We start from the raw sequence: 115055 nt of genomic DNA on the forward strand, positions 1-115055 counted from the left end.
CTTCTGGCCGCAGGTGATCGGCGACACGGAATGGCGGCTGCTGGACCGCAAGTTCGCGGTCGTGTCGTCCGCCGCCGGACGGGTCGGGTTGTCCACCAGCACGGAGAGCGTCCGCGACCTGGCGAGCGAGATCGAGTGGGCCAAGGCCTCGCTGATCGCGCCGGAGGACTACCCGCGTGCGGTGGCCAAGTTACGCAGGGAGGCGCCGGTCGACGCCGCGAAGGTCGCCGAGGTCTATCACGGCTACGAGCAGCTCAAGGCCCGCGGCCAGGACGGGATGCTCCTCGATTTCGACGATCTCCTGCTCCACACGGCGGCGGCGCTCGAGGAGCATTCGGCTGTCGCCGAGGAGTTCCGCGACCGGTACCGGTGCTTCGTGGTGGACGAGTACCAGGACGTCACCCCGCTACAGCAGCGTGTCCTCGACGCCTGGCTCGGGGAGCGGGACGACCTCACCGTCGTCGGTGACGCCAACCAGACCATCTACTCGTTCACCGGCGCCACACCCAACTACCTGCTCGACTTCTCGCGCCGGTTCCCCGAGGCCACCGTCGTGCGCCTCGAGCGCGACTACCGTTCGACCCCCGAGGTCGTGTCGATGGCGAACCGGGTGATCGGAGCGGCGCGCGGCAGGATCGCGGGCACCCGTCTGCAGCTGATCGGGCAACGCGACTCCGGACCGGAGCCGAGTTTCGTCGAGTTCGACGACGAGCCGGCCGAGGCCGCCGGGGTGGCGCGCACGATCAAGCGGCTCATCGCGTCCGGCACTCCGGCCGCGGAGATCGCGGTCCTGTACCGGATCAACGCCCAGTCCGAGGTGCACGAGCAGGCGCTGACGAAACTCGACATCCCGTACCAGGTCCGGGGCGGAGAGGGATTCTTCACGCGTACCGAGGTGCGTCAGGCCGTGGCGGCACTACGTCAGGCCGCAGGTCGCGACGACCTGCCGGATGCGGTCGGCGCCGACCTGGTCACGCTCGTCCGCGCGGTCCTCGTTCCGCTGGGGCTGACCGACGCGGAACCGGCGGGTGCGCAGGCTCGCGAACGGTGGTCGTCGCTGTCGGCGCTGGTCGCGCTCACCGAGGAGCAGCTGACCCAGGACCCGGAGTTGACCCTCGACGCGCTGTTGCGTGAACTGAGCCTGCGGGCCGAGGCGCGGCACCCACCCGTCGTGCAGGGTGTGACGCTCGCGTCCCTGCACGCCGCCAAGGGGCTCGAATGGGACGCCGTGTTCCTCGTCGGGCTGACCGACGGAACGCTGCCCATCCAGCACGTGCTCGGCGACTCCAATTCGGCACCGGACGAGGCCGCCGTCGAGGAGGAGCGCCGGTTGCTGTACGTCGGCGTGACCCGCGCCCGGGAGCACCTGCAGATGTCGTGGGCGCTGTCCCGGAACGAGGGCGGCCGCAAGTCGCGGCGCCGTTCGCGGTTCCTGCACGGCCTCATCCCCGAGGATTCACCTGCCTCGCGGATCGCGGCGCCCGCCAAGAGCACCAAGAAGCGTCCACGGTGCCGGCTGTGCGGAAAACAGCTGATCGGGACGACCGCGACCATGCTCGGTCGCTGTGAAGGGTGCCCGTCGAACGTCGACGTGGAACTGCTCGAATCGCTGCGGTCGTGGCGGCTCGAGAAGTCGCGGGAGCTGAAGGTTCCGGCGTACGTGGTGTTCAGCGACAACACGTTGACGGCTCTCGCCGAGCAGCGACCGCAGGACGATCGCGGGCTCGTCGCGATCCCCGGGATCGGTGCGAAGAAGCTCGAGCAGTTCGGTGAGGACGTCCTCGGTGTGATCAAGGGAAGCGGTAGTCCCTGAACGACTCCCGCGCGGTGAGTGAGTAGTGCGCATCACTGCAGGTCAAAAATAGGTTGTGCGGTTCTGGAGAATTGCCTACTGTGGTTTCAGTGCGCGGGGAGACCCGTGTGGTTCACATCGGATCGAGAAGAAATGGAGGTGGCAGTGAAATGACGAAGTACCAAGCACATGAGACGGCAGTCGCTGCTGCCTCCGCACTGTTCGGCATGAACGCGGCGGAAGCGGCACCGGCGATTGTCTGGTCGGCAGCCCGTCGTCGTCCCGCAGCAGCAGTCGAGTCCGTGTATCGGAGTTGTCGAGGAATTCCTCGGTAGGCCAACTCCCACCGTCTTTTCAAGGCCACGGACCCGCATCGCGGACCGTGGCCTTTGTAGTTCGAGCACCTTTCCCGCTCGCAGCCTCGGCTCTGGTTCGCACCCACTTCATCGAACCGAAGAATTGACCGTCGCAATGAGAGCAGAGGAGAAGGACGTGTCTACCGTGACATGCCGAGGGGTATCCGAAACCTCAACCGCCACAAGCGGATTTGTTCAGATAGTGTCCGCGCGTGGTGACCTGCCCTGCCGGGTCGATGATCCCGACCTGTGGTTTGCGGATTCTCCCACCGAGCTGGAACAGGCGAAGGCGCTGTGCGCGTCCTGCCCGATCCGCTCCCGCTGCCTCGACGCGGCCCTCGATCGGGGTGAGCCGTGGGGCGTGTGGGGTGGGGAGATCTTCGACCAGGGTGTCGTGATCGCCCGCAAGCGTCCCCGGGGACGTCCGCGCAAGACTCAGACTCTGGTCTGTGCGTAGAAACCGGTACGGGGCGGGAGAATTCGGGCGTTCGCCCGGCCACTCACACGAGTGGTCCGGGCGAACGCCCGTTCTGTGTCTTCGAGGTCAGACGGTGTCTTCGTCCTCGGGTGCAGGCTCGGCGAACCCGGGGAGCCACCGCGTGAGGATCTCCATGTACGGCGCGTACGCGTCCAGCTGAGCGCAGATTCCCACCGAGCCGACGAGAACCCGGAAGATCATCAGGTACTCCGCCGGCAGATTCAGTGCCCGGGCCGTCCGGAACTGCGCACTGTTGAAGTCGGTCGCGGAACCCGCGGCCTTCTGCAGCCAGGCACGGGTGAAGTGGAACGATTCGGTGCGTATCGGGTCGGTGACGGGACGCAGGTAGTCTGCGATCTCCTTGTCGGTGACCGTCCGGCCGGGCAGAACGAATCCGTTGGCGTGCAGCAACTCCGTCAGTTCGTCGAACTGCTCGTGGAGCGCCAGCCGGACCATGGACCCGAGCACCGGGGGAAGACCGTGCGGAAACGGTGCCGCGGCACCGAAATCGATGACACCGAGGCGGCCGTCGCTGTGCAACATGAAGTTGCCCGGATGCGGATCGCAGTGGAGCAGGCCGACGCGGGTGGGGGAGGCGAAGTGGAACTCCGCGAGCAGTGCACCCGCGGTGTTGCGTTCCTCGGGGGTGCCGTCGGCGATGATGGCCGACAGCGGCTTCGCCGACATCCACTCGGTGACCACCACCTTGGGGGCACTGGCGACCACGTGCGGAACCGCGAATTGTGGATCCCCGTCGTACACCTTGGCGAAGCGGCGCTGATTGTTCGCCTCGATCCGGTAGTCGAGTTCTTCCTCGGTGCGGGCCGTGAACTCGTCGATGACCGGGCGCACGTCGACGCCGGGCATGACCGAGGCGAACAGTCCCGCGAACCGGCCGAGCGTCTTCAGGTCGGCGCGCAGCGCCTCGTCGGCGCCGGGGTACTGAACCTTGACGGCCACGTCGCGACCGTCGGCCCACAAGGCGCGGTGCACCTGGCCGATGCTGGCCGATGCGGTCGGGGTGTCGTCGAACGACTGGAACCGGTCACGCCACTTGGTGCCCAGCTGCTGGTCGAGCATTCTGTGGACGGCCCGCGCGGGCAGGGGAGGCGCCTGCGCCTGCAGCTTGTTCAGCGATTCACGGTAGGGTTCCGCGAACTCCTCGGGGATCGCCGCCTCCATGACGCTGAGCGCCTGCCCCAGTTTCATGGCGCCGCCCTTGAGTTCGCCGAGGACCGCGAACAATTGCTCGGCGGCCTTCGCGCTCAGCTGGGCGTCGATCTCGTCCTTGTCACCGCCGGTCAGCTTCCGGCCGAAGCCCATCGCGGCACGCCCCGCGATCCCCAACGGGATGCTCGCGAGTTTGGCGGTGCGGGCGGAACTCCTGCGGGGGATGTCGGACACCCCACCATCATGCATCATGACCGAAGCCGGTTCGATTCGCCCACGGCGGGTGCCAGATACGTGCAGCTGCAGCTCGCCTGCCGTGGCCAGCGCCGGGTCGATAGCCGGTGCGCGCCGAGATCGATCTCGAGCGTCGCGTCGAGGCTGCTGGGCGGCGCGCCTCGCGGAGCGGCCAAGACGGCTTCGAGTTGGCCGAGGGCGACTGCTGCCGTGGCCATGATCACGGCGGGGCTCGCGTGCCCGACCGTCCCGAGGAGCTGAGCGGACAGGTGCGGCCAGTCCTCGTCGTACGCGGCACGGAGGAGGTCGGCGCACCGTAGGCAACTGGTGTGGCCCGGGAGCACCAGAGGGCCGACCACACCGCGGCCGTCACGCAGCCGGACCTGCAGGTGCGGTATGCCGTTCTGGACCAGATCCGCGACGAGCCGAGGTTCTGCCACCAGATCGTCCGCGAGTACGACGCACAGAACGTTCCACCGCCGGACGTCGCTGTCGGCGGAATAGCGGAAGGAGCGGGAGACCCGGATACCGCCGTCCGTGAGCCCGGCCGACACCGCATCCGACAGCGGGCCGCGCCCGTGCACGCGAATCGGGATCGTGTCCGCGACGGGGGACGTGCCTGCGACATCGATCAGACCGGCCCGGTCGAGGTCGCCGAGCAGTTTCGACACGTCTGTGGGCGCCAGGCCGTACCCGACGGCGGTCCACAGGATGTGCGGCCGCGAGTTCTTGCCGTCGAGCAGTCGGACGACGGCCAGGAGTTGCTCGGTCCGGACCCCGGGCGGCGGGGCGAGTACGAGCGCGCGTTCGGGATCCCAGCCGAACTGCACCCGCCCGTCGGGGCGGACGAGTACGGCGATCCGGGGATCGAGAGTGACACCGACGTGCGGTGTGGGCTGGATGGTCACACGCTGAGGATCGCAGGCCACGACCGGGCATCAGCGCCGAAAACGCGGGTTGTCCACAGGCCGAAACATGCCTCGACCTGCAGACTTCCCGCTATCGAAAATTGGTGGGATCGGAAGGTCAGGACTCGGACTCGTCGTCTTTGCCGGACTTGCCGCGTTCGGCTTCCTCGGCCCGCTCGCGCGCCTCGGTTGCCTCCAGCTGTGCCATCGGATTGTCGAAGTCGCCGCCGTCGCCGCCGCCTAGCACACGTTCGACGAACGCATCCGGGCTGTCGAGATCGGATGAGTCGGGCAACAGGTCGGGGTGGGCCCACACACCGTCACGGGCATCGACGGTCGACTCGGACGTGAGGCGAGTCCACAGCTGCGCGGCCTCCCGGACCTTGCGAGGACGCAGTTCGAGTCCGACGAGCGTCGCGAACGTCTGCTCGGCGGGTCCACCGGTCGCACGCCTGCGGCGCAGCGTCTCGCTGAGGGCCGCGACGCCGGGGAGTCGGTCGTTCAGTGCCGACGCGACGACGACCTCGACCCAGCCCTCGATGAGGGCGAGCAGCGTCTCGAGTCGCTCGAGAGCCTGCTTCTGCTCGGGTGTGGTCTGCGGTTCGAATGCGCCCTGCTGCAGGATGTTCTCGAGCTGCGACGGATCGGTCAGTGCAGACGGGTCGAGTCCCTTCGCCATGTCCTCGATGGCCGAGAAGTCCATCGTGATGCCGCGGGCGTACTCCTCGACGGTGGCGAGAAGACGCTGACGCAGCCACGGGACGTGGCTGTACAGGCGCTGGTAGGCGGCCTCCCGTGCGGCGAGGAAGACGAGGATCTCGCGGTAGGGCTGTTCGAGGCCCTTGCTGAACCGCTCCACCGCGGCGGGGAGCAGTGCGCCAGTGCCTGCCGGACCGAGGGGGAGACCGATGTCGGTGGAGGTGAGCACCTCCTTGGACAGCTGCCCCAGGGCCTGGCCGAGCTGGGAGCCGAACGCGAGGCCACCCATCTGGCTCATCATGCCGATCATCGGGCCTGCCATCTGCTGCGCTTCCTCGGGCAGCCCCTGCACCCACATGCCGGACACCTTCTCCGCGACCGGGTCGCACAGCCGCTTCCAGGTGTCGAGAGTGTTGTCGAGCCAGTCGTTGGGCGTCCACGCGACGGTCTTCGTTGCGCCCGCGGGCAGCGTCGTCGCGGCATCGAGCCACAGTTCCGCGAGCCGTGAGGCATCGGCGATCGCCTCGGAGTTGCCCTGGGTGATGGGAGCGACGGACCCCATCTGCTGGCGCGCGAGCTTCTTCGCGATCTCGTAGTTGACCGGGCCGGTCTGCTCACCGGAGCCCATCGACGTGCCCATCCCGCTCAGCATCTGGCCGAACTGGGTCAGCATCTGGCCGAGGGCGGCCGGGTCGAAGCCCCCGGCGGGGAAACCACCCGCCCCGAAACCGAAGTCGTCGGAACCGCCCGCGTTCTTGTCGCGGTCGGGCCCGTTCTGATCCCCCGTGTTCTTGTCACGATCGGGATCGTCGTCGGGTTTGGAGAAGCCGAAGGGCGGATTGCTCATGACTCAACGGTACAAGGCGCGTGGTTCCGTGGTGTCCACCTCGTCACGCTGACGGCGAACACGCGGACGGCCGACAACGGTGTCCACGTGTTCGCGCTCTACGCTGGTCCAGGTGAATCGACGGATCGTGACGCTTCTGGCTGCGCTGGCCCCGATCGTGGTACTCGGAATTCTCGGCACGGTGATCACGGTGCCGTACGTGGCCCTCGGGCCGGGACCCACGTTCAACACACTCGGCGAAGTGGGGGGTGAGGAAGTCGTCGCCATCGAGGGAACGGAGGTCGACGACACCACCGGCCACCTCAACATGACGACGGTCGCCGTGCGCGACGACCTCAACGTGTTCGAAGCGTTCGGGTTGTGGGCCAGTGGGCGTCAGGGCATCGTCCCCCGCGAAGAGGTGTACCCGCCGGACAAGTCGAAGGACGAGGTCAAACAGGAGAACGACGCCGACTTCCAGCAGTCGGAGGACAGCGCCGAACTCGCGGCGCTCCACTTCCTGGGTAAGCCGGTGGACCTGCGGATCGCCAAGGTCGGTGAGGACGGACCGTCCCAGGGACTGCTGCGCGAGGGCGACGTAATGGTGAGTGTCGACGGAAAGCCGGTCTCGACGGTCGGTGGCGTGCAGGAGGCGGTGGCCGATGTGCCCCCGAACACGGAGGTGCCGATCGTGATCCGGCGCGACGGCGCCGAGACGACGGTGCGGGTGGTGCTCGGCGCACGCCCGGACGACGAGTCCAAGGGCTACCTGGGGATCACTCCCGAGGAGATCCCGGACGTCCCGTTCACGATCGACTTCAACCTCGCCGACGTGGGCGGCCCCTCGGCAGGGCTCATGTTCACCCTCGCCGTGATCGACAAACTCAGCCCGGGCGAACTCAACGGCGGCAAGTTCGTCGCCGGCACCGGCACGATCGACTCCGACGGCGACGTCGGCCCCATCGGCGGCATCAAGTACAAGTTGATCGCCGCGGAGGAGGCGGGCGCCGAGACGTTCCTCGTGCCGGCGAAGAACTGCGACGAGGCACGCCAGGGTGCGCCCGACGGGCTCCGGCTGGTGAAGGTCGAGAACCTCGACGGCGCCGTCGACGCGCTCGAGGCGATCAATACCGGAGCCGACGCGCCGCACTGCTGAGCGGTCAGTCCTCCTCGGTCGCGTCGAGGGTGGCGTACAACGCGCTGATGAGATTCGGCGCCAGATCCTCGTAGGTGAGCAGTTCGATCCCGGCGTACGGGTCGGCGTCCTCGTCGGGGCGCAACTGCATCAGGCACAACGACGGTCCGTCGCGCAGCACGGCGGCGATCAACCGGGCGGACCGGCGGTCGGGATGCGACTCGGCCGCGGCCCGCGCGGCGTCGTCGGCGGCGTCGCGATCGGACAGCAGGGGGACGAGCGCGTCGTCGAGGTCGGACTCCGCCTCGGGCGGCAGAACGACGATCTCCTGCACGAGGGCGCACCCCACCACGGACTCCGGCCAGCTGGTGGTGGCGAGGAACTCGTCGAGTGCGCGCGACCCGCCGTCGATGTCGTCGGGGAACGGATCCTGTTCCACCGGGGTCAATTCCGAGCCGTCGGCGAGCTGGTCGAGCAGGCTCGGTTCGGCGGCCGCGAGCAGTTCGGTCGGGACGAGTGCGAACATCTGGGGCGGCTGATCCCACCCTCCGGCATCGACGAATTCGACCACCTCGCGCACACAGCGGGCGAGGGCGTCCGTCTCTCTGTTCACATTCTCTTCACTCACGAGACCCATCTTCGCACCCCCGGCACAGGACCGACGGCCGCATCTCCCGGTTGTTACGTAGAGTGGGACGAAACGGTCACGCCCTTGCTGTTCGGGTGTGGACGAACGAACGGTGCAGTTGATCGCGGCGCGACAGCGTCGCCGAGTTCTTGGAGTGTGGCACGTGGGCATGCGGCCCCCCGCAGGTTTACCGTCGTTGTCCAAACGCAGCCGAGTGCTGCTGGTGCTGGCGCTTGTCGTCGCGGCCCTGTTGCTGGTGGGTCCTCGGCTCATCAGTACCTACACGGACTGGTTGTGGTTCGGTGAGGTCGGATTCCGGGGTGTGTTCACCACGGTCCTGATCACCCGTCTGCTCCTCTTCCTCGTAGTCGGTGTCGTGGTCGGCGGAATCGTCTGGCTGGCACTGCTGCTCGCCTACCGTTCGCGGCCGGTTTTCGTCCCGGTGTCGGGTCCCAACGATCCAGTGGCGCGGTACCGCACCACGGTGATGACTCGGCTGCGCCTGTTCGGCCTTGCCATTCCGATCGCGGTGGGGCTGCTCGCCGGGCTCATCGCCCAGTCCAGCTGGGTGACGGTGCAGCTGTTCGTCAACGGCGGCGCGTTCGGCGTCGCCGATCCCGAGTTCGGCCTCGACGTCGGCTTCTACACCTTCGATCTGCCGTTCTACCGTTTCGTCCTCAACTGGCTGTTCGTCGCGGTTCTGCTGGCGTTCTTCGCGAGCCTGGTGACGCACTACATCTTCGGCGGGCTGAAACTGGCGGGCCGGGGCGGGGCACTGACCAATGCGGCGCGAGTCCAGTTGGCGGTGCTCGCGGGAACGTTCATTCTCCTCAAGGCCGTCGCGTACTGGTTCGACCGTTACTCGCTGCTGTCGAGCAGCCGCAAGGAACCCACGTTCACCGGTGGTAGCTACACGGACATGAATGCGGTGCTGCAGGCGAAGCTGATCCTGCTGGCCATCGCGGTCATCTGCGCGGGCGCCTTCTTCGCGGCGATCTTCCTGCGCGATCTGCGGATTCCCGCAATGGCGACAGCGCTTCTCGTGCTCTCCTCCATCCTGGTCGGCGCGGTGTGGCCGCTCGTGGTCGAGCAGTTCTCGGTGCGTCCCAACGCCGCCGACAAGGAGAGCGCGTACATCGAGCGGAACATCGCTGCCACGCGGCAGGCGTACGGCATTACCGACGACAAGGTCGAGTACCAGGACTATCAGGGGTATGGCACGAAGCCGCCGCGGGACGTGCCTGCCGACGTCATGACGATCGAGAACACGCGACTGCTCGATCCGAACATCCTGTCGCGGACGTTCACCCAGCAGCAACAGTTGAAGAACTTCTACGGCTTCCCGCCGACGCTCGACATCGACCGGTACGACATCGACGGGCAGTTGCGTGACTACATCGTCGCGGCCCGCGAGTTGTCGTCCAAGAGCCTGACGGGTAACCAGACGGATTGGATCAACAAGCACACCGTCTACACGCACGGCAACGGACTGGTCGCAGCCCCCGCGAACCGGGTGAACGCCGCTGCCGGCGAGTCCGCGGAGGAAGCCGCCAACAGCAACAGTGGTTACCCCGTCTACATGGTCAGCGACATCGCCTCGCAGGAGGCAGGTAATCAGGTCATTCCGGTCCAGCAGCCGCGCATCTATTACGGCGAGGTCATCGCCGACACGGACGCCGACTACGCGATCGTCGGCGGATCCGGAGGTTCGGACCCGCGCGAGTACGACACCGACACCTCGCGCTACACGTACACCGGTTCCGGGGGTGTGCCGATCGGCAACTGGTTCAACCGGCTGGCGTTCGCGGCCAAGTACACCGAGCGCAACATCCTGTTCTCCGGTGCCATCGGTTCGGATTCCAAGATCATCTACAACCGGGACCCACGGGACAGGGTCACGCACGTGGCCCCGTGGCTGACCGCGGACGGCGACTCGTACCCGGCCGTCGTCGACGGCAAGGTCGTGTGGATCGTGGATGCCTACACCACGTTGCAGGACTACCCGTACGCCCAGCGCAGTTCGCTCGACGGACTCGTCGAGGACAGCATCGACCAGAACACCGGCCGCCTGCTGCCCCGTAAGGAGGTGTCCTACATCCGCAACTCGGTGAAGGCCACCGTCGATGCGTACGACGGCACCGTGAAGCTCTACCAGGTGGATCAGAACGATCCGGTGCTCGACGCATGGATGGGTGTGTTCCCGGATGCGGTTCAGCCGGCGGATTCGATTCCCGACGAACTGCGAGCGCACTTCCGCTATCCCGAGGACCTGTTCAAGGTGCAGCGCGAGATGCTCGCCAAGTACCACGTGGACGATCCCAAGGAGTTCTTCACCAACAACGCGTTCTGGTCGGTGCCGAGCGATCCCACGATCGACACGAGCGCGAACCAGCCGCCGTACTACGTGCTGGTCGGTGATCCCGAGACCGGGAAACCGTCGTTCAATCTGACCAGCGCGATGGTCGGTTACAGTCGCGAATTCTTGTCCGCATATCTGTCGGTGAAATCGGATCCGGAGAATTACGGCAAGTTCACGGTGCTCCAGTTGCCGACGGACACGCAGACCCAGGGTCCGCAGCAGACGCAGAACTCGATGATCTCGGATCCACGGGTGGCGTCGGAGAGAACCCTGCTCGAGAGATCGAACAAGATTCAGTACGGCAACCTGCTGACCTTGCCGATCGCGGACGGCGGCATCCTCTACGTCGAACCGATGTATACCGAGCGAAGTTCGACGGGTCCGAACACGTCGACGTTCCCGCAGCTGTCGCGAGTGCTGGTGAGCTACCGCGAGCCGCCGCCGAGTAACAGTGTGCGCGTCGGGTACGCCCCGACGTTGGCGCAGGCGCTCGACCAGGTGTTCGGTGCCGGCACAGGCTCGGTGGCGACGGCACCCAGTGCGGAAGAGGGGACACCTCCGGAGACCGGCACCACGCCGCCGGTCGATCAGGGTGCGGCACCGGCGCCGACCGCCCCGGCGACGCCGCCGTCCGGCACGGATGTCTCGGCGGCCGTGGCGGAGTTGGACGCGTCGCTCGACGCCTTGACGTCGGCGCAGCGCAGCGGTGACTTCGCGGCGTACGGCGCAGCCCTTGCCCGCGTCCAGAAGGCGGTCGCCGCGTACGAGGCGATCCCGAAGTAGAGGCGCTTCAACGCAGAACGAGGCCCTGTCATCCGAACCGGATGACAGGGCCTCGTCGTATCTGATCGGAAGATCAGCGCAGTGCGTCGACCAACTGCGGGTTGGCGTCCACCAGCTGCTGGAACTGCTGTCCGTAGCCGTTCTGATCCGCGACCTGACGCGCGGCGTCGAGCGCCTGCTGTGCGGCGGGCTGGACCGGGGCGGGTGCCTGGACCTGAGCCGGAGCCGCGGGGGCGGGAGCCGGGGTGGGCTCCGGAGCGGGTGCGGGAGCCTCGGCGACGTCGCCGCCACCGGTGGACAGGTACTGACCGCACACCGGCCATGCACCCTGGCCCTGGGTCGCGAGAACGTTCTCGGCGACGCGGACCTGCTCGGCCTTGCTGGCGCTCGATGCCGAGCCGGTGCCGCCGTTGGCCTCCCAGGTGCTCTGCGAGAACTGCAGACCACCGTAGTAGCCGTTTCCGGTGTTGATTCCCCAGTTGCCGCCGCTCTCGCACTGGGCGACGCCGTCCCAGTTGTGGGAAGCGGCGGAGGCGGTGCCGGTGCTCAGTCCGAGCGGGACGGCGACGACGGCTCCGGTGACGGCGATCCAGCCGAGGGCACGCTTGCTGATGCTGTGATTGGTCATGCGGGGTCAATCCTCTCCGCGCTTGCTGGCGTGGCCGGCCTGCGGGTGACGACGTCTGCGTCGTCACGCCGGGCTGCGATTCTGTGCCGCGTCCCTGCCCCTCGAAGGTTTCGGGGATTCCGAACCCGCGGGGCAGAGCTAGCAGCGGCGGGCCGGCTTTCGCCCGGTTGTTTCGGGCCGAGAGCGACCGTACGGGAGCTTCGGCCGCAGTTCACCTGGCGAAAATGGTGGACAGCTGTCTGGCGCCGAAGGCGAATTCACCCTGTCTGTGCAGGTCAGTCCGCCTCGATATCGTTTCGGAGTCTATTCGTTACCCCGCTGTTATGTGTCGCGGATCACCACTATTTTGTGCAGCGGCTCACGTCGAAATGGCAGGAAATCGGGTCCCGGTGGTGTATTGCGAGGCCACGCGATGCAGGAGTGCCCCGCGCGCAGTCGTGCTGCGTGCGGGGCACTCCCGAAAATGTGCTGCGGATCAGAGGTACTGTCCGCAGACCGGCCAGGCGCCGGGGCCCTGGGTCGCCAGGACGTTCTCGGCGACGCGGATCTGCTCCTCGCGCGAGGCGTTGGCCGGCGAGCCGCTGCCGCCGTTCGCTGCCCAGGTGCTGTCGGTGAACTGCAGACCGCCCGAGAAGCCGTTTCCGGTGTCGGCGCCCCAGTTGCCGCTGCTCTCACACGCTGCGACGGCGTCCCAGTCTCCGGAAGCAGCCGATGCGGTGCCGGTGCTCAGACCGAGCGGCACTCCGATGACTGCTCCGGTGAGTGCAATTGCGCCCATGGTCCGCTTGACGATGCTGGAATTGGTCATGTGGTTGATTCCTCTCCGCGCCTGCTGACGAGGTTGTGGTGTGCGGTAACGGCTGGTGTGCCGACCCGGTGGTCGATCTGTCCTCGTCCCTGCCCCTCGAGGTGTCGGGATTCCGAATCCCGCGGGGGCAGGTCGAGCTGCGGCGGGTCGGCGTTGCCCGGTAGTTTCGGGCTGGCAACGAACGTACGCGGTGATCACGGAATGGTCACGGGTCGATTTTCTGTGACGGGCGTCCAAATACTGGGACGAACGACCGGTGTTTTCCCAGGTCGTCCTTGAAATTTGAGGTTTCGGCAGCGTTACAGATTTCGCCTAGAATGTGACGAGCATCATAACTTTTAGGTAACAGATGTGACTCGAGTGGTGCTGAAAGGTTGCTACTCGGACTCTTTCCGGGCGATTTGCAATCCGTTCGTTCGCTCGTGTAACTTTGTTCATGCAACGCGGGGTGGAGCAGCTCGGTAGCTCGCTGGGCTCATAACCCAGAGGTCGCAGGTTCAAATCCTGTCCCCGCTACCACCGAAGAACCGGTGTCCTGGATTCCAGGACACCGGTTCTTTTTTGTCTCCGCTCGCCCCCGGTCGAGGGGGCGGTTCTCACATACGCGTCGTCCGTATCAGCAATCCCGCCACATGTGCGCACGCTGCTGCCCGCGCCCCGACCGCATCTCCGGACTCGATGGCCCCGACGATCCGCTCGTGTTCGGTGACGGCGAGTCTCCGATTCAGATCCGCACTCCACATGTCCGACCGGTACAGGTGCGATTGCCCGTCCAACCGCAGGAGGGCTTCGCTCAGCGGCTTGTTGCGGGCGGTTTCCCGGATGAGGGTGTGGAATTCGAGGTCGAGCCGTGAATCGCGACGCTGATCGGCGGGACCGTCCAGCAGTTCACGTTGGACCTGCACCATCTTCTTCAATTGCTGCACCGTCTCATGGGTGGCAGCGGCAGTCGCGTGAAATGCAGCCAGTCCGTCGAGTACCTCGCGGACCTCGAAGACGGCGCGGATCGAGTCCGCGTCGAGCGAATCGACCTTGGCGCCCGCGTTGCGGGTGTAGACGGCGATGCCCTCGTAGATGAGTTGCTGCACGGCCTCCCGGACGGGGGTGCGGCTGACGTTGAGTTTCGCGGCCAGCGCCGGAACGCTGAGGGGCGTGCCGGGGGGCAGTTCGCCGGAGAAGATCTGTTCACGAAGAGTGTCGTGAACGGATTCGGTGAGCAGGGCTCGTTCCGTGTGTGTCATCGATCCTTCCGAACCCTTCCCTCGGGGCGGGTCGTGACCTCGCCGCCCGGCCCGGCTCCTGCGTCGACTCTATTCGATCGCCGGCGGGAGGGCCTCCCACCGGCTGATCCCGCTAGTGGGCGGACCGCACCCGTGCGGCTTCGCGAAGTGCCGCAGCCGGTTTGACGCCTGCCTTCAATCCGGCGACCTTGGCCGCGATGTTCTCCGCGACCGTGATCGGCGGGTATCCCGGCTCCCCGTCGACGAGCGTGCCGGGGAGCGGTGCGATCACGGCGTCGTGGTTCCCGTCGAAGAAGAACGCCGCGGATCGCCGGCGAATGATCTGTCCGTCGGTGATGGGCGGATTCACCCGGTGCACGGTCGAGCGCCACCGGTCGTTGGTCCACCGGGCCATGGCGTCGCCGAGGTTGATCAGCAACGCGTCGTCGGCGGGCTGCGTATCGTGCCACGTGTTGTCGGAGCCGAGGACCTGCAGGCCGGGAACCTGATCGGTCCAGAGAATCGTGAGAATTCCGAAGTCGGTGTGTGCGCCCATGCCGGTGGCATCGCCGTCGAATGCGGCCTCGCCCTCGGGGAGCGCATAGTTGTTCATCTTCAATGCATTGATCGAATGGTCGACCATCGCGTCGAAGTATCCCGGTTCCACCCGAAGGGCATCGGCGAACGCGGCCAGGAGAATTCGTGCAAGTACCTGGGCGCGCGCGAAGTATTCCTCCACGCTGCTGCGGAACGCCGGGGCGTCCTCCGGCCAGGTGTTGGTGGCGTAGCTGGTCTCGGGGAGTTCGAGTTCGGGGTACTCGGTGGTCTCGGTCCCGACGATGAAGGCCTCGTAGAAGTCGTTCATCATGTTCGCGGACTCCACCCCGAGACTCATGCTCAGGGACTCGGACGCGGGCGGCGAGTACCCACGGTTCTCGGCGGAGGAGCGCCGGTACTTCTTCTTGGTCTCGAGCGGGAGTCCGAAGAATTCGTCGAGCGCACTGGTGAGGCGGTCGACCGTCGCTCCGGGAATCCGGTGACCGACGATCTGGACGAAGCCGACCTCACGGCACGCGGTGTCGAGTTCCGCTGCCACACGAGCGCATTCGGCGCTGTTGTGGGCGCGCGCTCCCTCGGCGAGATACGGGCTGATGTCGACGGTCGGGACGATTAACGGGGAAGTGGGCATGACGGCCTTTCGGGGAAGCGGTGGTCAGGACTTGTGGCCGGACGCGTGCCAGCTGCCGACGAGCAGTCGGGACAGGATGCCGAACGCGGAGAACACGGCGACGCCGAAGACTGATGCGATCACGATCGCGGCGATGAGATCCTCGGATTGGAGCCGGCTGCGGAACACGTCGAGAAGCGTGCCGATGCCGGGCTCGCCCTTGGCGAAGAACATGTCTCCGATGATCGCGCCGACGACGACGAGGCCGGACGCGGTGCGGATGCCGGCGAGGACGGCGGGCAGTGCCGCGCGAAGTTCCAGTTTTACCAGGCGATCCCATCGGGATGCCCGGCCGAGTGTGAACAGTTCGTGCAGGCCGCGGTCGACGGACTGGAGTCCGAAGTGAGTGTTGGTGATGATGGGAAAGGCCGCGATGAGGACGCACACGAGTGTGCGGGCCGTCATTCCGTAACCGAACCAGAGGCCGATCAGCGGGACGATCGCGAGGATCGGAATCACCTGGAGCACCACGGCGTAGGGGTAGATGATCCGTTCGATCCACTTCGCGCGGCTCATCAAGACTCCGGTACCGACTCCGACGAGCACGGCCACGACGAAGCCGACCAGCGCGACGCGGGCAGTGACGGCGAGCGCCTCGAGCATCGGGGACAGGTGTTTCCAGTCCAGGAGCGACTGCGTGAGAACACGATTCGGCGGAGGAAGGAGGAATTGCCGTTCGGGGGAGAGGACGAACCAGCTCACCGCGGACCACAGTGCGAGTGCTCCTGCCAGCGACAGCACGGGAAACAGCAGGCCCGTGGCCACCGTGACCGTTCGCGGTCGCCGCGCCTGCGAGCCCGTGTCCGTCACGGCCGGGGTCCGCGCGGTCGCGACAGGAAGGGGCAGGACGGCAGGTGCTTCGGTCATCGTGTGCTCCCGTGCAGGCAGGTCGAGATCTGGGCGACGTACTCGGTGTATTTCGGGTCGAATCGCAGTTGGGGGCTTCGCGGGTGAGGGAAGTCGATGTCGACGACCGAGGCGATCCGTCCGGGCCGCGCGGTCATGACGACGACCCGGTTGGCGAGGTACACCGCTTCCGACACCGAGTGGGTGATGAACATCGACGTGAACCCCCGGTTGCTGTACAGCCGGTGGAGTTCGACCTGCATGTCGAGCCTGGTCATCTCGTCGAGGGCCCCGAACGGCTCGTCGAGGAGCATCACCTCGGGTGCGAGCGTGAGGGCGCGGGCGAGGGAGACGCGCATCTTCATTCCGCCGGACAGGGACCGGGGTAGCTGGTCGGCGAAACCGTCCAGCCCGACGGCGGTGACGGCCTCGGCCGCGCGTGCCTTCCGGACCGCCGCGTCGCCCCGGCCGAGTTCGGCCGAGAGTTCCACGTTGGCGCGCACGCTCCGCCAGGGCAGCAGTGTGGGTTCCTGAAAGATGAACCCGACGGAGTCGGTGGCCAGGGTCACGGATCCTTCGGTCGGACGTTCCAGTCCCGCGGCCATTCTCAGCAGTGTCGACTTCCCGCAGCCCGAAGGTCCGACGACGGCGACGAAGTCGCCGCGGTGAACGTCGAGGTCGATGCCGTCCAGTGCGACGGTTCCCGTGTCGAACCGTTTGACGACGCTGCTGAAGGCGATCGCGACGTCGTGTGTGAGCCTGCGGGCGTCGACGTCCCGCGTCGTGTCGGCGAGTCTCATCCCAACCTCCAGTGACTAATGCATGCAACGAATCGGTCCTTTCGATAGGAATAGTCTCGATTACATGTATGTCTTGCGGGTTGCGAAGTGTGAACACCCGGTGACATGTGGCCGATCCTGCGCAGAACGTCGAGTAGGTGGCGTGATAGCGAGCACCAAGGCGGTCGTTCACGTGACCGAAACAAAATCGATATTGCATGTAATCAGTTCGCGTGCACACTGGGCGCACCGGCCGCCGACGCGTCGAGCCGGCACCGAATTCCCTTGGTCGTCACGAGTGTTCGCCGCACCTCCGCGGTGCCGGCGACCACCGTCATCGATTGTGTTCGCGAGGAGAACAATGAACCGCAACATCAGGACCCTCCGGCAGGCGGGCATGTCCGCCGTCGTGCTGGCCGCACTCGGCCTCTCGGCGTGCAGCTCGGCCGACGGCGGCAGCGCCGCCGGGATCACCCTCGAACCCGCCGCCGAATCGCAGACTCTCGCCGGGGTGTGCCCGGAAAACGTCGTGGTCCAGTTGCAGTGGCAGCCGCAGTCGGACATGGGCGGGTTGTTCCGGATGCTCGGCGCCGGATACGCCGTCGACGCCGACGAGAAGTCCGTGACCGGACCGCTGGTGGCCGGCGGTAAGGACACGGGTGTGGATCTGACACTCCGCGCCGGCGGTCCGGCGATCGGCTTCCAGTCGGTGACGTCGCAGATGTACGTGGACGATTCGATCGCACTCGGCGTTGTCCACGGGGATCAGGTGATCGCCGCCGCCGCGAGCCAACCGGTCGTGGCGGTGACGCCGCTGCTGAATTACAGCCCGGCGATCCTGATGTGGGATGCGCAGACCCACCCGGACTGGCGGACCGTGGCCGACATCGGGCAGTCCGATGCCTTCGTGGTGGTCTCGAAGGAACAGCTGTTCCCCCAGTGGCTGGTGGCCCGGGGTCTGCTGAAGGAGTCCCAGATCGACACGAGTTACGACGGCGCGCCCTCCCGGTTCGTCGGGGATCCCGCGATCGCGCAACAGGGTTTCGCGAACTCGGAGCCGTTCACCTACGAGTACGAGACTCCCGCCTGGGACAAGCCGGTCGCCTACGACCTCCTGAAGGACTCGGGCTTCGACATCTACGCGTCCAACATCTCCGTTCGCGCGGACAAGCTGGAGTCTCTGACGCCGTGCCTGCAGAAACTGGTGCCGATCATCCAGCAGTCCACCGCCGATTACATCACCGCTCCCGGGGTCACCAACGAGGCCATCGTGGACGTCGTGTCCCGGGACTCCTCGTTCTCGCCCTACTCCGAGGGCGAGGCGGAGTTCAGTGCCCAACTGCTGAAGGACGAAGGGCTGATCGCGAACGAGGCCGACGGATCGGTCGGAACGTACGACATGGCGCGAGTGCAGGGGACGGTCGACGAACTGAAACCGATCCTCGTTGCCGGGGGTGCCGCGATCCCGGATTCGCTGACGGCGGAACAGATCTACACGAACCGGTTCACCGATGCCGCGATCGGGATCAGCTCTCCGTGACGTCCATCTCGATCAGGACGCGACGCAGCAACTTGCCCGTCGCGTTGCGGGGGAGTTCCTCGATGAAGATGATCTCGCGGGGCACCTTGTACCGCGCCAGGTTCGACTTGACGTGGGCCTTCAACTCGTCGGCGTCCTTCGCGGACCCCGGACCGGGTACCACGAAAGCCCTGAGGCGATGGCCGAATTCGGAGTCCTCGACACCGATCACAGCAGCCTCGAGCACGTCCTCGCGGTCGGCGAGCAGGTTCTCGACCTCGAGGGGGTAGACGTTCTCGCCGCCGGAGACGATCATGTCGTCGTCCCGGCCGTCCACGAAGAGGAGGCCGTTGCGGTCGAAGTGGCCGACGTCGCCGGTGGACAGCAGACCGTTGATGCGCTCCTTGTCGCGACCGTCGGTGTAGCCGGCGAAGCTGAGACCGCTGGCGACGAAGATTCGTCCGACGGTCTCGGGTTCGGTGATCCGTTGACCCGACTCGTCGTAGAGTTCCACGTGGCAGGTGACGGGTGCCCTCCCCGCGGTGCCCGGCGCCAGCGCGAGGTCGGCCGGAGTCGCGACGGTGGCGACGGCGACCTCGGTCGAGCCGTACAGGTTGTGGAGCACCTCGCCGAAGGCGGCGGTGGTGCGCTTGCAGAGGTCGGGGGAGAGTGCGGACCCGGCCGCGAAGATGATCTTCAGGCTCGACGTGTCGTACTTGGCCAGGGTCTCGGGCCCGAGGTCGATGATGCGCTGCAGCATGGTGGGAACAACGACCAGTGTGTCGCAACGGTGCTTCTCGACCAGGCGGATCGTGTTCTCCGGGTCGAACTTGCGATGCATCACCACGGTCTGGCCCAGCGCCAGCGCGAGCGCGAACTGGGAGACTCCCGTCCCGTGGAAGGCGGGGGCCGCCATCATCATCGTCTGCCCGCGTCGCAGCGGAACCCGGTCGAGGAACTGGGCCGACGCGAGCGGCGACGTGTGTCCGCGGGGAGCGCCCTTCGGTGTGCCCGTGGTGCCGCTGGTGAGGAGGACGAATCCGCCCTGCGTGGACGGCGCGGGGAGCGAACTGCGGTCTCTGCCCTCCATCACGTCGTCGAGTGTGCGGACCTGGGATGTCGAATCGTCCTCCACCCAGGAGCGATAGGCGATGACCTCGTCCGGGAGGGCCTCGGCGACCGCGTGGAACTCGTCGTCGTACACGAACGCCTGAACCTGTTCGCGGGCGGCGACGTCCACGAGTTGCGGCCGGGCGAACCCGGTGTTCATCAGCACCAGCTTGGTGCCGTTCTTGGCGGCGGCGAGCATCGTGAGGACCAGGCCGCGATGATTGCGGCACATGCATCCCATGACCGAACCGGGAGTGATGCCGTCGGCCTGCCAGGCCCGCACCAGGGCGTTGGACTGCTCCTCGATGTCGGTGTAGGTGAGCGGGCCGCGCTCGTCGATCAGGGCCACCGCATCCAGCCCGGCCTCGGCATTCGCGTGGACGGGCCCGGCGAACGGACCGAACTTCCGCACGGCCAGGATCGAGCGGACGCCCTGGTCGACGCGGGGGAAGGGAACGAGGCCTGCGCGGTTCATCACCCGCACAGCTCCCACGGTGTCCGTGATCTTGGTGAGGAAGTGCTGAGCTGGCATGGCGAACCCCTCCGGCTGCAGTGACGGATTTCCCGTTCAGCGTAGATGAAGAGGCCGGTCCGGCCACGCGGTCCGGCGAAGCCGGATGTCCCGCACGAAGAAGCCCCCGCCGCAGGTGAGCGCGGCGGGGGCTACACCCCTCGATGAAAGTCCCCCTCGAGCTGCTACTTCAGCTCGGCGGACGACTTTCCGAGCAGACGGCGAGCGACGATCAGCTGCTGGATCTGCTGCGTTCCCTCGAAGATGTCGAGGATCTTGGAATCGCGCGCCCACTTCTCGAGCAGCGGGCGCTCCGAGTAGCCCAAAGTGCCTGCGAGTTCGACGGCCTTGAGGGAAATGGCGGTTCCGGTGCGCCCGGCCTTCGCCTTCGACATGGATGCTTCGAGTGAGTTCGGCTTCTTGTTGTCCGCCATCCACGTTGCGCGCAGAGCGAGCAGGTAGGCGGCTTCCCAGTCGGCCTCGAGCTGCAGGAACTCGGCGGCGGCCGCGTGCTGGTTGTACGCGGGGGTGTCGTAGGAGATCTCCACACCGGCGTCGGAGAGGATGCTGCGCAGTTCTTCGAGCGCGGCGCGGCCGAGGCCGACCGCCATGCCGGCGACGATCGGTCGGGTGTTGTCGAACGTCTGCATGACGCCGGCGAAGCCCTTCTCGACGTTGACCTCCGGCGTGCCGAGCAGGTTGTCCTTGGGGATCCGGCAGTCCTGCAGCAGCAGTACCGCGGTGTCGGACGCCTTGATGCCCAGCTTGTGCTCGAGGCGGGCGACACTCAGGCCCGGGGCGTCGCGCGGGACGACGAACGACTTGATCGCGGCGCGGCCCTTCGTCTTGTCGACGGTGGCCCACACGACGATGTGCGTGGAGCGCTCGCCGGCCGTGACGAAGATCTTCTCGCCGTTGAGCACGTACTCGTCGCCGTCGAGCACCGCGGTGGTGGTTACGGCGGCGGAGTCGGAACCGAAGCCGGGTTCGGTGATGGCCATCGAGGCCCACACCTTGCCGAAACGCTCGAGCTGCTCGTCGGTGGCGACGGCGGCGATGGCCGAGTTACCCAGGCCCTGGTACGGGATCGCCAGTGTGAGACCGACATCGCCCCAGCAGGTTTCGATGACGTTCATCAGCGACGACATGTTGCCGCCGTTGACGTTCCCGATGACCTTCGGCTCGTCTCCCCGTCCGAGGGCGGCGCCCGCCGCACCCTTACCGGAGTCGTTGAGTCCCTCCACCATGGCGGCCATGGTGTCGAGTTCCTTGGGGTAGGCGTGCTCCGCGAGATCGTACTTGCGGGAGATCGGCCGGAAAATTTCCGCGGCGACCTGGTGCGCCTGATTCGCGGAGGCTTTGAGCTTCTTGGGAAGTTCGAGGTTGATCATGACAGTTTCCTTAGTTCGAATCCGGCCGCTCAGATCAGGACGATGCCCTCGGCGACGCCGATGGCGCGCAGATCGCGGTACCAGCGCTCCACGGGATGTTCCTTGGTGTAACCGTGGCCACCGAGCAGCTGGACGCCGTCGAGGCCGATCTGCATGCCCTTCTCGGATGCCAGCTTTCGGGCGAGGGCCGATTCGCGGGCGAAGGAGAGCCCCTGCTCGGCGCGCGAGGCGCCGCGCAACGTCACCAGACGCAGGCCGTCGAGTTCGATGCCGATGTTCGCGACCATGAACGCGACCGCCTGACGGTTGCTGATCGGTTCGCCGAACGCGACCCGCTCGTTGACGTACGGGATCACGTAGTCGAGAACGGCCTGTCCGGTGCCGACGGCGAGCGACGCCCAGCCCAGGCGGGCGAGCCGGATGGCGTCGGCGTACTCGGTCTTCCGCACGTCGGCGTCGGCGTCGCCGAGCAGACCCGACTCGGGCACCGCGACATCGGTGAGGTTGAGCCGGCCGAGGCCCGCGGCGCGCAGCCCCATGCTCGGGTCCGCCTCGACGACGAGTCCCTTGGTGTCGGCCTCGACGATGAAGAACGAGGGCTTGCCGTCGAGTTCGGCTGCCACGATGAACAGCTCCGACGAGGCGGCGGCGGGAACGAGGCTCTTGACGCCGTTGAGCTTGTAACCGCTGGGGGAGCGAACCGCTTTGGTCTGCAACGCGAACGGATCGAACAGTGCGCGTGGCTCGTTGACGACCACGGCGGCGTTCGGAACCTGCTCGCCCGTGAACGAGGGCAGGTAGGTCTTCTGCTGGGAGTCGGTGCCCCACTGGGTGAGGGCGACGGCGACGCCGCTCGGCGCGAGGATCGGCAGGGCGAGCCCCATGTCGCCGTGGGCGAGAGCCTCGGCGACGAGGGAGTTGGTGACGGCCCCGCGCTCGCCGGCGGCCCCGTCGAGTTCCTCGGGAACGTTGATGAGGGTGATGCCCAGTTCGGCGGCGCGCTTCACGAGATCCGCCGGGGCCGCTGCGGCGGCGTCGGCGTCGTGGCCCGCAGGTCGCAGGATCTCGGCCGCGAACTCACGCACGGTCTCGACGATCATCTGCTGCTCGTCGCTCGGGGTGAGGTCGAAGTAGCCGGCCTTGGCGGTCGGGTTGTCGGGGAGGCGCTTCGGCGCACCGCCGCCGGACACCTTCTGGAACCCGCGGGTCGCGGCGCCAAGTGTCTTGAAGCCGGTCCTCGTGCCTTCGTAGGTCACCCGGTCGATCGTCTGGCGCAGGTTGTACTTCTCGGCCAGCTCGGAACCGGTGATCTTGGTCAGCACACGCATCGCGGCACCCATGGCGTCGCGCTTGACCGGATTCAGTCCGACGGCGGACGTGTCGCGGGGCTTCCGCTTCGCGCTGTCGTGGGGGGCAACAGTGTCTTGCTTGCTCATGATCACCAGCTGTTTCTCGGTGTTCGGGCGTGGACACGATCTATCTTACTCAGCGGTAAGGTGGGTGTCTACTATCGAGTAAGTTCAAGTGCCTGCAACCGTCCGCGAAACGCCCCGGCTCGCAGTTCCGATGTTCGCGGCGCACGCCTGGGGGCTCTCCGAATTGGTTCCCTACTTCGGCGCGGTCGCGCTGGTCGACGTCGCGATGCGCGCCCGGCGGAGGCCGGCACCGTCCGCGGTGAACCGCCTGTCCTGAATGATCAGCGGAAGATCGTCCAAGCCATACGTTCTCGGTAGAGCGAGGGCGTCGGTCGTGTCGTCGTCGACGAGGAAGAGTCCGGCGAGTCCGCGGTAGACGTGCTTTTCGGTCGAGCCGTGCGGGTGCGGGTGATACCAGAGCGTGGCGGCAGGCTGGTTCACCGTCCACGACGGCTCCCACCGCGCGCCGGGTTCGATCGACTGGTGCGGTCCGCCGTCACACCTGGCCGGGACGTGCATGCCACCGACGTCGGCTCGGGCAGTTCGTTGTCGACGGCGAAGGCAACCCCTTCACCCCGTCGGGCGCGGAGGGTCGGGCCGAGCATCGATTCGCCGTAACCCCAGGTGGGGGTCCTGCGACCGGCCAGGATCTCGGACGTGCCCGCTCGCGCGGTGAGCGTGAAGTGCCGGACGCCCGAATCGTCGACGGTGGAGCGGCCAACGGCGGAATCGGGAGTCGCCGGGCGAACCTCCCCCGGCGACGGGGGCAGGGGAGTCCGATCCTCCGGAGGCGCAGGCAGCGGACAGGGCGAACGGCGCGGACGCCAGTCCCATCAGAAAGGTACGTCGGGCGAGGGCAGTCACGATTCTCCTGGGTCCTGTCGCCGCGAGGATCGCGGCGGCAATTGGCTCAGGAGAAATTCTTCGTGACGGAGACCGGCGCGCCGTCCTCCTCGGGGCCGAGGATGGCGGAGCCGGAGTCGTCCGTCGGAGTCGTGTCAGAACCTGCTGTCTGTGCTGGTCCCGACGTCAGTTCGAGCGCAGGCGGGACAGCGCCTCGTCGTGGAGCAGCGTGTTGGTGGCCAGTGCGCTGCCTCCGTGCGGGCCGTCGGCGCCGGCGAGGTTGGTGAAGCGGCCGCCGGCCTCGCGCACCAGAACGTCGAGGGGCGCGAGGTCCCACAGCGACACCTCGGGTTCGGCGGCGATGTCGACGGCGCCCTCGGCGAGCAGGCAGTAGGAGAAGAAGTCGCCGAACCCGCGGACCCGCCACACGTCGTCGGTGAGGGAGAGGAACTGTTCGCGGATGCCCAGGTCCTTCCATCCCGACAGGCTCGAGAACGTCAGGCTGGCCGATCCCAGTCGGTCGACGGCGGAGACGGCGAGACGGGCGGGCTCCGATCCGTCGAACGTCGACCAGGCGCCCGCGCCCGACGCGGCCCACCAGCGGCGCGCGAGTGCCGGGGCGCTGACCACACCGACGGTGGGAACGCCGTCCTCGAGCAACGCGATCAGTGTGGCCCAGATCGGGACGCCGCGGACGAAGTTCTTCGTCCCGTCGATCGGGTCGACCACCCACTGGCGTCCCGCGAACTGCGCGTCGCCGCCGAACTCCTCACCCAGCACGGCATCGGCGGGTCGCTCGGCGTCCAGCGTCGCACGCACTGCCCGTTCCACGGCCAGGTCGGCGTCGGTGACCGGCGTGAGGTCGGGCTTGTCGTCGACCGACAGGTCGAGCGCCCCGAATCGGGCCCTGGTGATCGCGTCCGCCTCGTCGGCGATTCGGAGGGCGAGCTGCAGGTCGGCGTGGAGGTCGGTCACGGTCGCCCAGATTACTCGTACCGCCGACTCGTACCGCGCCAGCGCGAACTCAGTCGATCTTCACTTCCGCGAGCTTCCCGGTGGCGACGTCGAACACGAACCCGCGGAGGGACGTGGTCGCCGTGATGAACGGGCTGGACTGGATGCGGCGCAGCGACTGCCGGACGTCCTCGTCGAGGTCGGAGAACGCCTCGGCCGACCAGGCCGGCTTGATACCGACCTCGTCCTGGATGGACTTCTTGAAGTCGTCGTCCGTGAACGTGAGCATCCCGCAGTCCGTGTGGTGGATGAGGATGATCTCGGTGGTACCGAGCAGTCGCTGGCTGATCGCGAGCGACCGGATCTCGTCGTCCGTCACCACACCGCCGGCGTTGCGGATGACGTGCGATTCACCCTCCTGGATGCCGAGGACCCGGTAGACGTCCAGACGCGCGTCCATGCAGGCGAGGACCGCGACGTGCTTGCTCGGGGGGAGGGGGAGTGGCCCGGTGAATCCGGCGGCGTACTCCTCGTTGTTCTTCAGGTACTGGTCGGTCACGGTCATTTCGACTCCGTCCGGAATGGCGGCACAAACATGTGCGTACTCGTGCATGTAACAAGGGGTGTCCGGGGTCCGCAAGGGTTCGACTCGACGTGATCCGAAGGGGTGACTTCGGCTGGGAAGCAGGGGTGAGAGGGCCCGGGCGCGCACCCGGTAGCCTTGGGAACCGTGCATCCCGACGTATCCGCAGACCTCAGCGAGCTCGACACCACCCTCCGTACCGTCGAATCGGTGCTGGACGTGGAGGAGTTGCGCCGCCGCATCGACGAGCTCGAACACCAGGCCGCCGATCCGGAGCTGTGGAACGACCAGGAGCACGCCCAGCAGGTCACCAGCCAGCTCTCGCATTCCCAGGCCGAACTGCGCCGCGTCGAGGAACTGCGGACGCGGCTCGACGACATGCCGGTGCTCTACGAACTCGCCGAGGACGAGGGCGCCGACGCCATTGCCGACGCCGACGCCGAGCGGCACAGCCTGCGCGAGGACATCGCCGCGATGGAAGTCAAGACGATGCTCTCCGGCGAGTACGACGAGCGTGACGCACTGGTCAACATCCGATCCGGCGCCGGTGGCGTCGACGCCGCCGACTGGGCCGAGATGCTGATGCGCATGTACGTCCGCTGGGCGGAGAAGCACGGTTACGGGGTCGAGGTCTACGACACGTCCTACGCCGAAGAGGCCGGCATCAAGAGCGCGACGTTCGCGGTCAAGGCGCCCTACAGCTACGGAACGCTGTCCGTCGAGATGGGCACGCACCGGTTGGTCCGGATCAGCCCGTTCGACAACCAGGGTCGCCGGCAGACGTCGTTCGCCGAGGTCGAGGTTCTGCCCGTGGTCGAGACCACCGACCACATCGACGTCAACGAGAACGACGTCCGCGTCGACGTGTACCGCTCCTCGGGTCCCGGTGGGCAGTCCGTCAATACCACCGACTCCGCGGTCCGGTTGACACACATTCCGACCGGCATCGTCGTGACCTGTCAGAACGAGAAGTCGCAGCTGCAGAACAAGGTGTCGGCGATGCGCGTCCTGCAGGCGAAGCTGCTCGAGGTCAAGCGCAAGGAGGAGCGCGCCGAGATGGACGCGCTCAAGGGCGACGGCGGCAGTTCCTGGGGCAATCAGATGCGGTCCTACGTGCTGCACCCGTACCAGATGGTCAAGGATCTGCGCACCGAGTACGAAGTCAACAACCCGTCGGCGGTGCTCGACGGTGACATCGACGGTTTCCTCGAATCCGGCATCCGGTGGCGGATGCGCGAGAATCAGGCGTCCTAATACCTATGGAAGCGACGGCGGCGATGTTCGCTCCCACCCAGAACCTGCTCGACTGGCTCTCGTCGACGGGGCTTGCTGTGTCGCTCACCGTCCTCGGAGCGATCCTGATGGCGCGATTCGTCAATTGGGGCGGCAGCAAGGTCACCGACCGGATCGACAGCAACTACATGCAGGGCGACGCCCTCGTCCGGTCCGAGGCGACGAAGCACCGGCACTCGGTGGCGCAGGTGATCACCTGGGTGATCATCACCATCATCTACGTCATCGCGACGATGAAGGTGCTGGACCAGTTGAGCCTGCCGATCGGTAGCCTGGTGGCCCCGGCCACCGTGCTCGGTGCGGCACTCGGTTTCGGCGCGCAGCGCGTGGTGCAGGACATCCTCGCCGGCTTCTTCATCATCACCGAACGCCAGTACGGCTTCGGTGACACGGTGCAACTCGCGGTGACGGGGTCGTCGGAAGACGCCGAGGGCGTGATCGAGGACGTCACGCTCCGGGTCACCCGGATGCGGAACTCGGACGGTGAGGTCATCACCGTTCCCAACGGCCAGATCGTCAAGGCGATCAACCTGTCCAAGGACTGGGCGCGCGCCGTGATCGACGTGCCGGTCCCGGCCACGTCGGACATCAACCGGGTCAACGAGGTGCTGCACCAGGTCGGTGTCGAGGCCTTCGCGGATCGCGGGCTGAAGAAGCTATTGCTCGACGAACCGACGGTGATGGGAGTGGAGAGTCTGACGGTCGACGAGGTCAGCGTTCGCGTCGTGGCGCGAACCCTGCCGGGTAAGCAGTTCCAGGTCGGTCGCGCGCTGCGCGTGCGCATCGCCACCGCGATGAGACGGCAGGGGATCACCGTCGAACCGGACCTCCAGACGGTCCGGGCAGCGGAGGGCGAGGGATGACCGACGAACCCCGGCGCGGACTGGACCGGATTCTGCACTCGTCGTTCCTTCCCGCCAAGATCTTCGGCGGACGGGTACGGACGTCGACGCTGGTGCTGTGCATCCTCTGGGTGGTGCTGTACACGCTGTACACGTATCTGAACCCGGCCGAAGAGGTGGTCCAGGGCCCTGTCGCGCCGGCTGTCGTGCCCACCCGGGAGGCGCCCCTTCAGGAGACCACGCTGCCGACGTCCGAGATCGAGCCGACGACCGAGTCGACGTCGGAGACGGTCACGACCACCGAGACGACACCCGAGGCGATCCCGCAGGAGACGGAGCCCACCGGGACGAGTCAGGTGACGTCCACCCCGACGTTGCCGTTCGGGATTCCCAACCCGTTCCCGCCTCCGCCGACGGGCACACCGCCGACCACGTCCTCCGTCCCGACGACGTCGCAGAGCGGACGATGACGTCCGCGCGTCGCTCCATTTGGTCACTGTTCGATAACGTCTAGACTGGCTCCTCGTGATCAGCGTCGAGAATGTGTCGAAGTCGTACAAGACCTCCACGAGGCCCGCCCTGGACAAGGTGAGCGTCGAGGTGGACAAGGGCGAGTTCGTCTTCCTCATCGGCCCGTCGGGGTCGGGAAAGTCGACGTTCATGCGCCTGCTCCTCAAGGAGGAGTCGCCGACGTCGGGTGACATTCACATCGCGGACTTCCACGTCAACAAGCTTTCTGCCCGGCGCGTGCCGAAGCTGCGGCAGAGCATGGGCGTCGTCTTCCAGGACTTCCGGCTCCTGCAGAAGAAGACCGTGTCCGAGAACGTCGCGTTCGCGCTCGAGGTGATCGGGAAGCCGCGCGCGATGATCTCCCGGACCGTCCCCGAGGTGCTCGAGATGGTCGGGCTGTCCGGGAAGGCGGACCGTCTCCCCACCGAACTGTCGGGCGGTGAGCAGCAGCGCGTCGCGATCGCGCGGGCGTTCGTGAACCGGCCGCTGGTGCTCCTGTGCGACGAGCCCACCGGAAACCTCGACCCGGAGACGAGCCAGGACATCATGCTGCTGCTCGAACGGATCAACCGCACCGGAACGACGGTGGTGATGGCCACCCACGACCACCACATCGTCGACTCGATGCGCCGTCGCGTGGTGGAGCTGGACCTCGGCAGAGTGGTGCGCGACGAGGCTCGGGGTGTGTACGGCGTGGGGCGTTAGCCGCCCTCCCTGCACTCCAGCTTCAGTACTGTCCCCAAGCCTCCTACGAAGGACTCTGATTCCCCGATGCGTGCCAGTTTCATTTTCAGTGAGGTCCTGACCGGACTCCGTCGCAACGTCACCATGACCATCGCGATGATCCTCACCACCGCGATCTCGCTCGGCCTGTTCGGCAGCGGGTTGCTGGTGGTGCAGATGGCCGGCAAGACTCAGCAGATCTTCCTGGACCGCGTCGAGGTGCAGATCTTCCTCACCGACGACATCTCCACGTCGGACCCGGGCTGCGAGGGGGAGATCTGCAAGACGCTGCGCACGGAACTGGACGAGACCCCGTCGGTGGTGTCGGTGGAGTACCTCAACCGGGACGACGCCGTGAAGGACGCGACGGAGCGGGTGTTCAAGGATCAGCCCGAGCTCGCCGCGCTCGTCAGCCCCGACAGCTTCCCGGCCTCGTTCAAGGTCAAGCTCAGCGACCCCGAGCGGTTCGGCGTGATCAACGAGAAGTTCGGCACCCGCCCGGGAGTCGAGAGCGTCCTCAACCAGCGCGAGCTGGTGGAGCGGCTCTTCAGCGTCCTCAACGGTGTCCGCAACGCCGCGTTCGCGATCGCGATCGTCCAGGCCGTGGCGGCAATCCTGCTGATCGCGAACATGGTTCAGATCGCCGCGTTCACCCGGCGCACCGAGGTCGGCATCATGAGGCTGGTCGGTGCCACCCGCTGGTACACGCAGTTGCCGTTCCTGCTCGAGGCGGTGGTCGCCGCGCTGGTGGGTGCCGTCCTCGCCATCGTCGGCCTGTTCACCGCGAAGAACATGTTCATCGACGACGTGCTCGCCGACGTGTACGAGGCCAACATCGTGGCCCGGATCTCCAACAGCGACGTGCTGTTCGTCTCACCGGTGCTGGTGCTCGTGGGCGTCGGAATGGCGGCCGTCACCGCGTACGTGACCCTGCGCTTGTACGTCCGCGAATAATTCGGTTTGCCTCTTCTCCTATGCTGGAGGTACGAACTGTTCACCTCGGACATCGCGGACTGAAAGGCCCGGAACGTGAAGGAAAAGGGCCGCAAGGTCATTGCGACCAATCGCAAGGCGCGTCACAACTACACCATCCTCGACGTCTACGAGGCGGGAATCGCCCTCGTCGGTACCGAGGTGAAGAGTCTGCGCGAGGGCAAGGCGTCGCTGGTCGACGCGTTCGCCACCGTCGACGACGGTGAGGTCTGGCTGCGCTCCCTGCACATTCCCGAATACACGCAGGGCACGTGGACCAACCACGCGCCGCGCCGAACCCGGAAGTTGCTGCTGCACAAGCAGGAGATCGAGCATCTCGTCGGCAAGACGCGGGAGGGAAACCAGACCCTCGTTCCCCTGTCGATGTACTTCTCCGACGGCAAGGTCAAGGTGGAGCTCGCGCTCGCGAAGGGTAAGCAAGACTACGACAAGCGCCAGGATCTGGCCAGGCGAACCGCCGAGCGTGAGGTGACCCGCGAACTCGGCCGCCGAGTCAAGGGCATGCGCTGACATCGATCCTGCTCGCGCTCGTGGCCGCGATCGGTTACGGCGTGAGCGATTTCATCGGGGGAGTCGCGTCCCGCCGGGTGGCGGCGCTTCGCGTCGTCATCGTGTCGTACCCGCTGTCGCTGCTGATCGTGCTCGCGATCGCCCCGTTCGCCGGGGGCACCCTCACCTCGTCCTCCCTCGTCTGGGGTGCTCTCGCGGGAGCGGCCGGTGGCGTGGCGGTCTGGTGGTTCTACCTCGCACTGGCGTCGGGACCGATGTCGGTGGTGTCGCCGTTGACGGCCGTGCTGGTCGCGGGGATTCCGGTGCTGATCGGGCTCGCATTCGGTGAGCGGCCCGGGCCCATCGCGTACGTCGGGATCGTCGTGGCCCTCGTCGCCGTGGTCCTCGTCAGCCGGGAATCTCCCGACGAGACCGCGGGGGAGGTGGCCGGAGGCAGGGTGCTGCGCTTCACCCGGACCGTGGCGCTGCTGACCGTCGGATCCGGCATCGCGTTCGCGCTCTCCTTCGTGTCCTTGCACCAGATCGGTGACGACGGCGGGATGTGGGCGCTCGCCGTGTCCCGTGCCGCGGCGACCGCGGTGGTGTGGCTCGTCGCGTTGTCGGCCGGCCACTTCGTGCTCCCGCACGGCGAACCCCTCAAGCTCGCCGTGTACGTGAGTTTCCTCGACGTCCTCGCCAATGCGGCCATGATGTATGCGTTCCAGGGCGGGCTGCTGTCGCTCGTCAGCGTGATCGGATCGCTGTACCCCGCCGCCACCGTGCTGCTGGCGATGGTGATGCTCGGTGAACGGGTGAGCAGAATGCAGCAGGCGGGGATGCTCCTCGCCCTCGCGGCCGTCGGAATGATCGCTGTGGCCAGCTGAAATACGGCCGTCGACACTCGGGAGGAAAACCGGGATGAAACCGGACCGGGTTCGCGTTACACTAGGTGGCCCCGCGAGACTCGTGGGGCACGTACGGGGCTGAACGGTTTCGACTGCGTACGTTGAGGTAGGGGAAGCGTGTCGGTGCAGGCAAGAGACCACCGTAAGCGTCGCTGCAAACATATAAGCGCCGATTCCAATCAGCGCGACTACGCACTCGCTGCCTAAGTAGCGACTGCGTGTCTGTCAGTCCGGGTTCGCCCTCGGCCCGGGTACTGGCATCAGCTAGAGGGCTTTACCGTTCGACTCGGTCGCGGAGTCGAATGGGACAACCAACAGCGACTGGGATCGTCATCCTGGCTTGTTTGCGAGACTGGGAGATCCAAGTAGAGACATAGCAAACTGCACACGGAGAAGCCCTAGCTTTGCTGCGGAGGACCCGGGTTCAATTCCCGGCAGCTCCACCAGATCCGGGCCGGACACCACCAGGTGTCCGGCCCGGACTTTTTCGTGCCCGGCGGAGTTCGAACACCCCGCCCCGCCGCCGTGACACGATGTGTGCCGTGTCCCTGACGAAACCGGTGGCCGTGGTCGCCCTGGGTGGTGCGCTCGGTGCGTCCGCGAGATTTCTGCTGGCCGAGCTGTGGCCGGGCATCTGGACCGTCCTTCTGATCAACGTGGTCGGGTCACTGCTGCTCGGCTACCTCGCCGAGACGGTCGGGCCTGACCGGTTGTCGCGACTGTTCCTGGGCGTCGGCGTCCTCGGCGGTTTCACCACGTTCTCGACGTTCGCCGTCGACGCGGTGCGGGAGGACGCCGTCACCGCGACGCTCTACGTGGTGGCCACCCTGATACCTGCCCTGCTCGCGGCGCGGCTGGGGATGCTCGCCGGTCACCGGCATCGGCTGGCCCGGAAGGCGGTGGCATGACCGTCCTGCTCGTGGCCCTCGGCGGCGCGCTCGGTGCGACGACGCGATACCTCACCGGCCGGTACGTCGACTCGTATCGCAGCTTTCCGGTGGCCACCTTCCTCGTGAACGTCGCCGGGTGCCTGATCCTCGGACTGCTGTCGGGGGCATCGCTGTCCGAGCAGACGTTCGCCTTGCTGGGCACGGGCTTCTGCGGCGGACTGACCACGTACTCGACGTTCGCGGTGGAATCGGTGGGACTGCTGCGGATCCGGCGGGCGCTCCCGTCCGTCGTCTACGTGGTCGCGAGTGTGGCGGCCGGACTGGCCGCCGCCTGGCTGGGATTCCGATTGACGTCTTGAGGGCAGACTCCGGTGCGAGGGTGCAGGATGGGTGGGTAGTCGAGTTCGATCCCGATGAATTTCCAGGAGGTCTCGTGGCGCACGACAGAGCGGGTCAGGTGGCACTGCCGGAGGATCTCGTAGACATCGCGCACCTGGTGACCGCGTACTACAGCGGCGTGCCCGACCCCGAGAATCCCTTGCAGCAGGTGGTGTTCGGGACATCGGGGCACCGGGGGTCGAGCCTCGACAACGCCTTCAACGAGGCACACATCCTGGCCACAACCCAGGCCATCGTCGAGTACCGGGCGTCCCAGGGCATCGACGGACCGCTGTTCGTTGGGCGCGACACCCACGCCCTGTCGGAGCCGGCGTGGACGTCGGCTCTCGAGGTGCTGGCCGCGAACGACGTGACGGTGCTGATCGATTCGCGGGACCGGTACACCCCGACCCCCGCGGTCAGTCACGCGATTCTCCGCTACAACCGCAGCGGCCCGGAGTCGCAGGCCGACGGCATCGTCGTGACGCCGTCACACAACCCGCCCCGCGACGGCGGCTTCAAGTACAACCCGCCGCACGGTGGCCCCGCCGGCTCCGAGGCGACGACGATCATCGCCGACCGTGCCAACGAGTTACTCCGCCGGGACCTCTCGGGTGTGCGGAGAGTGTCCGCGGACCGGGCGATCCAGCGGGCCGAGCGGTACGACTTCCTCCGCTTCTACATCGACGACCTGCCGAGCGTCCTCGATCTCGAGGCCATCCGGAGCGCCGGAGTCCGGATCGGCGCCGACCCGCTGGGCGGAGCGAGCGTCGACTACTGGGGTGCGATCGCCGACACCCATCGGCTCGATCTCGAGGTCGTCAATCCGCTCGTCGATGCCACGTGGCGGTTCATGACCCTCGACACCGACGGCAAGATCCGCATGGACTGCTCGTCGCCCGACGCCATGGCCTCGCTGATCGGAGCCAAGGACCGGTTCGACATCTCCACCGGAAACGATGCCGACGCGGACCGGCACGGGATCGTCACTCCCGATGGGGGACTGATGAATCCCAACCACTACCTCGCGGTGGCCATCGACTACCTGTTCTCGCACCGCACGGGGTGGGGTTCGACGGTGAAGGTGGGCAAGACGCTCGTCAGTTCGTCGATGATCGACCGGGTGGTCGGAAGCCTCGGCCGCGAACTGCTGGAGGTGCCGGTGGGATTCAAGTGGTTCGTCCCCGGACTTCTCGAGGGCTCGCTCGGCTTCGGTGGCGAGGAGAGTGCGGGTGCGTCGTTCCTGCGCCACGACGGCGGGGTGTGGACCACCGACAAGGACGGGATCATCCTGGCCCTGCTCGCCTCGGAGATGACGGCGGTGACCGGCAAGACACCCTCGGTGCGGTACCGGGAACTCGCAGAGCAGTTCGGCAGCCCCGCCTACGCGCGCATCGATGCCCCCGCCACCCGGGAGCAGAAGGCGGTGCTGGCCAAGCTGTCGCCCGAACAGGTGTCGGCCACCGAACTGGCGGGGGAGCCGATCACCGCGACGCTGACGAGTGCCCCGGGTAACGGGGCCGCCCTCGGTGGGCTGAAGGTCACCACCGAGTCGGCGTGGTTCGCGGCGCGGCCGTCGGGCACCGAGGACGTGTACAAGATCTACGCCGAATCGTTCAAAGGCCCGGACCATCTCGCGCAGGTGCAGGCGGCGGCCAAGGAGCTGGTGGCCGACGTCCTGAAGTAGACGTTCGGCCGGGGTAGGTGCTGCCGCCGAAGGTGGGGCACATACCATCGGATTCAACTATGAACACTCGCGCAGCCGGGCTGCCCGCCGGGCGCAGCCCGCGGCTCCCCTCGGAAATCTGGGTGCTGGTCTCGGCCAGCTTCGTCATCGCACTCGGATTCGGGATCGTCGCACCCGCCCTCCCGCAGTTCGCCCGCAGCTTCGACGTGAGCGTGACGGCGGCCACCGTCGTGATCTCGTCCTTCGCGTTCATGCGCCTGGTCTTCGCCCCGGTCAGCGGCCGGCTCGTGCAGAAACTGGGGGAGCGGCCGGTCTACATCACCGGACTCCTGATCGTCGCCGCCTCGACCGTCGCCTGCGCGGTCGCGGGGGACTACTGGCAATTGCTCGTCTTCCGCGCACTCGGGGGCATCGGCTCGACGATGTTCACGGTGTCGGCGATGGGCCTGGTGATCCGCATCGCACCGGTGGACAGCCGCGGTCGAGTGTCGGGGCTGTACGCGACGAGCTTCCTGATGGGATCGATCTCCGGACCCCTCGTCGGCGGGCTGCTCGTCGGATTCGGGCTCCGGGTTCCGTTCGTCATCTACGCGATCGCCCTCGTCATCGCGGCCGCGGTCGTCTTCGTCAGCCTGCGGGGTTCGCACCTGACGGCGCCCGACGCCACCGCCGCCGGAGCCGCCATGACGCTGCGGGAGGCCCTCGGGCAACCCGTCTATCGCGCCGCGCTCGGCTCCAATTTCGCGTTCGGTGGGGTGATCTTCGGCGTGCGGGTGGCGATGGTCCCGCTGTTCGTCGTCGAGGCGCTGCACCGCGACGCCGCCCTCGCCGGCATCGCCCTCACCGTCTTCGCCGTCGGCAACGCGCTCGTCCTCATCGTGTCCGGGCGGTTGTCCGACGTCTACGGCCGGAAGCTGTTCGTCCTGCTCGGACTGCTGGTGTGCGGCGCCAGCACCGTCGGGATGGGCCTCAGCGAGAACCTGCTCGTGTTCCTGGTGCTGTCCGGCATCGCAGGCGTCGGTTCCGGAGTGATGAGTCCCGCGCAGCAAGCCGCGGTCGCCGACGTCGTGGGCGCGAAGTCCCGCGGCGGTCCCGTGCTGGCCACCTTCCAGATGGTCGCCGACGTCGGCGGAGTCCTCGGACCGGTCGGGGCGGGTCTGCTCGCCCAGCACCTGTCGTACGCGGTCGCATTCGGCGTGACCGGCGGGGTCATGCTCCTCGCCGCAGTGGGCTGGCTGCTCGTGCCGAACAAGCCGGCGCCCAAGGTGTCGGTCGAGGCGGTCTGACCGGCGTCTTCGGTACGCTCGTTCGGGTGTGGATCAAGGTCGTCTCCCTTCTCGCCCGGCTGTCTCTCGCCGCCGTCTGGCTGGTCTCCGGCGCACTCAAAGTCGCCGACCCCGCCCAGACGATCATCGCGGTCCGCGCCTACCAACTGCTTCCCGAGGACCTCGTCCGGCCGGTCGCGAACACGCTGCCGTTCTTCGAGATCGCCCTCGGGCTGTTTCTGCTGATCGGGCTCGCCGTCCGCGCCACGGCCGCGGTGTCCGCCGCGCTCCTGCTCGTGCTCATCGCCGTGATCGTCTCGGTGTGGGCCCGCGGACTGTCCATCGACTGCGGATGCTTCGGCGGCGGCGGTGCGGCCGACGTGAACGGCTGGGACTACGCCAAGGAAATCCTTCGGGATGTGGGCTTCCTCGCACTGGCTGTGTGGCTGATCGTCTTCCCCCGCAGCCCGTCCGCGCTGGGGCTCGGCTCCCGCACCACTTTCTCAGTGGCCCCTCAGCAGACGGTGGCAGAGTAAGCATTCGGTAAATCGATCCGACGTCGAAGGACTGCATCCACGTGAGCTCGAAGAACAAGTACAACCCGCAGCCGGAATCCAGCCGGTCCACCTACATTCTCGGTGGGCTCGCCGTACTGGTCATCGCCGTACTGGTCATCGGTGGTGTGATCTGGCAGAGCAACCGCAGCAAGCCGCGTAACGACGGTTACGGCGGGGTCCAGAACTCCGAGGTCCAGGTGGCGCTGCAGGATGACGGCGTCGTGCGTCTCGGCCGCCCCGACGCGGCCACCACGGTCGATCTGTTCGAAGATCCCATGTGCCCGTACTGCGCCGAACTCGAGAACAAGAACGGCCAGGAACTCGCGCAGGCCGTCGACGACGGCAAGGTGGCGGTCCGCTATCACGTCCTGAACTTCCTCGACCAGCTCTCGGCCAGCGGTGACTACTCCACCCGCGCCGTCGCGGCGTCCGAGTGCGTCGCAGAAACCGGTGACGCCGTGGCGTATTCGGCGTTCCACGCGGCGCTGTTCTCGCCGTCGAACCAGCCGAAGGAGAACGGCAGCTCCGATCACACCAACGAGGAGCTCGCGCAGATCGCCGGCGACGCCGGAGCGTCCGACGAGGCCGTCCAGTGCATCACCACCGGTGCGAAGGTCGAGCAGGCCCGTGCGCACGCCGAGGCGGGCCGTCAGGCCCTCGCCGCGAGCGGCGCTACCGGCACCCCTGCCGTGGTCAAGGACGGCACCGTGATCGATGCACTCTCCAACGAGAACTGGGTGTCGCAGCTGTAGGCGGCTCCGCCGCCCGTGCGCGGTTGACGAGTGTCTGGACTCCTTAACCACGCACGGGCGCGAAGCGCCTCTGACCAGGCGATTTGTTGGCCCGGTCGGCAATGGTGTAACTTTCTTCGAGCACGGAGGAAGTCATTCCGAGTGCAGAGAACAACCGAATACGGGGCTATGGCGCAGCTGGTAGCGCACCACACTGGCAGTGTGGGGGTCAGGGGTTCGAGTCCCCTTAGCTCCACTTTCGAGAGAAGCCTCTCATCCGCAGACCATGCGGGTGGGAGGCTTTCCTCGTTCATCCCCTTGTCCCGGTGGGACACTGGCGTCATGACATTCACTGTGACGCATCGATCATTCGACCAATTGGCGGAGTTCGCCGTCACCGACTTCGGCGACGACGACAGCTACAGCATCCACGAGTCCGGGGCGCTCGTCATCGTCCGTGCCGCCCGGGAGCTGATCTACGCCCCCGGGAGCTGGTTCCTGGTGGAGCGGGAGGACGGGCAGGAGGACGGGTCGCCCGGCAACTACATGTGACCGCCCACCGCAGCGACGGCGGTCCGGGTAGAGCTCGCACATATGTTCGATCGCGAGGTAGGTTGGGCGTGTGGCCGCCAGAACCGAAACCGCGCCGGGGCGCTGTCCGAACGGGCACGCGCTGGCCGCCAACACGTGCCTGGTGGGGTGGGAGGTGTGTGGGTGCGCGACGTCGAACAACGGTGGGCACCGCACCCATTTCTGCCGGCGCTGCGGCGCGACCGTCCGGACTCCGCCGTGTAGTGGCACGGCGTCCGGCGACGGTCGGTGAGCGGGCGGTTATCGGATCGGTTGCCTCGCGGCCGTGGGGTTGCCCCAGATCGTGTCGGATTCGTCCTGGAGCACGAGGGCGACCAACCTCTCGGCACCTGCGGTGAACGTGGACGCCGCGACGCGCACCCAGATCCAGTGGCCTTCCCGGTGGCGGATGCGCAGATGTGCTGTCGCGCTGGTGCTTTCCGTGCCCAGAACCCGGGCGAGCATGGTGCCCCACAGCTCGGCGTCGTCGGGGTGGAACAGTTGCTCGTGTTCGAGGTCTGCGAATTCGGCGGTGTCGTAGCCGATCAGGGCCGCGCAGGCGGGGTTGCTGAACACGAGGTTTCGTTCCCGGTCGTGAACGCTGATCGCGTGGGGGATGGACTCCATCAGTGCAGCGAATCCGTCGCTATCCAGTTGTCTCACTGTCCCCCCTCGGGCATCTTCGTTGGCGCCCACATCGTACGCCGCGCCTCGGATCTTCGGGCGGTGTCGCAGTTAACGACGAGCAACTTCCGGTATCGAACCGGCACCGTGGCGATAGGGTGACGGGATGCGGTTCGTCACCATCGTCCAGGCCTCCGCGTTCGTCCCCGTGTGGCTTCGCGTTCTCCTGCTGATGGCGGCGGGCGCGAAAGTGTGGGGAGCCGGTATCTATTCCGGCTGCTATTTCGGCAGCAGGGACGTCACGATGGGGCTGGGGACGTTCGTCAACCGCGGAGTGCTGTTCGACGGCACCGCGCCCATCACGCTCGGCAGGCAGGTTGCTGTCGGGCACCGCGCGCAGTTCATCACGAGTACTCACGAGATCGGTCCGAGCGACGGCCGGGGCGGGCGGGTGGTCGACCGTCCGATCGTGGTCGGCGACGGGTGCTGGATCGGCGCGGGCGCGATCATCCTTCCCGGAGTGACGGTGGGGGACGGATGTGTCATCGGGGCGGGCACGGTGGTCACCCGCGACTGCGAGTCGAACGGGCTCTACGCGGGGTCGCCCGCGCGTCGTGTCCGCGACCTCGACTCCGCGCCGTCCGTGCGCTGAGCGCCGGCCTGGCGTTCGACGGTGACCGCACGGTTCACGCCGTCGAGAAACCGTGAAATGGTGGCCCTTTCGGGGGCGTCGAAGTCGTCGAGGACGGAGGCCGTCCGGTCGATGAGCGGCCCGAAGAACGTCCGACCGAGGTCGACGGCGCGGGGTGTGACCGCGAGCAACGACCTGCGGCGGTCGTCGGCGTCCCGGTCGCGCCGGATCAGGTCTGCCTTCTCCATGCGGTCGAGCAGGGCGGTGACCGAGGCGGAGTTGATGCCGAGCTGACTTCCGAGCCATCCGGGTGTGGCGACGAGTCCCGCCCGGTCGGCGTCGAGGATGCAGATCAGGGCGCGCAGATCGGTGGTGTGCAGTCCGTGCAGTTGCGCGAATTCGGCGCCGAGCAGATTCAGCTCGACTGCCAGTGCGCGCAGCCGGTGCACGGTCTGCGCGCCTTCGTCCGGGTCCACGCTCTGCAATCTACTGCGACTTTTCCTTCGTTTGTCTAGTATCTCGATTGTCGAGATAACCGAGGAGGGCTGATGAAGGCAGTCGACGACTTCTTCGCTGCCTACGACGCGCTGCTGGACGAGTGGCCGGTGGACGTCACCCCCGTCGACGTCCCGACGCGGTTCGGGTCCACCCGGGTGAACGCGTGCGGACCCGAGTCGGGGGCGTCGCTTCTGCTGCTGCCCGGGGGCGGGGCGACGTCGACCGTGTGGATCGGGAACGTCGCGGCGCTCGCCCGCAGTCACCGGGTGTTCGCGGTGGACGTCATGGGCGATGTGGGGCGCAGTGTGAACGACGGTGTACCGCTGCGCACGGCCCTGAACCTGTTCGAGTGGCTGGACGCGGTGCTCGACCACGTCGGGGTGAACGCGTCCGCGGTGGTCGGTCATTCGTACGGCGCCATGATCGCCCTCGCCTACGCGCTGCACGATTCCCGTCGCGTCGACAGCCTGGTGCTGCTCGACCCGACGTCCTGCTTTGCGGGCATGAGCCCGAGGTATCTGCTCCGTGCGGTGCCGGCGCTGATCAGGCCGACGGAGAAGCGGCAGCGGAGTCTGATCGGCTGGGAGACCGCGGGCACCGGAGTCGACCCGCGGTGGCTGGCCGTGAGCGCGCTCGGGGCGGCCGCTTTCGGCCGCACTGCGCTCATGGTGCCGCCGCGCCCGAAGGCCGAGGCGCTGGCGAGGCTGACCGCGCACACTGCCGTGGTGCTTGCCGGGGGCAGTCGGGCGCACGATCCGGGCAGGGTGGCGGCGAACGTCCGCCGGTTGCTCCCGTCGGCCACGGTCACGACGATTCCCGGCGCCACACATCACGCGCTGCCGATGACGCCCGCTGCCGACGTCGACGCGGCGATCCTCTCCGCGGGGGCGGGACGCTAGGATGGGCGCCCGGTAGATCGTCGAGGTCCCACGGAGGTCGCAGCGTTGGCGAAGAAGCGGATTCCCGTCGTCATCGTCGCCGGATTCCTCGGTTCGGGAAAGACGACACTGCTCAACCACGTGCTGCGCAACAACCGCGGGGTCCGGGTCGGCGTCATCGTCAACGACTTCGGCGCCGTGAACATCGATTCGATGCTGGTGGCCGGTCAGGTCGATTCCATGGTGTCGCTGAGCAACGGCTGCATGTGCTGCGCCGTGGACGTCAGCGACATGGACGAGATGCTGGACCGCCTCGCCCATCCCACGTCGCAGATCGACGTCATCATCGTCGAGGCGAGCGGACTTGCCGAGCCGCGCAACATGATTCGGCTCGTTCTCGGCAGCACCAACCCGCACGTCGTGTACGGCGGCCTCGTCGTGATGGTCGACGGTGAGCAGTTCGAGGACATGTCGGCGCAGCACCCGGACCTCGGCAAGCACGTCACGCTCGCCGACCTCGTGATTCTGAACAAGACGGACCGCATCGACGACGGCCGACGCGCCGCCGTGCAGGCGATGGTCCGCGACTACAACGACCGCGCGCCCGTCCTGACCACCGCACACGGCAGGATCGAGCCCACCCTGCTGTTCGACCGTGAACCCGGGCGTGAACCGGCGGCGGGGGAGCAGCTCACCCTCGACCAGCTCCTGCTCGACCAGCACGATCACTGCGAAGACCACGATCACCTGCACTCGTCCTACGAGGCAGTCGATTTCGCCTCCGACGACCCGATCGATCCGCGTCGGCTCGTCGAGTTCCTCGAGAAGCGACCGGTCGGGATCTACCGGATCAAGGGATTCGTGCACTTCGCGGTGCCAGGACAGTCGCGGAAGTTCGAAGTGCAGACGGTCGGCCCGCACATCAGATTCACGTCGACGCGCTGGGAACCCGGCGAGGAGCGGGCGACCCAGCTGGTGCTCATCGGCGCCGATATCGAGGCCGAGCACGTGCGGACCCGGCTCGCGGACTGCGTCGTGGCGGAGGGAGACGAGGCGGACCCCGGCGCGATGCTGGGCGTGCACCGCTATACCGTGACCGCGTGACCGAGTCTGTGTGTAGTCCTGAAACGAATCCCGAGCCCGCGCTGTCCGTGTACGACGCGATCCGTCGTCGCCGCGACGTGCGGGCCGAGTTCACCGGGGAGCCGATCGCGGCCGCCGTGCTCGACCGCATCCTGGGTGCGGCGCACTGCGCCCCCAGCGTGGGCAACACGCAGCCGTGGGATTTCGTCGTCGTGCGCGACACCGCGACGCTGACCACGTTCGCCGATCATGTGGCCGGCGCCCGGCGGCGTTTCGCGGACTCGCTGCCCGAGGACCGGAAGAAGAAGTTCGATCCCATCAAGATCGAGGGGATCTGCGAGAGCGGTATGGGAGTCGTCGTCACCTACGACCGGAGCCGAGGGGGCGAACACATCCTCGGCAGGCACACGGTCGACGACACCGGTCTGTTCTCCGCGGTGCTCGCGATCCAGAACCTGTGGCTCGCCGCGGCAGCCGAGAACGTCGGCGTCGGCTGGGTGTCGTTCTACGACGAGCCGTATCTCACCGAACTGCTGGGCATCCCCGACCCGGTGCGCCCCATCGCCTGGCTGTGCGTGGGGAAGGTTGCCGAGTTCCAGCAGGTGCCGGACCTCGAGCGCTTCGGGTGGCGGGGGCGCCGGCCACTGGCCGACGCCGTCCACCTCGAAAAGTTCTAGCCCTGACGGCGGCGTGAGCCGGCCGCGGACGCCGTGCGGGTTCCACCGCCCGTGGACGACGCGGCGCGCGGGCGTCCGGCACCGCCGGAGCGGGAGCGACGTGCCCCGCCGCCCTGGCCGTGTGCGCGACCGTCCTGACCGCCGCGTCCACCCTGGGCGCCGCCCGGTCGCTGATTGCGTCCGCCGCCGTTCGACGCCGGCGCCGCCGCCTTGGGGGCGGGGGTGACGTGCGGTGCGATGGCGCCGACCAGGTCGAGCACGTGCGCGGAATCCGCGGTGCTGCGGAGGGGGGTCACCTTGATCGCGGCCTTGCGCATCAGGACCGCGAGGTCCTTGCGCTGCTCGGGCAGCACGACCGTCACGACGTCGCCGGCGCTGCCCGCGCGTGCGGTGCGACCGGAACGGTGCAGGTATGCCTTGTGCTCGGCGGGCGGATCGACGTGGACGACCAACTGCACGTCGTCGACGTGGACGCCGCGCGCTGCGACGTCGGTGGCCACCAGCACGCGTGCCTCACCGGCGGAGAACGACGCGAGGTTGCGGTCACGGGCCGCCTGCGACAGGTTGCCGTGCAGGTCGACCGAGGGGATTCCCGCCTCGGTGAGCTGACGGGCCAGCTTGCGGGCCTGGTGCTTGGTGCGCATGAACAGGATCCGGCGTCCGGTTCCGGACGCCAGCCGCTCGACCAGCTTCCGCTTGGCTTCGACGCCGTCCACGTCGAACACGTGGTGCGTCATGGCGGCGACGGGCGAGTTCGCCTCGTCGACCGAGTGCAGGACCTCGTTCTTCAGGAACCGCTTCACCAGCTTGTCGACGCCGTTGTCCAGCGTGGCGGAGAACAGCAGCCGCTGCCCGTGCTGGGGGGTCGCGGTGAGGATGCGGGTGACGACGGGCAGAAAGCCGAGGTCGGCCATGTGATCGGCCTCGTCGAGCACGGTGATCTCGACGGCGTCGAGGCTCACGAACTTCTGCTTCATCAGGTCTTCGAGCCGTCCGGGGCACGCGACGACGATGTCGACGCCGGCCTTGAGAGCGCTCACCTGACGGTTCTGGGAGACACCACCGAAGATGGTGGTGACCCGCAGGTCGTAGGCGGCGGCGAGGGGCTCGAGGGCTGCGGTGATCTGCGTGGCGAGCTCACGGGTGGGGGCCAGGATCAGGCCCACCGGGCGGCCCGGGCGGCGCTTTCCGCCGGACAGTTCGCCCGCGAGGCGGGACACCATCGGAATGGAGAAGGCGAGCGTCTTACCGCTGCCCGTCTTGCCCCGGCCGAGCACGTCGCGGCCCGACAGCGTGTCGGGGAGGGTGTCGACCTGGATCGGGAACGGGGAGGTGATCCCCTTGTCGGCGAGTGCTTTCACCAGTGGTTCGCGGACGCCGAGCGCAGCGAACGTCGTGTCGGGAGTATGTGTATCAGACAAGTGGTCAGGCCTTTCGGGCACAGGGTTGTGCCCGGAGGGCCGATACGGAAGGTCTCCGTCGGAGCTCGAGCACAGGTTGGCGGCGTTGCCGGTCGGCAAGCTTCTTCGCCGTAAGAAGAGCGGATGCGGTGGTGCACATCCAACAGGATTCGGGTGACCGAACTGAATGCGTTCTACGACGCTCGATGACCGTCGTGGTCACCTAGTGATCGCCACTCTACCCGGTGACAGCCGACCGGTCCGACCAAGGACTCACAAACCGACCCATTCCGAGGCCCCGTCGGCGAACTTCTGCCGCTTCCAGATGGGTACCTCGTGCTTGATCCGTTCGACCAGTTCGGCGCACGCGGCGAACGCCTGGGCGCGGTGTGGTGCGGCGACCGCGGCGACCACCGCGAGGTCGCCGACGGTGAGGGACCCGACCCGGTGGACGGCGGCCACGGGCAGTCCGGTCGACGCCGCGACCTCCTCGCAGACGGTACGGAGGAAGCGCTCGGCGTCCGGGTGCGACTGGTACTCGAGGGCCGAAACGGATTGTCCGCCATCGTGGTTGCGGACGACGCCGGTAAACACCACCACGGCGCCATGCTCGGGCCCGGCCACGACGGCGTCGACGACGGCGGGATCGAGGGGCTGATCCGAGATCTGGGCGAGGATGTCACTCATCGTGCGCACCTCCGCCTGCGACCTGAGCGAGAAGGTGGTCGACGATGGGGTCGAGGACGGACAATCCGTCCTTGACGCCACCCGGTGAGCCGGGCAGATTCACCACGACTGTGCCGTTCGCCACACCGGCGAGTCCGCGGCTCAGCGAGGCGTGCGGCGTCACCTCCGTCCCGCGGTTCCGGATGGCGTCGGCCACACCGGGGAGTTCTCGGTCGAGCACCGCACGGGTGGCCTCCGGGGTGGCATCCGTGGGGGAGACGCCGGTACCGCCGGTACTGATGATCAGCGCCGGATTGCCGGACAGTGCGTCGGCGAGGCCGACGGCGATGTCGGCGTCCGCATAGACCAGCGGGCCCCGGGTGGTGAAGCCGCGGTCCTCGAGCCACGCGGCGATCACCGGGCCGGTCGTGTCTACCCGTGTGCCCTTGGCGCCGCCGGTCGAGGCGACCAGTACGGCCGCGGACCGCGGTGTCACCGTGGGGGTTTCGGGACTCTGCTGCTCACGCGTCCAGTGTCCGCGTTTGCCGCCGTCCTTGGTGAGCAATCGGACACCGTCCAGTGTCGCGGCGGGGTCGACGGCTTTCACCATGTCGTGCAACGTCAACCCGGCTACCGCCACGGCGGTGAGGGCCTCCATCTCGACGCCCGTCGGGCCCTTCGTCTTCGCGGTGGCCTCGATCGTGATGGCGTCGCCCGTGAACCCGAACTCCAGTTTCACCGACGACAGCGCGAGCTGATGGCACAGCGGAATCAGCTCGGACGTCTTCTTCGCCCCCGCGATCCCGGCGATCCTGGCCGTCGCGAGAACGTCCGCCTTGGGCAGATCGTCGGCGCGGACCAGTTCGATCACCGCGGGTGTGGTGACCAATTGCCCGGCGGCCACCGCAATTCGGGTCGTGTCCGCTTTCGCGCTCACATCGACCATGCGGGCGCGGCCCTCACTGTCGAGGTGCGTCAGGTCGCTCATAGGGGGATCACCTTCACGAGTTGTCCGGCGTCGAGCGCGGTGACGTCGGCGGGAACGTCGAGGAGGACGTCCGCCCATGCCATCGCGGCGACGAGATGGGAACCGGGGCCGGACACGAGTTCGACTCCGGCGTCGGTGCGGCGTGCGCGGAGGAATTGCCGCTTGCCGGGAATGGAGGTGACGGCCGCGGCAAGCGGCAGCTCCTCGGGTTCGGTCGGGGGGAGCCCCGCCGCGCGCCGGATCTCGGGACGCGCGAACACCTCGAACGAGACGAGGGTGCTCACCGGGTTCCCGGGAAAGTTGAGGACGGGCGTTCCGTCCACGACGGCGGTGCCCTGCGGGCCGCCCGGTTGCATCGCGACGTGACCGAACTGTGCGCCGAGCGGCGAGAGCGTCTCCTTGACCACCTCGAAGTCGCCCATCGACACCCCGCCGGAGGTGAGGACCAGATCGGCGGTGGTGGTCGCCTCCGCGAGCAGGGTCCGGAACTCGGCCGGGTCGTCGCCGCTGCGGGTGATCGAAACGACCTCGGCGCCGTTGGCCCTGGCGCTCGACGCGAGGGCGATTCCGTTGGAGTCGTAGATCTCTCCGGGGTGCAGTGTGGTCCCCGCGTCCACCAGTTCCGCGCCCGTGGTGATCACGGCGATGCGGGGACGCGGACGCACCGGGACACGCTGCAGGCCGACGGCGGCGAGGACGGCGATGTGCCGGGCGGCGAGAACACTGCCGGCGGGCAGCAGGAGCGTGCCCTCCCGGACGTCGCTACCGCGCTCGCGCACGAATTCGCCCGCGGTGCGCGAGCGTTCGATGCGAACCTGTCCGTCCGTGGTCTGCGTGTCCTCCACCGGGACGACGGCGTCGGCGCCGTCGGGGATCGGCGCACCGGTCATGATCCGGTATGCGGTCCCGGGTGTGTGGGCGGTGGCGCCGGCCGGTCCCGCGGCGATCACGCCCAGCACCGGCAGCACGGCCGGGACCGACGCGACGGACGCGGCGTCGACCGCGTATCCGTCCATCTGCGAATTCCGGAACAACGGCAGGTCGACGGGGGAGTGGACGTCGGCGGCGAGGGCGCGCCCGAGCGCCTCGCCGAGCGGAATCTCCTCGGCCGGGCGCTCATGGAGCGTCGCGAGGAGTTCGGCGACGTGCTGGGCGTGCTGCTCCACAGAGCGTGCGGTCACGATGTTCCTCCGGCCATGGTCACCAATCCTAGGCATCCCACCAACCGGCGACGAGGGCACCGCGCCGGACAACGGTCACCCCCTCGCGGCATACTGGACAGATGCAGGGAAAGGCAACTCGATGACGGCGGTGGCGATGGGTATCCCGACCGTCCGGTCGTCGGTCTCGCTCGCAGGCAGGCCCGACGTCGACCAGCTGGTCGACCGGTTCGGCCGGGTCGCGCGTGACCTGCGGGTGTCCATCACCGAGAAGTGTTCGCTGCGCTGCACGTACTGCATGCCCGAGGAGGGCCTGCCCGCCATTCCGGCGGAGAACCTCCTCACCGCGAACGAGATCGTCCGGCTCGTCGACATCGCCGTCCACCGGCTCGGTGTGCGCGAGGTGCGGTTCACCGGGGGCGAGCCGCTGATGCGGGTGGATCTCGAGCAGATGATCGCCGGGTGCGCCGAGCGTGCACCGGGGATCCCGCTCGCGATGACCACCAACGCGGTCGGTCTCGAGCACCGCGCGGCCGGGCTCGCCCGAGCTGGACTGACGCGGGTCAACGTCTCCCTCGATTCGGTCGATCGTGAGCACTTCGCGAGACTGACGCGGCGCGACCGGCTGCCGTCGGTGATCGCCGGTATCCGCGCCGCCGCCCGGGCGGGACTGGCGCCGCTGAAGATCAATGCGGTGCTCATGCCCGAAACGCTCAGTGGAGCCGCCGATCTCCTGGAATGGTGCCTGAGCGAGGGCGTCGCGCTGCGGTTCATCGAGGAGATGCCGCTCGACGCCGATCACGAGTGGGCACGCGAGAACATGGTTGCCGCCGATCGGTTACTGGCCGTCCTCGGCGAACGATTCACCCTCACCGAACACGGGAGAGAAGATCCGTCGGCGCCCGCCGAGGAGTGGCTCGTCGACGGCGGACCGGCCACGGTCGGGATCATCGCGTCCGTCACCCGCTCGTTCTGCTCGGACTGCGACCGCACCCGTCTCACGGCCGAGGGAACGGTACGGTCGTGCCTGTTCAGCGACCAGGAGATCGACCTGCGGGCGGCCCTGCGGTCGGGGGCGGGCGACGAGGAATTGGCGCAGTTGTGGCGCGGCGCGATGTGGAACAAGTGGGCAGGCCACGGAATCAACGCGGACGGCTTCGCCCCGCCGCAACGCAGCATGGGAGCTATCGGTGGTTGACGTGACAGGCATTTCCGTTCGGTACTTCGCGGCCGCCGCCGACGCGGCGGGCTGCACCAAGGAAACTCTCGACCTCCCCGCCGGCGCCGACCTCGGCCAGGTGAAGGAACATCTCCTGGCCAAGTACGGCCCCGACATGCAGCAGGTGCTGTCGGTCTCCGCTTTCCTGGTGGACTCCGAGCTGACGCGCGACCTGACCCGCAGCGCCGGCACGCAGGTGGACGTCCTGCCGCCGTTCGCAGGCGGCTAGCGGGCCGCGTTCACGGAGTCGGCCAGCCACCGGTCGAACGTGATCGTTCCGAACCGATTGTCGGGCACCAGGTTCGACCCGTCCCGAAAGAACTGACCCATCGCGCCCGGAAGGGGCACGGTCACGACGAATCCGTGCGTCCCGGTGGCCTTCTTCCATGCCGCCGTCAGATCGCGTGCGGTGCGAACCTCCGGTCCACCGATCGTGATCGTCCCCTCCGGCGCCGGTTCGGCGGCCAGGGCGGCGTCGACCAGCGCGGTCGCGACATCCCTGGTGTCGATGGTCTGGAAGCTCGTCTTGGAGAACGCGGGGATCAACCCGGCCCGGCTCGCCGGCCTCGCGATCATGGGAATGAAGTCGTGGAACTGGGTCGCCCGCACGATCGACGTCGCCACCGCGGCGCTCTCGTAGACCCGTTCCTGCTTCCGCTTCGCCTGGTAATAGGGGAATGCGCTGCGGTCGACGTTGACGATGGAGAGCAGCACGGCGCGTCCGACCCCCGCGCCGTCCGCGGTGGCGAGGAGGTTCTCGGCGCCCTTCTCCAGCACGGCCCGGGTGCCGCGGGTCTTGCCGTCGGTGGTGTCCACCACGACGTCGACACCGTCGAGTGCCTCCGCGAGGCCGTCACCGGTGACGAGATCACCATGGAAATGGGCGATCTCGCTGCCCGGCGCACCGCCGTGCCGGGTCAGAACACGGACGGAGTGACCGCGCGCGAGGAACTCCTTGACCACCTGCCTGCCTACAGTGCCGGTACCGCCCGCGACGAGCGCCTGGACCATCGGGTCACCGCCACCACGTGTCGAGCGGGGTCACCGGGACCGCCCGCTTGTGGCGGGTATTCAGGAACATCGTCTCCAGCTTCTGCGCGACGGCGTCCGGCACGTCCTTGCCTTCGAGGTAGTCGTCGATCTGGGCGTACGTGACTCCCAGCGCTTCCTCGTCGGGGAGGGCGGGCCGATCGTCCTCGAGGTCGGCGGTGGGGACCTTCTTCCACGTGCTCTCGGGTGCGCCGAGTTCTCGCAGGAGCGCGGCGCCCTGACGCTTGGACAACCCGGTCAGCGGGGTGACGTCCACGCCGCCGTCGCCGAACTTGGTGAAGAAGCCGGTGATCGCCTCGGCGGCATGGTCGGTGCCGACGACGAGATACCCGAGCTGTCCGGCGATCGAGTACTGGATCACCATGCGTTCGCGGGCCTTGATGTTTCCGCGGACGAAGTCGCGGAGTTCGCCGCCGTCGCCGATGATGTGGCGCAGCGCCTCGGACGACTCCTTCGCGGTGGCGTCCGCACCGGGCTTCACGTTGACGACCACCGACCGGTCGGGCTTGATGAAGTCGAGGGAGATCTGCGCGTCGGACTCGTCTGCCTGGGTGCCGTAGGGCAGCCGCACGGCGACGAACTCGGCGTCGTGGCCCTCGTCGCGCAGTTCGCTCGCCGCGAGCTGGGCGAGGCGTCCGGTGAGGGTGCTGTCCTGACCGCCGCTGATGCCCAGGACGAATCCCTTGGCCGGGGTCGACAGCAGGTAGTCCTTCAGGAATTGAACACGTTTGCGGATCTCGTCGGCCGCATCGATGGTGGGCCGGGCACCGAGTTCCTCGAGGATCTGCGCACGTAGATTAGCCATGACAGAACTCTAGCGAGTGCCCCTGACGAACGCAGGGTACGGTTCCGCGCATGAGTAGATCGGACGTTCTGGTGGTCAGCGCGACCAAGGCGGAGGCCGTGCACGTCCCGTCCGAGTTCGAGGTCTTGATCACCGGGATCGGCAAGGTGAGCGCCGCCGTGGCCGTGGCGTCCGCACTCGCCGACTATCCGCGAACGGACAAGCCGCTCGTCGTCAACATCGGCACCGCCGGTGCGTTGCACGAGCATCACAGCGGCCTGTTCACGCCATCCACCGTCCTCAACCACGACATCAGTGGCGACGCCATCCGGGCACTCGGGCACGACGTGGCCGATCTCCTCGCCCTGCCGGACGGCGACGGTTCGGTGCTCGCGACCGGCGATCTGTTCGTGTCCGACGCCGGCGTGCGCGACGTGCTCGCCCGCAGAGCCGACCTCGTCGACATGGAGGGTTTCGCCGTCGCCTATGCCAGCGCTCGCGGCGGCGCCCGGTGCCGGCTGGTCAAGCACGTCAGCGACACGGCCGACGACTCGGCACTGGACTGGCCCGCCCGGATCGATTCGAGCGCCCGGGAACTCGGTCGCTGGCTGGCGGATCTCTAGCTCGCCCGCAGTGTCAGTCCGATCCCGTCGCTGTTGACCAGTCGCAGCGAGTCCGAATGGACGCTGTAGCCCGTCTCCCCGGTCAACGCGGCGAGTACGGCACGCTCGACCTCGGACACGTCCGGGGGGCATGCCATCCGGGTGGTGGCCCAGGGCCCGAACGAGATCGAACTCCGCTGCACGTCCGCGGTTCCGGTCATGCGGTTGCAGCCGGTGAAGCCGGACGCCGAACCGTCGCCGGCGATCAGCAACTGGGGTGCCGTCCTCTCCAGCGCCGCCGTCGTCGTGACCGCGTCCGGACTGATCAGGGCGGTGACCGTCCAGGTGGTCCCGACGACGGGCCGATTCGGCCGGACGACCTTCTCGTCCGTCAGCGTCACCGAACCGGTGGGCGTGGTGAGGGTGAGTGTGTCGCCGCCGAGCGTCCAGTTCGGCTGCGCGTCCAGCAGTGCCGCCACCCAGGCGTCCGCGCCGGCGGCCTCGCCCGGACAGGCCATCAACGTCATCGCGAGCGGACCCGCCACGACCTTCCCGCCGGACAGGTCGACGTCGGCGCTGCCCTGATTGCATCCGGCCTCGACGGAGAGGCGTCCGGTGTCGGTGAAGCCGAGCACGAGCGGCCCACCGCCGGGAATGGGATCGCCCTCGACGGAGGTGGACACGAAGGTGCGGCCCGCCGGATCCGGCGGCCCAGGCTGCGCGTCGCCGCCGCAGGCGGTGAGCGAGGCGAACGTCAGGAGGCCGAGAACGGTGGCGGTGGTGCGCATTCCCCGAGGTTAGACAAATTGTCCGGATTCTGGATCAACATCGGGTGACGCGCCGGATCAGGTCCTCCCATGCGGCGCCGAGCCGTTCGACGGACATCCCGAGGTCGCGCAATTCGTGCAGTACCAGCGTGGCCTCGAGGGGTGCGAGCAGTGAACAGGCGAGCAGTTCGTGGTCGCACCGCACCCCGGCCGCGCGAAGCAGCGACACGACGTGGCGCACGGACACCGCCCGGGCGGGTGCGGCGAAACGGAACTCGACGGAGTTCTCGGCCGCGCGCTGGACCTCGCCCTGCACCTCCACGATTGCGATGCGCGCGTGCCCGTAGGCGATCAGCCGGTCGATCGGGTCGGCGCCCGGCCCGAGCGGCGGTGGACCGAACATGAACGACTGCTGGAGTTCCCGTTCGGTGTGGTCGAGGAGTGCGTGCATGAGGCCCGACCGACTGCCGAACCGGCGGAACACTGTGCCCTTGCCCACACCGGCCCTGCAGGCGACCGCGTCCATCGTGACGGCGTCGACGCCGCGTTCCGCGACCAGCAGGGCCGCAGCATCGAGCAGAAGACGCCGGTTGCGGGCGGCGTCTCCGCGTTCCGGGGGATCGACCCCGATCTGGGGTAGCAGGGGACTGGTCACGCTTCGCATCCTACCGTGACGGGAACATAAGTGGACCGCGGTCCGTTTAGTTGCTATACATGTTCACGAATCGCCCTACGCACCATCGAAGGATCATTGACATGTCACAGACCAACGTTCTCGTTCTCGTCGGCAGCCTGCGCGCCGCCTCGGTCAACCGTCAGCTCGCCGAGACCGCGACCGCCGTGGCGCCCGCGGGTGCCGAGGTGACCGTGTTCGACGGCCTCGGAGACGTCCCCTTCTACAACGAGGACATCGACGTCGCCGGTTCCATCCCCGCCGTCGAGGCGCTGCGTGAGGCCGCCGGCCGCGCCGACGCGCTCCTGCTTCTCACGCCCGAGTACAACGGCACCATCCCCGCCGTCCTCAAGAACGCCATCGACTGGATCTCCCGGCCGTACGGCACCGGAGCCGTGAAGGACAAGCCCGTCGCCGTCATCAGCGCCTCGCCCAGCGGCAACGGTGCACAGTGGGCGCACGAGGACACCCGCAAGGCCGTCCGCATCGCCGGCGGCAAGGTTCTCGAGGACGTCACCCTCGCCATCGGCGGCACCATCGACAAGTTCGGTGACCGGCACCCGCGCGAGAACGCCGAGGTCGCGCAGCAGGTCGCCGACGTCGTCGCCAGCCTCGTCGACGCCACGAAGCAGCTCGTCGACGCCTGACGATCCGCTCGCACGCGCCGCCGTCGCCGCTACAGCCCGGTCCGATCCAGGGCTGCGTCGACGGCGTCGCGCACCGAGTCGAAGTCGTCACCGGCCGCCAGGGCGCAGTCCCTGGCGGCTTCTATCTGTTCACGCACCGTCTCGTACCGCGCGACCCACTCCTCCTTGTTGTCGCGCCAGTAACCGATGACGTCGTATCGGTCCGAGTCCCAGTCCAGGTCGTGGCGCAACCAGCGCCGCACCACCCGCGACGCCTTCGCCTCGCCCGCGAACCACACGTATCCCGGTCCATCCGGTCGCGACCAGTCGCGGGCCGCGTCGGCGAGCAGACTGTCGCCGGCGCCGTTGCCGCTCCCGTCCAGCCACGTGACGGTCACCCCGGCATCGGTGGCGAACTGCTGTCGGTCCTCGGGGGTCGTGACCTCCGCGATGACGTGCACCCGCGACGAGCCGGGTAGTTCCTCGAGTATCCGGCCGACGGCGGGCAGTGCCGTCATGTCGGCGAGGAGGAGTTGCCACTCGGCGTCGGCGGGTGGCGCGTGCCACCCCGAGGCGGTGGAGAAGCCGAGCGTCTCACCCGGGCGCGCGCGTGCGGCCCAGTGCGCCGCGGTTCCGCCCGCGTGGACGGCGAAATCGATGTCCATCTCCAGGGCGTCCGGGTCCCAGCGGCGGACGGTGTAGCTGCGCTTCTCCGCGCCGTCCGGGGGGAAGGCCAGGAGCAGGCGCTCGTCCGGCCGACCGCTGGACTCGAATCGACCGAGATCTCCGCCCGCGAGGGTGATCCTCTGCATATTCGGCGTCACCCGCGTCGTGCGCGCCACGGATGCCGACCAGGCGAGGTGGTCCAGGGGGTCGTCGGACATGCGCTCACGGTACCGGGACCGGCAGGCAGCTACCGGTCGGCAAGCATGGCGAGCGCGTCGTGTGCGACGCCCCGGCGTGCCCGGCCGCGCGCGGTCGGGGAGCGGCGCCTCCGGGTGGGACGAGGGCTGCGCTCGGAGGGGGCCGACGTCGTCCCGCGGAGTCGTCTCCGGCCGGTGCGGGCGGTGCTCTCCCGAAGGACGTAAGCTCCCGGAGCGTCTACGTAGACCTCATACCATCCGCCACTGGTGTGGCGGGCGTCTGAGATGTACGTGTGTCACGGCTACCCGCATCACCGTGCGGTGGTGTGGGTTGGACCGTGTCCCACACCGACGCTTGTGGTGCAGGAACATGCTGTTTCGGAGTCACCCCCAACCGCGGCGTCACGGTGGGCAGGCTGCGGCGGACCCGGCGATGCCGGGGCCTGCTCGGGGTCGGACCGGTTTTGTCGCGCGATGGCCGGACCGGCGCGTGTTCGGCGACCCGGACGGCGGGCAGCTGCCCCCGCCGGCGGGTGACGTTGTTCTTGCCGAGCAGTGCGCGTTTGGCCAGGTTCACCCCGGCGAGGTGGTCGCGGTTGCCACCGACCCGGCAGCCCGGGCACCACGCGTCGTGATAGCCGCCGGGACGGGCAAGTGGTTCGTCGCAGCCCGGACACAATGCCGAGGAGCCTCGGGCGGGCACCGAGACCACCGTGATGCCGGCACCGGCGGCGGTGTGCGCGAGGGCGGCGACCGCTTGGCGGCGGGCGGACTGCGCGGCCCGGTTGTTGTTGACCCGGCCGTGTCCGCGGGTCTCGAGGGTGCTGAGATCTTCCACCGCGATCACCTGCGCTCCGGCGGTGGTGGCGTAGTCGGTGACCTGGCAGGCGAAGTGGAACGCGAGTTCCCGGTTGATCTTCCCCCGCTTGGCACCCACCGCGGTGCGGTGTTCGTCGAGGACGGCGATCTTCGCCTCCAGCTGGGCGCGGACCTCCGGTGGGGCGGTGGCGGCCAGCCGGGTCAGCCGGGCGGCCTTGGCGTGCAGCAGCTGCCCCTCGGCCTGCAGGCGCGCCAGTTTGATTCCGAGGCCCCGGTCGTCGTAGGTGAAGCCCCGGTAATCCGACACCAGCCCCTCCGGGCTGTCGGTGGTGATGGCGGCGGCACCGAGCGTGGACGGGGACCAATCCACGCCCACCGCGACCGCGGCCGAGTCCAGGTCGCCTGCCGGGACGAGTTCGGTCGCGGCGCACCGCCACAACAGACCCCGGCGGTCGAGGACCAGGATCGGCAGATGCCAATCGATGACAGGCCGGCCGCACAGGTGCGCGGGGATGGCCGCGGTCAGCCGCACCCGCCGCCACTGCGCCCGCCCCACCAGCGCGGGACAGGTCGGCAGCTTCACCGTCAACACCAGCTCATGCTCTGCGACGGTGACGGCAAGCTGCGCGAGCTGCCGATCGGCGGCCGACAGTCGGGCCATCGACGCGATCTGCGGTGGTCCCTGCAGGTCGGTGATCCGCAACCGGCCGGCCGGTGCCCCGCCACTGGAGCGGGCGCGTGCGGCGAGCTGGCGCCGCACACCCCGAGCGAAACCCGAGGGCACAGAGTCGCCCGGCTCGGTGGGTGCGGTCAGACGACCGGTGGCCGGGTCGAATCGGGTCGACAGTGCCGCGATCGCGGTGTCCCGGTAGGTCAGGCTCCGCAGGGTTGCCAGCACCTGCGCGGTCACCACCCGGCTCACCCGCGACGGCACATAGACCCCGTCCGGATAGAACGGATCCCAGCCGAGCCGCGCCGCGGCGACATGACCCTGTGCGGGCAGCCTGCGGTCCTGGCGGTCACGGCCGGCGGCGAGCACGTCGAACGTCGCCGGCCGCCACAGCCGCGACACCAACTCGGCGCCAGCACCTGCAATCAGATCGAGCAGCCACCCCACCCGGGTGTCGACGTCATCGAGGCCGATCCGCTCACCGGTCGCGTCGTCGACCGCCACGTGGGCGCGGGTGGTGAACGCGAACTGCCGCGGCACAGTCGATCCCGGCCCGGTCATAGCCGGCACAATTCGGGATCGGTCAGCACCTTCACGTTCCCACACGCGCGGACCATGATGCACCAGCCGTCCGCCGGCACCGCCGGTGACAAGAACCCGCGAACGCCCGAGATGCTCACCGGTTAACCCATTCCCAACCCTGCCGCGGCGTCGTGGCTGCCTGATCGTAATCGAGCAGCCAGCGGGCGCGCGTGCAACGTAGCAAGACTGTCGAGCGGGAGACCCCGTCGTTGATTCTGTTTCGACCACAGCGCCCAGAGAACCGGCCGGACAACGATGCCGGCACCGCCCTGACGTCATCCATCAACCCTCCCACCAGCGATCTGTCGCTCCTGTCTCGTACGACCTTGACTGTAACGCCGGCCTCCGACAAGTACCGCCCGATCCAGCCCACCGGCGAACTGGGCCAATCGATCTCGCCACACCACCCGCACCGCCGTGAACCGACCCTCGGCCGCGTCGTCGAGCATCCGGCCCAACCCCGCCCGCTGCCCCCGCCGACCCGGGCCCGCACTCCCCCATCCGGGCGGCCTGCCCTGATAGGAGTCGAGGTCCGCGCGGTCAAAGATTCGGTGACCCGAACCGGTGCACCCAGAAGGCCACCGGCCCTACCTGCCGCCTTGCGCACCCAACCACCGACATCCCAAGTCGCCTCACCAATTCACACCGGCAGACCAGTGTCAGAACCTATCGATTAGATTAGATATATCGGCAACAGCTGAAAGCCTCCAGTGCGGGAGCGCGATGCGAGGGGTGTTCCGCGTCACGCCGAAAATGTGATGTGCGACACGCCGGAGCGAGCGCGAAATTTATGGTTCGCGGGATGACGACCTGGGAATTTCATCAATGTGACTCACAACATCTCGGGTTAAGTGTTTCTGTCGGCCACTAGGTGTAGTGTCTTGAGCACTGAGAGACCACAACGAGAACCGACTCGGTGAGCATCTCCATCGGGGGTCACCGCCATCTCGATCCGGGGAAGTCTCAGTGCGCTGAACACACACTTCGTCAGCTCCATTCGGCAGTGGAAAGAGGGACTTCATGAGCATCACCGTCTACACCAAGCCCGCTTGCGTTCAGTGCAATGCCACCTACCGGGCCCTCGACAAGGCGGGTATCGAATACTCCGTTGTCGACATCACCGAAGACCCCGAAGCCCGGGACTACGTCATGGCACTGGGATACCTGCAGGCGCCCGTGATCGTGGCTGGTGACGAACACTGGTCGGGCTTCCGCCCCGACCGCATCAAGACCCTCTCGGCAAACGCTGCTTGAAGCGAGGCGATCGCACCGCCCGAGGCGGAGATCGAACCGATTCCCGGGCGGCAGTAAACGGTAGTACTAGTCCAGATGGTGGAAACCGATGACATCGCTGGTGTACTTCTCCAGCGCGTCGGAGAACACGCACCGATTCGTCCAGCGGCTCGGGCTGCCTGCGACGCGCATACCCATTCACGACCGTGAGGGGACCTTCGAGGTTCGCGAACCCTACGTGCTGATCGTCCCCACCTATGGCGGGGGAACGACGGCCATGGGCCGCGACACCAGTTACGTCCCGAAGCCGGTCATCCGATTTCTCAACAACACGCACAACAGGTCGCTGATCCGAGCAGTGATCGCGGCAGGAAACACCAATTTCGGTGAATCCTATTGCTTTGCAGGAAACATCATTTCTCAGAAATGCCACGTTCCCTACCTCTACCGCTTCGAACTCATGGGCACAGCCGAGGACGTCGAGCGGGTCAGGGCCGGTCTGGGTGAATTCTGGGATCACTTAGACGACGAGGAGCACGAGAAGTGGCGCCGACCATCACAGACACCATCGACGCGGGGAGCGTAGAGCGCGACGCGCGCGGTGGAGACTCGACGAACGGTCTCGATTACCACGCACTCAACGCCATGCTCAACCTGTACGGCCCCAACGGTGAGATCCAGTTCGACAAGGACGTCGCCGCCGCCCGCCAGTACTTCCTGCAGCACGTCAACCAGAACACCGTCTTCTTCCACAACCTGGACGAGAAGCTCGACTACCTCGTGGAGGAGAACTACTACGAGCCCGAGGTCCTCGACCAGTACTCGCGCGCGTTCGTGAAGTCGCTGATCGATCACGCCTACGCCAAGAAGTTCCGCTTCCCGACGTTCCTGGGCGCGTTCAAGTACTACACCTCGTACACGCTGAAGACGTTCGACGGCAAGCGCTACCTGGAGCGGTTCGAGGACCGTGTCTGCATGGTCGCGCTCACGCTCGCCGCCGGCGACGAAGAGCTGGCGACCAAGCTCGTCGACGAGATCATTGCCGGCCGGTTTCAGCCCGCCACCCCCACGTTCCTCAACTCCGGCAAGAAGCAGCGCGGCGAGCCCGTGTCCTGCTTCCTGCTGCGTATCGAGGACAACATGGAGTCGATCGGCCGCTCCATCAACTCCGCCCTGCAGCTGTCCAAGCGCGGCGGCGGAGTTGCGTTGCTGCTCAGCAACGTTCGCGAGCACGGTGCCCCGATCAAGAAGATCGAGAACCAGAGCTCCGGTGTCATCCCGATCATGAAGCTGCTCGAGGATTCCTTCTCGTACGCCAACCAGCTCGGCGCGCGTCAGGGCGCGGGCGCGGTGTACCTGCACGCGCACCACCCGGACATCTACCGCTTCCTCGACACCAAGCGGGAGAACGCCGACGAGAAGATCCGCATCAAGACGCTGTCGCTGGGTGTGGTCATCCCGGACATCACGTTCGAGCTGGCGAAGAAGAACGAGGACATGTACCTGTTCTCGCCGTACGACGTCGAGCGCATCTACGGTGTCCCGTTCGCGGACGTCAACGTCACCGAGAAGTACTACGAGATGGTCGACGACAAGCGGATCCGCAAGTCGAAGATCAAGGCGCGCGAATTCTTCCAGACCATCGCCGAGCTGCAGTTCGAGTCGGGCTACCCGTACATCATGTTCGAGGACACGGTGAACCGGGCCAACCCCATCGAGGGCAAGATCACCCACTCCAACCTGTGCTCGGAGATCCTGCAGGTCTCGACGCCGTCGCTGTTCAACGACGATCTCTCCTACAGCGAGGTCGGCAAGGACATCTCCTGCAACCTCGGTTCGCTGAACATCGCGAAGACCATGGACTCGCCCGACTTCGCACGCACCATCGAGGTGTCGATCCGCGCCCTCACCGCGGTGTCCGATCAGACGCACATCTACTCGGTCCCGTCGATCGAGCAGGGCAACAACGACTCTCACGCCATCGGCCTCGGGCAGATGAACCTGCACGGGTACCTGGCCCGTGAGCGGATCTACTACGGCTCCGACGAAGGCATCGACTTCACGAACATCTACTTCTACACCGTCGTGTTCCACGCGGTGCGGGCGTCCAACCGGATCGCCATCGAGCGGGGCACCCACTTCAAGGGCTTCCCGCAGTCCAAGTACGCGTCCGGCGAGTACTTCGACAAGTACACCGATCAGGTGTGGGAACCGAAGACGGAGCGGGTGCGTCAGCTGTTCGCCGAGTCCGGTGTGCACATCCCGACGCAGGACGACTGGCGCGAGCTGAAGGCGTCCGTGCAGAAGTACGGCATCTACAACCAGAACCTGCAGGCCGTCCCGCCGACGGGCTCGATCTCGTACATCAACTACTCCACCAGCTCCATCCACCCGGTGGCGTCGAAGATCGAGATCCGCAAGGAAGGCAAGATCGGCCGCGTCTACTACCCGGCGCCCTACCTGACCAACGACAACCTGGAGTACTACCAGGATGCCTACGAGATCGGGTACGAGAAGATCGTCGACACCTATGCCGCGGCGACGCAGCACGTCGACCAGGGGCTGTCGCTGACGCTGTTCTTCAAGGACACCGCCACCACCCGCGACATCAACAAGGCGCAGATCTACGCGTGGCGCAAGGGCATCAAGACGCTGTACTACATCCGGCTGCGTCAGATGGCTCTGGAGGGTACCGAGGTCGAAGGTTGCGTTTCCTGCATGCTGTAGGCGGCTCCGCCGCCCGTGAGTACTTATTAACCGCCGGCGGTTAATAAGTACTCACAGCCGAACGAAGTGAGGAATCAATGGTCAAGCTGGTGAGTCGCGTATCCGCGATCAACTGGAACCGCGTCCAGGACGAGAAGGACGCCGAGGTGTGGGACCGTCTCGTCGGCAACTTCTGGCTGCCCGAAAAGGTGCCGGTGTCCAACGACATCCCGTCGTGGGGGACGCTCACGCCGCAGGAGAAGCAGCTCACGATGCGGGTGTTCACGGGGCTGACGCTCCTCGACACCATTCAGGGCACCGTGGGCGCCGTCAGCCTCATCCCCGACGCCATCACCCCGCACGAAGAAGCGGTGTACACCAACATCGCGTTCATGGAGTCGGTGCACGCCAAGAGCTACAGCTCGATCTTCTCGACGCTGTGCTCCACCCGCGACATCGACGACGCCTTCCGCTGGTCCGAGGAGAACCCGAACCTGCAGCGCAAGGCCGAGATCGTCATGGACTACTACCAGGGCGACGAGCCGCTCAAGCGCAAGGTGGCTTCCACCCTGCTCGAGAGCTTCCTGTTCTACTCCGGCTTCTACCTGCCGATGTACTGGTCGTCGCGGGCGAAGCTCACCAACACCGCCGACCTCATCCGCCTCATCATCCGTGACGAGGCCGTGCACGGGTACTACATCGGCTACAAGTACCAGAAGGGCCTCGAGCAGCTCACCGAGGCCGAGCGCGACGACCTCAAGAACTACACGTTCGAGTTGCTCTTCGAGCTCTACGACAACGAGGTCGACTACACCCAGGACCTCTACGACGAGGTGGGCCTCACCGAGGACGTCAAGAAGTTCCTGCGGTACAACGCGAACAAGGCGCTGATGAACCTCGGCTACGAGGGTCTGTTCCCGAAGGACGAGACGGACGTCAACCCGGCGATCCTGTCGGCGCTCTCACCCAACGCGGACGAGAATCACGACTTCTTCTCCGGCTCGGGCAGCTCCTACGTCATCGGCAAGGCCGTCAACACCGAAGACGAGGACTGGGACTTCTAGAGCGACCCGCTCGCGCTTCTAGAGCGACCCGCTCGCGACTTCTAGAGCCGGCCCAGGCCTGTCGCCCGATGTCACACCTGTTCAGTTCGACTGCACCGGTGTGACATCGGGCGAACTGCGTTCAGCGGCGGAACCACGCCTCGGGCTCGTCCTGCAGGGCCTTGTCGAGCCGCAGTCGCGACGACGAGGTGAGATCCGGCGGCAGTTCGTCGGGGGAGAACCAGGCGACGTCGTGGTTCTCGTCGTCCGACACCGTTGCCTGCCCGCCGACGTACCGCGCGAGGAAGCACACGTCCAGATACTGCGCGACGTCGCCGTTGGGGTAGGTGATCGGGTCGGTGACGTCGACGCTCGTGATCCGGACCAGTTCCGCGAGCACGCCGGTTTCTTCGCGTACCTCACGCAGCGCCGCGGGTCCGGGTTCCTCCCCGGGTTCGAGGATGCCGGACACGACGGCCCATTTGCCGTTGTCGACGCGCCGGGTCAGCAGCACCCGGCCGTCGGCGTCGCGCACCACGACACTGACCCCGGACAGCCACAGCGGCGCAGTGCCGACGTGGCCGCGCAGGGCGGTGACGAACTCGGGGACAGGCACCGGGCCTCCTAGCCGACGTAGCCGTTCAGCGTGTTCCGCAGGTCGGTGAGCATCGCGCGCGCGGCGACGACACCGTTTCCGCCCCACACGTCACCCTCCACAGCGAAGACCCGCTTGTCGGAGGCCGCCTCGAGGTCTTCCCATGCCTCACCGGACATGACGTCCTCCGCGTGCGCGGTGCCCTCCTCGCCGTCCAGGACGGCGTAGATGAGGTCGCCCTCGGCCTGGTCGATGTCGGATTCGGTGATCGGTTCGGTGACTGCGCCGTCGAGGTTCTGATAGGCGGGCCGCCGCACTCCGGCGTCGGTGAGCACCTGGCCGGCGAACGTGGCCGGACCCTCGACCTCCATGCTGTCGGCGTCGAATCGGACGACGGACGCCTGTGTCTGCGCGGCATCGATGTCGACGCCGAGCTGCGTGGCGTCCTGCTGGTACTGCTCGAGTGCGGCCGTCGCCGCGTCGGCCCGGCCCAGGGCGTTGCCGGCGAGAAGGAACTGGGCCTTCCAGTACACGGGGTCGGAGCCGACGAACACGGTGGGCGCGATGGGGGAGAGCGCGCCGTACAGCTGGTCGGACGCCGGACTCGATCCGAGGATCAGGTCCGGGTCCGCCTGCGCGATCTTGTTCACATCCGGGGCGTCGACGGATCCGACGCTCGGGATCTCGGAGATGCCCGTGCCGAGGTAGCCGGGCTGAGGCGAGTCCCCGTCGACGGTCGCCGCGCCGACCACGTTTTTCCACAGACCGAGTGCGCACACCGCGTCCAGTGCGGCGCTGTCGAGTACCACGATCCGCTGCGGATCGGACGGAACGTCGCTCTCGCCCTTCGTGTGGACCACCCGGTGCGTCGAGCCGGCCGCGAGTGCGGCGTCGACCGGGGCCGGCTCGGCGCAGGCGGTCGTGGTGTCCCGCTCGATGCCGACCACACCGGCTCCGGCGATCTGCGTGGTGGTCCGGACGATGGACGCTGCGGGATCGTCGTCGGACGGTTGAGAGCAGCCGGCGACTGCGAGCACAGCGACGGCGACGAGACCGGTGGACGCGCGGCGGGCGGAAAACCTACGAGGGGACAATTCGGCGACTTCCTGTGTGTGCGGGCGCGTTCAGGTTAGCCGCTGTGCTTGTCCACCCCGAACGTGTCCGACAGGTCGTCGAGGATGAGGTGCGCACCCTGGATGCTGACCGGCGACATCCAGCGGGCGTCGTCGACGTCGACCTTGCGTCCCTTCAGCGTCTGCCACAGCGGGCTCTCCAGGAACGGCTTCGCCGCTTCGGCGCTCTTGCCGGCCGGGTCCTGCCAGGTGCTGACGAAGATGGCGTCGCCCTCCGCCTCGCTGATCAGCTCGGGGCTGATGGCTTGCATGATGTTGTCGGGGTCGGCCGGATCGGGGCCCTGGCTCTGCGGACGAGCGAGCCCGGCGTCCGAGAGCACGATCCCGCTGAACGAGGTCGTGCGGTAGAGGCGTGCCGTCGGCTCGCCCGCGAACCGCACGACCGAGATCACCGGATTCGACGCCGTGTCGTTGATCTCCGCGCCGACGGCCGCGGCCCGCTCCTCGTAGGCGCCGATCTTCTGCTCCGCGAGTTCTTCCTTGCCCAGTGCCTTGCCGACGAGACGGATGTTGTCCTTCCACGTGGGCCCGGTCGTCTCGGTGAAGATGGTCGGCGCGATCGCGGATAGTTGCTCATAGTTCTTTCCGTCGCGCACCTCGGCGGAGATGATCAGGTCGGGTTGCAGCGCGGCGATCTGCTCGAGGCTCGCGGTGCTGACCTTGCCCACCGACTCGGCTTCCGCCGCGAACTCGTTCCGCGAGGAGCCGAGGTAGTCGGGGAGGCCGGGTTCGCGGTAGTCGACGTATCCGACGAGTGGCGCCTCGAGGAGGAGGACGGCGTCGGTGAAACTGTTGTCGAGTGCCACGATGCGCTGCGGTGCGGCCGGGATCTCGGTGCTGCCGCGAAAGTGGTCGACGGTGCGGGGGAACTGCCCGGTCGACGACGTGGTGCCGGACGCGGCGGGGGAGTCGTCGCCGCTGGAGCATGACGTGATCGAGAAAGTGGCTGCAGCGGCGAGTGCGACCGCGCCGGCGACTACCCGGCGTCGGGAGAGAACGTTCACATGGAGCTCCTGATCGAAAGTTAGGTGAGCGAAACCTTAGCACCGGGGTTCCGCGTGTCGGAGCCTCCGTGGATCCGCATCGACCGGTCACGTGCGACACGCCGGACCGCGTGACAGTGAGCACTCCCCGGCGCGACAAACCGCAGGTCGCATCCGCCACAATTTGCTCTGAGTCCGGGTAAGTACGACAGTGGGTAGGACCCAGTCGGAGGCCGCTCAGGGCACGGTCTACGATTCGATGAGCGCAAGCCAGAGACCGTTCGCCTCGCAGCCCGGGGACGGACGCGCATTCAGGAGGATCAGTGACTGCCGTAGCGCCCCAGCCAGTCCCCGCGATAGCTGCAGCCAGGCCTTACCCGCCGCGGCAGGGACCCAAGGGCTCGTTCATCTTCAAAATGATTACGACCACCGACCCCAAGGTGCTCGGAATCATGTACTTGACGACCTCGATCGCGTTCTTCCTCATCGGTGGTCTCATGGCCCTGATGATGCGCGCCGAGCTCGCTGTGCCCGGTATGCAGTTCTTGTCGAACGAGCAGTTCAACCAGCTGTTCACGATGCACGGCACGATCATGCTGCTGCTGTACGCGACGCCGATCGTGTTCGGGTTCGCCAACTACATCCTGCCGCTGCAGATCGGTGCCCCCGACGTGGCGTTCCCGCGACTCAACGCGTTCAGCTACTGGCTGTACGTGTTCGGCGCGATCATCACCACCGCAGGCTTCATCACCCCCGGCGGTGCCGCGGACTTCGGCTGGACCGCCTACACGCCCCTGACGAGTGCACTGCACTCCCCGGGCGTCGGCGCCGACCTCTGGGTCATGGGCCTCGCGGTCGCCGGCCTCGGCACCATCCTCGGTGGTGTCAACATGATCACCACCGTCATCTGCCTGCGTGCCCCCGGCATGACCATGTTCCGCATGCCGATCTTCACGTGGAACATCTTCATCACCAGCATCCTGATTCTGCTGGCGTTCCCTCTGCTGACCGCTGCATTCATGGGCCTGTTCGTGGACCGTCACCTCGGTGGCCACATCTTCGACCCGGCCACCGGCGGTGTGCTGCTGTGGCAGCACTTGTTCTGGTTCTTCGGCCACCCCGAGGTGTACATCATCGCGCTGCCGTTCTTCGGCATCGTCTCGGAGATCTTCCCGGTCTTCAGCCGTAAGCCCGTGTTCGGATACAGCGGCCTGGTCTACGCGACCCTGGCGATCGCCGCGCTCTCCATCGCGGTGTGGGCGCACCACATGTACGCCACCGGCGCCGTGCTGCTCCCGTACTTCTCGTTCATGACGTTCCTGATCGCCGTTCCTACGGGTGTGAAGATCTTCAACTGGATCGGAACCATGTGGAAGGGGCAGTTGACGTTCGAATCGCCGATGCTGTTCTCCATCGGCTTCCTGATCACGTTCCTCTTCGGTGGTCTGTCCGGCGTCATCCTCGCGAGCCCGCCGCTGGACTTCCACGTCACGGACACCTACTTCGTGGTCGCCCACTTCCACTACGTGGTCTTCGGCACCGTCGTGTTCGCCACGTACGCGGGCATCTACTTCTGGTTCCCGAAGATGACCGGACGCATGATGGACGAGCGTCTCGGCAAGTGGCACTTCTGGACCACGTTCATCGGCTTCCACGGCACGTTCCTCGTCCAGCACTGGCTGGGTAACGAAGGTATGCCGCGTCGTTACGCCGACTACCTGCCCTCGGACGGCTTCACATTCCTGAACACCTTCTCGACGATCTTCGCGTTCGTCCTCGGTGCCTCGACGCTGCCGTTCATCTGGAACGTCTTCAAGAGCTACCGGTACGGCGAAGTCGTGACCGTCGACGACCCGTGGGGTTACGGCAACTCCCTCGAGTGGGCCACCAGCTGCCCGCCGCCGCGGCACAACTTCACCGAACTGCCGCGCATCCGCTCCGAGCGTCCCGCGTTCGAGCTGCACTACCCGCACATGGTCGAGCGGATGAAGGCCGAGGCGCACGTCGGACCGGGCCACGGTGGCAAGCACGCCAGCACCGTGCTCGAGAAGGAACGCCACGAGCCGCTGACCGTCGGCGACGAAGGCGACCCCGGAACCGACACCGGCCGCTGACACATCAGTTTCGGAAAGGCCCCGCCCCCACACCGGGCGGGGCCTTTCAGTTGGCACAATGGGTGCCGGACAAGCCGCGCGAGCAACATGATCGGAGTACATCGGTGGGTGCAGCTGACACCACTGTTCTGGTGACCGTGACGGGCCCCGACCGACCCGGCGTCACCTCGGTGCTCTTCGGGTCGCTCTCCCGCCACGACGTGAGCCTTCTCGACGTGGAGCAGGTGGTGATTCGTGGGCGTCTGACCCTCGGTGTCCTGGTGGCCTGCCCCGAGAACGGGGAAGCGCTGCAGGAGGAACTCGAAGAGGCGATGGCCACCGTCGGGATGTCTGTGGACGTCGAGATCGGTGCCGATCCCGGCAGGCAGTCGCTGTCCACCCACGCCGTGGTCGTGCTCGGTAGTCCGGTGTCGGCTCGCGCACTGCGTTCGGTGGCGCGGGAGATGGCGACCCTCGGGGTCAACATCGACTCGATCCGCGGTGTCGCCGACTACCCGGTGACGGGCCTCGAACTTCTCGTGAGCGCTCCCGGCTCGGCGGAGGCGGACAAGAGTCTGCGCACCGTACTGGCAGAAGTGGCCGTGCGCGAGAACGTCGACATCGCCGTCGAGCGCGGGGGACTGGCCCGGCGCGCCAAACGGCTCATCGTGTTCGACGTCGACTCGACCCTCGTCCAGGGCGAGGTCATCGAGATGCTCGCCGCCCGGGCGGGCGTCGAGGACGAGGTCCGCGCCGTCACCGAAGCGGCGATGCGCGGCGAAATCGACTTCACCGAATCCCTGCATCAGCGGGTCGCAACGCTCGCCGGCCTCGACGCCTCCGTGATCGACGACGTCGCGGAAAACCTGGAACTGACACCGGGTGCCCGCACCACCATCCGGACGCTGCGCAGGCTCGGCTTCCACTGCGGCGTGGTGTCCGGCGGTTTCCGGCAGGTCATCGAGGGCCTGGCCCACGAACTGGAATTGGACTTCGTGCAGGCCAACACGCTGGAGATCGTGGACGGCAAGCTCACCGGCCGGGTGATCGGCGACATCGTGGACCGGGCCGCGAAGGCGACCGCACTGCGCAAGTTCGCCGCTCAGGTCGGGGTCCCGATGGAGCAGACGGTGGCGGTCGGCGACGGCGCCAACGACATCGACATGCTCAACGCGGCCGGACTGGGAATCGCGTTCAACGCCAAGCCCGCTCTGCGGGAGGTCGCGGACACCGCTCTGTCGCACCCCTTCCTCGACGCGGTGCTGTTCATCCTGGGGGTCACCCGAGACGAGGTCGAGGCCGCCGACGCGGTGGACGGCGTGGTGCGGCGCGTCCCGCTGTCGTGACGGAATCGCGCCGCGACGCGGCCGCCGGGGAGACCCGTGACGACGCCCTGTGGGCGGCGCGTCACGCCGTCCTCGCGGCCGGATACGGCGGACGGCCGGATCCGGACGACCCGGCGCAGGTTCTCGCCATGCCGATCGTGCTGCACATTCCGAAGGCCGACCCCCCGCCGCGTAGTGCTCTGCTCGAGGCTGCGGCGGCCGCGGCGGTGGCGTTGTGCCTCGACTCTCGCGTCGGCCCCGACGAGACGGGCGCGCCCGGACCGTGGCAGGAGGATTACCGCGCCTGGATCGGGTCCCGGATCCGCAAGGTGTCGCGGCGTGCGCGGGGAGCGGGGTGGCGTGCGGCGCAGGAGGTCGACGGGATCACCGTCGACGTCGACGGTGCGCAGGCCCGCGCACTCGTGCCCGTCGCCGTCGGCGCACTCGACCCCCGCATCCGGAAGTTGCAGATCGGCGGCACCGATCTCGAACACGACGACCCCGGGGAGATCCCGGGCGGGATTCCGGTGCTGTGGATCAACTCCGCCCTGGACATGACGGTGGGGAAGGCCGCGGCGCAGGTCGGTCACGCGTCGATGCTGCTCGCCGGTGCGATGACCACGGAGCAGGCACGCGCGTGGGCGGCCACCGGCTACCGCTGCGCAGTGCGGGATGCCGACGTCGGACTGTGGGAAGAGCTGACCATCGAGGTGGTGCGGGGCAGGGCGGTCGCGGTGCGCGACGCCGGTTTCACCGAGGTGGCTCCCGGATCGATGACCGTGATCGCCTGCCCCTGAGCGTCGACGCCTCGTCGGTCCAGTGCCTGCGTGGTGGCTATGGGATGCGGCAGGTTTTCCCGGAACACTGACGGTCATGCTCGCTCGACGCCTGATCGCACTGTTCGCCGGACTGTGGCTGTACGGCTTCTCGATGGCCATGATGATCACCGCCGGTCTCGGCCTCGACCCCTGGGATGTGTTCCATCAGGGGGTCGCGGATCGCACGCCACTCAGTTTCGGTGTGGTGACCGCGCTGACCGGTGTCGTGGTACTCGCACTCTGGATCCCGATCCGTCAGAAACCGGGATTCGGCACGATCGCCAATGTCGTGGTCATCGCCGTCTCGGTGGACACGTCGCTCGCGTTCCTCGAACCCGCCGACTCCCTTTTCGTGCGGATCGTGGTGATGCTCGGTGGCGTGGTCCTCAACGCGCTCGCCACCGTGCTGTACATCGGTGCGGGGATGGGCCCCGGACCGAGGGACGGTCTCATGACCGGTCTGGTCGCGCGGACCGGGCTGTCGGTGCGTGTGATCCGCACGTCGATCGAGGTGACCGTGCTGGCCACCGGCTGGTTGCTCGGCGGCACCGTCGGGGTGGGCACCGTCGTCTACGCGCTGGGCATCGGCCCGCTCATCCAGCTGATGATGCGCTTCGGCGGCATCTACCCGACCGCACGGAAGACGAGCAGCGTCGGACCGGACAGTGCGATCGTGGAGTCTCCCGAGATGGGGCCGCCTGGCGCGGGTGCGCCGTCGGGCGATGTCGAGTCGAATTCGGCGAGCACTGTCCCGTAGAACCATTCGGGGCAGCCCAAAGTAATCACGGCGGGTCCGCCCGAGTGGAAGACGAGAAGCCAACTGTCGTCGGTGAGCTGGCGCCCGTCCTCGGTGTGGGAGCGGATGTCGGATCCGTCGATCCACGCCTGGAGAGTGCGCCTGGAGTCGTCGTACCACGCGGGGTCGTCCATCTCGGCGCCGTCGGCGCCGAACCACACGAGGTCGGGATGGCCGGTGGGTGTGCGCCTGCCCTCGAAGAATTCCGGCTGGCGCAGGGCAGGGGAGGCGCGACGGAGGTCGAGGGCGCGGGTGACGAACGCGGTGAGAGTCGTGTCCCCGGTGCTCCAGTCGAGCGGCCAGGAGTCTTCACGCGGGGTGTCCTCGGGGACGCAGTACGCGTTGTTGTTGCCGCCGAGGGTGTGACCGAATTCGTCGCCGGCGGTGAACATCGGCGTGCCGGTCGACAGCGCGAGCGTGGCCAGGAGCGCGCGGACGTGCCGGGACCGCGTCTCGATGATCGACGGATCGTCGGTGGGGCCTTCGACGCCGTGGTCGACGGAGTCGTTGTGATCGGCGCCGTCCCGGTTGTCCTCGCCGTTGGCCTCGTTGTGTTTACGGACATACGACACGAGGTCCGCGGCGGTGAACCCGTCATGCGCAGTCACGAAATTGACGGACGCCCACGGCCGCCGGTTTCCGAACAGATCCTCGGAACCCGCCACCCGGGAGGCGAGATCGCGCACCCCGGTGCCGCCGTTCCAGAAACGTCGAACGGTATTGCGGTACTTGTCGTTCCATTCCGACCACTGGACGCCGAAGTGCCCGACCCGGTATCCGTCCGACGTGGCATCCCACGGTTCGGCGATCAGTTTGCACCGGGAGAGAACGGGATCCGCCGTGATCGCGGAGAAGATCGAAGCGCGGGAATCGAATCGGCCGCCACCGGGCCGGCCGAGAGCGGACGCGAGGTCGAACCGGAAGCCGTCGACCCCCATCTCGTGCGCCCAGTAGCGCAGGCTGTCGCCGATCATCCGGACGACGACGGGCGACTGTGCGTCGACGGTGTTCCCGCAACCGGTGATATCGATGTCGCGACCGTCGGAGTCGAGGAGGTAGTAGCCGGGGGCGTCGAGGCCGCGCCAGCTGAGGCTGATGCCGTCGACACCCTGTTCGCAAGTGTGGTTGTACACCACGTCGAGGATGACCTCGATCCCCGCGGCGTGCAGAGCGTCGACCATCGTGTGGAATTCGGTGATCTCCTCACCGGGCACCACCGCATAGCCCGGGTGGGGGGCGAAGAACGCCGCGGTGGAGTACCCCCAGTGGTTGCGCATGCCCCGCGAGCGGACGGTGGCCTCGGAGACGTACGCCTGGACGGGAAGCAGTTCGACCGCGGTTACGCCGAGGCGGACGAGATGGCCGACGACGGCGGGTTCGGCGAGACCCAGATACGTTCCGCGGTACTGCGGAGGCACGTCGGGGTGCCGCGCGGTGAACGATCCCACGTGAAGTTCGTAGACAACGGTTTCCTCCCACGGCCTTTCGATCCGCGGTCCGCTCGTGCGGGCGTGGTCGGCCGTGACCACCGACAGCGGTGTGTGGCCCAGGCTGTCGACGCGTGACGGGCCGCCGAACGGGTCGCCGTCGTGGGAGACGAGTGCGTCGTGGTCGCCGAGTTTTCCCGTGATGCGGGTCGCCCACGGATCCAGAAGCAGCTTGGCGGGGTTGAGGCGCACGCCGCGTGCGGGGTCCCAGCGTCCGTGCGTGCGGTAGCCGTAGCGCTGTCCCGCGCCGACGCCCTCGACGATGCCGTGCCAGATGCCGTACGTCCGCTGGACCAGATCGATCCGCATCTCGTCGCCGTCCCCGGAAATCAGGCACACCTGTACCAGTTCGGCGTCGGGAGCGTGAACAGCGAACTGCGTTCCGGTGCCACGCACTTTCGCTCCCAGGGGAAACGGTGATCCGGGCAGCCGCAGACTCGGCGGGAGCGACGACATCTTGCCGGGGTGCGAATCGATGTGAGGCGACACGCAACTGATCCTGCCGTGAATGCTCGGAAGATGTGCGGGAAGATGGGTGCGTGCATGAACCTGATCCTGATCTCCTCATCGAATTCGACGACGTTCTCCTCCGCCGCGGGGGCAACACTCTGGTGGGCCCGGTCACCTGGAAGGTGGAACTCGACGAACGATGGGTCGTCCTCGGACCGAATGGGGCAGGAAAGACGTCGTTGCTCCGGATCGCGGCCGCCGAACTGCATCCCACGAGCGGAAGCGCCTACCTTCTCGGCGAACGGCTCGGCCGCGTCGACATCAACGAACTGCGACCGCGGATCGGACTGTCCTCCTCGGCGCTCGCCAACCGGGTGCCGTCCGAGGAGATCGTGACCGATCTCGTCGTCTCCGCCGGCTACGCGGTGCTCGGGCGCTGGCGTGAGCGCTACGACGACATGGACACCGACCGTGCCGTCGAGATGCTCGAGAGCCTCGGCGCCGAGCACCTCGCGAAGCGCACGTACGGCACCCTGTCCGAGGGGGAGCGCAAACGCGTCCTCATCGCCCGTGCGCTGATGACCGACCCGGAACTGCTGCTGCTCGACGAGCCCGCCGCCGGTCTCGATCTCGGCGGGCGCGAGGAACTCGTCGCGCGCCTCACCGACCTCGCCGCCGACCCCGACGCCCCCGCGACGGTCCTCATCACCCACCACGTCGAGGAGATCCCGCCGGGATTTACTCATGCACTGCTCCTCAAGGAGGGGGAGGTGGTCTCGCAGGGGCTCCTGGATCAGGTCATCACGGCCGAGAACCTCAGCGAGGCGTTCAGCCAGTCCATCAGCCTCGACAAGGTCGACGGCCGCTTCTTCGCGCGGCGGACCCGCGTCCCCGGCGCGCACCGGCGGGGCTGAGGACCGGCGGTCACTCCGGGGGACCGACTGCGACCCGCGTCACCCGGCGGCGTAGGTTCCGAGACATGGTCTCGAAGCAAGAGCAGGCGCCCCGCGACAGTACCGACGTGGCACCCAAGGACGCGTCCACGGTCATCCTCATCCGTGACGCCGCGGCAGACGCCGCGGCGCCCGGCATCGAGGTGTTCCTCCTCCGCCGGGTGAAGGGGATGGCGTTCGCCGGCGGCATGACCGTGTTCCCCGGTGGCGGCGTCGACCCGTCGGACGCCGACGCCGAGGTCGACTGGGCGGGACCGTCCGTCGACTGGTGGGCCGCGCGGTTCTCCACCGACGCTGCGCGCGCGAAGGCACTCGTGTGTGCGGCGGTGCGCGAGACGTTCGAGGAATGCGGCGTGCTCCTCGCGGGACCGAGCGCGGACACGGTCGTGGCGGACACGTCCCGTTACGCGCAGTCCCGCACACAACTCGAGAAGCGCGAACTGTCGTTCAGCGACTTCCTGAAGCGCGAGAACCTCGTCCTGCGCGCCGACCTGCTGCGCCCCTGGGCCAACTGGATCACCCCGGTCGGCGAGGGCCGCCGCTACGACACGCGGTTCTTCGTGGCCGCCGCACCGCACGGCCAGATCGCGGACGGTGCGACGTCCGAGGCCGAGGAGGTGCGGTGGCAGAGTCCGGCTGCGGCGCTCGCGCACTGGCAGGGCGGCGGAAGCATCCTGCTGCCGCCGACGTGGAGTCAGCTCACGGCGCTCAGCGCGTTCGGCTCGGTCGCGGAGGTGCTGGCCGCGGAGCCGGAGATCCCGGTGATCCTGCCGACCCTGATCACGGACGAGGAGCAACTCCGCGTGGAGTTCCCGGGGCAGGACGGCTACTACGAAGCCGGTCCGCACCCGTGGGCGTCCCGCGACTGATCGGGATGCGGCGGGCCGCGAAACCGGGTCGGAGGCAGACAAGTAGCCTTTTGCCTCATGGCTGAGTTTGTCACTCTCGAGGTATCCGAAGGCATCGGCACGATCCGGCTCGCGCGCCCCCCGATGAACGCCCTGAACCGTCAGGTTCAGCAGGAGTTGCGGGCAGCGGCGCGGGCGGCGACCGTCGACGCCGACGTGAAGGCCGTCATCGTCTACGGCGGCGAGAAGGTCTTCGCTGCGGGCGCGGACGTGAAGGAAATGTCCGAGATGACCTTCGGGCAGATGTCCGACGTGATCGGCGACCTGCAGTCGGATCTCGCGGCGGTCTCCGAGATCCCGAAGCCCACCGTCGCCGCCATCGCGGGGTACGCGCTCGGCGGCGGCCTGGAGGTCGCGCTGTCGGCGGACCGACGTATCGCGGGCGACAACGCCAAGCTCGGTGTGCCGGAGATCCTGCTCGGCGTCATTCCCGGCGGTGGCGGCACCCAGCGTCTGGCCCGGCTGATCGGACCGTCCAAGGCCAAGGATCTGCTGTTCACGGGCCGGTTCGTCGACGCCGAGGAGGCCCTCGCGATCGGGCTGGTCGACGAGGTCGTGGCGCCGGACGACGTGTACGAGGCTGCCCGTCGGTGGGCGTCGCAGTTCACGAAGGGTGCGGGCCGTGCCCTGGCCGCGGCGAAGGCCGCCGTCGACCGTGGGCTGGACGTCGACCTCACGACAGGGCTCGCGGTGGAGCGTCAGCTGTTCACCTCACTGTTCGCCACCCAGGACCGCAAGATCGGGATGGAATCGTTCATCGAGAACGGCCCAGGTAAGGCTCAGTTCACGGGCGAGTAGTCTGGAGCCCGAAACTAGAACCTGTTCACTCTTACCAGCGAGTAGGATTTGCCGCATGACTGCAAGCGCCCATGACGACCCAGCTCCTCATCCGCACGCCACCGCCGAAGAGGTAGAGGCCGCGCTGAAGGACACCAAACTCGCCCAGGTGCTCTACCACGACTGGGAAGCCGAGACGTACGACGAGAAGTGGTCGATCTCGTACGACGAACGGTGCATCGACTACGCGCGCGGACGTTTCGACGCCGTCGCGGGCGATCAGCCGCTGCCCTACGAGCGGGCGCTCGAACTGGGCTGCGGCACCGGATTCTTCCTCCTCAATCTCATGCAGGGTGGAGTCGCGAAGACCGGTTCGGTCACCGATCTGTCGCCCGGCATGGTGAAGGTCGCCCTCCGCAACGCCGAGGGCCTGGGATTGTCCGTCGACGGCCGCGTCGCCGACGCCGAAACCATCCCGTACGAGGACGACACGTTCGACCTCGTCGTGGGACACGCTGTCCTTCATCACATCCCGGACGTGGAGCAGTCGCTGCGCGAGGTCCTGCGCGTCCTGAAGCCGGGTGGGCGTTTCGTCTTCGCCGGTGAGCCGACCACGATCGGCAACTTCTACGCCCGCTGGCTGGGTCGCGCGACGTGGGAGGTCACCACCCGGGTCACCAAGTTGCCGTTCCTCGCCGACTGGCGTCGCCCGCAGGCGGAACTGGACGAGTCCTCCCGCGCGGCCGCGCTCGAGGCCGTCGTCGACCTCCACACGTTCGATCCGAGCGACCTCGAGAAGATCGCGAAGTCGGCAGGCGCCGAGCAGGTTCACGCGGCCACCGAGGAATTCGCCGCCGCCTTGCTCGGGTGGCCCGTCCGTACGTTCGAGGCTGCTGTCCCCCCGGAGAAGCTGGGCTGGGGCTGGGGGCGTTTCGCGTTCACCGGATGGAAGACCCTCAGCTGGGTCGACGAGAAGGTGCTCCGGCACGTGGTGCCGCGGGGATTCTTCTACAACGTCATGATCACCGGCGTGAAGCCCGGCAACTGAATTGGGTTATGCGTTCACTGCCGGGGACGTCGAGTTCCTGCAGAGCCCGGACGGGGCAGCCGCTCTCGCGGAAGTGGACCGCTTCGCACTGACCACGTCTACGCGCCTGGCCGACATCGGCCGGGCGCGTGCGCGTTTCGGCTTACACGTGGCGTTGCTGGTGGAGACCGTGCTGTTGCGGCGGAAGGCGGTCGCCAAACTTCCCGGCACCGAAAACTGGTTATTCACCGACGACGCCCTGCAACAGGCGACACCGCGTGCGGTCGCCGCGCATCGTGCGATCCGGTTGAGGGACCGGGACGTCCACGACGTCACGTGCTCCATCGGTGCCGAACTGGACGCGGTGGTCGGGACGGCCGCGACGGTGATCGGAAGCGACCTCGACCCGGTCCGGCTCCTGATGGCGCAGCACAACGTGCCCGGAGCGGCCGTTGTCCGCGCCGACGCGCTCGTCCCGTGCACCCGCGGCACCGTCGTGCTCGCGGACCCGGCGCGACGGTCCGGCGGCAGGCGAACACACGACCCGGCCGCGCTGGAACCGCCGCTGCCGGATCTGATCGACGCGTACCGCGGACGGGATCTCGCGGTGAAGTGCGCTCCCGGACTCGATTTCGACCGACTCGGCTGGGACGGCGAGGTGGAGGTGGTGTCGCTCGACGGCGGCGTGCGGGAGGCGTGCCTGTGGTCGCCGGGACTGTCCGGAGCCGGTGTCACCCGGCGGGCGAGCGTCCTCGGCTCCGACGGCACCGCGTGGACGGTGACGGACGCCGAGGACGACGACATCCCCGAACGCGCACCGGGGGAATGGATCGTCGACCCGGACGGGGCTGTCGTGCGTGCGGGCCTGGTGCGGCACTACGCGGCCCGGCACGGACTGTGGCAGCTGGATCCCCGGATCGCCTATCTCACCGGCGATTCGGTTCCGGACGGTGTGCGGGGCTTCCGCATTCTCGAGCAGGTGAAGTATTCGGAGAAGTCGCTGCGGCAGGAGCTGGCGCGTCACGACTGCGGTGTGGCGGAAATCCTCGTGCGCGGCGTCGACGTCGATCCCGCGGTCCTGCGTCCGAAGCTGAAGTTGCGCGGAAGTCGTTCGCTCAGTGTGGTGATCACGCGGATCGGCCGTGCAGGCGTCGCGTTCATCTGCGCTTCGCGCCCGTGAGTACTTGTCAACCGCCGGACGTTGACAAGTACTCACGGGTCAGCGGAGGACGAACAGCTCCCCGAGCAGTGTCGGCGTCAGGACTTCACCCTTCGGCCCGACGGACGTGCCGACCGTGAAGCCTTTCGCGCCGGGCAGGGTCTCCTGGTCGAGAGTTTCGCCGGTCCCGGTGTCGAACGTGAGCATCGCCAGCCCGTCCGTACCCTCGCGGACCACCGCGTAACCGGTCGACCCGGCTGTCTGCGCCGGGACGCCCAGCTGCAGCAGATCCTTCCGCTCCCAGACCAGTTCGGCGTGATCGCCCTTGTCCTGCAACGCCAGGAGGTGGCCGTCGAGTCCGCCCGCGGGGATGATCAGGCCGTCCGCGGACGTCGACGGGCTGCCGGCGGCGGCGTACCCGATGTCGTAGCTCCACTTCGGATCACCCGTCGCGGAATCGATCGCCCACAACGTGCCCCAGTTGTCGTTGGTGTAGACGACAGAGCCGTCGGCCGACAGGTCGGGGCTGGACGCGCTACCGCCCGGCAGCGCATCGCTGGACCACTCCTGGGTGATGGCGGGGTTGTCGCCGCCGGAGTACTTCATCGAGACGAGTTCCGCCGCGGGAGCGCCGGGCGCGAAGAACGTGAAGTAGAACTTGCCCGACTCGAGGTCGATGGCCGGCATGTTGGCCACCGGGCAGTCGGGTGCGCCGAAGAAGCAGCCGCTGAGGCCCTTGTCGTCGGGCAGGATGTCGACGTTCGCGCCCTCGGCGACGGACGGCGGTGGGACGAGATCGTACGGTGCCACGACTTTCTGGCCGGTCTGCGTGTCCACGACGTTGATCTGGCCGAGCTGGGTGATGAAGAGGAGATTGCCGTCGCCGGTGAACTGTGCCGACAGCGGCGTCCCGACCACCGGTGTGCGCCAACGCAGCTGGCCGTACTCGTTGAACGAGTTGATGGCGCCGTTCTCGCCCACGTACACGTTGGCGGCGCCGTCGACGATCGGCGTGGACGCTACGACACCCGGCGCGAGCTGGCGGCACCAGCGTTTGCGGCCGCTGTCCATCTGGTAGGAGAAGAGGTTGCAGCCCTTCTCGGTGCGGGCCGTGATGAAGATCTGGCCGCTGGCGGCCACGGATGCGTAATTCGCCACCGGACCGCCCAGCGGGCGCGACCAGGCGAAGGAGAGGTCGCGGGAACCGGTGACGGGGCTGGTGTCGCTGTTGCGGGCGTCGGCGTGCATGCCGGGCCACCCGCCCGCGGAGAAGATGTCGTCGACCTGCGTTCCGCTGCTGCAGCCGCTGAGGACGACAGTCGAGATCGTCGCCAGCGCCAGTACTGACGAACGTAGGACCCGCCGCATTACTTCTCCTCGTCTTCGATAACGCTCGGCCCAGAGACTATCCCGCCGAGGCTGCGCCGATCGGCACACCCCGATGCGGGTGTCGGAGTCCGGACACACCCGCACGAGGGCGCGAGCCGTGAACGTAGGCTGACAGGCTATGACGAGCATGTGGGGCGCACCGTTGCGTACGAGGTGGCGAGGATCCCGGCGGAGCGACAGCGAGCAGGCCCGCTTCCTGACACGCGACTCGCTGCGCTGGGTGCTGGCGAACAAGGCGTACACGCCGTGGTACCTGGTGCGGTACTACCGGCTCGCGAAGTTCAAGCTGGCCAACCCGCACGTGATCCTGCGCGGCATGGTGTTCCTCGGCAAGCGGGTGGAGATCCATTCGACCCCGGACCTGTCGCGGCTCGAGATCGGCCGCTGGGTACACATCGGCGACGGCAATGCGATCCGCTGCCACGAGGGTTCGCTGCGCATCGGCGACAAGGTGGTCTTCGGCAAGGACAACGTCGTCAACACGTACCTCGACATCGAGATCGGCGCGTCGACGCTCGTGGCGGACTGGTGTTACATCACCGACTTCGATCACCGCATGGACGACGTGAACGTCCCGATCAAGGATCAGGGCATCGTGAAGGGCCCGGTCCGCATCGGACCCGACACGTGGGTGGCGGCCAAGGTCACGGTCCTGCGCAATACGCGGGTGGGGCGAGGCTGTGTCCTCGGCGCGCATGCCGTCGTGAAGGGTGACATCCCGGACTTCAGCATCGCCGTCGGTTCGCCGGCCAAGGCCGTGAAGAACCGCAAGGCCGAGTGGGAGGCGGGCGCGTCCGAACGCGCGAAGTACATCGCCGCCCTCGAGGACATCGCCCGGAAGAAGGCGGCGCAGGAGAACTGACCGCCGCGGTGGCATAGTCGGCGTCATGACCGTGTCGGACAGGGAACTCGAGGAGTGCATCCGGGCGCTCCTCGATGCCCGGGCCGACAGCGCGAGCATCTGCCCGTCGGACGTCGCGCGCGCCGTCGCCCCGGACGACTGGCGACCCCTGATGGAACCGGTGCGGGAGGCCGCCGGGCGCCTGGCCGATGCCGGGGAGGTCGAGGTCACCCAGAAAGGTGCCGTGGTGGATCCGCGATCGGCACGGGGACCGATCCGGATCCGGTGGACCCGCACGGACTGAGGGCCACGTCAGCGACCGGGCAGCGGGCGCTCGGGAATCTCCGGCCTCGCCAACGGGTGCCGCACGCGACGCTTGGCGCCCGCGTAGACGTGGACGGTGTCCTCGGCCACCTTGTGCCAGTCGAAATCCGCGGTGAGACGGTCACGGGCGGCCACCGCGCGCTGCTGGGCCCCGGCCGGGTCGTCGAGGACCTCCCGGACCGCGGACGTGAGCCCGGTGACGTCGCCCGGCTGGAACGACATGCCGGTCTCCCCGTCGACGACCGCTTCACCGAGGCCGCCGGCGGTGGACGCCACGAGCGGGGTGCCGGAGGCCGCGGCCTCGAGTGCGATGATCCCGAACGGCTCGTAGCGGCTGGGCAGGACGATGGCGTCGGCGCCGTGCAGCCACCCGAGCAGTTCGATGTGGTCGAGGTTGCCGAGGAAGTTCACGGCACGGGCGACGCGATGGGTGCGGGCCTGCTGGTAGAGCCAGGTGAACTGGGTGCCCTCCCCGGCAATCGACAGCGTGGTCCCGGGGTGGCTGCGGCGGATGCGGGGGAGCGCGGCGATGGCGTCCTGCACTCCCTTCTCGTATTCGAGGCGGCCGACGAACAGGAGTTTCGGCGGTCCGGACCGCGGCGCGCGCTCGCGGAAGCTCCAGGTGGTGAGGTCGATTCCGTTGCGGATCACCGTGATCGGCGGAAGCTGCGGACCGTAGAGGGTGGTCACTTCGTCCTGCATCGACGCGGAACAGGTGATGAGCGCATCGGATTCGTTGGCCAGCCACCATTCCACCGAATGCACCTGCCGGTTGATCCGGCCGGACACCCAGCCGCTGTGCCGCCCGGCCTCGGTGGCGTGGAGCGTGGAAACCAAAGGGACGTCGTAGAATTCGGCCAGCGCGATGGCGGGATGCGCCACCAGCCAGTCGTGTGCGTGCACCACGTCCGGCTGCCAGCCCTCCCCGACACCCGGCTTGTGCAGGGCGACGCCGGCGCGCACCATCGCGTGCCCCATCGCGAGTGTCCACGCCAGCATGTCCTCGCCGAAGACGAAGTGCGCGGGGTCCTCGGCGACGGCGACCACCAGGACGCCGTCCTCGATGTGGGTGACGGTGGGATGGGTGGAGGCGTCGGTGCCCGACGGCCGCCGCGACAGCACCACCACTTCGTGTCCGGCCGCCGCGAGTTCGGTGGCCAGGTGGTGGACGTGTCGGCCGAGACCTCCGACCACGACGGGTGGGTATTCCCACGACACGATCAGGATCTTCACGACGCCCCTCCCTCGGTGCCCGTCACCCGATGGTCCCTGCCGGGCAGACGCCGCGCGTCGAGTCCGGGGAACAGGCCGTCGGCGTGGTTCCATCCCTCTGCGAGCCGGTTCGCGGTCGCGTCCTTGCCCGCCGAGACCGCGGCGGCGATCTCGCGGGTGGCGTGCGCGTGCTTGTGCGCCCGGTCGCGGGCATATCCGGCGGCGGAATCCTTGCTGACCATGAACGCCCAGTCGCTCGACACCGTCATGAGTGCCTCCCGCAGGATCTGGTCGTTCACGCGGTTCCGGAGCGCGGGGCGTCCGGGGGCGGTGTCGGCGTCGTGGGTCTTGTCGACGGTGTCGAGGGCGGTCGCGACCACCTCGGCGTTGAGTTGCACCAGGTCCGAGACCTGATCGCCGGCCCACACCCGCCAATCCTTGCCGGATCCCCACGACGAGTTCTCGAGTTGGACGGGTTCGCCGACGTAACCCTGCCTGCGGGCGTCGTCGAGGGTGCCGACCCGAATTCCGGCCTCGGGCAGCGCGCGCAGCACCTTCTCGAGCCATTCGGGGCCCTCGTGCCACCAGTGCCCGAACAGTTCCGTGTCGAACGCGGCGACGACGAGCGCGGGCCGTCCGTTGCGCTGGGATTCGTCGCGCAGTCGCTTGCGCACGGTGGCAACGAAGTCGGCCACGTGCCGATCGACCGCGGCCGTCGCGAGAGCCGGGTCGTACGGCGCCTTGTCGGCCGAGTCGACGGTGCGTCCGGTGACCCGGGCCGGTTTGAGACCCGTGGCGTGGTCGTACGTGTGGAAATCGCGGTAGGCGCCGTGCCCGGGATAGCCCGACTTCGGCGACCAGACCCGGTAACTCACCTGCAGGTCGCGTCCGAACGCGACCACGTCGGACTCACGGACCGGCCGGCCGAGCGACGTGTCGCCGCGCAGGGCGGGGCCGTCGACCATGAAATGAGTGACGCCCGCCTCGGCGTATCCGGTCTCCATGCCGGGGGTGTACCCGCATTCGGGTCCCCAGATACCTGTCGGTGTGCAGTACCACCGTGCGGCGGCGTCGGCGAGCCCCTCGTGGAGGGAGAAGGCGCGCAACCGCGGGTCGAGCAGCGGCTGGAACGGGTGGGCCAGCGGCCCGCCGAGCAGTTCGAACGCCTCGCGGTCGAGAAGGTCGCGCAGTACCGGTGAGCCGCCGTGCCGCCAGCGCAGCTCGAAGTCGGCGAGTGCGGCGGCGGACGCGCGGTGCTCGCGGGCACCGAGATCGCGGTGCGCGTCGTCGGGCATGCCTGCCGCCTCGTGGGCGCGGATCTGCCAGTTCCCCAGCCAGTGGTGCATTCCCGCCAGGCAGTGCGGATCATCGAGCTGAGCTGCGAGAACGGGGGTGATGCCGAGGGTCAGCAGATGCGAGCGACCCTCGTCGGACAGCCGCCGCAACATCGCGGTGAGGGGGAGGTACGACGCCGCCCACGACTGGTACAGCCACTCCTCGCCCACAGGCCACCGGCCGTGGTTGGCGAGCCAGGGCAGGTGGGAGTGCAGGACCAGGCAGAACATGCCCGGTTCCGTCGCGTCGCCCGCTCCGGTGCGGTTGTCGGATTCGGTCACCGAACAGGATCCTTCACCGCGACGGCCACCAGGTCGAGGCTGTCGTCGATGTCGCCCTCGTGCAGGGCGAAATCGTCGACGGTGATGCCCTCGACGTCGCGGGTCAGTTCGTCGGGCCAGGGTTCACCGGCCAGTGCGCGGTCGATCTGAGCGCCGATGAACGAGCCGCCGTGCTTCGCGTCGAGGGATTTCAGCCGGTCGCCGTGATGGACGCCGGTCATGAGGGCGACCCTGAAGCCGGCCTCCTCGAGCAGCTCGGTCAGCTCGGCCGCGTCGAGTTCGCGGGTGTGGAACGGATTGAGGGGTGTGTCGCGGCCCGGCGAGAAGGTGATGCGGTTGGGGGTGCTGACGAGCAGTTCTCCGCCGGGCGTCAGCACCCGGAAGCACTCGCGGAGGAATTGGGCCTGGTCCCAGAGGTGTTCGATCACCTGGAAATTGACGACGGTGTCGACGGATTCACCGTCGAGGGGAAGTTCCGCGAGGTTGCCGTGCAGCATCTCGACGCGGGGGTACCGCGCACGCACGTGCTCGACCGCGGAGATGTCGTAGTCGAGTCCGGTGACGGTCCGTGCCACATCGGCAATCATGTTGGCGCCGTAGCCTTCCCCGGATCCGGCCTCGAGTACCCGGCGTCCCGCGCAGCGGGGGAGGAGGTCGCGGTAGACCACCTCGTGACGCCGGAACCAGTAGTTCTCCTCGGGGATCCCGGGCACGGTCCGCTCGCCCGTGAGGGGCAGTTGCTCGTCTCCGGTCGATGGCAATTGCTCGTGACCGAGCGGGGGCAGCGGTGCGTCCTCGCGGTCGCCGACAAATGATTCGCTCACCGCTGCGAGGTTAGTGCCACCGGCAAGGTCGCTCGTCCAGGTGGTCTACATCACAGGGATGAAATGCACTTTCGGCCGTTATGGTGAACGAGACTTTCACGCAAGTTACCGACCGGTAACTTAACGTGGGGTAATCTGTCGCAGAGCCATCGTGCGACGAAATATCGACAACGAGAGCTCGGCCCACGCGGAGCAACTCACGATAACCACGCAAGAACACACAGGAGGTCGACGAAGACCCATGACGAACATCGTTGTTTTGATCAAGCAGGTCCCCGACACGTGGTCCGAGCGCAAGCTGACCGACGGTGACTACACGCTTGACCGCGAGGCCGCCGATGCAGTGCTCGACGAGATCAACGAGCGCGCCGTCGAGGAAGCGCTCCTGATCAAGGAGGCTCAGGGCGGCGAGGTGACCGTCCTCTCCGCAGGTCCGGACCGCGCCACCGACGCCATCCGCAAGGCCCTCTCCATGGGTGCCGACAAGGCAGTGCACATCAATGACCCGGCCCTCCACGGCTCCGACGCGGTGCAGACCGCATGGACCCTGGCCGCGGCACTCGGACAGATCACGTTCGAGAACGAAGAGCCTGCCGACCTGATCATCGCCGGTAACGAGGCCACCGACGGCCGCGTCGGCGCCGTCCCGGCCATCATCGCCGAGTACCTGGGCATCCCGCAGCTCACGCAGCTGCGCAAGCTCACGGTCGCCGACGGCACCGTCACCGGCGAGCGCGAGACCGACGAGGGCGTCTTCGGCCTCGAGGCGAGCCTGCCGGCCATCGTCAGCGTCACCGAGAAGATCAACGAGCCCCGCTTCCCCTCCTTCAAGGGCATCATGGCCGCGAAGAAGAAGGAAGTTCTCGTCTACACGCTGGCCGACCTCGGTGTCGACCCGGAGACCGTCGGTGTCGCCAACGCGGGCTCCACCGTCACCGCCTCCACCCCCAAGCCCCCGCGTACCGCTGGTGAGCGCATCGTCGACGAGGGCGACGGCGGCAGCAAGATCGCTGCCTACCTCGTGGGCCAGAAGATCATCTGATCGCGCCCCTCTACCGACCAGCAGACACATACAGGGAGAGTTAGACATGGCAGAAGTACTGGTGCTCGTCGAGCACGCAGAGGGTGCGCTGAAGAAGGTCAGCACCGAACTCATCACCGCCGCTCGCGCGCTCGGTGAGCCGGCCGCAGTGGTCACCGGTCCCGCCGGTACCGCCGACAAGCTGGCCGAGGGCCTCGCCGCCGCAGGCGCGGCCAAGATCTACGTCGCCGAGTCGGACGACATCGACGGCTACCTGGTCACCCCGAAGGTCGACGTGCTCGCGTCGCTCGTCGAGTCGGCCGCGCCGGCTGCGGTCATCACCGCCGCCAGCGTCGAGGGCAAGGAGGTCTCCGGACGTCTTGCTGCCCGCATCGGCTCCGGCCTGCTCGTCGACGTCGTCGACGTGAAGTCCGACGGCAGCGCCGTGCACTCCATCTTCGGTGGCGCGTTCACCGTCGACGCCAAGGCCAACGGCGACGTCCCGGTCATCTCGGTTCGTCCGGGTGCCATCGAGGCGAAGCCCGAAGCGGGCGCAGGCGAGAAGGTCTCCGTCGAGGTTCCGGCCCAGGAAGAGGGCGCCGTCAAGATCACCTCGCGTGATCCGATCGTCGGTGGCGACCGCCCCGAGCTCACCGAGGCGACCGTCGTCGTCTCCGGTGGCCGCGGTGTCGGCAGCGCCGACAAGTTCTCCGTCGTCGAGGAACTCGCCGACTCGCTGGGTGCCGCTGTCGGTGCCTCGCGTGCCGCGGTCGACTCGGGCTACTACCCAGGCCAGTTCCAGGTCGGTCAGACCGGTAAGACGGTCTCCCCGCAGCTGTACATCGCGCTCGGCATCTCCGGTGCGATCCAGCACCGCGCCGGTATGCAGACGTCGAAGACCATCGTCGCGGTGAACAAGGACGAGGAAGCCCCGATCTTCGAGATCGCGGACTACGGCATCGTCGGCGACCTGTTCAACGTCGCGCCGCAGCTCACCGAGGCTGTCAAGGCCCACAAGGGCTGATTCTCGACCGACGGCGGCCCCGCTCCCTTCGAGGGAGCGGGGCCGCCGTCGTATCTTCCGTCGTTCATCCGGGCTGCATCGACACGACACCCGGGCGATGCCCTCACGCCGCCCCTGCTCGGTAAACCTGCGCCATGACAACTTCGTCAGTTCTCCGCGCACCGAGTGAGACCGCCGATTCTGTTGTAACCGCGCCCCGATACTCCCTGGTCGTCTCGTCCGACCGTGAACACCGCGTTGCGGCCCAGAGGCTGCGCTACCGCGTGTTCGCCTCCGAACCCGGATTCTCCGTCCCCGCGCACGCCGACGCCCTCGACGCCGACCGGTTCGACGACTTCTGCGACCACCTCCTGGTCCGCCACGAGGCGACCGGCGAGTTCGTCGGCTGCTACCGCATGCTCCCGCCCGACGCCGCTGCCCAGGCCGGCGGCTACTACACCGCCACCGAATTCGACATCTCCGCTCTGGACCCCGTCGGCAACCGCATCGTCGAGATGGGCCGGGCGTGCGTCGACCCCGACCACCGCTCCGGTTCGGTGCTGAGCCTGATGTGGGCAGGCATCCTCCACTACCTGCAGCTCACCGGATACGAGTGGGTCATGGGATGTGTCTCCGTGCCGATGCGGGAGCATCCGGACGCGGTGGCCGGTTCCAACGTCCGCGGGGTGCGCGACCTGCTGCTCCGCAAGTACGGCAACGACCCGGCCGCGCGGGCCGTGCCCAGGAACCCGGTGCGCGTCGACGGGCGGTCGCTCGACGAGATCGCGCCGCCCGCCCGCCCGACCCTGCCGCCGCTGCTCCGGGGCTACCTGCGCCTCGGGGCCAAGGTGTGCGGTGAGCCCGCGCACGATCCGGAGTTCGGTGTGGCCGATTTCGTCGCCCTGCAGGGACTGCACGGGGCCAACGAGCGGTACCTCGAACGCCTGCGGTCGGCGTCGGCCACTCTCGAGGCGGGGGCACAGGCATGAGCACGGCCCTGTCCGAGTCGACCGAGGTGACCGTGCACTCGTGGATGCCGTCGAGTCCGTGCGGCGCGGGGTGTCTGCCCGCGGAGGCGAACGGAGTGTCGATGCCGACCGTGGTCGTTCGGTGGTGCCTGGTGGTGTCGGCCCTGGCGACCGCGCCGCTCCTGACCGCCGGATGGTTGCTGCCCCGGTCGTGGCGGACCGGTCTGCAGCGGCGGTACGCGGCGATTCTGTTGCGCTGCGTGGGAATTCGCCTCCTCGTCGTCGATCGTCGCGGAAAGCGGCGCCACACCGGCGGGATCCTGGTGGTGGCCGGCCACGTGTCGTGGACCGACGTGCTGGTGCTCAGCGCGCTCGCGCCGGCGAACTTCGTCGCCCGCGGGGATTTGCTGGACTGGCCGGTGCTGGGGTCGCTCGCGCGTCGGATGAGGGTCGTTCCGATCGAGCGGCAGAGCCTGCGGGCGCTCCCGGCGACGGTGGCGACGACAGCGGGCAGGCTGCGCGCCGGCGAACGAGTCGTGGCGTTCCCGGAGGGCACCACGTGGTGCGGACGGGCGTACGGGGGATTCCGGCCCGCGCTGTTCCAGGCGGCGATCGACGCGGAATGCCCGGTCCAGCCGATCTCGCTGCGGTACACCGGCCGGGGCGGGGAGCTGACGACCGGGCCCTGCTTCGTGGGCGAGGAGACGATCGGTCAGTCGATCCGGCGCATCATCCGACAGAAGGGGGTCACCGCGGAGGTGCGGCTGGCGCCGATCGAGTATCCGGGGGAGTGCCGCCGCGATCTGGCGGCCCGGTGCGAGCGCGCCGCGCGAGGCGACGAACGGATCGATCTCGCAGCGCACGACATCCTCGATCCGCTGCAGGGTGTGGCCGCGACGGCGGCCGCGGGCATCGAGGCGGCGGAGCGTCTCGTCGCCTGAGCTATCCTGGTCACGTCATGACCTCTGCCCGCAGTGCCGATCACCCCGTCTACCTGGACCACGCAGCCACCACTCCCATGGTGCCCGCGGCCGTCCGGGCGATGACCGACATCTTCAGGACCGTGGGCAATGCGTCCTCGCTGCACGGTTCCGGGCGCGCCGCCCGCCGTCGCATCGAGGAGGCCCGCGAGTCCATCGCCGCCGACCTCGGTGCCAGGCCGTCCGAGGTCATCTTCACCTCCGGTGGCACCGAGAGCGACAACCTCGCCGTCAAGGGCATCTTCTGGGCCCGGCGCGACGCCGACCCGGGCCGGGTGCGGATTCTCGCCAGTTCCGTCGAGCACCATGCGGTCCTCGACGCGGTGGAGTGGCTCGAGAAGCACGAGGGTGCTCGGGTCACATGGCTGCCCGTCGACGAACTGGGCCGGGTGTCCCCGCAGACGCTGCGCGACGAACTCGCGGTCCACGCGGACGAGACGGCCCTGGTCACGATCATGTGGGCCAACAACGAGGTCGGCACGATCATGCCGATCACCGAACTCGCCGCCGTCGCGGCTGAGTTCGGTGTGCCGATGCACAGCGACGCCGTCCAGGCTGTCACGCACATCCCGGTGGACTTCGCTGCGAGCGGGCTGTCCGCGCTGAGCATCGCTGCGCACAAGGTCGGCGGACCGCAGGGCGTCGGTGCGCTGCTGCTCGGACGGCAGGTGCCGTGCGTGCCGCTGCTGCACGGCGGGGGACACGAACGCGACCTGCGTTCGGGTACCCCGGACACGGCGGGTGTCGTCGGTATGGCGGCCGCCCTGCGCGACACGACCGCCGACCTCGATGCCCGCGCGACGGAACTGGCCGTCCTGCGCGACCGCCTGATCGAGCGCGTGGGCGAGATCGTTCCCGACGCCGTGCTGAACGGGCCGGTGGGCAGCGCACGACTGCCGGGCAACGCCCACTTCACGTTCCCCGGCTGCGAGGGCGATTCACTGCTGATGTTGCTCGACGCCGCCGGGATCGAGTGTTCGACCGGCTCGGCGTGTACCGCCGGGGTCGCTCGTCCGAGCCACGTCCTGACCGCGATGGGCGTGGATTCCGCGACCGCGCGGGGGTCGTTGCGCTTCTCGTTCGGGCACACGTCGGCGATCGCGGACGTGGATGCAGTCATCGCGGCACTGCCGCAAGTTGTGGAGCGGGCCCGCGCCGCCGGGCTCGCCGGTGTCGGAGCGCGTGGAGGGGATCGTTGATGCGAGTACTGGCGGCCATGAGTGGCGGCGTGGATTCCGCGGTGGCGGCGGCACGGGCGGTCGCAGCCGGACACGACGTGGTGGGCGTGCATCTCGCGCTGTCCGCCGAGCCGGGCACGCTGCGGACCGGATCCCGGGGCTGCTGCTCCAAGGAGGACGCCGGTGATGCCAGGCGTGCCGCGGACGTACTCGGAATCCCGTTCTACGTCTGGGATTTCGCCGACCGATTCAAGGAAGACGTGATCGACGACTTCGTGGCGTCGTATGCCGCGGGGGAGACCCCCAACCCGTGCCTGCGGTGCAACGAGAAGATCAAGTTCGCGGCGCTCGCGGACCGTGCGATCGCCCTCGGGTTCGACGCGGTGGCCACCGGCCACTACGCGCAACTCGAGAACGGCGTGCTGCGCCGTGCCGTCGACGCGGACAAGGATCAGTCGTACGTGCTCGGTGTGCTCACCGCCGAGCAGCTGTCGCGGGCGATGTTCCCGGTGGGTGACACCCCGAAGGACCGGATCCGGGAGGAGGCCGCCGAACGCGGCCTCGCCGTGGCGAACAAGCCCGACAGCCACGACATCTGCTTCATCCCGTCCGGCGACACCCGCGCATTCCTCGGCGCCCGCATCGGTGTCCGTCCGGGCAGTGTGGTCGACGCCGATTCGGGTGAGGTGCTGGCGGAACACGAAGGCGTGCACGGTTTCACGATCGGTCAGCGGAAGGGTCTCGGCGTCCAGGGGCCCGCAGCCGACGGGCAACCGCGGTACGTGACGTCGATCGAACCCGACACCGGCACCGTCCGTGTCGGTTCCGCCCGTAACCTCGAGGTGGACGCGATCACGGCGGACCGCGCCGTGTGGACGTCCGGGAGCACGCCGGTCGGACCGGTCGAATGCACCGTGCAGGTCCGGGCCCACGGCGGTCTCGCCGAGGCTGTCGCGGAAGCGGTCGACGGCGGCATCGCCATCTCCCTTCGAGAGCCGCTCACCGGTGTCGCGAAGGGGCAGGCCGTCGTCCTGTACCGGACCGATCCGGCAGGCGACATCGTGCTGGGCAGCGGAACGATCTCGGGTACCGACGCACGTCCGAACACACAGTGACGCAGGGTATCTCACTGGCCGGTGCCGTCACCGGCGTCGGCTCGTGGCCGGGCACCGATCCGCGTGAAGCCGCCACGATCGTCCTCGGCGAACTCGGCAGGCTCCCGCACCTGGTCGAGTTGCCCGCCCGCGGGCTCGGCGCCGACATGATCGGCCGCGCCAGCGCTCTGCTCGTGGATCTGCAGCTGGACGTGTCCACGACGGCCTACCGGGTGGTGCAGCGTCGCGGTTCGGTCGCCAAGCGGGCGACCGACCTCCTGAACCAGGATCTGGACGCGCTCGAGGAGGCGTGGGACAGTGCGGGCCTCGTCGGCGCCGACCACGTGGTGAAGGTGCAGTCGGTGGGCCCACTCACGCTGGCGGCCGAGGTGGAACTCGGCACCGGCCGGCGTGTGCTCACCGACCCCGGTGCGGTGCGCGACTTCGCCGAATCGCTGGGCGAGGGGCTCGCGCGGCACGCCGCGGAGGTCACCCGACGTCTCGGCGCGCAGGTGTTGGTCCAGTTCGACGAGCCGCGTCTGCCCGCCGTGCTGGCGGGGACATTGTCCGGTCGATCGCGGCTCGAGACCGTGCGGGCGATGCCGGAACCGGAGGCTCTCGCCGTGCTCGAGGCCGCCCTCGCCGGCTGCGGCGCGGTGACCATGGTGCATTGCTGCTCCGCGGATCTGCCCACCGACCTTCTGCGACGCAGCAGTGCCCGCGCGGTCGGTCTGGACGTGTCACAGCTGGCGTCCACGGACCTGGACGGTATCGGCGAGTTGCTCGACGCGGGCAAGGAGCTCGCGCTCGGCCTCGTCCCGACCACCGTTCCCGCCGTGCCTGCCACGTGGCGCGACCTGGCTCGACCTGCGGTGACGCTGATCGACCGGCTCGGATTCGCCCGCACGACGCTGCGGACCCAGGTCGCGGTGACGCCCGCCTGCGGGCTCGCGGGCGCCGACGCGTCCTGGAGTCGGGAGGCGCTGAAGTTGTGCGCCGAGGTGAGTAGCGCGTTCACCGACGACCCCGAATCGCTCTGAGTCCGGCATTCGGTGTCGGCCGGACCGGTTAATCTTCGGTAGTGAGTGAATCGACCGAAGCCCCGACACCGGCCCCCGGACACGTCCGGGAGCATTGGAACGAGCTGGCCGAGGAAGTGCGGCAGCACCAGTTCCGCTATTACGTCCGCGACGCGCCCATCATCTCCGACGGCGAGTTCGACGTGCTGCTGGGCGAGCTGAACGACCTCGAAAACCAGTACCCCGACCTGCGGACGCCCGATTCGCCGACACAACTCGTCGGCGGCGGGTTCTCCACCGACTTCGCCTCCGCCGATCATCTCGAGCGGATGCTCAGCCTCGACAACGTCTTCGCCACCGACGAACTGCGCACCTGGATCAGCCGGGTGGAGCAGGAGACCGGGCCCGACCTGCACTACCTGTGCGAGGTGAAGATCGACGGGGTCGCGCTGAACCTGGTCTACGAGAACGGCCGGCTCGACCGGGCCGCCACGCGCGGCGACGGCCGGACCGGTGAAGAAGTGACGCTCAATGCGCGGACCATCGACGACATTCCGGAAAAGCTCACCGGCACAGACGAATACCCCATCCCGGCACTCCTCGAGGTGCGCGGCGAGGTGTTCTTCCGGCTCGAGGACTTCGCCGCACTCAATGCGGCGCTCGTAGAGGAAGGCAAGGCGCCGTTCGCGAATCCCCGAAATTCCGCGGCCGGGTCGCTGCGGCAGAAGAATCCGGCCGTCACGGCCCGCAGGCGCCTCGGGATGATCTGCCACGGCCTCGGCCGGAGCGAAGGATTCGAGCCGGTCTCCCAGTACGACGCGTACACGGCTCTGGCGGCGTGGGGCCTGCCGGTGTCGACCCACACCGCCCGCGTCACGGGCGCGGACGCCGTCGTGGACAGGGTGCAGTACTGGGGCGAGCACCGGCACGACGTGGAGCACGAGATCGACGGTCTGGTGGTCAAGGTAGACGAGACGTCGCTGCAACGCCGGCTGGGGTCCACGTCGCGGGCGCCGCGCTGGGCGATCGCATACAAGTACCCGCCGGAAGAGGCCACCACCAAGCTCCTCGACATCCGGGTCAACGTCGGTCGCACCGGCCGGGTCACCCCGTTCGCCTACATGGAACCGGTCACGGTCGCCGGCTCCACGGTCTCCCTCGCCACCCTGCACAACGGCTCCGAGGTCAAACGCAAGGGCGTGCTCATCGGCGACACGGTCGTGCTGCGCAAGGCCGGCGACGTCATCCCCGAGGTCCTCGGACCCGTGGTCGACGCCCGGACGGGCGACGAGTACGAGTTCGTGATGCCCACCCACTGCCCGGAGTGCGACACACCGCTGGCCCCCGCCAAAGAGGGGGACGCGGACATTCGCTGCCCCAACCAGCAGTACTGCCCCGCGCAACTCCGGGAACGCGTGTTCCACGTGGCGGGCCGCGGCGCATTCGACATCGAGGTCCTCGGTTACGAGGCCGCCACGAGCCTGCTCGAAGCCAAGGCGATCGGCGACGAGGGCGACCTGTTCTCGCTCACCGAGGACGATCTGCTCAAGACGTCGCTCTTCCGGACCAAGGCCGGCGGCCTGTCGGCCAACGGCCGCAGGCTGCTCGACAACCTCGATTCCGCCAAGGACAAGCCGCTGTGGCGGGTGCTGGTCGCGCTGTCCATCCGCCATGTCGGTCCCACGGCGGCGCGTGCGCTGGCCGGTGAATTCGGGTCGCTCGCGCGGATCCGGGAGAGCTCCGTCGAGGAACTCGCGGCGGTGGACGGGGTCGGCGGCACCATCGCCGCGGCTGTCGCCGAGTGGTTCGGCGTCGACTGGCACCAGCAGATCGTGGAGAAGTGGTCCGCGGCCGGGGTTCGCATGGAAGACGAACGCGACGAATCGATTCCGCGCAACCTCGAGGGACTGTCGATCGTCGTGACGGGGTCGCTGGAGACGTTCTCGCGCGACCAGGCGAAGGAGGCGATCCTCATCCGGGGCGGTAAGGCCGCGGGTTCGGTGTCGAAGAAGACGGCATTCGTGGTGGTCGGCGAATCGCCGGGCTCGAAGCACGACAAGGCCGTCGAACTCGGAGTGCCGGTCCTCGACGAGGACGGGTTCCGCCGACTGCTGGAGGGCGGACCGGACGCGGTCGCGGAATCCGGAGTGTGATCGGAACCTCACGCTCGCATTTTGGGCGGCGTGAGCAGTCCTGTCATAGTTCTGGACATGATCGAGATTCGGAATGCGACGCCGGACGACTACGAGGCCGTCGGTGACCTCACGGTGATCGCCTACGTGGGTGGCGGATTCGTCGAGGCGCACGATCCGTACACGAACCGGTTGCGCGACACCGCCGAGCGGGCGGAGAAGGCGGATGTGCGGGTGGCCGTGAAGGAGGGCCAGATCGTGGGTTCCGTTACGATCGCGGATCCGGCCTCGCCGTACGCCGACGTCGCGCAGCCGGGTGAGCTCGAATTCCGGATGCTTGCCGTGACACCCGACGCCCGCGGTTCCGGGGTCGGGTCGGCGCTCGTGCGGCACGTCCTGGACACGGCGTACGACCGCGGCGACCGCGCGGTCGTGATGTCCACCCAGCCGGACATGGAAGATGCCCGCCGGATCTACGACCGGAACGGTTTCGTGCCTGTGCCCGAACGCAATTGGGCGCCCGTGCCGGGTGTCGAGCTCACCGTCCTGGTCCGCGAGCTCGTCTGAGACGACCACCCCCGGACCTTTCGGCCCGGGACGGTGGTCAGCTCAGAACCGTCGCGATGATGCCGGCGAGGTAACCCAGCCGGGCGATCTCGGACGGACGGAACTCCGGGCCGCCGGGGCGGCCGAGCATCAGCACACGGCCGGTGGTCCCGAGGGGAGCCGCCGCGAGTGTGGTGTTCATGTCGCGCCACACCTGCGGCACCCAGTCGCCCTCGCCGTCGAGCGCCGTGGGCTTCTCCAGCGGCATCCACGGGATCTCGGTGGCATGGGTCTCGGGAGCTCCCGAGCTGCCGACCACACGGTATGCGCCGTGCGGGCCGAGGTCGGCCACCACGGACCAGCCGACCCGGAGCACGCGCGGCGCCCCGTCGACGAGGACCTGCAGTCGATCGTCCGCCGCGGTGGCGACCTGGTCGATGAGCTCGAGCTCGCGGTGGGTGTCGAGAATTCCGGCGTACGGCCGGATGGAGTCGACGGTGACGCCGGGCAGGTTCTCGGCGGCCGTGATGAGGGTGTCGGGGAGCGATCCCGGCTCGACATCGACCACGAGGTCGTCGATGGCGAATCCGGCACCCCGTTCCACCACGTCGAGCGACAGAATGTCAGCACCCACCGAGCCCAGGGCGACGGCGAGAGAGCCGAGGCTGCCGGGACGGTCGGGGAGCTGGACGCGAAGCAGATACGACACGTGCGTCCCTTTCACCACGAGATAGACGCGGGAGTACCTGCGACCCCCGTCGCTCACCATCCTTGCACTTTCGTTCCCGAGTATGCGGTCCCCCCTGCGGCTTCGCCGGGGACGGGACGGGGACGTGCAGGTCGCGCTCGATTCGTGACACTGCCGATACGGATTCGCCTCGTCCGCGAAACACGACAGCCCAAACATGGGTGCATGAACACCACGGCAACGGGAGTGACGACGTCCGTCTCGCGGCGGGTGGCGGCGGGCCGGGAACAGGAATTCCTGCGCTGGACGGACGCCGGGATGGCAATGGCGGGCACGTTCCCGGGGTTCCTCGGCGGGGGATGGCTGCGCGCGGCGACCGACCCCGAGCAGTACCACGTGGTGTACCGGTTCGCGGACGAGGACACTCTCGACGCGTGGACGACGTCGCCCGCCAGGAAGGTGTGGGTGGGCAGGGGGACAGGTCTCGCGCAGGACACGGTCACGCACCGGCTGACCGGGGTGGAGGGCTGGTTCGAACCGCAGTCGACGCTCACGCACGCCGTTCGGGTCACGCCGCCACCGCCGCGGTGGAAGCAGGCGGTCACCATCTGGCTCGGCTTCTTCCCGATCTCACTTCTCATCGCGCTGTTCGTCACCCCTCGGCTCTCGGCCCTGGACGTGGTGACCCGCACCGTGGTGGCGTCGGTCGTCACGACTCCGGTGATGGTCTTCGTGGTTCTGCCGTTCCTGACGGGCAGGTTGCGGCGCTGGCTGCACGGCTGATCGGGCCACGCTCTAGGCTGGGACCCACTTGTGTACGTCCGAACCGAAAGGGGCCCCGCGGTGCCTGCCATCTCCCGTGACGAGGTCGCGCACCTCGCGCGGCTGTCTCGACTCGCCCTGACCGATGCCGAGCTCGACGAGTTCGCCGGTCAGCTGGACTCGATTCTCAGCCACGTGAAGGTGGTCACCGAGGTACCCGCCGAGGATGTTCCGCCGATGGCGAACCCGAACGCGGTCACCAACGTGACCCGTCCCGACGTGATCGTTCCCGGCCTGACTCCCGAGCAGGCGCTGTCCGGCGCACCGGCTGTCGAGCAGGGGCGCTTCGTTGTCCCGCAGATCCTTGGAGAGGGCGAATGAGCGCCGAACTGACCACTCTCGACGCCGCAGATCTCGCGTCGAAGATCCACAGCCGTGAGGTGTCGTCCGTCGAGGTCACCCAGGCGCACCTGGACCGCATCGCCGCGGTCGACGGTGACCTGAACGCCTTCCTGCACGTGGCAGGCGAGCAGGCCCTCGTGTCGGCGAAGGAAGTGGACAGCAGCCTCGCCGCAGGCAATGCGCCTGCCTCCCCGCTCGCGGGAGTTCCGTTGGCGCTCAAGGACATCTTCACCACCACGGACATGCCCACCACGTGCGCGTCGAAGATTCTCGAAGGCTGGATCGCACCGTACGACGCGACGCTCACGAAGAAACTGCGCGAGGCCGGCATTCCTATCCTGGGAAAGACCAACCTCGACGAGTTCGCGATGGGTTCGTCCACCGAGAACTCCGCCTACGGCCCCACCCGTAACCCGTGGGACACCACGCGCATCCCGGGCGGTTCGGGCGGCGGCAGTGCCGCGGCCCTCGCGTCCCGGCAGGCCCCGCTCGCGATCGGCACCGACACCGGCGGCTCGATCCGTCAGCCCGCCGCCGTCACGGCGACGGTCGGCACCAAGCCGACGTACGGCACGGTCTCCCGTTTCGGCCTGGTGGCCTGCGCGTCCTCGCTCGACCAGGGTGGTCCGTGCGGCCGCACGGTCCTCGACACGGCGCTGCTGCACGAGGTCATCGCCGGGCACGACCCGCGCGACTCCACGTCGATCGACGCGCCCGTGCGTCCCGTGGTGGCGGCTGCGCGTGAGGGTGCCGGTGGCAACCTGAAGGGCGTGAAGGTCGGTGTGGTCAAGGAACTGCACTCCGACAGCTACCAGCCCGGGGTCATCTCGTCTTTCGATGCCGCCGTCGCGCAACTCACCGAACTCGGTGCCGAGGTGGTCGAGGTGTCGTGCCCCAACTTCGAGTACGCGCTCGCGTCGTACTACCTGATCCTGCCGAGCGAGGTGTCGTCGAACCTCGCACGCTTCGACGGGATGCGGTACGGCCTGCGCATCGACGAGGGTGACATGAGCGCCGACCAGGTGATGGCCGCGACGCGCGCCGCCGGCTTCGGCCCGGAGGTCAAGCGCCGCATCATGATCGGTACCTACGCGCTGTCGTCCGGCTACTACGACGCATACTACGGTCAGGCGCTCAAGGTGCGGACGCTCATCGCCAGGGACTTCGAGAAGGCGTACGAGAAGGTGGACGTCCTGGTGTCGCCCACCAGCCCGTTCACTCCGTGGAAGCTGGGCGAGAAGGTCGGCGACCCGCTCGCGATGTACCTCTCGGACCTGTGCACGCTGCCCACCAACCTGGCGGGGCACTGCGCGATGTCGGTTCCGTCGGGACTGTCCGCGGACGACGGTCTGCCGGTGGGACTGCAGATCATGGCACCCGCGCTGGCCGATGAGCGGCTGTACCGCGTCGGTGCCGCCTACGAGGCCGCACGCGGTCCGATCGGCTCGCCGAACTAGGAGCAGTCGGGCAGGGCGGTGCCCTGCTCGTTGCCGTAGCGGTGTCCGTGGCCGGCCGCGAAGTTCAGCGCGGACACCAGGTCGACACTCGTCTGCAGGAACGTGATGCCCGGAATCCATTGGGGTACCGGCGCATCGCGTACTGCGAGCGAGAGGTCGGGTCGGTGCACGATCAGGTCGGGGGACCACCACACCACCGGGTCGGACGTGTTCGCCAGCACCGTCGCCCCGTCGGTCAGGACGGAGCCGGCGGGCGGGCCGGCCCACAGCGCGCCGCAGACTTGCTCGCGCAGTTGGTCGGCGTCGGTGAAAATTGCACTGCCGCCGACGGATCCGAGGCTCTGGCCGTAGACGTACAGTGCCGGGCGCAGGAGGTCGGGGAGGTCGGCGATCCGCTCGGCGACGGCATCGAACAACGCGGCCGCCGATTCGTCTGCGGCGGAACGTCCGAACACGAACGTGATCCAGCTCGGCAGGTACGAGTACTGCATGCCGACGATGGCGACGTCGTCGGCGAAGCGTTCCTCGAATCCCTCGGCGGCGTTCTCGTCGATCCACCCCGAGCCGGTGGGCACCGTGACGACGATGGCGGACCGGGTGAATCCGCCGGCTCGCTCGAGTTCCGAGACTGCCAGTGCCGCACGCGATTCGACGTCCGGCGCCGAATCCATCCCCACATAGGTACGGATGGCGGCCGACTGCTCGCCCGCCGCCACGAACCGTCGTCCCTGGCGCCCGAGCGACTCCCAGCTGATCGCGGAGTCCGGGCTGCCGGACAATTCGGCGGACATCGGCCGGTGCAGAGACACGTCGACGAGCGCGTTGGAGTCGCTGTAGGAACGCGACATCATTCCCCACAACGCCGGTTCGGCGACCAGTTGCAGTGCGGTCGCGAGAACGACGGCGGTGGTGGCGCTGCCGATCCAGCCGAGACGGCGGGCGACCGTGCCGACGACGCTGCCGATGCCGGCGAACAGCAGGAACGTCAGCGCCGCCCCGATGATCGCCTGCATCCAGTGGTCCGGCCCGATGCCCGGCATGCCCATGGCGGCGCGCAGCGAATCCTGCCAGTGGTCGCCGAGCACGATCGCCCAGGTCACGACGATCATGGCGCCGATCAGCACCAGCAGACGCACCGAGTCCCGCGGAGGGTGGTGGCCGCGCGAACGGGTCGCGAGGTACCGCAGACGGCGGGCGAGGACGACGAACCCGAAACCGATCACGGCGAGGACTCCGGTGAACAGAGCCTGCGTCAGCGCACTCCGGGGGAGCAGTGAGGGAGCGAGAGACGCGAGTGTGACGGCGGTGACGACGATCGTGGAGGAGACGCGGGGGAGAGCGGAGACCGGGATCGTCGTGACCAGTGTGCGGCGCAGGGCATTCGGCTTCGTGCGCGAGCGACAGTGCACCGTGCTCCGTCCGGGACCGGACAGAGCGGTGATGGTCATGCGACGGCTCCGACCGGATGCGGCCGGCGGCGGATCGACCAGGCCGCGCCTGCGAGGAGCGCGACACCGACACCGCCGGCCAGTGCGTACGGGAGTCCGGACTCGGTGACCGGTGCCGAATAGCCTTGGCGCCAGCTGTTTCCGGTGACGAAGGTGGTCGCGACGTTCGCCATCACGAAGCACTGCGCCCGTGCCTGCTCGTCGGCGCGGGTGTCGCATGCCGCGTGCATGCGTTGATCCAACTGCGCGTCGAGGCTCTGCCGCGCCCAGGGACCCAGGTCCTCGCCGGACCGTGACGCGTACCGCAGAAGGTCGTAACCGAGGTCGTGCGCCTTGCACGACGTGTCGAACTCGAGGGGCAGCGGCACGGGGGACGAGCAGTCCCCGCCGGGATTGGCGAGCATCCCGTCGATCGGCACGGGGGTGTACCCCATCACGTCGGCGAAGTCCGCGGGAATGGAGTCCTCGGAGATCGCGGCCGGTGCGGTGAGGGTGTGCACCGCGGCGGAGGCGGCGGCGTTCTCGTGCCGGGGCGTGCTCGCCGCGCCGGTGCCTGCGAATCCTGTCGTGGTCAGTAGTGCGGTTGCGGCGCACGCCACCGCGGCCCAGGTCGTTCTCCGTGTCCCCGTCTTTCGCATGACGAGAACGTTATGAATTCGTGTTGCGCAGCCACATCACCCCGGAGACCGGTTCGATTCCTGGCTTCGTGGTGCGAGGGAGCCCCGATCTCATACTGCGGGGCTACGCCGACATGGGCCCGGGGTATGAGGACACTCCGTGACCACGGTTTCTACTGTCGACAGTGTGAAGACGAAGACGCGTATCCGGAGAGCCGCCGAGGGTCAGTGGCTGAACGTGGCAATCGTCGTGGTCACCGCGATCCTGTTCGCCGTGGCGTGGCCGACGCTGCAGCTGACCCACCAGGTCAGTCCTGCCATCCAGCCGTTCGTGGCGGCGCTCGCGACGTTCCCGTTTCTGCTCATCCGGTCGAATCCGGCGCTGGCCTGGGCTATCTCCGCGATCTCGGCGCTGGTGATTCCGCGCGTCTTCGCACTGCAGGACGGCTACGACTACCCGTGGCAGGTGGTCCACATCCTCGTGATGCTCGCCCTGCTGGCCGCCGTCAGCATGCGGGCCGCGATTCCGGTCGTCGGCGTGGCATGGATCTCCACCGTCCTGCTGTTCCTCGCCGACACCCCGGGCACCAACGGCCGCGGGTGGGCGGTGGGTCTGACCGCGATCGTCGTCTTCGGCCTGCTGATCCGGTGGCTGGTGCTCTCTCGCAGGCAACTCGCACAGCAGGAGGAGCTGAGCGAGCTCGAGCGCACTCGCCGGACGATCCTCGAGGAGAAGGCGCGCATCGCCCGGGACCTGCACGACGTCGTCGCGCACCACATGTCGATGGTCGTGGTGCAGGCGCAGAGCGCGCCGTACCGCATCGCCGACATGTCCGACGAGACGCGGGCCGAGTTCGAATCGATCGGAGCCGCCGGCCGCGCCGCGCTGAACGAGGTGCGCGGACTGCTCGGAGTGCTGCGCAGTGACGGCCAGGTGGCCGAGCACGCACCCCAGCCCGGGGTTCAACAGATCAGCGAGCTGCTCGAGGGCAGCCGCAGGGCCGGCATTCCAGTCTCCTGGCATGTCGACGGCGACCCGACGCTCGTGTCGGAGTCGGTCGGGCTCGTGATGTACCGCATTCTGCAGGAATCCCTCGCCAACACGGCCCGCCACGCGGCGGGCGCCGCGGTGGAGGTGACGATCGCGTACGAGTCGCCGATCGCGTCGGTGTCGATCGTGAACGGCCCGCCGAGGCGGAGTCTCGTCTCCGCCCTGACCAGGCACGAGTCGACCGGCGGCAACGGCATCATCGGTATGCGTGAGCGTGCGCAGGCAGTCGGGGGCATACTCACCACCCTCTTGCACGACAACGGCGGATTCGAGGTCCACGCCGAGTTCCCGGTCGCCTCCGCCTAGGCTGGCTGGGTGGCCATCACCGTGTTCATCGCCGACGACCAGGCTATGGTCCGGCAGGGCTTCGGAGCCCTGCTCGCCTCACAGCCCGACATCAGTGTCATCGGTGACGCTCCGGACGGGGTCGTGGCGGTGAGCGAGGTCCGTCGTCTGCGACCCGACGTGGTCCTGATGGACGTCCGTATGCCGGAGATGAACGGACTCGACGCGGCCCGCATCATCCTGTCGGCCGGTTTCGACCCGCCGGTGCGCGTGCTCATGCTCACCACGTTCGACGTCGACGACTACGTGTACGAGGCGCTGAGCATCGGGGCCAGCGGCTTCATGCTCAAGGACGCGCCCGCGGAGGAACTCATCCGTGCGGTGCGGGTGGTCGCGGACGGCGAGGCACTGCTCGCGCCGACCGTCACCCGGCGTCTCATCGCCGACGTGACCAGCCGCCGCAGCACGGCGCGCCGAAAACCGGCCGCGCTGTCGGCGCTGACGCCCCGCGAACGCGAGGTGCTCGAACTCATCGCCCGCGGCATGTCCAACACCGAGATCGCGGAGCGCCTGTTCGTTGCCGAGCAGACCGTCAAGACGCACGTCGGCAAGGTGCTGTCGAAACTGGATCTGCGCGACCGCGCTCAGGCAGTGGTCCTGGCGTACGAGAGCGGTCTCGTCACACCCGGGTGAGTGAACCGGCCGGTCCGAGGTGCTCGAACACGGTTCGAGCGGCAAGATGTGTAATGAGAACCACCATCACCACACGAGACGACGAGGGGTGCTTGGATGCGGATCGGAATGCTCACCGGAGGCGGCGACTGCCCCGGACTGAATGCGGTGATCAGGGCGGTGGTTCGGACCGCCGCCGGCCGATACGGCAGCTCGGTGGTGGGATTCCGTGACGGCTGGCGCGGCCTGCTCGAGGATCGCAAGGTCGTGCTGTCCAACGACGACCGGATCGATCGCATCCTCACCCGGGGCGGCACCATCCTCGGCACCGCGCGGGTCAACCCGGACAAGTTGAAGGCCGGTCTCGACCAGATCCGGCAGACTCTCGACGACAACGGGATCGACGCGCTCATCCCGATCGGCGGGGAGGGCACGCTCACGGCCGCGAGCTGGCTCGCCGAGAGCGGGGTGCCCGTGATCGGGGTTCCGAAGACGATCGACAACGACATCGACTGCACCGACGTGACGTTCGGTTTCGATACCGCGCTGTCCATCGCGACCGATGCGATCGACCGGCTGCACACCACCGCCGAATCCCACCAGCGGGTGATGCTCGTCGAGGTGATGGGCCGGCACGCGGGCTGGATCGCGTTGCACTCGGGGCTCGCGACCGGTGCGCATCTCACTCTCGTTCCCGAGGTCCCGTTCGACGTCGGCGAAGTCTGCTCCCTCGTGAAGAAACGTTTCCAGCGCGGCGATTCGCATTTCATCTGCGTCGTCGCGGAAGGCGCCACTCCGACTCCGGAGTCGATGAGTCTGCGGGAGGGCGGTATCGACGAGTTCGGCCACAAACGATTTACCGGTGTCGCACAGCAGCTGGGCGACGAGATCGTCCGCCGCATCGGCAAGGAGGTGCGGACGACGGTGCTCGGGCACGTGCAGCGGGGCGGAACCCCGACGCCGTACGACCGGGTGCTCGCCACCCGCTTCGGGGTGCACGCCACCGACGCCGTCCACCGCGGCGACTTCGGCAACATGGTGGCCCTGCACGGCACGTCGATCGACCTCGTGCCCCTCGAGGAGGCGACCCGGCGCCTCAAGACGGTGCCGAGGGAGCGGTACGAGGAGGCGGCCGCATTTTTCGGTTGACCGCGTTTTTCGGCGAACGCCCGGACGCATAAACTCTGGGGCATGACTGCTGTCGATGCTCCGGACCTCCTCGACTACGACGATGTGCTCGCCAAGTACGAGCCTGTTCTCGGCATGGAGGTGCACGTCGAGCTCGGCACCGAAACGAAGATGTTCTGCCCGTGCCCCACCGAGTTCGGCGCCGAGCCGAACACGCAGGTGTGCCCGGTGTGCCTCGGCCTGCCCGGGTCGCTGCCCGTCGTGAACGAGGCGGCGGTCGAGTCCGCGATCCGGATCGGGCTCGCACTGAACTGTTCCATCACGCCGTGGGGCCGGTTCGCGCGGAAGAACTACTTCTACCCCGATCAGCCGAAGAACTACCAGATCTCCCAGTACGACGAGCCGATCGCCACCGACGGCCACCTCGACGTCGTTCTCGACGACGGCACCACGTGGCGCGTGGAGATCGAGCGCGCGCACATGGAAGAGGACACCGGAAAGTCGCTGCACGTCGGCGGCGCGACCGGGCGCATCCACGGTGCCAGCCACTCGCTGCTCGACTACAACCGTGCCGGGGTCCCGCTGGTCGAGATCGTCACCAAGACCATCAGCGGTGCCGGTGCCCGCGCCCCCGAGGTGGCCCGCGCGTACGTCACCGCGCTCCGCGACCTGCTGAAGTCGCTGAACGTGTCCGATGTTCGCATGGACCAGGGTTCGATGCGCTGCGACGCCAACGTGTCGCTGATGCCGATCGGGGCGACCGAACTCGGCACCCGCACCGAGACGAAGAACGTCAACTCCCTCAAGAGCGTCGAGGTGGCGGTCCGGTACGAGATGCGCCGCCAGGCAGCTGTGCTGGAGGCCGGCGGTGAGGTGATCCAGGAGACCCGGCACTTCCAGGAGGCCGATGGGACCACGTCGCCGGGCCGCCGTAAGGAGACCGCCGAGGACTACCGCTACTTCCCGGAGCCCGATCTCGAGCCGGTCGCGCCCAGCGCGGAATGGATCGAGGAACTGCGTGGCACCCTGCCGGAGCTGCCGTGGGTCCGCCGTGCCCGGATCCAGGCCGACTGGGGCGTCTCCGACGAGGTCATGCGCGACCTCGTCAACGCCGGCGCCCTCGACCTCGTCATCGCCACCGTCGAGGCCGGCGCCTCCCCGGAGGCCGCGCGGTCCTGGTGGGTGTCATACCTGGCGCAGCAGGCCAACACCCGCGGGGTGGAACTCGCCGAGCTGCCGATCACCCCGGCTCAGGTCGCGCAGGTCGTCGCGCTGATCGACAGCGGGAAGCTCAACAACAAGGTGGCCCGCCAGGTGGTCGACCACGTCCTCGAGGGTGAGGGCGACCCCGAGCAGGTCGTCGCGAACCACCCCGAGCTCGTCGTCGAACGCGACGACACGAAGCTGAAGGCGGCTGTCGAGGAGGCTCTGGCCGCGAACCCCGACATCGCCGAGAAGATTCGTGGCGGCAAGGTCGCGGCCGCGGGCAAGATCGTCGGCGACGTGATGAAGGCCACGCGTGGTCAGGCCGACCCGGCCCGTGTCAAGGAGCTGGTCATCGAGGCCTGCGGCTGAATCCCTCCTGCACCGACGGGACGCTCGTTCGGTTGAACCGAACGAGCGTCCCGTTCGTTTCGACGGGGCGGGCGGTCAGTCGAATCCGCCGCCACCGGAGGGCAGGGGCATCTTGATCACACGGTCGTCGTTGGGTCCGGGCTGACCGGCCGTCTTGTTGACGGTGCTCACCCAGATGAGACCGTCGGGTCCGAGCGCGGCGCCGCCGAGTTGGCCGTACCGGTCCTGGACGATGACACCGGGGGCGGTGGTCACGGCCCCCGTGCCGGGGTCGGCAGCGAGTGCGGACATGGCCTTCGCGGTGCTCAGTGACACCGCCACGACGTCACCGGCGGCGACGCAGCCGCCGACGCCGGGGCGCTCCGGCCACGTCCACACCGGCGACGACACGGCTCCGTCGGCGCTGACCCGCAGCAGCCGATCCTCCAGCGGGGTATGATCGGTGACCCACACGGCCACCCCGGGGTCGACGCACACCCCACCGGCGGTCCCGATGCCCGACAGCACGACCTGAGGGCGCGGCTGCGCCGGCGTCGGTGCGGGCGACAGGGCGGTGACCTTCAGCAGTTTCCCGGCGAGGGACGCCGGATCGGCGGCCGCGGCGGCGTTGCCCGCGTTGCCGGTCAGGACCATCAGTTCGTCGCCCGAGAATTCGAGCGATCCCGCATTGCCCGCGTCGCCGCGCGGGATCCCGCCGAGAACCTCCTTGGCGGAGTCACCCGGTGCGATCCGCACCACCCGGTTGTCGGTCGGGGTGGTGACGTAGGCGTAGATGAGGTTGTCCTCGACGAAACTCGGCGACAGCGCGATGTCGAGGAGTCCGCCGTCGGTGCTGCCGTCGACGTCGACGTGCGCGATCTCCTTGGGGGTTTGGCCCTGGGCGACCTGCAGGATGCGTCCGGTCCGGCGCTCGGCGACGAGGGCGGTGGCCCCGTCGGGGAGGACGACGAGTCCGCCGGTGGTGTCGAGGCAGGTGGCGATCACGCTGGGGTCCGGATCCTGGCACGGTCCCAGCGGACCGCTCGGTGGCGGGGTGGTCGTCGTGGACGGCGGCGGGTTCTCCGGTTCCACCTCGGCGCCCGAGGCACCGGTCGGCTCGGGTGTGAACGGGGAGGACGCGGAGTCGTCGAATTTCGCGCATCCGGCGGCGAGGACCGCCGTCACGCACAGTGCGGACATCGCCATCTTGCGGGACGCCGTGCGGCGCCGCCCACCCACCATCATGATGGAGACGTTACGGAAGAGTGCGAGGTCGCCGCCACGCCGGTTCCGCCTACCAGCGATGTCCGGCCGGTCGACCTAGGCTTGACGGTGTGACTGACATGCGGAAAGACCCCAGCGAGTCGTCGGACCAGGGTGCTGCGGACCAGAGCGCCTCACCCGGCTACGGCAAGGTCTCGAGCCCTTACGACCTTCCCACCGAGCGCTTTCCGTCGGCCACGCCGACGTCCGGTTCCGCGGGGCAGCGTCTGCCGCACACCGATGACGAACTCGACTACGGCGATGCGCGCGGCGGGGGTCTCCCCACCGAGCAGATCCCCGCGTACCGGCAGTCGGCGGCGTCCGACATGTCGGACCAGCCGACCCAGGTGATCGGCGCGGGTTCCGGCGCGTCCCTCGGGGCGACGGCGGGTGATCCGTCGACCGACCGGATCGGCGAGGGCGACGTGAAGATCGGCCGCGGCACCCTGGACCTCGGACTGCTGGCCCTGCGACTCGCGGTCGGCGGAACGGCGCTCGTGCACGGTCTGCAGAAGCTGACGGGGATGTGGAACGGTCCGGGACTCGACGGGTTCGAAGAGGTGCTCGTGAACTCGGGGTTCCAGCAGGCGAAACTGCTCGCGATTCTGGGTGCCATCGGTGAGGTCGCGGGCGGTGCACTGCTGATCCTCGGCCTCGTCACCCCGCTGGCCGCGGCCTCGGTGCTGGCCGTGATGATCAATGCGTGGGCGTTCCGGCAGATCGCGGAACCGGGGCTCGAGTACTTCGCGCCCGCAGGCACCGAGTACGAGACGCTGCTGGGTGTGTGCGCCGGCGTGATCATTCTCACCGGGCCAGGACGCATCTCGCTCGACGGTCGCCGGGGCTGGGCGACGCGCCCGTTCATCGGGTCGTTCGCGGCGCTGATCCTGGGCGTCGCCGCCGGTGTCTGCGTGTGGATCTTCCTGAACGGTGCCAACCCGCTCATCTGAGCGTCTTTTCCTTACACGGCTGCGCCGCACCCCCGGATCGGGAGTGCGGCGCAGTCGTTTTCGTTCGGGATCAGCGTTGGGCGAGTTCCGGGATGTTCTCCTCCTCGGGCGGGCCCGCCTGGGCGGCGAGCTTCTGTCCGAGGACCGACTTGCGCCGGCCGTAGGCGAGGTAGACGACGACGCCGAGGGCCATCCAGACGAGGAACCGGATCCAGGTCTCGACCGACAGGTTCAGCATCAGCCATCCGCAGGCCAGGACGGCGAGGATGGGGACGAGCGGGACCAGCGGAACGCGGAATCCGCGGGGGAGGTCGGGACGCGTGCGGCGAAGGATGATGACGCCGATGCAGACGAGGACGAACGCGAAGAGGGTGCCGATGTTCACCATCTCCTCGAGCGTGCCCATCGGGAAGAAGGCGGCGAGGAGTGCGACCACGGCGCCGACGAACAGGGTGATGCGGACCGGGCTGCCGTTCTTGCCGGTCTTGGCGAGACCGCGGGGCACGAGTCCGTCGCGGGACATGGCGAACAGGACACGGGTCTGGCCGAGCATCATCACCATCACGACGGTGGTGAGTCCCGCGAGCCCGCCGAAGTTGATCGCGGTCTGGGCCCAGGTGATGCCGTGTGCCTCGAACGCGGTCGCGAGGGTGGCGCTGCTGTCGCCGACGAGCGGGCTACCGGTCTTGAGGTCGGTGTACTTCACCATGCCGGTGAGCACGAGGGTGACGGCGACGTAGAGCACGGTGACGATGGCGAGCGAGCCGAGAATGCCGCGGGGGAGCGCCTTCTGCGGGTTCTTGGTCTCTTCGGCGGTGGTGGCGACGACGTCGAATCCGATGAAGGCGAAGAAGACGAGGCTCGCTGCGGCGAGGAGGCCGTACCAGCCGTAGCTGCTGCCGTCGGCTCCGGAGAGGAAGGAGAAGAGGGTCTGGTGCACACCCTGCGCGGCGCTCTCGTTGCTCTCGGCGGGCGGGATGTACGGGGCGTAGTTCTCCTTCTTGATGTAGAAGACGCCGACGGCGATGACGAGGAGGACGACGGCGATCTTGATTGCCGTGATGACGGCGGACACGCGCGAGGACACCTTGGTCCCGATGGCGAGCACGATCGTGATGCCGCCGACGATGATCAGCGAGCCCCAGTCGAAGTCGACGGGACCGAGATGGGCTGTGGTGGATCCGCTGAACCCGAGGACGTTGCCCAGATACAGCGACCAGCCCTTGGAGACGACGGCCGCTGCGAGGGCGAATTCGAGGATGAGGTCCCAGCCGATGATCCAGGCGACGAACTCGCCGAAGGTGGCGTAGGAAAACGTGTACGCACTGCCCGCGACGGGGACGGTGGATGCGAACTCGGCGTAGCAGAGGGCGGCCAGGCCGCACGCGATGGCGGCGAGGACGAAGGCGAGCGAGATGGACGGCCCGGCGACGTTGCCTGCAGTCCGGGCGGTGAGCGTGAAGATGCCGGCGCCGATCACGACGGCGACACCGAAGACGGTGAGGTCCTTCGCGGTGAGTTCCCTCCGCAGCCGGGTGTCGGGTTCGTCGGTGTCCGCTATCGATTGCTCAACGGATTTCGTTCGCCAAATGCCGACTCCTGGCATGTGTCGCTCCTTGGTTGTGTTCCCGATGGCCTCGTGGGCCGGAGATGTTCCGGTGGTGCTGCCGATTGTGATGTAGGTCTCAACGGCCAACTGAGGGAACCACTACTGAGCGCCGTGTGCAAGAAGCGCGGGCTCAACTGATCAATTCGATCAGTAGAACCTGTTCTTGGGTGTCGTCGCCTGAGCGAGTTGATCACCCGTGAGCGCGGTCACATCCGCGGCGGAATTCTGTCGTCGCACCGACGACGGAAGCCGGGTGCCGCGGCAGGAAGCTCCTGCTGCGGCACCCGGCTTCGTGTCTGTTCGGTGCGCCCGGTACGAGTGCGTCAGGGGACCTGACGGACCGCGCCCTTGTCTGCGGACGTGGCCAGCGCGGCGTACGCCCGCAGGGCGGTGGTGACGGTGCGTTCGCGGTTCACCGGCTGCCACGGACGCTCGGACGACTCCATCTTCGCCCGGCGCTCGGCGAGCACCGCGTCGTCGACGAGGAGCTTCAGCGTGCGGGTCGCGATGTCGATGAGGATTTGGTCGCCGTCCTCCACCAGGCCGATGGCGCCGCCGCTGGCGGCCTCGGGGGAGATGTGGCCGATGGACAGTCCCGAGGAACCGCCGGAGAATCGGCCGTCGGTGATCAGCGCACACTTCTTTCCGAGGCCGGAGCCCTTGAGGAATGCGGTGGGGTGCAGCATCTCCTGCATGCCCGGTCCGCCTGCAGGACCCTCGTAACGCACGACTAGGACCTCGCCGGGCTGGATCTTCTTCCCGAGGATCACCGACACCGCCTCTTCCTGAGACTCCACGACGCGCGCGGGTCCCTGGAAGTGGAACAGGTCTTCGTCGATGCCCGCCGTCTTGATGACGGCGCCGTCGACGGCGATGTTTCCGCGCAGCACGGCCAGGCCGCCTTCGACCGTGTGCTTGTGCTCGAAGTCGCGGATGCAGCCGTTGGCGGCGTCCGTGTCGAGCGACGACCAGCGGTTGTTCGTCGAGAACGGTTCGGTGGTGCGGACACCGCCGGGTGCGGCGTGGAAGAGTTCGACTGCCTCGTCGGATGCCTTGCCGGACCGGATGTCCCACGTGTCGAGCCACTCGTCGAAGCTCTCGGTGTGCACGGTCGAGACGTCGCTCTCGAGCAGGCCGGCCCGGCGGAGTTCGCCGAGGATGGCGGGGATTCCGCCCGCCCGGTGCACGTCCTCCATGTGGTAGTCCGAGTTGGGGGAGACCTTCGACAGGCACGGCACCTTGCGGCTGATCTCGTCGATCTTGTCGAGGTCGAAGTCGTAGACCTCACCCTCCTGCGCGGCCGCGAGGGTGTGCAGGACCGTGTTGGTGGAACCGCCCATTGCGACGTCCAGTGCCATCGCGTTGCGGAATGCGGCGGGCGTCGCGATGTTACGGGGGAGGACGGAGTCGTCCTCGTCCCGGTAGTACCGCAGGGCGGCTTCGACGACGGTGGTGCCCGCGCGGGTGAACAGCGCGCGACGGGCCTCGTGGGTGGCCAGCGTGGAACCGTTGCCCGGCAACGCCAGACCGAGCGCCTCGGTGAGGCAGTTCATGGAGTTCGCGGTGAACATGCCCGAGCACGACCCGCACGTCGGGCAGGCGCTGCGCTCGACCTCGGACAGACCTTCCTCGTCGACCTCGTCGTTGGCGCTCGCCGAGATCGCCGTGATGAGGTCGGTCGGTGCCTGGGCGACACCGTTCACCACCACCGCCTTGCCGGCCTCCATCGGGCCGCCCGACACGAACACGGTCGGAACGTTCAAACGCAATGCGGCATTGAGCATTCCGGGAGTGATCTTGTCGCAGTTGGAGATGCAGACGAGTGCGTCGGCGGTGTGCGCGTTGACCATGTACTCGACGGAGTCGGCGATGATCTCGCGGCTGGGAAGGGAATACAGCATGCCGCCGTGTCCCATCGCGATGCCGTCGTCGACGGCGATCGTGTGGAACTCGCGAGGTACACCACCGGCGGCGCGGACGGCGTCGGCGACGATGTCGCCGACGTTCTTCAGGTGGACGTGCCCGGGAACGAACTGCGTGTACGAGTTCGCGATCGCGACGATCGGCTTCCCGAAGTCGGAGTCGGTCATTCCGGTGGCGCGCCACAGTGCGCGGGCGCCTGCGGCATTTCGTCCTGCGGTGGTGGTTCGGGACCTCAGCGGGGGCATGAGCGTATTCCTTAGTCAGCGTACGGAAGTACTGACAAACGCTACTCGCGCACTATTCCCCGTCTGTGTCCGGCCGGTTCTTCACCGGCTGCCCGCCGTTCGATCCCGCATCGGCGTGGTGGGCTGCTTCGTCCGCCGCGGCGGCTGCCGCGTAAGGGTCGGTGATGCGGCCGCCGCTCGCCTCGGCGATGTCGGGAAGCCGGTCGAACGTGACGACGGGAAGGGTCACCTCGCCCCCGTCCGTCAGCGTCGCCCGGGCCCAGCCGCGCTTGGGGAAGCGGAATCCCGTGATCTCGGACCACGCCAGCGAGCGGCCGCCGAACAGCCGGCGCACTTCGAGTCCATCGGGCGTGACGGTGGTGCGCACCCGCGCGACCCAGGCCACCGCGACGATCGGGGCGATCACGAGCCAGCCGAAGGCGGCGGGCCAGCCGAAGATGGGGAACGACACGGCGAACAGGAGGAAGGCGCATCCCAGATAGGCCAGGGGAGAAATCCGGATGACCTGCTTGGGCGGGTTCGTGGTGTGGGATGATGATTCTGGTGGCACGGGCTGCTGCGGAGTTGACACCTCTACATCTTCGCACCGCAGCCGATGTATCTCATATTCTGGGACGGCCGACTCACCAAGTTGACTGTTCACTATTAGCGCGCCTACCGTCGAGCGCGTGAAACAGAATGAGTTGCTCGTAATCGGCCGGCGCGTCGTCGCCTGAGTCGATTCCTTCAACTCGCCAGATAACGACGCGCCACCCTCGTACAGCATCAGCTGACGGGGGTTTTTTGTTGCCCGGAGCCAGAATCAGAGGATTTCCCAGTGAGCGCACCAACCGCACGGCCTCAACCCACGCCGCGCAAGTCGGGGGCAGCAAGCCCGACGACCGCGGCCGCCGCGACTCAGACCGGTAGCCGCCGCCAACTCGCCCCCGAGCGGGTCAGCGGCGCCCAGTCCGTGGTCCGAGCCCTCGAGGAGCTCGAGGTCGACACGGTATTCGGCATTCCGGGTGGTGCCGTTCTGCCTGTCTACGACCCGCTCTTCGACTCGAAGAAGGTCCGGCACGTGCTCGTCCGTCACGAGCAGGGCGCAGGCCACGCCGCCACCGGGTACGCCCAGGCGACCGGCAAGGTCGGCGTCTGTATGGCGACGTCCGGTCCCGGTGCGACCAACCTCGTGACGCCGCTCGCCGACGCGCAGATGGACTCCGTTCCGGTCGTGGCCATCACCGGCCAGGTCGGCCGCAGTCTCATCGGCACGGACGCGTTCCAGGAAGCCGACATCTCCGGCATCACGATGCCGATCACCAAGCACAACTTCCTCATCACCGACGGCGTCGACATCCCCCGGATCATCGCGGAGGCCTTCTACCTCGCCTCCAGCGGTCGTCCCGGCGCGGTGCTCGTCGACATCCCGAAGGACGTCCTCCAGGCGCAGACCACGTTCTCGTGGCCGCCGGAGATGCGGCTGCCCGGATACCGTCCCGTCACCAAGCCGCACGGCAAGCAGGTCCGCGAGGCGGCCCGCCTGATCGCCGACGCGAAGCACCCGGTGCTGTACGTCGGTGGCGGCGTCATCAAGTCGGAATCGTCTCCGGAACTGCTCGAACTGGCCGAGCTCACTGGCATTCCGGTGGTCACCACCCTCATGGCGCGCGGCGCGTTCCCGGACAGCCACACGCTGAACTGCGGCATGCCCGGCATGCACGGCACGGTCGCGGCGGTGGCGGCACTGCAGCGCAGCGACCTGCTGATCACGCTCGGTGCGCGCTTCGACGACCGCGTCACCGGTCAGCTCGATTCGTTCGCCCCCGATGCCAAGGTCATCCACGCCGACATCGACCCGGCGGAGATCGGCAAGAACCGGTACGCGGACGTCCCGATCGTCGGCGACTGCAAAGAGGTCATCGTCGAACTGATCGAGGCGATCAAGGCCGACCTGGCCACGGGAACCACGCTGGACCTCACCGAGTGGTGGGCGTACCTCGACGGAATCCGTCGCACGTACCCGCTCAGCTACGACCGTCCCTCCGACGGGGCGCTGTCCCCGGAGTACGTGATCCAGGCGGTCGGCAAGCTCGCCGGTCCCGACGCGATCTACTGCGCCGGCGTCGGACAGCACCAGATGTGGGCGGCGCAGTTCGTCAACTACGAAAAGCCGCGCACCTGGCTGAACTCCGGCGGTCTCGGCACGATGGGCTACGCCGTTCCCGCCGCGATGGGCGCCAAGATGGGCATGCCCGACACCGAGGTGTGGGCCATCGACGGTGACGGCTGCTTCCAGATGACCAATCAGGAACTCGCCACCTGCGCGCTCGAGGGCATCCCGATCAAGGTTGCGCTCATCAACAACGGCAACCTCGGCATGGTGCGCCAGTGGCAGACGCTGTTCTACGACGAGCGCTACTCCAACACCAACCTCGGCACGCATGGCGCAATCCGCATCCCCGACTTCGTCAAGCTGGCGGAGGCGTTGGGCTGCCACGGCATTCGCGTCGAGCGCGAAGAAGACGTCGAGGCGGCGATCCGTGAGGCGCAGGCCATCAACGACAAGCCGGTGGTGATCGACTTCATCGTCGGCGCCGACGCCCAGGTGTGGCCGATGGTCGCTGCGGGCACGAGCAACGACGAGATCATGGCGGCGCGGGGCATCCGTCCGCTGTTCGACGACGACGAGGCGGCCGCCGAGCCGGCCGTCATTCACGAGGCCATGGAGCGCGAGCAGCGTTCGGGCACGGCCGCAGCGGCCGGGGAGGAAGATCAGTGAGCACCAGCCACACCCTCAGTGTTCTCGTCGAGGACAAGCCGGGCGTGCTGGCCAGGGTGGCCGCGCTGTTCTCGCGTCGTGGGTTCAACATCGAGTCGCTCGCCGTCGGTGGCACCGAGCTTCCCGAGATCTCCCGCATGACCATCGTCGTGACCGTCGACGAGTTCCCGCTCGAGCAGGTGACCAAGCAGCTCAACAAGCTCATCAACGTCATCAAGATCGTCGAGCAGGACGGTGAGGCCTCCGTCGCCCGCGAGCTGGTGCTCATCAAGGTGCGAGCCGACGCCAGCGTGCGCACGCAGGTGATCGAGACGGTGAATCTGTTCCGCGCCAAGGTGATCGACGTCTCCCCGGAGTCGGTCACGATCGAGGCGACTGGGACGCGATCCAAGCTGGATGCGCTGCTGCGGATGCTCGATCCGTACGGTATCCGGGAGATCGTGCAGTCCGGGGTCGTGGCCGTGGGACGGGGGCCGAAGTCCATCACGGCCACTCGCTAGTACTTTAGATACGCAAATCCAAGAAAGAGGTTGAACTGTGGCAGTCGAGATGTTCTACGACGACGATGCCGATCTGTCGATCATCCAGGGCCGTAAGGTCGCTGTGATCGGTTACGGAAGCCAGGGCCACGCGCACTCGCTGAGCCTGCGCGACTCGGGCGTCGATGTGCGTATCGGCCTCAAGGAAGGCTCGAAGTCCCGCGCGAAGGCCGAGGAGCAGGGCCTGACCGTCGGTACCCCCGCCGAGGTCTCCGAGTGGGCCGACGTGATCATGGTGCTCGCACCCGACACCGCGCAGGCGTCGATCTTCACCAATGACATCGAGCCCAACCTGAAGGACGGCGACGCGCTGTTCTTCGGACACGGCCTCAACATCCACTTCGACCTGATCAAGGCTCCGGAGTTCGTCACCGTCGGCATGGTCGCCCCCAAGGGCCCCGGCCACCTGGTGCGTCGTCAGTTCGTCGACGGCAAGGGTGTTCCCGCGCTCATCGCGATCGACCAGGACCCGAAGGGTGAGGGCCAGGCCCTCGCGCTGTCCTACGCCAAGGGCATCGGCGGCACCCGCGCCGGCGTCATCAAGACCACGTTCAAGGAAGAGACCGAGACGGACCTCTTCGGCGAGCAGGCCGTGCTCTGTGGCGGCACCGAGGAACTGGTCAAGACCGGTTTCGAGGTCATGGTCGAGGCCGGCTACGCGCCCGAGATGGCGTACTTCGAGGTGCTGCACGAGCTCAAGCTCATCGTCGACCTCATGTACGAGGGTGGCATCGCCCGCATGAACTACTCGGTGTCCGACACCGCGGAGTTCGGTGGCTACCTCTCCGGCCCGCGCGTCATCGACGCCGGCACCAAGGAGCGGATGAAGGCGATCCTGGCCGACATCCAGTCGGGTGAGTTCACCCGCCGCCTCGTCGCCAACGTCGAGAACGGCAACACCGAGCTCGAGGGCCTGCGCAAGGCCAACGCCGAGCACCCGATCGAGGTCACCGGCAAGAAGCTGCGCGACCTGATGAGCTGGGTCGACCGGCCGATCACCGAAACCGCCTAGGTTTCACTGCTTTTCTGTTCCACCGAACCACCGGCCCGATGCCGCATCGGTCTCGTCAGAGGCCCCCGATGTGACATTGGGCCGGTGTTGTTTCGTGTCCGATTCCGTTGTTGCAGGCGTCCACTATGTGGTATTGCAGACCAGGATGCGGTTTCCCTGTCAGGGCGGACTAAGCTGTGTGTGGTTAAAACACCCCCACACCCACCTATTCAGGGAGTTTGCACGTGAGCCAGCCAGGCCGTCCTGTAGTTCTGATCGCCGACAAGCTCGCGCCGTCCACCGTCGAGGCATTGGGCGACGGTGTGGAGGTGCGATGGGTCGACGGACCTGATCGCCCGGCCCTGCTCGCGGCGGTGCCCGAGGCCGACGCGATCCTCGTCCGTTCCGCCACCACCGTGGACGCCGAGGTCCTGGCGGCCGGTACCAAGCTCAAGATCGTCGCCCGGGCCGGCGTCGGCCTCGACAACGTCGACGTGGCCGCCGCCACCGAGCGTGGTGTCATGGTCGTCAACGCGCCGACCTCCAACATCCACACGGCAGCCGAGCACGCCGTCGCACTGATGCTCGCCACCGCGCGCCAGATCCCCGCGGCCGACGCCACCCTGCGCGACCGTGAATGGAAGCGCAGCAAGTTCAACGGTGTCGAGATCTTCGGCAAGACCGTCGGCGTCGTCGGCCTCGGCCGCATCGGCCAGCTGTTCGCGCAGCGGCTCGCCGCGTTCGAGACGCACGTCATCGCGTACGACCCCTACGTGTCGGCCGCCCGTGCCGCGCAGCTCGGCATCGAGCTCGTCACCCTCGACGAACTGCTCGAGCGGGCCGACCTCATCTCTGTGCACCTCCCCAAGACTCCCGAGACCAAGGGACTGCTCGGCACGGAGAACCTGGCGAAGACCAAGAAGGGCGTCGTCATCGTCAACGCCGCCCGTGGCGGTCTGATCGACGAGGCAGCGCTGGCCGAGGCCATCAAGTCGGGTCACGTGCGCGCCGCGGGCCTCGACGTGTTCGAGACCGAGCCCTGCACCGACAGCCCGTTGTTCGACCTGCCCGAGGTCGTCGTGACGCCGCACCTCGGTGCCTCCACGACCGAGGCTCAGGACCGCGCCGGAACCGACGTCGCGAAGTCCGTACTGCTCGCTCTCGCAGGCGATTTCGTTCCCGACGCCGTCAACGTGTCGGGTGGCGCCGTGGGCGAGGAAGTTGCCCCGTGGCTCGAGATCGTCCGCAAGCAGGGTGTGCTCATCGGGGCCCTGTCGGGTGAACTGCCCGTCAACCTCTCGGTCGACGTACGCGGCGAGCTGGCCTCCGAGGACGTCGAGGTGCTCGCGCTCTCGGCTCTGCGCGGTGTGTTCTCCGCCGTCATCGAGGACGCGGTCACGTTCGTCAATGCTCCCGCACTCGCGGAAGAGCGCGGCGTCACGGCCGAGGTCACCAAAGCCGCCGAAAGCCCCAACCACCGCAGCGTGGTGGACCTGCGCGCCGTGTTCGGCGACGGCAGCGTCATCAACGTCTCGGGCACGCTGACCGGCCCGCAGCAGGTCGAGAAGATCGTCAACATCAACGGCCGCAACTTCGAACTGCGCGCCGAGGGTCTCAACCTGGTGGTGAACTACACCGATCAGCCCGGCGCGCTGGGCAAGATCGGCACGCAGCTCGGCAACGCCGGCATCGACATCCAGGCTGCGCAGCTCAGCCAGGACGCCGAGGGCGAGGGCGCGACCATCCTCCTCCGCGTCGACCGGGAGGTGCCGAGCGAGGTGCGGGACGCGATCTCCACCGCCGTCGGCGCCACCAAGATCGAGCTCGTCAACCTGGCCTAATCCCCACTGTGCGCGTGTCACGACCCCCGTTGTCGTGGCACGCGCACAGCTCTATGTGAAGTGAGGCGTTCATGAAGCTTGCGGTCATTCCGGGTGACGGCATCGGTGTCGAGGTCACGGCCGAGGCACTGAAGGTGCTGCGGAAGCTCGTACCCGATCTCCAGACCACCGAGTACGACCTCGGTGCCCGTCGATACAACGCCACCGGGGAACTGCTCCCGGATGCCGATCTCGCGGCGATCCGCGAGCACGACGCGATTCTGCTGGGCGCCATCGGCGACCCGTCGGTGACCCCGGGTGTGCTCGAGCGGGGGCTGCTGCTGAACATGCGATTCGCGTTGGATCATCACGTGAATCTGCGTCCGTCGCAGCTCTATCCGGGGTCGAAGTCGCCGCTCGCGGCGCAGCCGGACATCGACTTCGTGGTCGTGCGCGAGGGCACCGAGGGTCCGTACACCGGCAACGGTGGCGCGATTCGCGTCGGCACCCCGCACGAGATCGCGACCGAGGTGTCGATCAACACGTGGTTCGGTGCCGAGCGGGTGGTGCGGTACGCGTTCGCGCTCGCGCAGACCCGGCGTAAGCACGTCACCCTGATCCACAAGACGAACGTCCTCTCCAACGCCGGTGCGATCTGGACGCGTGCCGTGGAGACGGTGTCGGCCGAATACCCGGACGTGGAGACGGCGTACTGCCACATCGACGCGGCCACCATCTACATGGTCACCGATCCGTCGCGATTCGACGTGATCGTCACGGACAACCTGTTCGGCGACATCATCACCGACCTCGCGGGTGCGGTCACGGGAGGCATCGGACTGGCGGCGTCGGGGAACATCGACGCGTCGGGGACGAACCCGTCGATGTTCGAGCCGGTGCACGGCAGCGCCCCGGACATCGCCGGCCAGGGGATCGCGGATCCCACGGCGGCCATCCTGTCCGCGGCGCTGCTGCTGCGTCACCTCGGCCGGGACGGCGATGCCGCGCGCATCGAAGCTGCCGTCGAGGCCGATCTGGCGTCCCGCGGCGACTCGAAGGTCGTCACGTCGGAGGTCGGCGACCGGATCGCCGCCGCCCTCTAGGACCGCGATTCGATCTTGTCTCCCTCGATCCCTGTGGCCCGGTCTTCGGACCGGGCCACAGGGATCAGTGGTATCGAGGCTGCCGGAAATGCCGCAGCTATGGCGAAAGTCACCGGGAAACCGACGATTCCGATCAGTGCGCCGAACACCGGGGGAACGATCGAGGCCGCGACGAACTGACCGGTGTTCTGGACACCGAGCGCGCGTCCGCCCCAGAACGGGCCCGCGATCTCGGCGACGGCGGTGAAGGCGAGGCCGTTCGGTGCCACCGTCGCGACCGACGCCGCGAGCAGCGCCACGATCGCCACCGGTGTATCCATCGCATCCGTCACGGCGAGCGCCACCATGGACACTCCGCCGGCGAGGGCGACCCAGCGAAGCGGACGCATACGACTGCCCACCACGTCGGACCAGAAACCGACTCCCATCCGGCCGAACGCGCCGAGGATCTGGGCGAACGTCACGATCAGGCCTGCCGCCGTTGCTTCCCAATGCCTTTCGGAGATCAGCCACACGAGCGCGTAGGTCCACACCGTGTACTGGGGCACGACGAGCAGCACCGAGACGGCGTGGATGCGCCACAGTGTGCTGCTGTCGCGATACGGATTCGCGAGCATGCCGAGATCCGCCGCGGCGCTTCGGCTCGGCCTGGGCGGATCGACAACCCAGAGTGCACAGGCCAGCGCGGCGGTCGCGCACAGGATGGCGGGCAGCGCGAGCGCCCATCCGATGCCGTGGTCGTGTGCGACCGAGGGCAGCGTCAGCGCAGCGCAGGCAATGCCGAGCGGCAGCGACATCTGCCGGATACCCATCGCCAGTCCGCGGCGCTCGGGCGGGAACCATCCGACGACGACGCGTCCGCTCGCGGCATTCGCCGAGGCGGCCGCCATGCCGCCGAGCAGCAGGAAGGCCGCGGTGGCCGTGAGTGATCCGGACAGGGCCGCGCCGATTCCCGCAGCCGCCGTGGCCGCCATCCCGGCGGCCAGCACTCGGCGTTCGCCGTAGCGATCGGCGAGGGCGCCCCACGCGATCAGCGTCAGCATGACTCCGAGGGTGGGTGCGGCGACGAGGAGTCCGGTGCGGGCGAGGCTGAGCCCGTGATTCTCCTGGAGTTCGGGGATCAGGAAGGCGACGCCGTTGACGAAGACCGCCTGTGCGGCCTGGGCGAACATCCCGAGGGTGAGCATCCACCATCTGCGGGCAGTTCCGACGGCGGACGGCGTGTCGATCGATGCAGTCATGTTATCTCAATATCTAGGATTGCAGTCTCATATATTGGGGAGCATACGGAGTCTATACCCAGCGTCCCTCGGCGTCCCGGCACGGCGCTGAACCCGGGCCGATAGACTCGGCGCCATGCGTCTTGGTCGAGTGGCAAGTCCCGATGGTGTTGCGTTCGTCAGTATCGAGGGGGACGAGGAGTCCCGGATCGCGAAGGAGATCGCCGAGCACCCGTTCGGCACCCCCACTTTCACCGGCCGGAGTTGGCCGCTCGCCGACGTGCGACTGCTGGCACCGATCCTCGCCAGCAAGGTCGTCGCGATCGGAAAGAACTACGCCGCCCACGCCGCCGAGATGGGGGGAGAGGCGCCGGCCGATCCTGTGATCTTCCTCAAGCCCAACACCTCGATCGTGGGCCCCGACGCCGCAATCGTCCTGCCGAAGTCCTCCAATGAAGTTCACTACGAAGGAGAACTCGCGGTCGTCATCGGGCGCCCCTGCAAGGATGTGCCCGCAGCCAAGGCCCTCGACGTGGTGCTCGGGTACACCGCCGCCAACGACGTGACGGCCCGTGACCACCAGCGCCACGACGGGCAGTGGACGAGAGCGAAGGGCCACGACACGTTCTGCCCACTGG

General features: G+C 67.9%; 106 protein-coding genes, 2 tRNA genes, 1 other RNA gene and 3 pseudogenes (2 of these 112 cut by a window edge). 68 read left to right on the plus strand and 44 right to left on the minus strand.

Annotated features, from left to right (window positions below):
• Both RHA1_RS31205 and RHA1_RS31210 read left to right on the plus strand, forming a co-directional pair.
• Positions 1-1813, plus strand: partial view of an ATP-dependent DNA helicase UvrD2 gene (locus RHA1_RS31205; protein ID WP_009479581.1) — the 3' portion only. 326 nt of this gene lie to the left of the window's left edge; 1813 of the gene's 2139 nt are visible here — the last part of the coding sequence; its start codon lies beyond the left edge, outside the window; the stop codon is at positions 1811-1813.
• A 450-nt stretch (positions 1814-2263) separates the two neighbouring features.
• Positions 2264-2605 carry a WhiB family transcriptional regulator gene (locus tag RHA1_RS31210; RefSeq protein ID WP_016883149.1) on the plus strand — a complete coding sequence of 114 codons (342 nt, stop codon included), beginning with the start codon at positions 2264-2266 and terminating at the stop codon, positions 2603-2605.
• An 87-nt stretch (positions 2606-2692) separates the two neighbouring features.
• On the opposite strand, the gene RHA1_RS31215 is transcribed toward RHA1_RS31210, so the two are convergent.
• The 3 genes from RHA1_RS31215 to RHA1_RS31225 all read right to left on the minus strand — a co-directional run bounded on the left by RHA1_RS31215 (position 2693) and on the right by RHA1_RS31225 (position 6484).
• On the minus strand, positions 2693-4048 hold the full coding sequence (locus RHA1_RS31215; RefSeq protein WP_011598302.1) for an ABC1 kinase family protein: 1356 nt from the start codon (positions 4046-4048) through the stop codon (positions 2693-2695).
• Complete coding sequence (locus tag RHA1_RS31220) at positions 4045-4938, minus strand: bacteriocin biosynthesis cyclodehydratase domain-containing protein (RefSeq protein WP_009479584.1); 894 nt, start codon at positions 4936-4938, stop codon at positions 4045-4047. Before RHA1_RS31220 ends, RHA1_RS31215 begins: the two co-directional genes overlap by 4 nt.
• 118 nt (positions 4939-5056) lie before the next feature.
• Positions 5057-6484: a zinc-dependent metalloprotease gene (locus tag RHA1_RS31225; protein ID WP_011598304.1), complete on the minus strand. Its 1428-nt coding sequence runs from the start codon at positions 6482-6484 to the stop codon at positions 5057-5059.
• 112 nt (positions 6485-6596) lie between these two features.
• Here RHA1_RS31225 and RHA1_RS31230 point away from each other — a divergent pair, with 112 nt between their 5' ends.
• Entirely contained in the window at positions 6597-7619 is a 1023-nt protein-coding gene (locus tag RHA1_RS31230; RefSeq protein WP_009479586.1) for a YlbL family protein, read from the plus strand.
• A gap of 4 nt (positions 7620-7623) precedes the next feature.
• Here RHA1_RS31230 and RHA1_RS31235 read toward each other — a convergent pair whose 3' ends face one another.
• Positions 7624-8235, minus strand: a complete 612-nt coding sequence (locus tag RHA1_RS31235) for a PPA1309 family protein (protein WP_009479587.1) — start codon at positions 8233-8235, stop codon at positions 7624-7626.
• 154 nt (positions 8236-8389) lie between these two features.
• Here RHA1_RS31235 and RHA1_RS31240 point away from each other — a divergent pair, with 154 nt between their 5' ends.
• Positions 8390-11368, plus strand: a complete 2979-nt coding sequence (locus RHA1_RS31240) for a UPF0182 family protein (protein ID WP_011598307.1) — start codon at positions 8390-8392, stop codon at positions 11366-11368.
• Between the two features lie 73 nt (positions 11369-11441).
• Here RHA1_RS31240 and RHA1_RS31245 read toward each other — a convergent pair whose 3' ends face one another.
• Complete coding sequence (locus RHA1_RS31245) at positions 11442-11996, minus strand: transglycosylase family protein (protein ID WP_009479589.1); 555 nt, start codon at positions 11994-11996, stop codon at positions 11442-11444.
• A gap of 478 nt (positions 11997-12474) precedes the next feature.
• Positions 12475-12804: pseudogene (locus tag RHA1_RS31250) on the minus strand (transglycosylase family protein); the annotation flags it as partial.
• 442 nt (positions 12805-13246) lie between these two features.
• On the opposite strand from RHA1_RS31250, the gene RHA1_RS31255 reads away from it, so the two are divergent.
• A tRNA-Met gene (locus tag RHA1_RS31255) sits at positions 13247-13323 on the plus strand.
• Between the two features lie 77 nt (positions 13324-13400).
• On the opposite strand, the gene RHA1_RS31260 is transcribed toward RHA1_RS31255, so the two are convergent.
• From RHA1_RS31260 to RHA1_RS31275, 4 genes are all read right to left on the minus strand, one after another.
• Positions 13401-14045, minus strand: a complete 645-nt coding sequence (locus RHA1_RS31260) for a GntR family transcriptional regulator (protein ID WP_009479591.1) — start codon at positions 14043-14045, stop codon at positions 13401-13403.
• 112 nt (positions 14046-14157) lie between these two features.
• Positions 14158-15213 carry an isopenicillin N synthase family dioxygenase gene (locus RHA1_RS31265; RefSeq protein ID WP_011598308.1) on the minus strand — a complete coding sequence of 352 codons (1056 nt, stop codon included), beginning with the start codon at positions 15211-15213 and terminating at the stop codon, positions 14158-14160.
• Positions 15214-15237: 24 nt separating this feature from the next.
• Complete coding sequence (locus RHA1_RS31270; protein WP_011598309.1) at positions 15238-16119, minus strand: ABC transporter permease; 882 nt, start codon at positions 16117-16119, stop codon at positions 15238-15240.
• A complete protein-coding gene (locus RHA1_RS31275; RefSeq protein ID WP_011598310.1) occupies positions 16116-16898 on the minus strand; it encodes an ABC transporter ATP-binding protein in 783 nt (260 codons plus the stop codon). The genes RHA1_RS31270 and RHA1_RS31275 overlap by 4 nt, the downstream gene beginning before the upstream one ends.
• 340 nt (positions 16899-17238) lie before the next feature.
• Here RHA1_RS31275 and RHA1_RS31280 point away from each other — a divergent pair, with 340 nt between their 5' ends.
• Positions 17239-18417, plus strand: a complete 1179-nt coding sequence (locus RHA1_RS31280; RefSeq protein WP_011598311.1) for a substrate-binding domain-containing protein — start codon at positions 17239-17241, stop codon at positions 18415-18417.
• Here the strand turns inward: RHA1_RS31280 and RHA1_RS31285 are convergent.
• The 6 genes and pseudogenes from RHA1_RS31285 to RHA1_RS31310 all read right to left on the minus strand — a co-directional run bounded on the left by RHA1_RS31285 (position 18404) and on the right by RHA1_RS31310 (position 25185).
• Entirely contained in the window at positions 18404-20038 is a 1635-nt protein-coding gene (locus RHA1_RS31285; RefSeq protein WP_011598312.1) for an acyl-CoA synthetase, read from the minus strand. The genes RHA1_RS31280 and RHA1_RS31285 overlap by 14 nt on opposite strands.
• Positions 20039-20202: 164 nt before the next feature.
• Positions 20203-21408 (minus strand): acyl-CoA dehydrogenase family protein, encoded by a 1206-nt coding sequence (locus RHA1_RS31290; RefSeq protein ID WP_005240205.1) that lies wholly within the window; start codon positions 21406-21408, stop codon positions 20203-20205.
• 29 nt (positions 21409-21437) lie between these two features.
• Positions 21438-22850: an acyl-CoA dehydrogenase family protein gene (locus RHA1_RS31295; RefSeq protein WP_016883139.1), complete on the minus strand. Its 1413-nt coding sequence runs from the start codon at positions 22848-22850 to the stop codon at positions 21438-21440.
• Between the two features lie 219 nt (positions 22851-23069).
• Positions 23070-23687: pseudogene (locus tag RHA1_RS52100) on the minus strand (multicopper oxidase domain-containing protein); the annotation flags it as partial.
• A gap of 165 nt (positions 23688-23852) precedes the next feature.
• Positions 23853-24641: a histidinol-phosphatase gene (gene hisN / locus RHA1_RS31305; RefSeq protein ID WP_011598315.1), complete on the minus strand. Its 789-nt coding sequence runs from the start codon at positions 24639-24641 to the stop codon at positions 23853-23855.
• Between the two features lie 49 nt (positions 24642-24690).
• Positions 24691-25185, minus strand: a complete 495-nt coding sequence (locus RHA1_RS31310; RefSeq protein WP_009479604.1) for a beta-class carbonic anhydrase — start codon at positions 25183-25185, stop codon at positions 24691-24693.
• 165 nt (positions 25186-25350) lie between these two features.
• Here RHA1_RS31310 and prfB point away from each other — a divergent pair, with 165 nt between their 5' ends.
• From prfB to RHA1_RS49570, 16 genes are all read left to right on the plus strand, one after another.
• Positions 25351-26457, plus strand: coding sequence for a peptide chain release factor 2 (gene prfB / locus RHA1_RS31315; RefSeq protein WP_009479605.1), 1107 nt, complete (start codon positions 25351-25353; stop codon positions 26455-26457).
• Between the two features lie 5 nt (positions 26458-26462).
• The gene (locus RHA1_RS31320; protein ID WP_005240218.1) at positions 26463-27359 is read left to right on the plus strand and encodes a mechanosensitive ion channel family protein; all 897 of its coding nucleotides are present in this window, start codon (positions 26463-26465) and stop codon (positions 27357-27359) included.
• On the plus strand, positions 27356-27808 hold the full coding sequence (locus tag RHA1_RS31325) for an Rv3103c transmembrane domain-containing protein (RefSeq protein ID WP_009479607.1): 453 nt from the start codon (positions 27356-27358) through the stop codon (positions 27806-27808). Before RHA1_RS31320 ends, RHA1_RS31325 begins: the two co-directional genes overlap by 4 nt.
• Positions 27809-27863: 55 nt before the next feature.
• On the plus strand, positions 27864-28553 hold the full coding sequence (ftsE, locus tag RHA1_RS31330) for a cell division ATP-binding protein FtsE (protein WP_005240222.1): 690 nt from the start codon (positions 27864-27866) through the stop codon (positions 28551-28553).
• 66 nt (positions 28554-28619) lie between these two features.
• Complete coding sequence (gene ftsX / locus RHA1_RS31335) at positions 28620-29525, plus strand: permease-like cell division protein FtsX (RefSeq protein ID WP_009479608.1); 906 nt, start codon at positions 28620-28622, stop codon at positions 29523-29525.
• Positions 29526-29600: 75 nt separating this feature from the next.
• A complete protein-coding gene (gene smpB / locus RHA1_RS31340) occupies positions 29601-30074 on the plus strand; it encodes an SsrA-binding protein SmpB (protein ID WP_009479609.1) in 474 nt (157 codons plus the stop codon).
• Complete coding sequence (locus tag RHA1_RS31345) at positions 30071-30937, plus strand: EamA family transporter (protein WP_491731734.1); 867 nt, start codon at positions 30071-30073, stop codon at positions 30935-30937. Before smpB ends, RHA1_RS31345 begins: the two co-directional genes overlap by 4 nt.
• A 95-nt stretch (positions 30938-31032) precedes the next feature.
• Positions 31033-31404, plus strand: a transfer-messenger RNA (tmRNA) gene (gene ssrA, locus RHA1_RS45355).
• Between the two features lie 87 nt (positions 31405-31491).
• Positions 31492-31866, plus strand: coding sequence for a fluoride efflux transporter FluC (locus tag RHA1_RS31350; protein WP_011598316.1), 375 nt, complete (start codon positions 31492-31494; stop codon positions 31864-31866).
• The gene (gene crcB / locus RHA1_RS31355; RefSeq protein ID WP_011598317.1) at positions 31863-32207 is read left to right on the plus strand and encodes a fluoride efflux transporter CrcB; all 345 of its coding nucleotides are present in this window, start codon (positions 31863-31865) and stop codon (positions 32205-32207) included. Before RHA1_RS31350 ends, crcB begins: the two co-directional genes overlap by 4 nt.
• Positions 32208-32281: 74 nt before the next feature.
• The gene (pgm, locus tag RHA1_RS31360) at positions 32282-33913 is read left to right on the plus strand and encodes a phosphoglucomutase (alpha-D-glucose-1,6-bisphosphate-dependent) (RefSeq protein ID WP_009479611.1); all 1632 of its coding nucleotides are present in this window, start codon (positions 32282-32284) and stop codon (positions 33911-33913) included.
• Between the two features lie 59 nt (positions 33914-33972).
• Entirely contained in the window at positions 33973-35199 is a 1227-nt protein-coding gene (locus tag RHA1_RS31365) for an MFS transporter (RefSeq protein WP_050787432.1), read from the plus strand.
• 26 nt (positions 35200-35225) lie between these two features.
• Entirely contained in the window at positions 35226-35714 is a 489-nt protein-coding gene (locus tag RHA1_RS31370) for a MauE/DoxX family redox-associated membrane protein (RefSeq protein ID WP_011598320.1), read from the plus strand.
• Positions 35715-35755: 41 nt separating this feature from the next.
• Positions 35756-36487 carry a DsbA family protein gene (locus tag RHA1_RS31375; RefSeq protein ID WP_011598321.1) on the plus strand — a complete coding sequence of 244 codons (732 nt, stop codon included), beginning with the start codon at positions 35756-35758 and terminating at the stop codon, positions 36485-36487.
• A gap of 162 nt (positions 36488-36649) precedes the next feature.
• Positions 36650-36722 (plus strand) — tRNA-Ala (locus tag RHA1_RS31380).
• A gap of 86 nt (positions 36723-36808) precedes the next feature.
• A complete protein-coding gene (locus RHA1_RS49570) occupies positions 36809-37018 on the plus strand; it encodes a hypothetical protein (RefSeq protein WP_011598322.1) in 210 nt (69 codons plus the stop codon).
• A gap of 279 nt (positions 37019-37297) precedes the next feature.
• Here RHA1_RS49570 and RHA1_RS31390 read toward each other — a convergent pair whose 3' ends face one another.
• Entirely contained in the window at positions 37298-37699 is a 402-nt protein-coding gene (locus RHA1_RS31390) for a PAS domain S-box protein (RefSeq protein WP_011598323.1), read from the minus strand.
• 127 nt (positions 37700-37826) lie between these two features.
• Between RHA1_RS31390 and RHA1_RS31395 the strand changes: the two genes are divergently transcribed.
• A complete protein-coding gene (locus RHA1_RS31395; RefSeq protein ID WP_011598324.1) occupies positions 37827-38312 on the plus strand; it encodes an acyltransferase in 486 nt (161 codons plus the stop codon).
• Here RHA1_RS31395 and RHA1_RS31400 read toward each other — a convergent pair.
• Positions 38252-38776: a MarR family winged helix-turn-helix transcriptional regulator gene (locus tag RHA1_RS31400; protein WP_011598325.1), complete on the minus strand. Its 525-nt coding sequence runs from the start codon at positions 38774-38776 to the stop codon at positions 38252-38254. The genes RHA1_RS31395 and RHA1_RS31400 overlap by 61 nt on opposite strands.
• A gap of 63 nt (positions 38777-38839) precedes the next feature.
• Here RHA1_RS31400 and RHA1_RS31405 point away from each other — a divergent pair, with 63 nt between their 5' ends.
• From RHA1_RS31405 to bluB, 3 genes are read left to right on the plus strand one after another with little or no spacing between them, the layout of a single operon-like run.
• Positions 38840-39688 (plus strand): alpha/beta fold hydrolase, encoded by an 849-nt coding sequence (locus RHA1_RS31405; RefSeq protein WP_011598326.1) that lies wholly within the window; start codon positions 38840-38842, stop codon positions 39686-39688.
• Positions 39689-39733: 45 nt separating this feature from the next.
• Positions 39734-40771 carry a CobW family GTP-binding protein gene (locus RHA1_RS31410; RefSeq protein ID WP_011598327.1) on the plus strand — a complete coding sequence of 346 codons (1038 nt, stop codon included), beginning with the start codon at positions 39734-39736 and terminating at the stop codon, positions 40769-40771.
• On the plus strand, positions 40768-41427 hold the full coding sequence (gene bluB / locus RHA1_RS31415; protein WP_011598328.1) for a 5,6-dimethylbenzimidazole synthase: 660 nt from the start codon (positions 40768-40770) through the stop codon (positions 41425-41427). Before RHA1_RS31410 ends, bluB begins: the two co-directional genes overlap by 4 nt.
• On the opposite strand, the gene RHA1_RS31420 is transcribed toward bluB, so the two are convergent.
• From RHA1_RS31420 to RHA1_RS31435, 4 genes are all read right to left on the minus strand, one after another.
• Positions 41424-42848, minus strand: coding sequence for a DEAD/DEAH box helicase (locus tag RHA1_RS31420; protein WP_193384942.1), 1425 nt, complete (start codon positions 42846-42848; stop codon positions 41424-41426). The genes bluB and RHA1_RS31420 overlap by 4 nt on opposite strands.
• 252 nt (positions 42849-43100) lie before the next feature.
• Positions 43101-43514 carry a molybdenum cofactor biosynthesis protein MoaE gene (locus RHA1_RS31425; protein ID WP_011598330.1) on the minus strand — a complete coding sequence of 138 codons (414 nt, stop codon included), beginning with the start codon at positions 43512-43514 and terminating at the stop codon, positions 43101-43103.
• Positions 43507-44481 carry a bifunctional molybdenum cofactor biosynthesis protein MoaC/MoaB gene (gene moaCB / locus RHA1_RS31430; RefSeq protein ID WP_011598331.1) on the minus strand — a complete coding sequence of 325 codons (975 nt, stop codon included), beginning with the start codon at positions 44479-44481 and terminating at the stop codon, positions 43507-43509. Before moaCB ends, RHA1_RS31425 begins: the two co-directional genes overlap by 8 nt.
• Positions 44478-45662: a molybdopterin molybdotransferase MoeA gene (locus RHA1_RS31435; protein WP_011598332.1), complete on the minus strand. Its 1185-nt coding sequence runs from the start codon at positions 45660-45662 to the stop codon at positions 44478-44480. The genes moaCB and RHA1_RS31435 overlap by 4 nt, the downstream gene beginning before the upstream one ends.
• 121 nt (positions 45663-45783) lie before the next feature.
• Here RHA1_RS31435 and moaA point away from each other — a divergent pair, with 121 nt between their 5' ends.
• Together moaA and RHA1_RS31445 are read left to right on the plus strand one after the other, a co-directional pair.
• A complete protein-coding gene (gene moaA / locus RHA1_RS31440; RefSeq protein ID WP_011598333.1) occupies positions 45784-46839 on the plus strand; it encodes a GTP 3',8-cyclase MoaA in 1056 nt (351 codons plus the stop codon).
• Positions 46832-47089, plus strand: a complete 258-nt coding sequence (locus RHA1_RS31445; protein WP_009479627.1) for a MoaD/ThiS family protein — start codon at positions 46832-46834, stop codon at positions 47087-47089. The genes moaA and RHA1_RS31445 overlap by 8 nt, the downstream gene beginning before the upstream one ends.
• Here the strand turns inward: RHA1_RS31445 and RHA1_RS31450 are convergent.
• Both RHA1_RS31450 and nadE read right to left on the minus strand, forming a co-directional pair.
• The gene (locus RHA1_RS31450) at positions 47086-47871 is read right to left on the minus strand and encodes an SDR family oxidoreductase (RefSeq protein ID WP_011598335.1); all 786 of its coding nucleotides are present in this window, start codon (positions 47869-47871) and stop codon (positions 47086-47088) included. The two genes, RHA1_RS31445 and RHA1_RS31450, sit on opposite strands and share 4 nt — an antisense overlap.
• Positions 47872-47875: 4 nt before the next feature.
• Positions 47876-48715 (minus strand): NAD(+) synthase, encoded by an 840-nt coding sequence (gene nadE, locus RHA1_RS31455; RefSeq protein WP_009479629.1) that lies wholly within the window; start codon positions 48713-48715, stop codon positions 47876-47878.
• 50 nt (positions 48716-48765) lie between these two features.
• On the opposite strand from nadE, the gene RHA1_RS31460 reads away from it, so the two are divergent.
• Complete coding sequence (locus tag RHA1_RS31460) at positions 48766-49317, plus strand: nucleosidase (RefSeq protein ID WP_011598336.1); 552 nt, start codon at positions 48766-48768, stop codon at positions 49315-49317.
• Here the strand turns inward: RHA1_RS31460 and RHA1_RS31465 are convergent.
• Both RHA1_RS31465 and RHA1_RS31470 read right to left on the minus strand, forming a co-directional pair.
• The gene (locus RHA1_RS31465; RefSeq protein WP_011598337.1) at positions 49314-50084 is read right to left on the minus strand and encodes an META domain-containing protein; all 771 of its coding nucleotides are present in this window, start codon (positions 50082-50084) and stop codon (positions 49314-49316) included. The genes RHA1_RS31460 and RHA1_RS31465 overlap by 4 nt on opposite strands.
• 34 nt (positions 50085-50118) lie before the next feature.
• The gene (locus RHA1_RS31470; protein WP_011598338.1) at positions 50119-50718 is read right to left on the minus strand and encodes a TetR/AcrR family transcriptional regulator; all 600 of its coding nucleotides are present in this window, start codon (positions 50716-50718) and stop codon (positions 50119-50121) included.
• Between the two features lie 101 nt (positions 50719-50819).
• On the opposite strand from RHA1_RS31470, the gene RHA1_RS31475 reads away from it, so the two are divergent.
• Positions 50820-51383, plus strand: coding sequence for an NAD(P)H-dependent oxidoreductase (locus tag RHA1_RS31475; protein WP_011598339.1), 564 nt, complete (start codon positions 50820-50822; stop codon positions 51381-51383).
• A 29-nt stretch (positions 51384-51412) separates the two neighbouring features.
• On the opposite strand, the gene RHA1_RS31480 is transcribed toward RHA1_RS31475, so the two are convergent.
• Both RHA1_RS31480 and RHA1_RS31485 read right to left on the minus strand, forming a co-directional pair.
• On the minus strand, positions 51413-52246 hold the full coding sequence (locus RHA1_RS31480) for a siderophore-interacting protein (protein WP_050787433.1): 834 nt from the start codon (positions 52244-52246) through the stop codon (positions 51413-51415).
• Positions 52247-52463: 217 nt separating this feature from the next.
• Positions 52464-54275, minus strand: a complete 1812-nt coding sequence (locus tag RHA1_RS31485; protein ID WP_041812212.1) for a zinc ribbon domain-containing protein — start codon at positions 54273-54275, stop codon at positions 52464-52466.
• A 1041-nt stretch (positions 54276-55316) separates the two neighbouring features.
• Here RHA1_RS31485 and RHA1_RS31490 point away from each other — a divergent pair.
• The 4 genes from RHA1_RS31490 to nrdF all read left to right on the plus strand — a co-directional run bounded on the left by RHA1_RS31490 (position 55317) and on the right by nrdF (position 59299).
• A complete protein-coding gene (locus tag RHA1_RS31490; RefSeq protein WP_005240286.1) occupies positions 55317-55550 on the plus strand; it encodes a redoxin NrdH in 234 nt (77 codons plus the stop codon).
• Between the two features lie 88 nt (positions 55551-55638).
• A complete protein-coding gene (nrdI, locus tag RHA1_RS31495) occupies positions 55639-56115 on the plus strand; it encodes a class Ib ribonucleoside-diphosphate reductase assembly flavoprotein NrdI (protein ID WP_005259574.1) in 477 nt (158 codons plus the stop codon).
• Entirely contained in the window at positions 56073-58256 is a 2184-nt protein-coding gene (gene nrdE / locus RHA1_RS31500) for a class 1b ribonucleoside-diphosphate reductase subunit alpha (RefSeq protein WP_009479636.1), read from the plus strand. The genes nrdI and nrdE overlap by 43 nt, the downstream gene beginning before the upstream one ends.
• Before the next feature lie 77 nt (positions 58257-58333).
• Entirely contained in the window at positions 58334-59299 is a 966-nt protein-coding gene (nrdF, locus tag RHA1_RS31505) for a class 1b ribonucleoside-diphosphate reductase subunit beta (RefSeq protein ID WP_005240291.1), read from the plus strand.
• A gap of 121 nt (positions 59300-59420) precedes the next feature.
• Here nrdF and RHA1_RS31510 read toward each other — a convergent pair whose 3' ends face one another.
• The 3 genes from RHA1_RS31510 to RHA1_RS31520 are packed head-to-tail and all read right to left on the minus strand — an operon-like array spanning position 59421 to position 62010.
• A complete protein-coding gene (locus tag RHA1_RS31510; RefSeq protein ID WP_011598343.1) occupies positions 59421-59894 on the minus strand; it encodes an NUDIX hydrolase in 474 nt (157 codons plus the stop codon).
• A gap of 8 nt (positions 59895-59902) precedes the next feature.
• A complete protein-coding gene (locus RHA1_RS31515; protein WP_011598344.1) occupies positions 59903-60967 on the minus strand; it encodes an iron-siderophore ABC transporter substrate-binding protein in 1065 nt (354 codons plus the stop codon).
• A gap of 35 nt (positions 60968-61002) precedes the next feature.
• A complete protein-coding gene (locus RHA1_RS31520) occupies positions 61003-62010 on the minus strand; it encodes an ABC transporter substrate-binding protein (protein WP_011598345.1) in 1008 nt (335 codons plus the stop codon).
• A gap of 302 nt (positions 62011-62312) precedes the next feature.
• On the opposite strand from RHA1_RS31520, the gene ctaD reads away from it, so the two are divergent.
• The 4 genes from ctaD (at position 62313) to yczE (ending at position 66982) form a co-directional block, all read left to right on the plus strand.
• A complete protein-coding gene (gene ctaD / locus RHA1_RS31525; RefSeq protein ID WP_011598346.1) occupies positions 62313-64103 on the plus strand; it encodes an aa3-type cytochrome oxidase subunit I in 1791 nt (596 codons plus the stop codon).
• A gap of 104 nt (positions 64104-64207) precedes the next feature.
• Positions 64208-65428, plus strand: a complete 1221-nt coding sequence (serB, locus tag RHA1_RS31530; RefSeq protein ID WP_011598347.1) for a phosphoserine phosphatase SerB — start codon at positions 64208-64210, stop codon at positions 65426-65428.
• A complete protein-coding gene (locus RHA1_RS31535) occupies positions 65425-66204 on the plus strand; it encodes an aminoacyl-tRNA hydrolase (protein WP_011598348.1) in 780 nt (259 codons plus the stop codon). The genes serB and RHA1_RS31535 overlap by 4 nt, the downstream gene beginning before the upstream one ends.
• A 76-nt stretch (positions 66205-66280) precedes the next feature.
• On the plus strand, positions 66281-66982 hold the full coding sequence (yczE, locus tag RHA1_RS54005; RefSeq protein ID WP_237726976.1) for a membrane protein YczE: 702 nt from the start codon (positions 66281-66283) through the stop codon (positions 66980-66982).
• 17 nt (positions 66983-66999) lie between these two features.
• Here yczE and glgX read toward each other — a convergent pair.
• Positions 67000-68964, minus strand: a pseudogene (glgX, locus tag RHA1_RS31545) (glycogen debranching protein GlgX); the annotation flags it as partial.
• An 83-nt stretch (positions 68965-69047) separates the two neighbouring features.
• Here glgX and RHA1_RS31550 point away from each other — a divergent pair.
• From RHA1_RS31550 to RHA1_RS31570, 5 genes are all read left to right on the plus strand, one after another.
• Entirely contained in the window at positions 69048-69872 is an 825-nt protein-coding gene (locus RHA1_RS31550) for an ABC transporter ATP-binding protein (protein WP_009479645.1), read from the plus strand.
• Between the two features lie 65 nt (positions 69873-69937).
• Positions 69938-70780, plus strand: coding sequence for an NUDIX hydrolase (locus RHA1_RS31555; protein ID WP_009479646.1), 843 nt, complete (start codon positions 69938-69940; stop codon positions 70778-70780).
• A gap of 57 nt (positions 70781-70837) precedes the next feature.
• Positions 70838-71617, plus strand: coding sequence for an enoyl-CoA hydratase/isomerase family protein (locus tag RHA1_RS31560; RefSeq protein WP_011598351.1), 780 nt, complete (start codon positions 70838-70840; stop codon positions 71615-71617).
• 55 nt (positions 71618-71672) lie between these two features.
• Positions 71673-72644, plus strand: coding sequence for a class I SAM-dependent methyltransferase (locus tag RHA1_RS31565; protein WP_007296833.1), 972 nt, complete (start codon positions 71673-71675; stop codon positions 72642-72644).
• Position 72645: 1 nt separating this feature from the next.
• On the plus strand, positions 72646-73803 hold the full coding sequence (locus RHA1_RS31570; protein ID WP_011598352.1) for a THUMP-like domain-containing protein: 1158 nt from the start codon (positions 72646-72648) through the stop codon (positions 73801-73803).
• 39 nt (positions 73804-73842) lie between these two features.
• Here RHA1_RS31570 and RHA1_RS31575 read toward each other — a convergent pair whose 3' ends face one another.
• Entirely contained in the window at positions 73843-75150 is a 1308-nt protein-coding gene (locus tag RHA1_RS31575; protein WP_011598353.1) for an outer membrane protein assembly factor BamB family protein, read from the minus strand.
• Positions 75151-75289: 139 nt separating this feature from the next.
• Between RHA1_RS31575 and RHA1_RS31580 the strand changes: the two genes are divergently transcribed.
• A complete protein-coding gene (locus RHA1_RS31580) occupies positions 75290-76033 on the plus strand; it encodes an acyltransferase (RefSeq protein ID WP_009479650.1) in 744 nt (247 codons plus the stop codon).
• A 25-nt stretch (positions 76034-76058) separates the two neighbouring features.
• Positions 76059-76316, plus strand: a complete 258-nt coding sequence (locus tag RHA1_RS31585) for a DUF3253 domain-containing protein (protein ID WP_011598354.1) — start codon at positions 76059-76061, stop codon at positions 76314-76316.
• 8 nt (positions 76317-76324) lie between these two features.
• On the opposite strand, the gene RHA1_RS31590 is transcribed toward RHA1_RS31585, so the two are convergent.
• From RHA1_RS31590 to RHA1_RS31600, 3 genes are read right to left on the minus strand one after another with little or no spacing between them, the layout of a single operon-like run.
• Positions 76325-77569, minus strand: coding sequence for a glycosyltransferase family 4 protein (locus RHA1_RS31590; RefSeq protein WP_016883117.1), 1245 nt, complete (start codon positions 77567-77569; stop codon positions 76325-76327).
• Positions 77566-79164 (minus strand): 1,4-alpha-glucan branching protein domain-containing protein, encoded by a 1599-nt coding sequence (locus RHA1_RS31595; protein WP_011598356.1) that lies wholly within the window; start codon positions 79162-79164, stop codon positions 77566-77568. Before RHA1_RS31595 ends, RHA1_RS31590 begins: the two co-directional genes overlap by 4 nt.
• A complete protein-coding gene (locus tag RHA1_RS31600; RefSeq protein ID WP_011598357.1) occupies positions 79161-79988 on the minus strand; it encodes a class I SAM-dependent methyltransferase in 828 nt (275 codons plus the stop codon). Before RHA1_RS31600 ends, RHA1_RS31595 begins: the two co-directional genes overlap by 4 nt.
• A 241-nt stretch (positions 79989-80229) precedes the next feature.
• Here RHA1_RS31600 and RHA1_RS31605 point away from each other — a divergent pair, with 241 nt between their 5' ends.
• From RHA1_RS31605 to RHA1_RS31645, 9 genes are all read left to right on the plus strand, one after another.
• Entirely contained in the window at positions 80230-81030 is an 801-nt protein-coding gene (locus tag RHA1_RS31605) for an electron transfer flavoprotein subunit beta/FixA family protein (protein ID WP_009479655.1), read from the plus strand.
• Between the two features lie 46 nt (positions 81031-81076).
• Positions 81077-82033: an electron transfer flavoprotein subunit alpha/FixB family protein gene (locus tag RHA1_RS31610; protein WP_011598358.1), complete on the plus strand. Its 957-nt coding sequence runs from the start codon at positions 81077-81079 to the stop codon at positions 82031-82033.
• 134 nt (positions 82034-82167) lie between these two features.
• The gene (locus RHA1_RS31615) at positions 82168-83001 is read left to right on the plus strand and encodes a GNAT family N-acetyltransferase (protein WP_011598359.1); all 834 of its coding nucleotides are present in this window, start codon (positions 82168-82170) and stop codon (positions 82999-83001) included.
• Entirely contained in the window at positions 82998-83921 is a 924-nt protein-coding gene (locus RHA1_RS31620) for a lysophospholipid acyltransferase family protein (protein ID WP_011598360.1), read from the plus strand. The genes RHA1_RS31615 and RHA1_RS31620 overlap by 4 nt, the downstream gene beginning before the upstream one ends.
• A gap of 17 nt (positions 83922-83938) precedes the next feature.
• The gene (locus RHA1_RS31625; protein WP_011598361.1) at positions 83939-85159 is read left to right on the plus strand and encodes a cysteine desulfurase family protein; all 1221 of its coding nucleotides are present in this window, start codon (positions 83939-83941) and stop codon (positions 85157-85159) included.
• Positions 85159-86253 carry a tRNA 2-thiouridine(34) synthase MnmA gene (mnmA, locus tag RHA1_RS31630; RefSeq protein WP_011598362.1) on the plus strand — a complete coding sequence of 365 codons (1095 nt, stop codon included), beginning with the start codon at positions 85159-85161 and terminating at the stop codon, positions 86251-86253. Before RHA1_RS31625 ends, mnmA begins: the two co-directional genes overlap by 1 nt.
• Positions 86250-87272 carry a methionine synthase gene (locus RHA1_RS31635; RefSeq protein ID WP_009479660.1) on the plus strand — a complete coding sequence of 341 codons (1023 nt, stop codon included), beginning with the start codon at positions 86250-86252 and terminating at the stop codon, positions 87270-87272. Before mnmA ends, RHA1_RS31635 begins: the two co-directional genes overlap by 4 nt.
• Positions 87273-87313: 41 nt before the next feature.
• The gene (gene ligA, locus RHA1_RS31640; RefSeq protein ID WP_011598363.1) at positions 87314-89404 is read left to right on the plus strand and encodes an NAD-dependent DNA ligase LigA; all 2091 of its coding nucleotides are present in this window, start codon (positions 87314-87316) and stop codon (positions 89402-89404) included.
• 57 nt (positions 89405-89461) lie between these two features.
• Positions 89462-89950 (plus strand): GNAT family N-acetyltransferase, encoded by a 489-nt coding sequence (locus RHA1_RS31645; protein WP_011598364.1) that lies wholly within the window; start codon positions 89462-89464, stop codon positions 89948-89950.
• Positions 89951-89987: 37 nt separating this feature from the next.
• Here the strand turns inward: RHA1_RS31645 and RHA1_RS31650 are convergent, their stop codons facing one another.
• Complete coding sequence (locus tag RHA1_RS31650) at positions 89988-90638, minus strand: ACT domain-containing protein (protein ID WP_025432327.1); 651 nt, start codon at positions 90636-90638, stop codon at positions 89988-89990.
• A gap of 204 nt (positions 90639-90842) precedes the next feature.
• Between RHA1_RS31650 and RHA1_RS31655 the strand changes: the two genes are divergently transcribed.
• From RHA1_RS31655 to gatA, 3 genes are read left to right on the plus strand one after another with little or no spacing between them, the layout of a single operon-like run.
• Positions 90843-91400, plus strand: coding sequence for an antibiotic biosynthesis monooxygenase (locus tag RHA1_RS31655; RefSeq protein WP_011598365.1), 558 nt, complete (start codon positions 90843-90845; stop codon positions 91398-91400).
• A 60-nt stretch (positions 91401-91460) separates the two neighbouring features.
• A complete protein-coding gene (gatC, locus tag RHA1_RS31660; protein WP_009479664.1) occupies positions 91461-91760 on the plus strand; it encodes an Asp-tRNA(Asn)/Glu-tRNA(Gln) amidotransferase subunit GatC in 300 nt (99 codons plus the stop codon).
• The gene (gene gatA, locus RHA1_RS31665; protein ID WP_009479665.1) at positions 91757-93238 is read left to right on the plus strand and encodes an Asp-tRNA(Asn)/Glu-tRNA(Gln) amidotransferase subunit GatA; all 1482 of its coding nucleotides are present in this window, start codon (positions 91757-91759) and stop codon (positions 93236-93238) included. Before gatC ends, gatA begins: the two co-directional genes overlap by 4 nt.
• Here gatA and RHA1_RS31670 read toward each other — a convergent pair.
• The gene (locus tag RHA1_RS31670; protein WP_011598366.1) at positions 93235-94686 is read right to left on the minus strand and encodes an alpha/beta-hydrolase family protein; all 1452 of its coding nucleotides are present in this window, start codon (positions 94684-94686) and stop codon (positions 93235-93237) included. The two genes, gatA and RHA1_RS31670, sit on opposite strands and share 4 nt — an antisense overlap.
• Complete coding sequence (locus RHA1_RS31675; protein ID WP_011598367.1) at positions 94683-95324, minus strand: hypothetical protein; 642 nt, start codon at positions 95322-95324, stop codon at positions 94683-94685. The genes RHA1_RS31670 and RHA1_RS31675 overlap by 4 nt, the downstream gene beginning before the upstream one ends.
• A 139-nt stretch (positions 95325-95463) precedes the next feature.
• Here RHA1_RS31675 and RHA1_RS31680 point away from each other — a divergent pair, with 139 nt between their 5' ends.
• The 4 genes from RHA1_RS31680 (at position 95464) to gatB (ending at position 100014) form a co-directional block, all read left to right on the plus strand.
• Positions 95464-96660, plus strand: coding sequence for a sensor histidine kinase (locus RHA1_RS31680; protein WP_011598368.1), 1197 nt, complete (start codon positions 95464-95466; stop codon positions 96658-96660).
• Positions 96661-96669: 9 nt separating this feature from the next.
• Positions 96670-97332: a response regulator gene (locus RHA1_RS31685; protein ID WP_009479669.1), complete on the plus strand. Its 663-nt coding sequence runs from the start codon at positions 96670-96672 to the stop codon at positions 97330-97332.
• A 96-nt stretch (positions 97333-97428) separates the two neighbouring features.
• Entirely contained in the window at positions 97429-98460 is a 1032-nt protein-coding gene (locus RHA1_RS31690; protein ID WP_009479670.1) for an ATP-dependent 6-phosphofructokinase, read from the plus strand.
• Between the two features lie 42 nt (positions 98461-98502).
• Positions 98503-100014 (plus strand): Asp-tRNA(Asn)/Glu-tRNA(Gln) amidotransferase subunit GatB, encoded by a 1512-nt coding sequence (gatB, locus tag RHA1_RS31695; protein ID WP_009479671.1) that lies wholly within the window; start codon positions 98503-98505, stop codon positions 100012-100014.
• 75 nt (positions 100015-100089) lie between these two features.
• Here the strand turns inward: gatB and RHA1_RS31700 are convergent, their stop codons facing one another.
• Complete coding sequence (locus tag RHA1_RS31700) at positions 100090-101238, minus strand: PQQ-dependent sugar dehydrogenase (RefSeq protein WP_009479672.1); 1149 nt, start codon at positions 101236-101238, stop codon at positions 100090-100092.
• Between the two features lie 98 nt (positions 101239-101336).
• Here RHA1_RS31700 and RHA1_RS31705 point away from each other — a divergent pair, with 98 nt between their 5' ends.
• Positions 101337-102206 (plus strand): DoxX family protein, encoded by an 870-nt coding sequence (locus RHA1_RS31705; protein WP_029539447.1) that lies wholly within the window; start codon positions 101337-101339, stop codon positions 102204-102206.
• Between the two features lie 70 nt (positions 102207-102276).
• Here RHA1_RS31705 and RHA1_RS31710 read toward each other — a convergent pair whose 3' ends face one another.
• From RHA1_RS31710 to RHA1_RS31720, 3 genes are all read right to left on the minus strand, one after another.
• Positions 102277-103812 (minus strand): amino acid permease, encoded by a 1536-nt coding sequence (locus RHA1_RS31710; RefSeq protein WP_016883105.1) that lies wholly within the window; start codon positions 103810-103812, stop codon positions 102277-102279.
• 326 nt (positions 103813-104138) lie between these two features.
• A complete protein-coding gene (gene ilvD / locus RHA1_RS31715) occupies positions 104139-105983 on the minus strand; it encodes a dihydroxy-acid dehydratase (RefSeq protein ID WP_005240376.1) in 1845 nt (614 codons plus the stop codon).
• A 52-nt stretch (positions 105984-106035) separates the two neighbouring features.
• Positions 106036-106533: a PH domain-containing protein gene (locus RHA1_RS31720; RefSeq protein WP_016883104.1), complete on the minus strand. Its 498-nt coding sequence runs from the start codon at positions 106531-106533 to the stop codon at positions 106036-106038.
• Between the two features lie 267 nt (positions 106534-106800).
• Between RHA1_RS31720 and RHA1_RS31725 the strand changes: the two genes are divergently transcribed.
• The 5 genes from RHA1_RS31725 to RHA1_RS31745 all read left to right on the plus strand — a co-directional run bounded on the left by RHA1_RS31725 (position 106801) and on the right by RHA1_RS31745 (position 113197).
• Positions 106801-108744, plus strand: coding sequence for an acetolactate synthase large subunit (locus RHA1_RS31725; RefSeq protein WP_011598373.1), 1944 nt, complete (start codon positions 106801-106803; stop codon positions 108742-108744).
• Complete coding sequence (gene ilvN, locus RHA1_RS31730) at positions 108741-109244, plus strand: acetolactate synthase small subunit (protein ID WP_005240383.1); 504 nt, start codon at positions 108741-108743, stop codon at positions 109242-109244. The genes RHA1_RS31725 and ilvN overlap by 4 nt, the downstream gene beginning before the upstream one ends.
• A 37-nt stretch (positions 109245-109281) precedes the next feature.
• On the plus strand, positions 109282-110295 hold the full coding sequence (gene ilvC, locus RHA1_RS31735) for a ketol-acid reductoisomerase (RefSeq protein WP_009479677.1): 1014 nt from the start codon (positions 109282-109284) through the stop codon (positions 110293-110295).
• A 224-nt stretch (positions 110296-110519) separates the two neighbouring features.
• Positions 110520-112115, plus strand: a complete 1596-nt coding sequence (gene serA / locus RHA1_RS31740; protein ID WP_011598374.1) for a phosphoglycerate dehydrogenase — start codon at positions 110520-110522, stop codon at positions 112113-112115.
• A gap of 71 nt (positions 112116-112186) precedes the next feature.
• A complete protein-coding gene (locus RHA1_RS31745) occupies positions 112187-113197 on the plus strand; it encodes a 3-isopropylmalate dehydrogenase (protein ID WP_011598375.1) in 1011 nt (336 codons plus the stop codon).
• Here RHA1_RS31745 and RHA1_RS31750 read toward each other — a convergent pair.
• Entirely contained in the window at positions 113194-114438 is a 1245-nt protein-coding gene (locus RHA1_RS31750) for an MFS transporter (RefSeq protein ID WP_011598376.1), read from the minus strand. The two genes, RHA1_RS31745 and RHA1_RS31750, sit on opposite strands and share 4 nt — an antisense overlap.
• A 115-nt stretch (positions 114439-114553) precedes the next feature.
• Between RHA1_RS31750 and RHA1_RS31755 the strand changes: the two genes are divergently transcribed.
• Positions 114554-115055, plus strand: the 5' portion of a protein-coding gene (locus tag RHA1_RS31755; RefSeq protein ID WP_009479681.1) for a fumarylacetoacetate hydrolase family protein. It continues 272 nt past the right edge of the window; 502 of the gene's 774 nt are visible here — the first part of the coding sequence; the start codon lies at positions 114554-114556; its stop codon lies off the right edge, out of view.

This window comes from Rhodococcus jostii RHA1 (genome assembly GCF_000014565.1).
Taxonomy (GTDB): domain Bacteria; phylum Actinomycetota; class Actinomycetes; order Mycobacteriales; family Mycobacteriaceae; genus Rhodococcus_F; species Rhodococcus_F jostii_A.

Coding starts and splice junctions, on each gene's coding strand:
- RHA1_RS31280 (WP_011598311.1), top strand. CDS start 17,239: ATGAACCGCAACATCAGGACCCTCCGGCAGGCGGGCATGTCCGCCGTC.
- RHA1_RS31350 (WP_011598316.1), top strand. CDS start 31,492: ATGTGTGCCGTGTCCCTGACGAAACCGGTGGCCGTGGTCGCCCTGGGT.
- mnmA (WP_011598362.1), top strand. CDS start 85,159: ATGCGAGTACTGGCGGCCATGAGTGGCGGCGTGGATTCCGCGGTGGCG.
- RHA1_RS31575 (WP_011598353.1), bottom strand. CDS start 75,150: ATGCGGCGGGTCCTACGTTCGTCAGTACTGGCGCTGGCGACGATCTCG.
- RHA1_RS31565 (WP_007296833.1), top strand. CDS start 71,673: ATGACTGCAAGCGCCCATGACGACCCAGCTCCTCATCCGCACGCCACC.
- RHA1_RS31645 (WP_011598364.1), top strand. CDS start 89,462: ATGATCGAGATTCGGAATGCGACGCCGGACGACTACGAGGCCGTCGGT.
- RHA1_RS31275 (WP_011598310.1), bottom strand. CDS start 16,898: ATGAGACTCGCCGACACGACGCGGGACGTCGACGCCCGCAGGCTCACA.
- RHA1_RS31460 (WP_011598336.1), top strand. CDS start 48,766: ATGAGTAGATCGGACGTTCTGGTGGTCAGCGCGACCAAGGCGGAGGCC.
- nrdF (WP_005240291.1), top strand. CDS start 58,334: ATGGTCAAGCTGGTGAGTCGCGTATCCGCGATCAACTGGAACCGCGTC.
- RHA1_RS31560 (WP_011598351.1), top strand. CDS start 70,838: ATGGCTGAGTTTGTCACTCTCGAGGTATCCGAAGGCATCGGCACGATC.
- RHA1_RS31485 (WP_041812212.1), bottom strand. CDS start 54,275: ATGACCGGGCCGGGATCGACTGTGCCGCGGCAGTTCGCGTTCACCACC.
- RHA1_RS31710 (WP_016883105.1), bottom strand. CDS start 103,812: ATGCCAGGAGTCGGCATTTGGCGAACGAAATCCGTTGAGCAATCGATA.
- RHA1_RS31265 (WP_011598308.1), bottom strand. CDS start 15,213: ATGCCCACTTCCCCGTTAATCGTCCCGACCGTCGACATCAGCCCGTAT.
- RHA1_RS31615 (WP_011598359.1), top strand. CDS start 82,168: ATGACAACTTCGTCAGTTCTCCGCGCACCGAGTGAGACCGCCGATTCT.
- RHA1_RS31365 (WP_050787432.1), top strand. CDS start 33,973: ATGAACACTCGCGCAGCCGGGCTGCCCGCCGGGCGCAGCCCGCGGCTC.
- RHA1_RS31215 (WP_011598302.1), bottom strand. CDS start 4,048: ATGATGCATGATGGTGGGGTGTCCGACATCCCCCGCAGGAGTTCCGCC.
- RHA1_RS31285 (WP_011598312.1), bottom strand. CDS start 20,038: ATGCCAGCTCAGCACTTCCTCACCAAGATCACGGACACCGTGGGAGCT.
- gatA (WP_009479665.1), top strand. CDS start 91,757: ATGAGCGCCGAACTGACCACTCTCGACGCCGCAGATCTCGCGTCGAAG.
- nadE (WP_009479629.1), bottom strand. CDS start 48,715: ATGGCTAATCTACGTGCGCAGATCCTCGAGGAACTCGGTGCCCGGCCC.
- RHA1_RS31290 (WP_005240205.1), bottom strand. CDS start 21,408: ATGATCAACCTCGAACTTCCCAAGAAGCTCAAAGCCTCCGCGAATCAG.
- RHA1_RS31670 (WP_011598366.1), bottom strand. CDS start 94,686: ATGACCATCACCGCTCTGTCCGGTCCCGGACGGAGCACGGTGCACTGT.
- RHA1_RS31270 (WP_011598309.1), bottom strand. CDS start 16,119: ATGACCGAAGCACCTGCCGTCCTGCCCCTTCCTGTCGCGACCGCGCGG.
- RHA1_RS31465 (WP_011598337.1), bottom strand. CDS start 50,084: ATGCGCACCACCGCCACCGTTCTCGGCCTCCTGACGTTCGCCTCGCTC.
- RHA1_RS31745 (WP_011598375.1), top strand. CDS start 112,187: ATGAAGCTTGCGGTCATTCCGGGTGACGGCATCGGTGTCGAGGTCACG.
- gatB (WP_009479671.1), top strand. CDS start 98,503: ATGACTGCTGTCGATGCTCCGGACCTCCTCGACTACGACGATGTGCTC.
- RHA1_RS31235 (WP_009479587.1), bottom strand. CDS start 8,235: ATGGGTCTCGTGAGTGAAGAGAATGTGAACAGAGAGACGGACGCCCTC.
- RHA1_RS31675 (WP_011598367.1), bottom strand. CDS start 95,324: ATGCGAAAGACGGGGACACGGAGAACGACCTGGGCCGCGGTGGCGTGC.
- RHA1_RS31480 (WP_050787433.1), bottom strand. CDS start 52,246: ATGTCCGACGACCCCCTGGACCACCTCGCCTGGTCGGCATCCGTGGCG.
- RHA1_RS31405 (WP_011598326.1), top strand. CDS start 38,840: ATGAAGGCAGTCGACGACTTCTTCGCTGCCTACGACGCGCTGCTGGAC.
- crcB (WP_011598317.1), top strand. CDS start 31,863: ATGACCGTCCTGCTCGTGGCCCTCGGCGGCGCGCTCGGTGCGACGACG.
- RHA1_RS31320 (WP_005240218.1), top strand. CDS start 26,463: ATGGAAGCGACGGCGGCGATGTTCGCTCCCACCCAGAACCTGCTCGAC.
- RHA1_RS31555 (WP_009479646.1), top strand. CDS start 69,938: ATGGTCTCGAAGCAAGAGCAGGCGCCCCGCGACAGTACCGACGTGGCA.
- RHA1_RS31700 (WP_009479672.1), bottom strand. CDS start 101,238: ATGATGGTGGGTGGGCGGCGCCGCACGGCGTCCCGCAAGATGGCGATG.
- RHA1_RS31580 (WP_009479650.1), top strand. CDS start 75,290: ATGACGAGCATGTGGGGCGCACCGTTGCGTACGAGGTGGCGAGGATCC.
- RHA1_RS31310 (WP_009479604.1), bottom strand. CDS start 25,185: ATGACCGTGACCGACCAGTACCTGAAGAACAACGAGGAGTACGCCGCC.
- RHA1_RS31620 (WP_011598360.1), top strand. CDS start 82,998: ATGAGCACGGCCCTGTCCGAGTCGACCGAGGTGACCGTGCACTCGTGG.
- RHA1_RS31625 (WP_011598361.1), top strand. CDS start 83,939: ATGACCTCTGCCCGCAGTGCCGATCACCCCGTCTACCTGGACCACGCA.
- RHA1_RS31490 (WP_005240286.1), top strand. CDS start 55,317: ATGAGCATCACCGTCTACACCAAGCCCGCTTGCGTTCAGTGCAATGCC.
- RHA1_RS49570 (WP_011598322.1), top strand. CDS start 36,809: ATGACATTCACTGTGACGCATCGATCATTCGACCAATTGGCGGAGTTC.
- RHA1_RS31260 (WP_009479591.1), bottom strand. CDS start 14,045: ATGACACACACGGAACGAGCCCTGCTCACCGAATCCGTTCACGACACT.
- moaA (WP_011598333.1), top strand. CDS start 45,784: ATGACGGCGGTGGCGATGGGTATCCCGACCGTCCGGTCGTCGGTCTCG.
- ilvD (WP_005240376.1), bottom strand. CDS start 105,983: ATGCCCCCGCTGAGGTCCCGAACCACCACCGCAGGACGAAATGCCGCA.
- RHA1_RS31450 (WP_011598335.1), bottom strand. CDS start 47,871: ATGGTCCAGGCGCTCGTCGCGGGCGGTACCGGCACTGTAGGCAGGCAG.
- RHA1_RS31610 (WP_011598358.1), top strand. CDS start 81,077: ATGGCAGAAGTACTGGTGCTCGTCGAGCACGCAGAGGGTGCGCTGAAG.
- ftsX (WP_009479608.1), top strand. CDS start 28,620: ATGCGTGCCAGTTTCATTTTCAGTGAGGTCCTGACCGGACTCCGTCGC.
- RHA1_RS31585 (WP_011598354.1), top strand. CDS start 76,059: ATGACCGTGTCGGACAGGGAACTCGAGGAGTGCATCCGGGCGCTCCTC.
- RHA1_RS31690 (WP_009479670.1), top strand. CDS start 97,429: ATGCGGATCGGAATGCTCACCGGAGGCGGCGACTGCCCCGGACTGAAT.
- nrdI (WP_005259574.1), top strand. CDS start 55,639: ATGACATCGCTGGTGTACTTCTCCAGCGCGTCGGAGAACACGCACCGA.
- RHA1_RS31605 (WP_009479655.1), top strand. CDS start 80,230: ATGACGAACATCGTTGTTTTGATCAAGCAGGTCCCCGACACGTGGTCC.
- RHA1_RS31395 (WP_011598324.1), top strand. CDS start 37,827: ATGCGGTTCGTCACCATCGTCCAGGCCTCCGCGTTCGTCCCCGTGTGG.
- RHA1_RS31425 (WP_011598330.1), bottom strand. CDS start 43,514: ATGAGTGACATCCTCGCCCAGATCTCGGATCAGCCCCTCGATCCCGCC.
- yczE (WP_237726976.1), top strand. CDS start 66,281: ATGCTCGCTCGACGCCTGATCGCACTGTTCGCCGGACTGTGGCTGTAC.
- RHA1_RS31325 (WP_009479607.1), top strand. CDS start 27,356: ATGACCGACGAACCCCGGCGCGGACTGGACCGGATTCTGCACTCGTCG.
- RHA1_RS31210 (WP_016883149.1), top strand. CDS start 2,264: ATGAGAGCAGAGGAGAAGGACGTGTCTACCGTGACATGCCGAGGGGTA.
- RHA1_RS31655 (WP_011598365.1), top strand. CDS start 90,843: ATGAACACCACGGCAACGGGAGTGACGACGTCCGTCTCGCGGCGGGTG.
- RHA1_RS31705 (WP_029539447.1), top strand. CDS start 101,337: ATGCGGAAAGACCCCAGCGAGTCGTCGGACCAGGGTGCTGCGGACCAG.
- RHA1_RS31225 (WP_011598304.1), bottom strand. CDS start 6,484: ATGAGCAATCCGCCCTTCGGCTTCTCCAAACCCGACGACGATCCCGAT.
- moaCB (WP_011598331.1), bottom strand. CDS start 44,481: ATGAGCGACCTGACGCACCTCGACAGTGAGGGCCGCGCCCGCATGGTC.
- RHA1_RS31245 (WP_009479589.1), bottom strand. CDS start 11,996: ATGACCAATCACAGCATCAGCAAGCGTGCCCTCGGCTGGATCGCCGTC.
- RHA1_RS31475 (WP_011598339.1), top strand. CDS start 50,820: ATGTCACAGACCAACGTTCTCGTTCTCGTCGGCAGCCTGCGCGCCGCC.
- RHA1_RS31750 (WP_011598376.1), bottom strand. CDS start 114,438: ATGACTGCATCGATCGACACGCCGTCCGCCGTCGGAACTGCCCGCAGA.